99 protein-coding genes and 1 pseudogene (2 of these 100 only partly in view) are annotated in these 115343 nt (G+C 62.1%); 42 read left to right on the top strand and 58 right to left on the bottom strand.

Annotated features, from left to right (window positions below; genetic code table 11):
* Positions 1-991, top strand: the 3' portion of a protein-coding gene (gene fabB / locus E0L37_RS04825; protein ID WP_133490647.1) for a beta-ketoacyl-ACP synthase I. The gene continues 227 nt to the left of window position 1, outside the view; the window shows 991 of its 1218 coding nt (coding positions 228-1218); its start codon lies beyond the left edge, outside the window; it ends in the stop codon at positions 989-991.
* A 131-nt stretch (positions 992-1122) separates the two neighbouring features.
* On the opposite strand, the gene E0L37_RS04820 is transcribed toward fabB, so the two are convergent.
* From E0L37_RS04820 to cysM, 7 genes are all read right to left on the bottom strand, one after another.
* Positions 1123-2205 (bottom strand): porin, encoded by a 1083-nt coding sequence (locus tag E0L37_RS04820; protein WP_133490646.1) that lies wholly within the window; start codon positions 2203-2205, stop codon positions 1123-1125.
* 365 nt (positions 2206-2570) lie between these two features.
* Complete coding sequence (locus E0L37_RS04815) at positions 2571-3575, bottom strand: porin (RefSeq protein WP_133490645.1); 1005 nt, start codon at positions 3573-3575, stop codon at positions 2571-2573.
* 217 nt (positions 3576-3792) lie between these two features.
* The gene (mazG, locus tag E0L37_RS04810) at positions 3793-4608 is read right to left on the bottom strand and encodes a nucleoside triphosphate pyrophosphohydrolase (protein WP_133490644.1); all 816 of its coding nucleotides are present in this window, start codon (positions 4606-4608) and stop codon (positions 3793-3795) included.
* A gap of 54 nt (positions 4609-4662) precedes the next feature.
* Positions 4663-6900, bottom strand: a complete 2238-nt coding sequence (relA, locus tag E0L37_RS04805) for a GTP diphosphokinase (RefSeq protein WP_133490643.1) — start codon at positions 6898-6900, stop codon at positions 4663-4665.
* A gap of 239 nt (positions 6901-7139) precedes the next feature.
* Positions 7140-8486 carry a 23S rRNA (uracil(1939)-C(5))-methyltransferase RlmD gene (rlmD, locus tag E0L37_RS04800; RefSeq protein ID WP_133490642.1) on the bottom strand — a complete coding sequence of 449 codons (1347 nt, stop codon included), beginning with the start codon at positions 8484-8486 and terminating at the stop codon, positions 7140-7142.
* A gap of 203 nt (positions 8487-8689) precedes the next feature.
* Positions 8690-9469, bottom strand: coding sequence for a 3'-5' exonuclease (locus E0L37_RS04795; protein ID WP_133490641.1), 780 nt, complete (start codon positions 9467-9469; stop codon positions 8690-8692).
* Positions 9470-9475: 6 nt separating this feature from the next.
* Positions 9476-10375, bottom strand: coding sequence for a cysteine synthase CysM (cysM, locus tag E0L37_RS04790; RefSeq protein WP_133490640.1), 900 nt, complete (start codon positions 10373-10375; stop codon positions 9476-9478).
* A gap of 281 nt (positions 10376-10656) precedes the next feature.
* On the opposite strand from cysM, the gene E0L37_RS04785 reads away from it, so the two are divergent.
* Both E0L37_RS04785 and pdxJ read left to right on the top strand, forming a co-directional pair.
* Positions 10657-13371 carry a response regulator gene (locus E0L37_RS04785; protein ID WP_133490639.1) on the top strand — a complete coding sequence of 905 codons (2715 nt, stop codon included), beginning with the start codon at positions 10657-10659 and terminating at the stop codon, positions 13369-13371.
* Positions 13372-13618: 247 nt separating this feature from the next.
* Entirely contained in the window at positions 13619-14347 is a 729-nt protein-coding gene (gene pdxJ, locus E0L37_RS04780) for a pyridoxine 5'-phosphate synthase (RefSeq protein ID WP_133490638.1), read from the top strand.
* A gap of 188 nt (positions 14348-14535) precedes the next feature.
* Here pdxJ and recO read toward each other — a convergent pair whose 3' ends face one another.
* The 11 genes from recO to rpoE all read right to left on the bottom strand — a co-directional run bounded on the left by recO (position 14536) and on the right by rpoE (position 24223).
* Positions 14536-15219, bottom strand: a complete 684-nt coding sequence (gene recO / locus E0L37_RS04775; protein ID WP_133490637.1) for a DNA repair protein RecO — start codon at positions 15217-15219, stop codon at positions 14536-14538.
* Positions 15197-16105 (bottom strand): GTPase Era, encoded by a 909-nt coding sequence (gene era, locus E0L37_RS04770; protein ID WP_133490636.1) that lies wholly within the window; start codon positions 16103-16105, stop codon positions 15197-15199. Before era ends, recO begins: the two co-directional genes overlap by 23 nt.
* Positions 16098-16784 (bottom strand): ribonuclease III, encoded by a 687-nt coding sequence (gene rnc / locus E0L37_RS04765; protein WP_133490635.1) that lies wholly within the window; start codon positions 16782-16784, stop codon positions 16098-16100. The genes era and rnc overlap by 8 nt, the downstream gene beginning before the upstream one ends.
* Positions 16781-17158: a DUF4845 domain-containing protein gene (locus E0L37_RS04760; RefSeq protein ID WP_133490634.1), complete on the bottom strand. Its 378-nt coding sequence runs from the start codon at positions 17156-17158 to the stop codon at positions 16781-16783. The genes rnc and E0L37_RS04760 overlap by 4 nt, the downstream gene beginning before the upstream one ends.
* A gap of 4 nt (positions 17159-17162) precedes the next feature.
* Positions 17163-17951, bottom strand: coding sequence for a signal peptidase I (lepB, locus tag E0L37_RS04755; protein ID WP_133490633.1), 789 nt, complete (start codon positions 17949-17951; stop codon positions 17163-17165).
* Positions 17951-19750: a translation elongation factor 4 gene (gene lepA, locus E0L37_RS04750; protein WP_133490632.1), complete on the bottom strand. Its 1800-nt coding sequence runs from the start codon at positions 19748-19750 to the stop codon at positions 17951-17953. The genes lepB and lepA overlap by 1 nt, the downstream gene beginning before the upstream one ends.
* A gap of 297 nt (positions 19751-20047) precedes the next feature.
* The gene (locus tag E0L37_RS04745; protein WP_133490631.1) at positions 20048-21517 is read right to left on the bottom strand and encodes a DegQ family serine endoprotease; all 1470 of its coding nucleotides are present in this window, start codon (positions 21515-21517) and stop codon (positions 20048-20050) included.
* A gap of 96 nt (positions 21518-21613) precedes the next feature.
* Positions 21614-22075: a SoxR reducing system RseC family protein gene (locus E0L37_RS04740; RefSeq protein ID WP_133490630.1), complete on the bottom strand. Its 462-nt coding sequence runs from the start codon at positions 22073-22075 to the stop codon at positions 21614-21616.
* Positions 22072-23049, bottom strand: coding sequence for a MucB/RseB C-terminal domain-containing protein (locus E0L37_RS04735; protein ID WP_133490629.1), 978 nt, complete (start codon positions 23047-23049; stop codon positions 22072-22074). Before E0L37_RS04735 ends, E0L37_RS04740 begins: the two co-directional genes overlap by 4 nt.
* A 3-nt stretch (positions 23050-23052) precedes the next feature.
* The gene (locus E0L37_RS04730) at positions 23053-23634 is read right to left on the bottom strand and encodes a sigma-E factor negative regulatory protein (RefSeq protein ID WP_133490628.1); all 582 of its coding nucleotides are present in this window, start codon (positions 23632-23634) and stop codon (positions 23053-23055) included.
* Positions 23635-23638: 4 nt separating this feature from the next.
* Entirely contained in the window at positions 23639-24223 is a 585-nt protein-coding gene (rpoE, locus tag E0L37_RS04725) for an RNA polymerase sigma factor RpoE (protein ID WP_133490627.1), read from the bottom strand.
* A gap of 369 nt (positions 24224-24592) precedes the next feature.
* Here rpoE and nadB point away from each other — a divergent pair, with 369 nt between their 5' ends.
* Positions 24593-26230, top strand: coding sequence for an L-aspartate oxidase (nadB, locus tag E0L37_RS04720; protein WP_133490626.1), 1638 nt, complete (start codon positions 24593-24595; stop codon positions 26228-26230).
* Here nadB and E0L37_RS04715 read toward each other — a convergent pair.
* Positions 26214-26648, bottom strand: a complete 435-nt coding sequence (locus tag E0L37_RS04715) for a hypothetical protein (protein WP_133490625.1) — start codon at positions 26646-26648, stop codon at positions 26214-26216. The genes nadB and E0L37_RS04715 overlap by 17 nt on opposite strands.
* A complete protein-coding gene (locus tag E0L37_RS04710) occupies positions 26608-26865 on the bottom strand; it encodes a succinate dehydrogenase assembly factor 2 (protein ID WP_133490624.1) in 258 nt (85 codons plus the stop codon). Before E0L37_RS04710 ends, E0L37_RS04715 begins: the two co-directional genes overlap by 41 nt.
* Before the next feature lie 126 nt (positions 26866-26991).
* Between E0L37_RS04710 and E0L37_RS04705 the strand changes: the two genes are divergently transcribed.
* Complete coding sequence (locus E0L37_RS04705) at positions 26992-27939, top strand: folate-binding protein YgfZ (protein ID WP_133490623.1); 948 nt, start codon at positions 26992-26994, stop codon at positions 27937-27939.
* Between the two features lie 237 nt (positions 27940-28176).
* Here the strand turns inward: E0L37_RS04705 and E0L37_RS04700 are convergent, their stop codons facing one another.
* The 8 genes from E0L37_RS04700 to recJ form a co-directional block, all read right to left on the bottom strand.
* Entirely contained in the window at positions 28177-29178 is a 1002-nt protein-coding gene (locus E0L37_RS04700) for a nitronate monooxygenase family protein (RefSeq protein ID WP_133490622.1), read from the bottom strand.
* Between the two features lie 207 nt (positions 29179-29385).
* The gene (locus tag E0L37_RS04695; protein ID WP_133490621.1) at positions 29386-30498 is read right to left on the bottom strand and encodes an enoyl-CoA hydratase/isomerase family protein; all 1113 of its coding nucleotides are present in this window, start codon (positions 30496-30498) and stop codon (positions 29386-29388) included.
* A 116-nt stretch (positions 30499-30614) separates the two neighbouring features.
* Complete coding sequence (gene ung, locus E0L37_RS04690) at positions 30615-31295, bottom strand: uracil-DNA glycosylase (RefSeq protein WP_133490620.1); 681 nt, start codon at positions 31293-31295, stop codon at positions 30615-30617.
* On the bottom strand, positions 31288-31956 hold the full coding sequence (locus E0L37_RS04685) for a TetR/AcrR family transcriptional regulator (RefSeq protein ID WP_133490619.1): 669 nt from the start codon (positions 31954-31956) through the stop codon (positions 31288-31290). Before E0L37_RS04685 ends, ung begins: the two co-directional genes overlap by 8 nt.
* Positions 31957-32070: 114 nt before the next feature.
* Positions 32071-33567, bottom strand: coding sequence for a lysine--tRNA ligase (gene lysS, locus E0L37_RS04680; RefSeq protein ID WP_133490618.1), 1497 nt, complete (start codon positions 33565-33567; stop codon positions 32071-32073).
* Positions 33568-33665: 98 nt separating this feature from the next.
* Positions 33666-34785 (bottom strand): peptide chain release factor 2 gene (gene prfB / locus E0L37_RS04675; RefSeq protein WP_133490617.1). Its coding sequence is split into 2 segments (ribosomal slippage): positions 33666-34712 and positions 34714-34785, totalling 1119 coding nucleotides; the frame shifts between segments, so codons are not numbered across the junction.
* A 279-nt stretch (positions 34786-35064) separates the two neighbouring features.
* Complete coding sequence (locus tag E0L37_RS04670) at positions 35065-35349, bottom strand: hypothetical protein (protein WP_014993874.1); 285 nt, start codon at positions 35347-35349, stop codon at positions 35065-35067.
* A 319-nt stretch (positions 35350-35668) separates the two neighbouring features.
* Positions 35669-37366 carry a single-stranded-DNA-specific exonuclease RecJ gene (recJ, locus tag E0L37_RS04665; protein ID WP_133490679.1) on the bottom strand — a complete coding sequence of 566 codons (1698 nt, stop codon included), beginning with the start codon at positions 37364-37366 and terminating at the stop codon, positions 35669-35671.
* A gap of 546 nt (positions 37367-37912) precedes the next feature.
* Here recJ and fadB point away from each other — a divergent pair.
* From fadB to fadA (E0L37_RS04640), 5 genes and pseudogenes are all read left to right on the top strand, one after another.
* Positions 37913-40060, top strand: a complete 2148-nt coding sequence (gene fadB, locus E0L37_RS04660) for a fatty acid oxidation complex subunit alpha FadB (RefSeq protein WP_133490616.1) — start codon at positions 37913-37915, stop codon at positions 40058-40060.
* A 24-nt stretch (positions 40061-40084) separates the two neighbouring features.
* Positions 40085-41260 (top strand): acetyl-CoA C-acyltransferase FadA, encoded by a 1176-nt coding sequence (gene fadA / locus E0L37_RS04655; protein WP_133490615.1) that lies wholly within the window; start codon positions 40085-40087, stop codon positions 41258-41260.
* Positions 41261-41472: 212 nt separating this feature from the next.
* Positions 41473-41730 (top strand): type II toxin-antitoxin system ParD family antitoxin, encoded by a 258-nt coding sequence (locus E0L37_RS04650; protein ID WP_133490614.1) that lies wholly within the window; start codon positions 41473-41475, stop codon positions 41728-41730.
* On the top strand, positions 41730-42023 hold the full coding sequence (locus E0L37_RS04645) for a type II toxin-antitoxin system RelE/ParE family toxin (protein WP_133490613.1): 294 nt from the start codon (positions 41730-41732) through the stop codon (positions 42021-42023). The genes E0L37_RS04650 and E0L37_RS04645 overlap by 1 nt, the downstream gene beginning before the upstream one ends.
* A 34-nt stretch (positions 42024-42057) precedes the next feature.
* A pseudogene (fadA, locus tag E0L37_RS04640) lies at positions 42058-42268 on the top strand (acetyl-CoA C-acyltransferase); the annotation flags it as partial.
* Positions 42269-42512: 244 nt separating this feature from the next.
* On the opposite strand, the gene E0L37_RS04635 reads toward fadA (E0L37_RS04640), so the two are convergent.
* The 9 genes from E0L37_RS04635 to E0L37_RS04595 all read right to left on the bottom strand — a co-directional run bounded on the left by E0L37_RS04635 (position 42513) and on the right by E0L37_RS04595 (position 51104).
* Positions 42513-43211 carry an ImmA/IrrE family metallo-endopeptidase gene (locus E0L37_RS04635; RefSeq protein WP_133490612.1) on the bottom strand — a complete coding sequence of 233 codons (699 nt, stop codon included), beginning with the start codon at positions 43209-43211 and terminating at the stop codon, positions 42513-42515.
* 653 nt (positions 43212-43864) lie between these two features.
* Positions 43865-44443, bottom strand: coding sequence for a hypothetical protein (locus tag E0L37_RS21660; RefSeq protein ID WP_133490611.1), 579 nt, complete (start codon positions 44441-44443; stop codon positions 43865-43867).
* Positions 44444-44481: 38 nt separating this feature from the next.
* The gene (locus tag E0L37_RS04625; RefSeq protein WP_133490610.1) at positions 44482-46383 is read right to left on the bottom strand and encodes a 3'-5' exonuclease; all 1902 of its coding nucleotides are present in this window, start codon (positions 46381-46383) and stop codon (positions 44482-44484) included.
* 317 nt (positions 46384-46700) lie between these two features.
* The gene (locus tag E0L37_RS04620; RefSeq protein ID WP_133490609.1) at positions 46701-47126 is read right to left on the bottom strand and encodes a hypothetical protein; all 426 of its coding nucleotides are present in this window, start codon (positions 47124-47126) and stop codon (positions 46701-46703) included.
* Complete coding sequence (locus tag E0L37_RS04615; RefSeq protein WP_133490608.1) at positions 47104-47700, bottom strand: nucleotidyltransferase domain-containing protein; 597 nt, start codon at positions 47698-47700, stop codon at positions 47104-47106. The genes E0L37_RS04620 and E0L37_RS04615 overlap by 23 nt, the downstream gene beginning before the upstream one ends.
* Positions 47701-47754: 54 nt before the next feature.
* On the bottom strand, positions 47755-48660 hold the full coding sequence (locus E0L37_RS04610) for a nucleotidyl transferase AbiEii/AbiGii toxin family protein (protein WP_133490607.1): 906 nt from the start codon (positions 48658-48660) through the stop codon (positions 47755-47757).
* Between the two features lie 285 nt (positions 48661-48945).
* A complete protein-coding gene (locus E0L37_RS04605) occupies positions 48946-49719 on the bottom strand; it encodes a type IV toxin-antitoxin system AbiEi family antitoxin (RefSeq protein WP_133490606.1) in 774 nt (257 codons plus the stop codon).
* Positions 49720-49844: 125 nt separating this feature from the next.
* Positions 49845-50282 (bottom strand): hypothetical protein, encoded by a 438-nt coding sequence (locus E0L37_RS04600; protein WP_133490605.1) that lies wholly within the window; start codon positions 50280-50282, stop codon positions 49845-49847.
* A gap of 369 nt (positions 50283-50651) precedes the next feature.
* Complete coding sequence (locus tag E0L37_RS04595; RefSeq protein WP_133490604.1) at positions 50652-51104, bottom strand: SRPBCC family protein; 453 nt, start codon at positions 51102-51104, stop codon at positions 50652-50654.
* A gap of 215 nt (positions 51105-51319) precedes the next feature.
* Here E0L37_RS04595 and E0L37_RS04590 point away from each other — a divergent pair, with 215 nt between their 5' ends.
* Complete coding sequence (locus E0L37_RS04590) at positions 51320-52018, top strand: pirin family protein (RefSeq protein ID WP_133490603.1); 699 nt, start codon at positions 51320-51322, stop codon at positions 52016-52018.
* Positions 52019-52162: 144 nt separating this feature from the next.
* On the opposite strand, the gene E0L37_RS04585 is transcribed toward E0L37_RS04590, so the two are convergent.
* Positions 52163-53752, bottom strand: a complete 1590-nt coding sequence (locus E0L37_RS04585) for an ABC-F family ATPase (protein WP_133490602.1) — start codon at positions 53750-53752, stop codon at positions 52163-52165.
* A 322-nt stretch (positions 53753-54074) separates the two neighbouring features.
* On the opposite strand from E0L37_RS04585, the gene E0L37_RS04580 reads away from it, so the two are divergent.
* Positions 54075-54560, top strand: a complete 486-nt coding sequence (locus E0L37_RS04580; protein ID WP_133490601.1) for a hypothetical protein — start codon at positions 54075-54077, stop codon at positions 54558-54560.
* On the opposite strand, the gene E0L37_RS04575 is transcribed toward E0L37_RS04580, so the two are convergent.
* The 4 genes from E0L37_RS04575 to E0L37_RS04560 all read right to left on the bottom strand — a co-directional run bounded on the left by E0L37_RS04575 (position 54546) and on the right by E0L37_RS04560 (position 59645).
* Complete coding sequence (locus tag E0L37_RS04575; RefSeq protein ID WP_133490600.1) at positions 54546-55937, bottom strand: PepSY domain-containing protein; 1392 nt, start codon at positions 55935-55937, stop codon at positions 54546-54548. The genes E0L37_RS04580 and E0L37_RS04575 overlap by 15 nt on opposite strands.
* Positions 55937-58135, bottom strand: coding sequence for a TonB-dependent siderophore receptor (locus tag E0L37_RS04570; RefSeq protein WP_240687423.1), 2199 nt, complete (start codon positions 58133-58135; stop codon positions 55937-55939). The genes E0L37_RS04575 and E0L37_RS04570 overlap by 1 nt, the downstream gene beginning before the upstream one ends.
* Before the next feature lie 99 nt (positions 58136-58234).
* Positions 58235-58648, bottom strand: coding sequence for a hypothetical protein (locus tag E0L37_RS04565; RefSeq protein ID WP_133490599.1), 414 nt, complete (start codon positions 58646-58648; stop codon positions 58235-58237).
* A gap of 286 nt (positions 58649-58934) precedes the next feature.
* Positions 58935-59645: a phosphoadenylyl-sulfate reductase gene (locus E0L37_RS04560; RefSeq protein WP_133490598.1), complete on the bottom strand. Its 711-nt coding sequence runs from the start codon at positions 59643-59645 to the stop codon at positions 58935-58937.
* Positions 59646-59878: 233 nt separating this feature from the next.
* On the opposite strand from E0L37_RS04560, the gene E0L37_RS04555 reads away from it, so the two are divergent.
* Positions 59879-60301, top strand: coding sequence for a DUF4168 domain-containing protein (locus E0L37_RS04555; protein ID WP_166643000.1), 423 nt, complete (start codon positions 59879-59881; stop codon positions 60299-60301).
* 95 nt (positions 60302-60396) lie between these two features.
* Here E0L37_RS04555 and E0L37_RS04550 read toward each other — a convergent pair whose 3' ends face one another.
* The 3 genes from E0L37_RS04550 to E0L37_RS04540 form a co-directional block, all read right to left on the bottom strand.
* Positions 60397-62349 (bottom strand): ligand-gated channel protein, encoded by a 1953-nt coding sequence (locus E0L37_RS04550; protein WP_133490596.1) that lies wholly within the window; start codon positions 62347-62349, stop codon positions 60397-60399.
* Positions 62350-62459: 110 nt separating this feature from the next.
* Entirely contained in the window at positions 62460-63806 is a 1347-nt protein-coding gene (locus E0L37_RS04545; protein WP_133490595.1) for a sensor histidine kinase, read from the bottom strand.
* Positions 63806-64516: a response regulator transcription factor gene (locus tag E0L37_RS04540; RefSeq protein ID WP_133490594.1), complete on the bottom strand. Its 711-nt coding sequence runs from the start codon at positions 64514-64516 to the stop codon at positions 63806-63808. Before E0L37_RS04540 ends, E0L37_RS04545 begins: the two co-directional genes overlap by 1 nt.
* A gap of 455 nt (positions 64517-64971) precedes the next feature.
* On the opposite strand from E0L37_RS04540, the gene E0L37_RS04535 reads away from it, so the two are divergent.
* From E0L37_RS04535 to E0L37_RS04520, 4 genes are all read left to right on the top strand, one after another.
* Entirely contained in the window at positions 64972-65577 is a 606-nt protein-coding gene (locus E0L37_RS04535) for a PepSY-associated TM helix domain-containing protein (protein ID WP_133490593.1), read from the top strand.
* A gap of 9 nt (positions 65578-65586) precedes the next feature.
* The gene (locus E0L37_RS04530) at positions 65587-66075 is read left to right on the top strand and encodes a DUF2271 domain-containing protein (RefSeq protein ID WP_133490592.1); all 489 of its coding nucleotides are present in this window, start codon (positions 65587-65589) and stop codon (positions 66073-66075) included.
* A 26-nt stretch (positions 66076-66101) separates the two neighbouring features.
* A complete protein-coding gene (locus tag E0L37_RS04525) occupies positions 66102-66911 on the top strand; it encodes a DUF4198 domain-containing protein (RefSeq protein WP_133490591.1) in 810 nt (269 codons plus the stop codon).
* Between the two features lie 201 nt (positions 66912-67112).
* Positions 67113-68783, top strand: coding sequence for a DEAD/DEAH box helicase (locus E0L37_RS04520; protein ID WP_133490590.1), 1671 nt, complete (start codon positions 67113-67115; stop codon positions 68781-68783).
* 50 nt (positions 68784-68833) lie between these two features.
* Here E0L37_RS04520 and E0L37_RS04515 read toward each other — a convergent pair whose 3' ends face one another.
* Positions 68834-69043, bottom strand: a complete 210-nt coding sequence (locus tag E0L37_RS04515) for a dodecin (protein WP_133490589.1) — start codon at positions 69041-69043, stop codon at positions 68834-68836.
* 218 nt (positions 69044-69261) lie between these two features.
* On the opposite strand from E0L37_RS04515, the gene E0L37_RS04510 reads away from it, so the two are divergent.
* From E0L37_RS04510 to E0L37_RS04470, 9 genes are all read left to right on the top strand, one after another.
* Positions 69262-69762: a DUF1643 domain-containing protein gene (locus E0L37_RS04510; protein WP_133490588.1), complete on the top strand. Its 501-nt coding sequence runs from the start codon at positions 69262-69264 to the stop codon at positions 69760-69762.
* Positions 69763-69851: 89 nt separating this feature from the next.
* Positions 69852-72191 carry a fatty acid cis/trans isomerase gene (locus E0L37_RS04505; RefSeq protein ID WP_205655578.1) on the top strand — a complete coding sequence of 780 codons (2340 nt, stop codon included), beginning with the start codon at positions 69852-69854 and terminating at the stop codon, positions 72189-72191.
* A gap of 553 nt (positions 72192-72744) precedes the next feature.
* Positions 72745-73737, top strand: coding sequence for a GlxA family transcriptional regulator (locus tag E0L37_RS04500; protein ID WP_133490587.1), 993 nt, complete (start codon positions 72745-72747; stop codon positions 73735-73737).
* Between the two features lie 102 nt (positions 73738-73839).
* Positions 73840-75222, top strand: coding sequence for a sodium:alanine symporter family protein (locus E0L37_RS04495; RefSeq protein ID WP_133490586.1), 1383 nt, complete (start codon positions 73840-73842; stop codon positions 75220-75222).
* Between the two features lie 348 nt (positions 75223-75570).
* Positions 75571-76446 carry a GAF domain-containing protein gene (locus tag E0L37_RS04490; protein ID WP_159660145.1) on the top strand — a complete coding sequence of 292 codons (876 nt, stop codon included), beginning with the start codon at positions 75571-75573 and terminating at the stop codon, positions 76444-76446.
* A 164-nt stretch (positions 76447-76610) separates the two neighbouring features.
* The gene (locus E0L37_RS04485) at positions 76611-77378 is read left to right on the top strand and encodes a GGDEF domain-containing protein (protein WP_133490584.1); all 768 of its coding nucleotides are present in this window, start codon (positions 76611-76613) and stop codon (positions 77376-77378) included.
* Positions 77379-77565: 187 nt separating this feature from the next.
* Positions 77566-78735 carry an OmpA family protein gene (locus E0L37_RS04480; RefSeq protein ID WP_133490583.1) on the top strand — a complete coding sequence of 390 codons (1170 nt, stop codon included), beginning with the start codon at positions 77566-77568 and terminating at the stop codon, positions 78733-78735.
* A 598-nt stretch (positions 78736-79333) separates the two neighbouring features.
* On the top strand, positions 79334-80641 hold the full coding sequence (locus tag E0L37_RS04475) for an acyl-CoA dehydrogenase family protein (RefSeq protein WP_133490582.1): 1308 nt from the start codon (positions 79334-79336) through the stop codon (positions 80639-80641).
* 14 nt (positions 80642-80655) lie between these two features.
* Positions 80656-81861, top strand: a complete 1206-nt coding sequence (locus E0L37_RS04470) for an acyl-CoA dehydrogenase family protein (RefSeq protein ID WP_133490581.1) — start codon at positions 80656-80658, stop codon at positions 81859-81861.
* A 212-nt stretch (positions 81862-82073) separates the two neighbouring features.
* Here the strand turns inward: E0L37_RS04470 and E0L37_RS04465 are convergent, their stop codons facing one another.
* Positions 82074-84086: an NADPH-dependent 2,4-dienoyl-CoA reductase gene (locus tag E0L37_RS04465; protein ID WP_133490580.1), complete on the bottom strand. Its 2013-nt coding sequence runs from the start codon at positions 84084-84086 to the stop codon at positions 82074-82076.
* A gap of 88 nt (positions 84087-84174) precedes the next feature.
* Between E0L37_RS04465 and E0L37_RS04460 the strand changes: the two genes are divergently transcribed.
* A complete protein-coding gene (locus E0L37_RS04460) occupies positions 84175-84789 on the top strand; it encodes a TetR/AcrR family transcriptional regulator (RefSeq protein WP_133490579.1) in 615 nt (204 codons plus the stop codon).
* On the opposite strand, the gene E0L37_RS04455 is transcribed toward E0L37_RS04460, so the two are convergent.
* From E0L37_RS04455 to E0L37_RS04440, 4 genes are read right to left on the bottom strand one after another with little or no spacing between them, the layout of a single operon-like run.
* Complete coding sequence (locus tag E0L37_RS04455; protein WP_133490578.1) at positions 84782-86098, bottom strand: ATP-binding protein; 1317 nt, start codon at positions 86096-86098, stop codon at positions 84782-84784. The two genes, E0L37_RS04460 and E0L37_RS04455, sit on opposite strands and share 8 nt — an antisense overlap.
* The gene (locus E0L37_RS04450; RefSeq protein ID WP_133490577.1) at positions 86095-86763 is read right to left on the bottom strand and encodes a response regulator transcription factor; all 669 of its coding nucleotides are present in this window, start codon (positions 86761-86763) and stop codon (positions 86095-86097) included. The genes E0L37_RS04455 and E0L37_RS04450 overlap by 4 nt, the downstream gene beginning before the upstream one ends.
* On the bottom strand, positions 86763-87071 hold the full coding sequence (locus E0L37_RS04445; RefSeq protein ID WP_166642999.1) for a PepSY domain-containing protein: 309 nt from the start codon (positions 87069-87071) through the stop codon (positions 86763-86765). The genes E0L37_RS04450 and E0L37_RS04445 overlap by 1 nt, the downstream gene beginning before the upstream one ends.
* On the bottom strand, positions 87071-87385 hold the full coding sequence (locus tag E0L37_RS04440; protein ID WP_133490576.1) for a PepSY domain-containing protein: 315 nt from the start codon (positions 87383-87385) through the stop codon (positions 87071-87073). Before E0L37_RS04440 ends, E0L37_RS04445 begins: the two co-directional genes overlap by 1 nt.
* A gap of 205 nt (positions 87386-87590) precedes the next feature.
* On the opposite strand from E0L37_RS04440, the gene E0L37_RS04435 reads away from it, so the two are divergent.
* On the top strand, positions 87591-88451 hold the full coding sequence (locus tag E0L37_RS04435) for an acyl-CoA thioesterase II (RefSeq protein ID WP_133490575.1): 861 nt from the start codon (positions 87591-87593) through the stop codon (positions 88449-88451).
* 161 nt (positions 88452-88612) lie between these two features.
* Here E0L37_RS04435 and E0L37_RS04430 read toward each other — a convergent pair whose 3' ends face one another.
* Positions 88613-89899: an acetyl-CoA C-acetyltransferase gene (locus E0L37_RS04430; RefSeq protein WP_133490574.1), complete on the bottom strand. Its 1287-nt coding sequence runs from the start codon at positions 89897-89899 to the stop codon at positions 88613-88615.
* A gap of 221 nt (positions 89900-90120) precedes the next feature.
* Between E0L37_RS04430 and E0L37_RS04425 the strand changes: the two genes are divergently transcribed.
* Both E0L37_RS04425 and E0L37_RS04420 read left to right on the top strand, forming a co-directional pair.
* Positions 90121-91539, top strand: a complete 1419-nt coding sequence (locus tag E0L37_RS04425) for a 3-oxoacyl-ACP reductase (RefSeq protein ID WP_133490573.1) — start codon at positions 90121-90123, stop codon at positions 91537-91539.
* Between the two features lie 341 nt (positions 91540-91880).
* Complete coding sequence (locus E0L37_RS04420) at positions 91881-92426, top strand: FxsA family protein (protein ID WP_133490572.1); 546 nt, start codon at positions 91881-91883, stop codon at positions 92424-92426.
* 118 nt (positions 92427-92544) lie between these two features.
* Here E0L37_RS04420 and E0L37_RS04415 read toward each other — a convergent pair whose 3' ends face one another.
* The 4 genes from E0L37_RS04415 to E0L37_RS04400 form a co-directional block, all read right to left on the bottom strand.
* Complete coding sequence (locus E0L37_RS04415) at positions 92545-93477, bottom strand: SdiA-regulated domain-containing protein (protein WP_133490571.1); 933 nt, start codon at positions 93475-93477, stop codon at positions 92545-92547.
* Positions 93478-93592: 115 nt separating this feature from the next.
* Positions 93593-94615: an AraC family transcriptional regulator gene (locus tag E0L37_RS04410; protein WP_022995536.1), complete on the bottom strand. Its 1023-nt coding sequence runs from the start codon at positions 94613-94615 to the stop codon at positions 93593-93595.
* Between the two features lie 74 nt (positions 94616-94689).
* Positions 94690-95811, bottom strand: coding sequence for an acyl-CoA desaturase (locus E0L37_RS04405; RefSeq protein ID WP_133490570.1), 1122 nt, complete (start codon positions 95809-95811; stop codon positions 94690-94692).
* Between the two features lie 328 nt (positions 95812-96139).
* A complete protein-coding gene (locus tag E0L37_RS04400) occupies positions 96140-97219 on the bottom strand; it encodes a ferredoxin reductase (RefSeq protein WP_133490569.1) in 1080 nt (359 codons plus the stop codon).
* 259 nt (positions 97220-97478) lie between these two features.
* Here E0L37_RS04400 and E0L37_RS04395 point away from each other — a divergent pair, with 259 nt between their 5' ends.
* From E0L37_RS04395 to E0L37_RS04345, 11 genes are all read left to right on the top strand, one after another.
* Positions 97479-98132, top strand: a complete 654-nt coding sequence (locus E0L37_RS04395; protein ID WP_026949003.1) for a TetR family transcriptional regulator — start codon at positions 97479-97481, stop codon at positions 98130-98132.
* 91 nt (positions 98133-98223) lie between these two features.
* Entirely contained in the window at positions 98224-99111 is an 888-nt protein-coding gene (locus E0L37_RS04390; RefSeq protein WP_133490568.1) for a MaoC/PaaZ C-terminal domain-containing protein, read from the top strand.
* Between the two features lie 278 nt (positions 99112-99389).
* A complete protein-coding gene (gene mnmH / locus E0L37_RS04385; protein WP_133490567.1) occupies positions 99390-100514 on the top strand; it encodes a tRNA 2-selenouridine(34) synthase MnmH in 1125 nt (374 codons plus the stop codon).
* Positions 100514-102676: a selenide, water dikinase SelD gene (gene selD / locus E0L37_RS04380; protein ID WP_240687422.1), complete on the top strand. Its 2163-nt coding sequence runs from the start codon at positions 100514-100516 to the stop codon at positions 102674-102676. Before mnmH ends, selD begins: the two co-directional genes overlap by 1 nt.
* Before the next feature lie 50 nt (positions 102677-102726).
* Positions 102727-103116, top strand: a complete 390-nt coding sequence (locus E0L37_RS04375; protein WP_133490565.1) for a PA2779 family protein — start codon at positions 102727-102729, stop codon at positions 103114-103116.
* 2 nt (positions 103117-103118) lie between these two features.
* Positions 103119-104018: a PA2778 family cysteine peptidase gene (locus E0L37_RS04370; RefSeq protein WP_133490564.1), complete on the top strand. Its 900-nt coding sequence runs from the start codon at positions 103119-103121 to the stop codon at positions 104016-104018.
* 88 nt (positions 104019-104106) lie between these two features.
* Positions 104107-107442, top strand: coding sequence for a mechanosensitive channel MscK (mscK, locus tag E0L37_RS04365; RefSeq protein WP_133490563.1), 3336 nt, complete (start codon positions 104107-104109; stop codon positions 107440-107442).
* A gap of 213 nt (positions 107443-107655) precedes the next feature.
* Positions 107656-108249 (top strand): AAA family ATPase, encoded by a 594-nt coding sequence (locus E0L37_RS04360; RefSeq protein ID WP_133490562.1) that lies wholly within the window; start codon positions 107656-107658, stop codon positions 108247-108249.
* Positions 108250-108284: 35 nt separating this feature from the next.
* Positions 108285-110177 (top strand): ATP-binding cassette domain-containing protein, encoded by a 1893-nt coding sequence (locus tag E0L37_RS04355; protein WP_133490561.1) that lies wholly within the window; start codon positions 108285-108287, stop codon positions 110175-110177.
* Between the two features lie 9 nt (positions 110178-110186).
* A complete protein-coding gene (locus E0L37_RS04350) occupies positions 110187-111557 on the top strand; it encodes a succinylglutamate desuccinylase/aspartoacylase family protein (RefSeq protein ID WP_133490560.1) in 1371 nt (456 codons plus the stop codon).
* 94 nt (positions 111558-111651) lie between these two features.
* A complete protein-coding gene (locus E0L37_RS04345) occupies positions 111652-113277 on the top strand; it encodes a BCCT family transporter (RefSeq protein ID WP_133490559.1) in 1626 nt (541 codons plus the stop codon).
* Positions 113278-113406: 129 nt separating this feature from the next.
* Here E0L37_RS04345 and E0L37_RS04340 read toward each other — a convergent pair whose 3' ends face one another.
* The gene (locus tag E0L37_RS04340) at positions 113407-114252 is read right to left on the bottom strand and encodes an aminotransferase class IV family protein (protein ID WP_133490558.1); all 846 of its coding nucleotides are present in this window, start codon (positions 114250-114252) and stop codon (positions 113407-113409) included.
* An 81-nt stretch (positions 114253-114333) separates the two neighbouring features.
* Between E0L37_RS04340 and E0L37_RS04335 the strand changes: the two genes are divergently transcribed.
* Complete coding sequence (locus tag E0L37_RS04335; RefSeq protein WP_133490557.1) at positions 114334-114687, top strand: MerR family transcriptional regulator; 354 nt, start codon at positions 114334-114336, stop codon at positions 114685-114687.
* Between the two features lie 36 nt (positions 114688-114723).
* Here E0L37_RS04335 and pbpC read toward each other — a convergent pair whose 3' ends face one another.
* Positions 114724-115343 carry the 3' portion of a penicillin-binding protein 1C gene (pbpC, locus tag E0L37_RS04330; RefSeq protein ID WP_133490556.1) on the bottom strand. The gene runs 1714 nt beyond the window's last position, so only the last 620 of its 2334 coding nucleotides appear in the window; its start codon lies beyond the right edge, outside the window; it ends in the stop codon at positions 114724-114726.

Raw genomic sequence — 115343 nt, 5'->3', positions numbered from 1 at the left:
TGTGGCCATGCAACAGGCCATCGCCGATTCCGGCCTGGAAGACAATCAGGTCAGCAACGAGCGCACCGGTCTGATCGCCGGCTCCGGCGGCCACTCTTCCCAGAATCAGGTGGAAGCGGCGGACATTGCCCGCTCCCGCGGCGTCAAACGCATCGGTCCGTACATGGTGCCACGCGTGATGGCGTCCACGGTCTCCGCCTGTCTGGCCACGCCGTTCAAGATCAAGGGCCTCAACTACTCCATCACGTCCGCCTGCGCCACCAGCGCCCACTGTATCGGCAATGCCGTGGAGCAAATCCAGATGGGCAAGCAGGATGTGGTGTTCGCCGGCGGCGGCGAGGAAGAGCACTGGACCCTGAGCTGCCTGTTCGACGCCATGGGCGCGCTTTCCACCAAGTACAACGACACCCCGGCAACCGCCTCCCGCGCCTACGATGCCAGCCGTGATGGCTTCGTCATCGCCGGCGGCGGCGGCATGGTGGTGTTGGAGGAGCTGGAGCACGCCAAGGCCCGCGGCGCCCGTATCTACGCGGAAGTGGTGGGCTACGGCGCCACCAGTGACGGCTACGACATGGTCGCGCCCAGCGGCGAAGGCGCGGCGCGCTGCATGCGTCAGGCCCTGTCCACGGTGGAAGGCCCGGTGGATTACATCAACGCCCACGGCACCAGCACTCCGGTGGGTGACGTGGCGGAGTTGAAAGCGATTCGCGAGGTATTCGGCGGCGGCACCGTGCCCGGCATCAGCTCCACCAAGAGCCTGACCGGCCACAGCCTGGGCGCCACCGGCGTGCAGGAAGCCATCTACTGTCTGCTGATGATGCGCGACGGCTTCACCGCCGCTTCCGCCAACATCCAGCAGTTGGATGAACAAGCCGATGGCCTGCCGATCCTGACCGAACGGCTGGAGCGCGCCCCGGATCTGGCGATCAGCAACAGCTTCGGTTTCGGTGGCACCAACGCCACCCTGGCGCTGCAACGCTGGCAGGGCTGATCAGAAGCGGTCGCCAAACCCTTGGTGGCCTTGCGGCCATGAAGGCAAACCAATTCGCTGGCAAGCCAGCTTCCCACAGACGGGCCACGAAGTCGCTGTGGGAACTGCCTTGGCAGCGAATACGGTGCGTATCAGAACTTGTGCGCCAACCCTACTGACACCAGCCCGCCTTTACCATCGTCATAACCGGCGGCGCTGTCGTCCACGTCCGCGTCGGACACCGACAGCAGCGTATAGGCCGTGGTCTGGGCACCCAGTTTGTAGTCCGCGCCGACGGTGCCGGTGGTCAGGGTGTACCCCAGATCGTCACTGTCGAAGCGGCCACCCTGCGCCTTGAGGGTCAGACGCGGACTCATGGCCAGACCGGCGCTGAGCAAATAGGAAGTGCCGTCGAGACGGCTGGCACCGGGATAATCCGGATCCAGACGCAGTTCCTCAACGATCGCGCCCAGGGACAGGTTACCTACCCGCATCCCCAAGGCCCCGCGCAGCACATCCCGGTCGGCGGGCACATTCAGGCTCACCGGCGCCGGTAGCGCTCGCTCGGTGTAGCCATGTTCGTAGGCCAGCGCCGCGTACAGAGCATCGCTGTTCCAGATGGCGGATACCGCATGGATGTCGGCCAGCCCGTCCTTGGTCTCATCGTAGGGAGGCGTGCCCAGGTCGTCCTGCTCACCCGGCGCGATCTGCGCTTTCAATACCAGATTGCCCAGCTTCGGGCTGACCCAGTTCAAGGTGTTGTCGTTGCGGTACTGACTGGTGAACACCGTCTGCATGTCGGCACCGGTATTGTTGAATTGGTCCAGCTTGCCTTCCGCCTGCTTCACCAGGCTGTCGTAGCGACCGGCGAAAATCCGGCCCCAGGGTGTGGCCAGACCAATGTAGCTGTTGCGGGTAGTGAAAGTGTCACTGCTGTCGCCGTCGACGTCGTAGCCGGCTTCGAATTGATAGATCAGTGACAGACCGCCCACATCCAGGGGCACCTCATCACGCACGCCCAGATAGGAGTTGTAGGCTTCCACGAACCAGCCATCACGTAGCGGCGAATCGCCGCTGCTCATGTCGTTGAGCGCCGAGGACAAAGAACGGGTCGGATAGTCGTCGGTGCCTTCCAGCGCGATATCGATGCGGCCATAAAACTGCGGCGCGGCCAGCGTCGACGCCGGCAGGAAAACCAGCAATGCCGGAACAAGCTTGCGGTGTACGGTGTTCATGATCCCAGCTCCCTCACATAAAAAATGGGAGCACACTATATGACGATTTAATGACAGGACCAATGAATGGGGTCAACGAACCGTATCGCGGTCCGTGGATCGCTGCTGTCTCACAACTGGCAAGCATACTGATTCGCTGGCAAGCCAGCTTCCCACGGCGGCTCCGGGGCCCCTCCGTGGGAAGCTGGCTTGCCAGCGAATTGGTTTACCTTCATGTCCGCAAGGCTGCGCAAGCGAGCCATGGGTTGGGCGTGTTGCGTGTATGCGTCAAATAAAAAAAGCCCGCCAGGAAGGCGGGCAAGGCTGTCACTTGCTTCGAGGAAACTTCAGGACGCGGGCCCGTTCAGGGCCCCGATCCGTTTTCTTTAGAACTTGTGCTCCATGCCAACACCGAAGGTGGTATCGTCACGGTCATCACCGGCATCCGGTTCGTAGGACACTTGGGAGAAGTAGGCGTAAACCTTGGAGGCCTTGGCCAGTTTGTAGTCGGCACCGAGCGCCATCAGAGTGGCTTCGTCGTCGCTCTTGTCACCCTGGGTCATGCCGTACTGGGCTTTCAGCTTCCAGCGATCGATCTTGTAGGCACCGCTAACCAGGAAGGACTGGTCTTCGCCGTCGGCTTCAGATTCTTCGGCGATCTGGTACAGAGCGCCCAGTTCCACGTTACCCGGTTTCAGCATTACCGCGGCGCGGGTGATGTCCAGGGTGGTGCCACCTGTGCCGTCGACAACCAGTTCGTCTTCGATGTCGGCGTCGTGAGAAAGGGCACCGTAGAAGATGCCTTTTTCCGCGACGATCGCGACGGAGTAGGAATCCGCCAGATCGTTTTCCTCCTGGCCGTCACCGTCCAGATCCTCGCCTTCACCCGGGATGAAAGCACCGTGGATGGTGACCATCTCACCCAGAGTCGGGGTGCTGTACTGGATGATGTTTCCGGCGCGGTTTTCGCCGGCCATGATGTTTTTGATATCGCCCTGCAGATCGTTGAACTGATCCACTTTACCCTGGGCCACTTTGGTCGGGGTGTCGAACTTACCCGCTTTCAGCACACCGAAGTCGCCAGCCAGACCACCGAAGATGTTACGTTGGCTGAACTCGTCATCATCGCCGTCAACGGAGATTTGGTATTCCGCCTGGTAGATCGCCTTCAGACCCGCGAAGTCCAGGTCGAAGTCGCCTTTGATACCAATACGGGAAGCGTTGCTGTTCAAGGACCAGTCGTCGTCCACGCTCCCGGTCTGACCGATTTCATTTTCCTGGTTTTCCAGTGAAATGTTCACTTTACCGTAGACGGTAGGACCGTCCGCCAGGGCCAGGCCAGGCAGAGCGACGGCCGCCCCCACAGCGATCGCGAGCAAATTCTTTTTCATCGCAGCATCTCCTATCAATCAGGCAAGTTAAAAACAGCACGGAAGACGTCGAGCGGAAGCCGCGCGAACATCCTGGTTGCTTGGGGGCGGAGTATGGGGAGAGCGAATGACGGAAAAGTTGCTTTTATGTGAAGTTTTTATTTCACGATCGGGAGGTGGGACGTGACAGACAAATGACGATGTCCCCGGGGCACCGCCATTAGCGGCGCCGAGGGAATTACTCCTGGTCCTTGGCCTGGCGCCAGAGTTGTTCCAACTGGTCAGTACTCAGCCCGTCCAGGGAGGACGGACTGGCGGTTTCCATGTAACGGAAACGACGTTCGAACTTGGCGTTGGCGCGACGGAGCGCCTGTTCCGGATCCAGTTTCAGATGGCGAGCCAGGTTGATCAGGGAAAACAGCACATCGCCGAACTCATCCTCCACGGCGTCGATATGATCGCCGTCCAGGGCCTGATCCAGCTCCGCCCATTCCGCTTCCACCTGGGCCCGCACCGGCGCCGGGCCGGGCCAGTCGAACCCTACCTTAGCCGCTTTCTTTTGCAGTTTGGTGGCACGTTGCAGAGCCGGCAGCCCGGCCGGCACGCCGTCGAGCGCGCTGTCGTGTTCACGCCCTTTCGCCCGCCGCTCCTCCGCTTTGATCGCCTCCCAGTTGACCTTCACCGCCTGCTCATCAGCGGCCGGGTCGGTGCCGAACACATGGGGATGGCGGCGAATCATTTTTTCACTGAGGGTTCGCGCCACCTGCTCGAAGTCGAACAACGCCGCTTCCCTGGCCATCTGTGAATGAAACACCACCTGCAACAACAGATCGCCCAGTTCTTCCTTGAGTTCGCCATAGTCACGCCGGGCGATGGCCTCCGCCACCTCGAACGCTTCCTCGATGGTATAAGGCGCGATGGTGTCGAAGTTCTGTTTCAGATCCCAGGGGCAGCCGCCGTCTGGATCCCGTAAACGGGCCATGATGTCGAGCAGTTGGGCGATGGCGCTGGTCGCGTTATTGTCCGTGCTCAAGAAAACCTCCTGGTGAAACATCGCCGCACTCCAAGCCTGGAGACCGGCCTTATCGTGTTTCGTCGTGCAAGCCGTTCACTTCTTATAGCGCCGCACTTCCAGCACCCCTTTGAGCTGGTCCAGCTTGGCCAGCACCTTGCCCAGGTTGCCCAGCGAGGCAATCTCCAGGGTCAGCAGCATGGTGGCGGTGTTGTCCTCGGTGTGGGACTGGGTATGCACCGCGGTGACATTGACCTTTTCATTGGACAGCACCGCGATCACGTCGCGCAACAGCCCCTGGCGGTCCCAGGCGCGCAGGAACACGTCCACCGGATAGAAGATCCGATCCGCCTCGCCCCAGCTGACTTCGATCACCCGGTTCGGATCCTCCCCCTGCATCGCCAGCAGGTTCGGGCAGTCCGCCCGGTGCACGGTGACACCACGGCCCTGGGTGATGAAGCCCATCACCGGATCACCCGGCACCGGCTGACAGCATTTGGCCATCTGCGTGAGCAGATTGCCGACCCCGTGGATGGTGATATCTCCGGACTCCGAAGCACGCGGACGGGCCGGTACGAACGCCAGTTCCTGCTGCGGATTGTCCGGCGACAACGCCTGGGCCTGGTTGACCACGTGGCCCGGGCGCAGGTCGCCGGCCCCCAGTGACGCCAGCACATCGTCACCGCTTTTCAGATTGAGCTGCGGCGCCAGCAGATCGAGGTCGATGCGATCCAGGGCCAGCCGTGACATCTCCCGTTCCAGCATCGCCTTGCCCTGGGCGATGTGCACATCCCGGTCCTGGCGTTTGAACCACTGCTGGATCCGGGCCCGGGTGGAAGAGGCGGCCACGTAGCCCAGTGACGGCGTCAGCCAGTCACGGCTGGGGCCCCCTTCCTTGGCGGTGAGGATTTCCACCTGCTCGCCGGTGTTCAGGGTGTAGTTGAGCGGCACGATGTGGCCGTTGACCTTGGCGCCCCGGCAACGGTGCCCTACCTCGGTGTGAATATGGTAGGCAAAGTCCACCGGGGTGGCGCCGGCTTCCAGATCCACCACATGGCCATCCGGGGTGAACACATAAACCCGCTCGCTGGTCAGGCCATGTTTGAGCTCGTCGACCACGCTCTTGGCGTTGTCGCCCAGTTCTTCCTGCCATTCCAACACCTGGCGCAACCAGGCGATACGATGCTCGTAGTCGCTCTGCCCACGGCGCGCCTTGGAGCCTTCCTTATAGCGCCAGTGCGCGCACACGCCGAGTTCCGCTTCCTCGTGCATATCGAAGGTACGGATCTGCACTTCCAGCATTTTGCGTTCCGGACCGACCACCGCCGTATGCAGGCTCTGGTAGCCGTTGTCCTTGGGACTGGCGATGTAGTCGTCGAACTCCTTGGGAACGTGCTTCCACAGCGAATGCGCCACCCCCAGGGCGGCGTAACAGTCCCGCACCTCCGGCACCAGCACCCGCACGGCGCGGACGTCATAAACCTCGCCGAACTCCAGGTGCTTCTTCTGCATTTTGCGCCAGATACTGTAGATGTGCTTGGCCCGGCCATACACCTGGGCGCCACGGATGCCGCTGCGTTCCAGATGACCGCGCAAATCCTCGATTACTTTTTCGATGTAGTGCTCGCGATCCAGCCGCTTCTCATCCAGCAGCTTGGCGATCTTCTTGTAGGCCCCCGGTTGCAGGTAGCGGAAGGACAGGTCCTCCAGCTCCCACTTCAGGTGACCGACGCCGAGACGGTGGGCCAGCGGCGCGTAGATGTCGAAGATCTCCTGCGCCACCTTGCGCTGACGCTCCGGCTCCGACTCCTTCACCGCCCGGATGATGACGGTCCGCTCCGCCAGTTTGACCAGCGCCACGCGCACGTCGTCCACCAGCGCCACCAGCATCTTGCGGACATTGTCGAGTTGACCGTCCTGTTGGCCGAGCACCGCCTTGCGGGTGGGGTTGAGCACGGTGCTGATGGCGGCCATGCGCAGCACGCCCTCGATCAGCCGCGCTACCCGCTCACCAAACTCCTTGTCCACTTCCAGCAGGGACATCTGCCCTTCCCGGACCGCCCGGTACAGCACCGCCGCCGGCAGGGTTTCGGTATCGGCACCGAGATCGGCGAGGATGTCCGCCATTTCCAAACCGATGGTCAGACAGCCCTTGCCGTAGGGCCAGTGGGCTCCGGCCGCGTTGCCGGCCAGCTCGCACTGTTCGGCCCGGGCGCAGGCCTGCGCCAGGGTTTCCACATCGCGCACCACGGTGCGCTTCTGTAACTGCTCAAGCCATGCTCGCCAGTCATGGCTCGGGGTTTCCAGGGGCTGCTGCCGCCGTACGGTGACCATGGAATACCTCCGTGATGTCTTGGCGCCGGATCACCGCCGGCCACCGCCCCGATAACACACCTCGGAGGGGCCCGCTCATGACCGCGCATTCTTCCGGACGGACCAGCCCTGGCCGTCCCGCTCTCAATCCGCCGATCCGATCACCCTTATCGGGCCCTCGGATCCTGGTCTTGCAAACCGGAACCATGCGCCGATTTGCATCTAATCGATTTGTCGTCGCCGGCCCGGCCAGCGCGCCCTCAATCGCGGTCGAACACCGCGATCGATTCGACATGGGCGGTGTGGGGGAACATATCCATCACACCCGCCGCGTTAAGACGGTAACCCCGGCCCACCAGTTCCCCGGCATCACGGGCCAGAGTCGCCGGGTTACAAGATACATACACCAAGCGCCGCGCACCGAATTGGGGCATAAGCCGCACCATTTCAAGCGCGCCGCTGCGTGGAGGGTCAAGCAACACACGATCATACCGCTGTTGCGCCCAGGATTGTCCCTCCGGCGCCTGAAACAGATCCCAGGCGTGAAACTCCAGGTTGTCCAGACCGTTGCGGCGCGCGTTCTCGTAACCGCGCCGCACCATCGCCTCGCTGCCCTCCACGCCGACCACGTGGGCGGCACGGCGGGCCGCTGGCACGGTGAAGTTACCCAGGCCGCAAAACAAGTCCAGCACCCGATGGTCCGGGGCGATCTCCAGCAAATCCAATGCCAAGGGCACCATTTGCCGGTTGATATCGCTATTGACCTGGGTGAAATCGGTGGGGTGGAAAGCCAGTTCCACATCCGCCTGTGGGTAACGCGGATCCTCATGACGATAGTAAAGGCGCTCTTCCCCTTGTTCCGGCCATATCCGGTGCACGGTGGATTCGTTGCCCGGCTGCAGGTACAGATGGAAATCGCACTGCTGGCAGAACGTCAGCAACCGCTGCCGGTCGGCCTCGCTGAGCGGGTCCATGTGACGCACGATCAGGGCCACCGGGCCATCGCCCCGGGCCACTTCGATCTGCGGAATACGGCTGCGCCCCTCGAGGCCATCGATCAAGGCGCGAAATTCCATGAAGCGGTGCCCCACCTCCGGGATCAGCACTTCGCACTGGCGCAGATCGGCGATGAAACTGTTGCGCTTCTCGCGGAACCCCACCAGCGTCTCACCACGGCCCTCCACGTACTTCACGCCCATGCGGGCCTTGGCACGATAGCCGGTGACCGGTCCGGTGAGAGGATCAAGCCATCGCTCCGGCGTCAAACCGCCGAAGTGCGCCAGTTGTTCCTCCAGCACCGCCTGTTTGCGCGTGATCTGCCGGGACGGCGCCACATGCTGCAGGCTGCAACCGCCACACAGGCCGGCGTGTTCGCAGGGCGGCGTGACCCGGTCCGGCGAGGGCGACAGGATTTCCACCGCCCGGCCCTCGTCAAACTTGCGCCGCCGGTAGGTGAACTTGAACATCACTTCCTCGCCGGGCAGGGCGTTGTCGATGAACGTGGTTTTGCCGTCCAGACGGGCGATCCCCCGGCCATCGTGGCTGAGGGATTCAATGGTGGCGGCCACCGGCGTTTCCGGCAGCTTTTTCTTGCGACGTGGGGCCATAAATGCAATTGAGTGGGCAGTTGATAGTGGACAGTTAACAGCGAGAAAAAAGTCAAAAAAAAACCAATCTTCAGCCGCTGTGGGAAGCTTGCTTGCAAGCGAATATTGCCAAACGCCCGAGCAAACCCCATTCGCTTGCAAGCAAGCTTCCCACAGCAGCTAATAATCAGGCTGTTTCGTCTTGCGCCGTCAACTGTCCACTATCAACTGTCAACGGATTCCCAGGTCTCCAGGAACGCCTGGAAATGGGGGCGGTTCTGGTCACGCAGATAGTCGCGCAGCAAGGTCAGTTCCTGCTCGTAGCCGGTGGCGTCGATTTCGCCGCGCATCAACTGGAAACGCAGGAACACCAGCCAGGTGTTGAGCACATCGGTCTCGCAGTAATCGCGAATACCCTTGAGGTCGCCTTCCTGGAAAGCATCGAACACTTTGGCGCCGCTCATGCCCATCTTGCCGGGAAAACCGAGCAAGGAAGCGATCTGATCCAGGGGCGCGTTGGCGCGGTTATTGAACATAGCCAATTGTTCCATCAGATCCAGGTGGCGCTGATGGAAGCGGCTGATGTAGTTGTTGAAGCGAAAACTGGTGTCTTCGTTGCCGGTCTCCCAGAAGCGGCGCGCCACCACGCCATGTTTGAGGGCACGATAGTTGAGCACCGGCAGGTCAAAGCCACCGCCGTTCCAGCTCACGATCTGCGGCGTGAACCGTTCGATACCGTCGTAAAAACGTTCGATCAGTTCTTTCTCGCTGCTGTCCTCATCTCCCAGGGACCACACCTTGATGCCCTGGGCGGAGCGCAACACCACCGAGATCGCCACGATCCGATGCAAATGCAGACGCAGGAACTCGGTGCCGTTTTCCTGACGGCGCAGATTGAACAACGCGCTGGCGGTGTCCTTGTCGTTAAGCCCTTCCAGATCGTGGAGACGGCGGCCGCCTTCCAGGTCCGGAATGGTCTCGATATCGAAAACCAGTACGTTCATGTCCGCTTACTCCTGACCGGAGGAAAACACACCGGTGGACAGATAGCGGTCACCCCGGTCACAGATGATCGCCACGATCACGGCGTTTTCCAACTGCTCGGACAGTTGCAGCGCCCCGGCCACCGCGCCGCCGGAGGACACCCCGCAGAAGATACCTTCTTCCCGGGCCAGACGACGCATGATGGCCTCGGCCCGCTCCTGGGTCATATCGATGACCTGATCCACCCGCGCGTCATCGTAGATGCTCGGCAGATATTCCTTGGGCCAGCGGCGAATGCCCGGGATCGAGGCGCCGTCGGTGGGTTGCAGGCCTATGATCTGGATCTCCGGATTCTGTTCCTTGAGATACATGCTGCAGCCCATGATGGTCCCGGTGGTGCCCATGGAACTGACGAAATGGGTGACGCCGCCGCCGGTGTCGCGCCAGATTTCCGGCCCGGTGGATTCATAGTGGGCCAGCGGGTTGTCGGGGTTGGCGAACTGGTCCAGCACCTTGCCTTCACCGCGCGCCTGCATTGCCTGGGCCAGATCCCGGGCGCCTTCCATGCCCTCCTCGGCGCTCACCGAGATCAACTCGGCGCCGTAGGCGGCCATGGCGTCGCGACGCTCCTGACTTTGATTGGCCGGCATGATCAATGTCATCTTGTAGCCGCGCATGGCCGCCGCCATCGCCAGGGCAATGCCGGTGTTACCGCTGGTGGCCTCGATCAGCGTGTCACCGGGTTGAATCTCGCCGCGCGCCTCCGCCTTGCGGATCATGTTGAGCGCCGGGCGATCCTTCACCGAACCGGCGGGATTATTGCCTTCCAGCTTGACCAGAATGGTGTTCGTCGTGTTCCCCGGCAGCCGCCGCAGCCGCACCAGCGGCGTGTTGCCAACCGTGGATTCAATGGTTTTGTAGTTCATGGTCGGCATTGTAGCCCAAGCCCGATGGCGGGCCCATAGCTGGCTGGCACGCTGGCACGCAACACGCTAAACCCGAAAGCCTGATCGTCAGCAAACAATAGCAAGCGTGTTTGCGTACCCACGAGACTGACTTCCCAAGCAATCCGCCCTCCCCGTCTCGCTACAAGGCCAGCAAGCATGGCGTGCAAGCGTGTTGCGTGCAGGCGAACAATCCCTCCCGCCACTGGCAGCCACCGCAAACTCCGGCATAATGACCGCCACCGAATAGTAATAAGGCGAATATGGCCCATTCCAGCCTGCGCACCCGCATCATGGCGATGACCGCACTGCCCGCTCTGTTGGCGGCGCTGGTGGTGGGCGGCTATGCGCTGATCAACCGGATTCTGGAGCTGCGCGTGGACGATGCGCTGCGTCAGCAACTGATCATCGACAGCTACGCCGCCCGACTCGCCGCCCTGGAAGGAATGCCGGACACCTCTCGGGATCAGCTGCTGCGCGAACTGCTGGAGCAGCCGGACGTCCGCGCCGCCAGCCTGGCCGATCACCGTGCCGGTTGGCATTTACACGCCGGTCCCCGGCTGCGACCGGTGGAACGCAGCGAAACCAACGAGGTGGGCGGCGCCCGGCTGGTCACCGACTCCAGTTGGCAGTTGGTCCGCCCCCTGCCCGGTCGGCCCAACCAATTGCTGACGGTGGAGTTTTCCCGCCAGGGTCAGTACGTGGAAATCCTCGAGTCCGTGCTCACCATGTTCGGTGTGGTGATGCTGCTGATGGCGCTGGCGTTGATTCCGGCGTCGCGGCTGGCCGGCCAGGTCACCTTGCCGATCGGCGGTCTGCTGGACACCGTGCGCCGGGTCCGTGACGGCGACCTCAGCCCACCGCCGAAAACCGGCGCGCTGGGTGAGCTGGCCGATCTGGAAGACGGCCTGCGCAATATGGTGGGCGCCCTGGACGATGCCCAGGCGGAGCTGCAAAAGAACGTGGACCAGGCCACCCAGGACCTGCGCGAAACCCTGGAGACCATCGAAATCCAGAACATCGAACTGGATATGGCGCGCAAGGAAGCGCTCAAGGCCAGCCAGATCAAATCCGAGTTCCTGGCCAACATGAGCCATGAGATTCGCACGCCGCTGAACGGCATCATCGGCTTCACCCGCCTGCTGGAACGCTCCGATCTGTCCCCCCGTCAGCAGGATTATCTGAACACCATCCGCAAGAGCGCGGAGGCGTTGCTGTCGATCATCAACGATATCCTCGACTTCTCCAAGATCGAGGCCGGGCGCCTGTCGCTGGAACACATTCCTCTCAATCTGCACGACATCATCGAGGACGTGCAGACCATGCTGGCACCGCTGGCCCAGGAAAAAGGCCTGGAGCAGGCGGCGATCATCTATTCCGATCTGCCCTCCCACCTGCTCGGCGACCCGCTGCGCATCCGTCAGGTGCTCACCAATCTGGTCAGCAACGCGATCAAATTCACCGAGCACGGCTCGGTGGTGGTACGGGCCATGCTCGAGGAGCAGAAAGGCGCCGAGGCGGTGGTCAAGATCACCGTCACCGACACCGGCAACGGGCTCAGCGAAGACGTGCAGCGCAGCCTGTTCAACGCCTTCACCCAGGCCGACCAGAGCGCCAGCCGCCGTGCCGGCGGCACCGGGCTGGGATTGGCCATCTCCAAACGCCTGGTGGAAGGCATGGGCGGTGAGATCGGCATCGACAGCACCCCCAGCCAGGGCTCCACGTTCTGGTTCACGCTGCGCTGTGAGCGCGATGTGGGCACCCGTCCGGAATCACCGCCGGCGGAACTGGCCCGGCTGTCGGTCACCCTGGTGGAAGCCAGCGAATACGCCCGTCTCGGCCTGTACCATATGTTTTCCGGCTGGCGCATGCGGGTCAGCGAGATCCAGGGCCTGGAGGTGCTGGATTCCCAGCTGGCGGCGGAGAACCTGCCGGACACCGATTTCTATGTGGTCGGGGTACCGGCCATGACCCGGGACCCGGTGGGCCTGGCGCCACTGATTCAGCGACTGGCACGGCACAGTCAGGCGCCGGTGCTGGTGCTGGCCAACAACGGCGACTATCTGGCGGACGAACTGGCCGACCAGCCCCGTTGCCGGGTGCTGGGAAAACCCGCCACCCGCCGACGCTTGCGCGACGCCCTGCTGGAGCTGAGCGGCCTGGGCGGCGACCGCGCCCGCCATCAGGAATTGCTGACGCCCCTGGGCTGCCATCCCCGCGTACTGGTGGTGGACGATCATCCCGGCAACCTCAAACTGGCGCGCATTTTTCTCGAGGAACTGGGCGCCCAGGTGGTGCCCTGCGCCGGTGGCCAGGAGGCCCTGGACGCGTTCAGCCAGGGCACCTTCGACCTGATTTTCATGGACGTGCACATGCCCGGCATGGACGGCCTGGAAACCACCCTGGCCCTGCGTGAGCGGGAAGGCGAAAGCCAGCGCACCCCGATCATCGCGCTCACCGCCCACGCCCTGGAAAACGAAAAGCGCGCCCTGCTCGCCGCCGGCATGGACGATTATCTGAGCAAGCCGATTACCGAGGAGCAGCTACGCCATACTCTGGAACGCTGGGTGCTCGGCCAGCATAGCCGTACGCCGGCGCAACCGGAAAACAACATCGCCGACACCGATATCGAACCGGATACCCCGGTGGTGGACCCGGAACTGGGCCGCAAGCGCGCCGGCGGCCGCGACGCCCTGGCCCGCGACATGTTCGACATGCTGCTCAACAATCTGGAACAGGACGGCCCCGGCATCCGTGATCTGGCGCGAAGCGGCGACCAGGAAGAGCTGCTGGAGCGAGTCCACCGCCTCCACGGCGCCACCCGCTACTGCGGCACGCCGCGCCTGGAACAAGCCGCCCGCCGCCTGGAGGAAGGCCTCAAGGGGCACCAGCCGGACGCTCAACTGGATACTCTGGTGGGACAATTGCTGGCGGAGATTGAGCGAGTGCAAGAACATGGAAGAGCAGCTGACAGTTGATAGTGGACCGTTGACAGCGGAAAACGAAAGGACAAAGAAGCTCGATCTTCAACCGCTGTGGGAAGCTTGCTTGCAAGCGAATATTGCCAAACGCCCGAGCGAACCCCCATTCGCTTGCAAGCAAGCTTCCCACAGCGGCTAAAGATTGAGTTTTTTGTTTTTTCCGCTGTCAACGGTCCACTATCAACTGCCCACTGTCTTTTCCGTTATCATATCGGTTCATTTCCAACCCACGGTGCTCATCCCCATGCCTTCTTCCGTTCTTCTCGGCGTCAACATCGACCACATTGCCACTTTGCGGCAGGCCCGCGGCACCCGTTATCCGGAGCCGGTGCAGGCGGCGCTGGTGGCCGAGCAAGCCGGGGCCGATGGGATCACCGTGCACCTGCGCGAGGATCGGCGGCATATCCAGGATCGTGATGTGGAACTGCTGGCGCGGACGCTGCAGACACGCATGAATCTGGAGATGGCGGCCACCGAGGAAATGGTTGGCATCGCCCGCCGCATTGGTCCGGCCCATTGCTGTCTGGTGCCGGAAAAGCGCGAGGAACTGACCACCGAAGGCGGTTTGGATGTGGTCGGCAACGAAGCCTGGATCAAGACGTGCTGTGACCGCCTGGGCGACGCGGGCATCGAAGTGTCACTGTTCATCGACGCCGACCCGGCGCAGATCGAAGCCGCCCGGCGCTGTGGCGCCCCGGCCATCGAGATCCATACCGGGCATTACGCCGACGCTACTGACGAAGCGGCCCGGCGGGCGGAACTGGAACGGGTGCGAGAAGGCGTGGCGCTGGGTCTGAATGCCGGACTGATCGTCAACGCCGGCCACGGCCTGCACTACCACAACACCCGTGACATCGCCGCCATCCCCGGCATCAACGAACTCAACATCGGCCATGCCATTATCGCCCAAGCGGTCATCAGCGGCCTGCACGAGGCGGTGCGGGAGATGCGGGACATCATAAAGAATAGCTGACAGTTGATAGTGGACCGTTGACAGCGAAAAAAACAGGTCTCCTTAGCTACTGTGGGAAGCTTGCTTGCAAGCGAATGGGGGCAACTCAGGCGTTAACAGTATTCGCTTGCAAGCAAGCTTCCCACAGCGGCTAAAGATTGAGTTTTTTGACTTTTGTTTTCCGCTGTCAACTATCCAACTATCAACTATCAGCTGGAGCCGCGAAAAAGTTCGCGGCTCCTGAGCGGCTTTCCGCCCAGGTGCGGGGCCAGGGCTTCGCGCAGCAGTTGTTTGGCCATGCGGCGTACCGCCGGGGCCCAGCGGTCTTCGGCCAGGGCTTGCAGGTCGGCGCCGGAGTGGCCGTTTTTGTTGGGTATCAATCCCAGGTCCGGCACCCAGCCGTAGCGCAGTTCCGGCGAGAGCGGTTGCCCTTCGCCATCGTGCTCGAGCACCAGGCCATAGCCCACTTCTTCCAGCAGCACCATTTCGAAACGGCGCAGGGTCACGTCCAGGGGCGTGTCGCCTTTCAATTCGCTCAGAGTGTATTCATAGGCGGGCCACAGGTCCGGATGGGGATCGTCACGGTGCAGCAGGCGTATCAGCAGCTCGTTGAGATAGAAGCCGCAATACAAGGCGTTGCCGGTCAAGACCACGGCGGCGCCACGTGGTTCGACTTGACGCAGAGTATGGAGATCGCCGCTGCCCCGCTGCAGTTGTACCCACAGAGGCACGAACGGGGCCAGCGCCGGGTTGCGACGGCCGCCACGGGCCACCGCGCCGACCCGGCCGCGGCCGGGCAGGAACAGGTCGAGAATCAGACTGGTGTTGCGGAACGGCCGCCGATGCAGCAACCAGGCCGGTTCGAGACCGTTAGGATTGTCGCGAGTTGTCATAGCCCAGGGAGCGCAGGGCGCGATCATCGTCGGACCAGCCCGCTTTGATCTTTACCCACAAATTGAGCATGACGCGGCGCTCGATCAGGTTTTCGATGTCGCGGCGGGCCTGGGTGCCAATGCTCTTGATGCGCTCGCCTTTGTCGCCGATAAGGATTTTTTTCTGGCCACGCCGTTCCACCAGAATGGTGGCGGCGATGTCGGTGACACGGGGACCGTCCTCCCACAGATCGATTTCCACGGTGACCTGATGCGGAACTTCCTGACCCAGTTGCCGCACCACCTTCTCACGGATGATTTCCGCCGCCATGAATCGCAAGCTGCGATCGGTGAGCTGATCCTCGTCGAACCAGAAGTCGCCTTCCGGCAAACGCGAGGCCAGCGCCTGTTCCAACACGTCCAGGTTGTGCCCGCCCAGCGCCGACACAGGGATCACTTCGGCGAACTCATGGCGTTGGTTGAGTTTGTCCAGCAACGGCAGCATGGCGGCTTTGTCGTCCAGGCGATCCACTTTGTTCACCACCAGGATCACCGGGATGTCGCCGGCCCGGGCCAGCAATGACAGCACGTGCTCGTCACCTTCGTTCCACTTGTCGCTGTCCACCATGAAACAGATCACGTCCACGTCGGACAACGCCGACATGGCCGCCTCGTTCATGGCCCGATTCAGCGCCCGCTGTTGACCGGTATGGATGCCCGGGGTATCGGCAAACACGATCTGATAGTCATCCCGGGAGAGAATGCCGTGGATACGGTGACGGGTGGTCTGCGGCTTGCGCGAGGTAATACTCACTTTCTGGCCGATCAAATGGTTCATCAGCGTGGATTTGCCCACATTGGGGCGGCCGATGATCGCCACCAGGCCGCAGCGGCGGGATTCACTCATGAGTCTGCTCCAGCCAGTCCAGAGCCTGCTCCGCGGCCTGCTGCTCGGCACGCCGGCGGCTCGGGCCACTGGCACGGAAGGTTTTCTTCAAGCCGCTCAGATCGCATTCCACCTCAAAGGATTGTTTGGGCGCCTGGCCGGTCACCGACAGCACGCCGTAGACGGGTAATTCATATTTGCGCGCCTGCAGCCATTCCTGCAAGCGGGTTTTGGCGTCCTTGCGCACGCTCTGCGGGCTGATCGCCGCCAGCCGTGCCTCGAACCAATTCAATACCACCCGGCGGCAGGCCTCTTCACCGCCGTCGATGACCATGGCGCCGATCAGCGCCTCCAGGGTATCGGCCAGGATGGACTCACGCCGGTGGCCGCCGCTCTTCAGCTCGCCGCCACCAAGAATCAGGTATTCCCCCAGGCCCAGTTCACGGGCCACTTCCGCCAGCGTCTGGCCGCGCACCAGCGAGGCGCGCATGCGGGTCAGCTGCCCTTCCGCCGCGTCCGGAAAACGATGAAACAGCTCAGTGGAAATGATCTGGCTGAGCTGGGCGTCACCGAGGAATTCCAGCCGCTCGTTGTTGTGGCGCCGGCTGACGCTGCGATGGGTCAGCGCCAGTTCCAGCCGTTCGCCGTCACTGAAGCGGTAACCCAGGGCTTTTTCCAAACGCTCACGGTGTTCGATCACGGCGCCGCCGATTTGCTGAAGGTATCCTGAAACGTCATCACCACGGACACATTGTAGAACAGCGGCTCACGGACTTCGTAGTCCACCGCCACCGCGACACGGCCACCTTCCTTGCTCACCGCCAGATCGTTGGCGCTGATCGCGTTGACCTGGTTGATGGTGAAACGTTTGCTGAGCGCGTCACGGATTTCCCGCTCCGACATCAGCGCGGTCTTGCTGTCTCCGAGCAGGGAGACGACCGCCGATTTGATGGTGTTGTATTCCATGTACGCCGGCACCATGCGGAACGCGGCGGTGCCAAACACCGCCAGAACGATCAGCACCACGATCCAGCCCAACAGGGACAGCCCCCTCTGACGTGCGCGCCCTTTCATCTTGTTATGTCTCCACTTTGTCGATCGCGCCGTTACGGGAGAAGCTGGGCAGCGAGAAGAGCGGTTCCCAGTGCATCCAGATCAGGAACGCCTTGCCCACCACCAGTTCCTCGGGGACAAAGCCCCAGAAACGGCTGTCGTTGCTGTTATCCCGATTGTCACCCATGACAAAGTACTCCCCCTCGGGTACCTGCCACTTGCCCTGGGTGTTACGGGGAATGACCTTGTCCCCGGTGTACGGATTGACCGGGCCTTCCTGGCGGATCAGATGCGGGTGTTCGCCGAGCATTTCGATGTACTCACGGCGCCAGGCCTGGCTGTTGCTGCCGTTCTTGATCAGGTCGCGCCGCACCGCCTCACCGTTGACGTACACCACATTATCACGCACTTCCACTTCATCACCGGGGAGACCGATCACTCGTTTGATGAAATTCTGGGCGCGGTTTTCCGGAAACTTGAACACCATCACATCGCCGCGTTCCGGTTCACCGGTTTCCAGGATCTTGGTGTTGGTCACCGGCAGGCGCAGTCCATAGGAAAACTTGTTGACCAGAATGAAGTCGTGCACTTCCAGGGTCGGCAGCATGGACCCGGAGGGAATGGTGAACGGTTCCACCACGAAAGAACGGATCACCAGCACCACGAAGAACACCGAAATCAACGAGTTCGAGGTCTCCACCGTGCTGGCCAGGCTTCCGCCTCTCTGACGCAGTTTGAACAGCCGGTCGAGTATCCATACCACCACGGTGACCAGCAGCGCCAGGGTCAACCAGAAGCCAATATCTATATCCATCAGTCATCCACCTTCAGCACGGCAAGGAAGGCCTCCTGGGGAATTTCCACGTTGCCCACCTGCTTCATCCGTTTCTTGCCCTCCTTCTGTTTCTGGAGGAGCTTCTTCTTACGAGACACGTCACCGCCGTAACACTTGGCGGTCACGTTCTTGCGCAATGCCTTGACCGTCTGACGGGCAATGATCTTGCTGCCGATGGCGGCCTGAATCGCCACGTCGAACATCTGTCGAGGCACCAGTTCCTTCATCTTTTCGATCAGCACCCGGCCACGGTGAGCGGACTGATCCAGATGGCAGATCATCGCCAGCGCGTCGACCTTGTCGCCATTGATCAACACGTCCACACGCACCAGTTTGGTGGCCTGGAAGCGCTCGAAGGCATAGTCCAGGGAGGCGAAGCCACGGCTTACCGATTTCAACCGATCGAAGAAATCCAGCACCACTTCGGCCATGGGAATGTCGTACACCAGCGACACTTGCTTGCCCAGGTACTGCATGCCTTTCTGCTCGCCGCGCCGCTCCACGCACAGGGTGATCACGTTGCCCACATACTCCTGGGGTACCAGGATATTGACGCGGGCGATGGGTTCGCGGAATTCCTCGATCTTGTTGCCTTCCGGCAGCTTGGACGGGTTGTCCACGTAAAGCAGGCTGCCATCACTGAGCATCAGTTCGTACACCACGGTGGGCGCCGTGGTGATCAGGTCCATGTCGTATTCCCGTTCCAGCCGCTCATGGATGATTTCCATGTGCAGCATGCCGAGAAAACCGACGCGGAAGCCGAAGCCGAGGGCATCCGAGGTTTCCGGCTCATAGAACAGGGAAGCGTCGTTCAGCGCCAGCTTGGACAGCGCGTCGCGGAAATCCTCGTAGTCGTCCGCGGAGACCGGGAACATGCCGGCGTAAACCTGCGGCTTGACCTTCTGGAAGCCGGGCAACGCCGGTACGTCCAGGGTATTGGCGTGGGTCAGGGTGTCGCCCACCGGCGCCCCGTGAATGTCCTTGATGGTGGCGCTGACCCAGCCCACCTCACCGGCTTCCAGTTGTTTGGTCTCGGTGCGTTTTGGGGTGAAGATACCGAGGCTGTCCACCACATGGGTCTGACCGGTGGATTTGACCACAATCTTGTCGCCTTTCTTGAGGCGACCGTGCTTGACCCGTACCAGGCAGATCACGCCCATGTAGTTGTCGAACCAGGAGTCAATGATCAGCGCCTGAAGGCGGCCGTCGCGCTCGCCCTCCGGCGGCGGAATCCGCTCCACCAATTGCTCCAGCAACTCCTCGATGCCGATACCGGTCTTGGCCGATACCCGGCAGGCGTCCACCGCGTCGAGACCGATGATCTCCTCGATTTCCTCAATGACCCGTTCCGGCTCCACCTGCGGCAGGTCGATCTTGTTCAGCACCGGCAGCACTTCCAGATCCTGCTCGATGGCGGTGTAGCAGTTGGCCACCGACTGCGCTTCCACGCCCTGGGCGGCGTCCACCACCAGCAAGGCCCCCTCGCAGGCCGACAGCGAGCGCGACACCTCGTAGGAGAAGTCCACGTGGCCGGGGGTATCGATAAAATTGAGCTGGTAGGTTTCCCCATTGCGAGCGGTGTAGTGCAGCGTCACGCTTTGCGCCTTGATGGTGATGCCGCGCTCGCGCTCCAGGTCCATGGAATCGAGAACCTGCTCCTTCAGTTCCCGATCACTGAGACCGCCACAGGTCTGGATGAAGCGGTCCGCCAGAGTGGATTTGCCGTGATCGATGTGGGCGATGATGGAGAAGTTGCGAATATGGGTAATGTCGGTCACAGATTGCCGCCAAGGAACGAAACGATGGAGGGCGATTCTAGCGGATTATGCACCCGGCAACCAAAGTTGTTGGTCACCGGGCACGCTAACACGCCAATCGCGGCTCGCGAGCGGAGCACCCGGCCACTCCCGCAGCGACCCTGTAGCCCCCTGTGGGGAGCGGGCTGACACGCGCAGTGCCAACTCATATCGCCAAGGCCGGCTATTCAGCTTTGGCCTTGGCGTGCCGGCGTGTTTGCGTGTAAGCGTGCCAGCGAATGGTGGGACAGCAGTGGTCCCTGCACCGCGATGGTCACATCACTGCCCCAACTTGAGGGCGATGAACCGGGCGTTGCCGCCGCGATTGACCAGAGCCGGCACGGTGCCTTTCTCGGGCAGGTTCTTGACGATCTCCTGCAAGGTGTCGAGGTCCTTGACCGGCTGGTTGTTCAGCGACACCAGGATATCGCCATTACGGACACCGGCGGCGCGAGCCGGGCCCTCTTCCACCTTAGCGACGACGACACCGGATTCGGCCTTGGCGCGGGCCAGCTCGGCGGCACTGGCGTCACGCACCTGCAGGCCGAGCACGCCGCCCTGGGCGCTCTCGCTGCCACCACCAGCGGCGGCTTGGCGCGGATCCTCGGGCAATTGGCCCACGGTCACCGACAGGTCTTTCTCGCCGCCGTCACGCATCACCGTCAGATCCACCTCGCTGTCCGGTTTGATGGTACCGACCACCTTCGGCAGGTCGCCGGAACGCTCGATCTGGTGACCATCGAACTCGATGATCACGTCACCGGGCCGCAGGCCCGCGGCAGCGGCCGGAGAACCGTCCACCACCTGGGCCACCAGCGCGCCCATGGGCCGCTCCAGGCCGAAGGACTCGGCCAGATCCCGGTCCACTTCCTGAACCAGTACGCCGAGCCAGCCCCGGCTCACCTTGCCGGTGTCCTTGAGCTGTTCCACCACGTCCATGGCCATGTCCATGGGGATGGCGAAACTCAGCCCCATGTACCCGCCGGAGCGGCTGATGATCTGGGAATTGATGCCGACCACTTCGCCGTTCAGGTTGAACAACGGCCCGCCGCTGTTGCCCGGGTTGATGGCCACGTCGGTCTGGATGAACGGCACGTAGTTGTCCGACGGCAGGCTGCGCCCCTTGGCGCTGACGATGCCCGCGGTTACCGAGCTGTCGAAGCCGAACGGCGCGCCGATCGCCAGCACCCATTCGCCCACCCTGAGATCCTCGGAGGAACCAATATTGACCACCGGCAGGTCGGAGGCTTCCACCTTGAGCAGGGCCAGGTCGCTCTGCTCGTCGGCGCCCACCAGCTCCGCATCCAGTTCCCGGCGGTCCTGCAGGCGCACCACGATTTCGTCGGCGTCGGCGACCACGTGATTGTTGGTCAGCACATAGCCGTCGCTGGAGATGATGAAGCCGGAGCCCAGGGAGCGAACATCCTCCTGCTCCGGCATGCCGCCGCCGAATTCATCGAAGAAGCGGCGGAAGAATTCCGGCAGCTGCTCCATCTGCTGTTGCTGGTCGCTGGCGTCACGGTGGGTAACGGTACTGATGTTGACCACCGCCGGCCCCTCTTTCTCCACCAGCGCGGTGAAGTCCGGCAAGCCGGTGACCAGCGGCCGGGAAGACGGCTGCGCCTGGGTTGGCGCGGCCGCTTTGGGTTGTTCCGGCGGCGCCTCCTGTTGCTCGGAACCACCGCAGCCAGCGACCACCAGTCCCACCGCCAGCAGCGGCGGCAACAAATAGTGTTGAATCATTCCCATGGAAAGCTCCCTGTGCATCGATGGAGTCTCTTGCCACCCTTGAAGGGCTTCTCTACCCCAAACAAACTCCGGTCAGTGTGTCTTGTACTGACACCGCTATGGAGAAAGCATCCTGACCGCCCCTTCCTCCCGCGCCGGACAGCGGCGCAGGACCGTTGGCTGATACGCCCGGCCGCGATCACCGTGATCGCGCCAGCGATTGATGATGAAACCCAGCAGCAGGCCCAGCACCCCGAACAGCGCGGCGCCGTCGAACGGCAGCGGCAGGGCGCCGCCGAGCAGAGCGCCCGCGAACAGTAGAACCAAGGGTAAAGCGTAAACCCACAAAGCACCGCGCAACAAAGCGCCTTCGGGAATCCCCACCACCACTTCCTCGCCTTCCTGGAACGTATCGGGGGTGAGCACGCGAAGACGGGCCCGCTGCCCGCCGCTTTGATTGATCAGACGATGGCCGCAACCCTTGCGGGCCTGGCAGGCATCACAGACACCGGCCCGCACGGTCTCCACCCAGATCGCGCCGGGCTCCCGTGCCACCACGCGCCCGTGCTCCTCGATCATTGCGCCGTGGAGACCTGTATTGATTGCATGACCCGTTCGGCGGTGGGTTGGGGAATCTCACCGACCAGGGTCATAAGGAAGGTAACCGGGCCGTTCTGGGTGTGGCGGCTGATCGCCACGGTGGGCCCGACCCGGCTGACGCCCTCTTCCGGGCTGGCGCTATCGGTGGCTTCGGCGAACACGGTGAAGGTGGCGAGACCATCGCTGTAACTCTGTGCCGCCACCGGGTCCGCCACCGTGTCGACCCGGCGCCAGTCCTGATCCACGGCCTCGAAACCGCCGGGCAGCCACTGCGCCTCGATGACGAAGTTGCCGGGCCGGGAAGACGCCACGTTTTCCAGGGCCCGTTCGCTGTGGGTCTCGGGCACGTTGAAGTCCTCGGGCCGCAGCCCGGGATTCAGGTCCAGGGTGACGAATTCCACCCGCTCCAGCGCCAGGCCATTGCCGTCCACCATTTCCGACTTGAGCAGCAGCTTGCTTTCGCCATCCAGCCACAGCCGGTAACCGTAACGGTGGTTGTCCAGAGGCGCCACGCGCACGCGCAGGGTCGGGCGGCCGGCGACCCGGCCATCACCGTCGAGGAGAACGTTGTACTGGGAAGGGATCGCGCTGGCCAGCCGGTCCTGGAATTCCAGTGGGGAGCCATTGGCGTCGTCAATTCGGGTAAGGGTGCCGTTGGAATGCAGACAGACCAGTTCCGGTCCGCGCCTCAACACCTCCACCAGACGGCCATCGAGATGGGTCAGACGCTGATACTGGTGGCCATCGAAGATCGCATGGCTCACCTCCATGGTGCTCACTTCGGCCCCGAACTGATAGAGGAAACGGCCTTTATAGTTGAGTTGCCGGGATGCCTCGGACATGGATTGCAGCAGGGTTGCCGCGGGGGCTTCCTGGGCCGAGGCCGGCGGGGCGAGCAACAGCGCCGGCAGCGGCGCCATCAGGGTCAGGCCAAAAGCGAGGGTTCGCAGCATTCGTTAGCGTGCTCCGTTGCGGGCGTCCATGCTCACCAGGCGAGCATAGGGCATCATACCCTGACCGCTGTGGCGGGCGGCGAACTCACTGTGCCGCATTAGCATGGCGTTGACCCGCGGCTGGGCCGCGTTGACCTGCACCGGCACCGCGCCGGCACCGCCACGGGCGCTTTGCGACACCAGAGACAGATCACCGAACGGACGGCTCATACGCTGATCATTGGCGGCCAGGGTGTTTTGCGGCGCGCCGGGAGACATGGAAGAGCCGGAGGGCCCGCTCCAGTACTGCCAGCCCACCACGGTGGCCGCGGCCACGGAGGCGGCCACCGCCACCCGGGCGAAACCGCCCACCAGGCCGGACCGGCGCGCCGGCGCCGACTCCGCCGCCAGCGCCTCGGACAAACGCGCGTTAAAGGACGATGGCACCGGCCGAACCGCCTGACCATGCATCACATCACGGGTGAGTTGCCAACGGGCCAGCGTATCCAGACCCTTATCGTCCAGATCCCGCAGCACCCGCCGCGTCTCGAATTCATTGGTTTCACCGTCCAGCAGGGCGGACAACACTTCAAAGTCCCGTTTCATGACCTCACCCTTTGTCTCCACGTTGCGACCCTAGCAGGGGCCGCACCGCCTCGTCGATGGCTTCCCGAGCCCGGAAGATGCGCGAACGCACCGTTCCCACCGGGCATTCCATGACCGCGGCGATGTCCTCATAGCTGAGGCCCTCGAATTCACGCAGGGTCACGGCGGTCTTGAGTTCCTGGGGCAGTTCCTCGATGGCCCGGTGGATCACTGCCTCCAATTCCTCGGACAACACGTGGGACTCAGGGGTTCCAATCTCGTGCAGGATTTCCGCGCCACTGTACTGCTCCGCCTCGGCGGCATCCAGATCGGTGCCCGGAGGACGGCGCCCCTGGGCCACCAAATGGTTCTTGGCGGTATTGACCGCGATGCGGTAAAGCCAGGTATAGAAGGCACTGTCACCACGGAACCGCGGCAACGCGCGCCAGGCTTTGATGAAGGCTTCCTGGGCCACGTCCTGGACCTCGTCCTGGTCACGAACATAGCGGCTGATGAGAGCGAAAATACGCTGCTGATACTTTAGTACCAACACTTCGAAGGCGCGCTGATCACCATTTTTGGCTTTTTTGACCAACTGTTCGTCGGGCACCTAGCACTCCTTCGGGGTGGTCGTGGCAAGACGAGCGGCGACATCCCGTCGGCACGGCACGCGCGGCGCATACCGACCAGGCGCCGATGGCCCTGTTTTTCCCGTCGTGAGCTGGTGTTGCAGAAGCACTGTGCCCCCCGGAACGTCGCGATCTTCGCCTTGCCCTGGCCGTGCCGGAGCGGATTTGGCCCCCGCCAGCCAGGATTGAAGCGCGGTATTGTAACAGGAGTTGCCTGGACCGCTATACTGGCCTCCCTGAACATGGCCGGTTTTCACAATGGTTCAACAATTCACCTCCATAATGCGCCGCTTTGCGTACCGTCCCCGGTCACGGTGTCAAGCCGGCAGCGCGGATAACCGCGGATAGCTATGGCAACCTTTCATTACGACGTTCTGATCATCGGTTCCGGCGCCGCCGGCCTGACCGTGGCCCTGCGCCTGCCCGACGATGCCCGGGTGGCGCTGCTTTCCAAGGGCGAACTGACCCACGCCAGCACCTATTACGCCCAGGGCGGCGTGGCGGCGGTGCTGGATGAATCCGATTCCATGGACAGCCATGTCCAGGATACCCATGTGGCCGGCGCCGGCCTGTGCCACGACGACGCGGTGCGGTTCACGGTGGAAAACGGCCCGGAAGCGATCCGCTGGCTGATTGAACAGGGGGTGGATTTCACCCGCATGCCCGGCGGCCAGGACGCGCCCCTGCCCTACCATTTGACCCGCGAGGGCGGCCACAGCCACCGGCGCATTATCCACGCCGCCGACGCCACCGGCGTGGCGATTTCCAGCACGCTGATCGACCGCGTCAAGGAAAAGACCAACGTGGAACGGTTCGAACACCGGGTGGCGGTGGATCTGATCACCCAGGTGCACGATGGCGAGCGGCGCTGCTGCGGCGCCTATGTGCATGACATCCGCAGCGGTGAAACCGATGTCATTCTGGCCCGCTCGGTGGTGCTGGCCACCGGCGGCGCGTCCAAGGTGTACCTGTATACCTCCAATCCGGACGTGGCCACCGGCGACGGCATCGCCATGGCCTGGCGCGCCGGCTGCCGGGTGGCGAACATGGAATTCATGCAGTTCCACCCGACCTGCCTGTATCACCCCAAGGCCAAGAGCTTCCTGATCACCGAAGCGATCCGCGGCGAAGGCGGCAAATTGCTGCTGCCCAACGGCGAGCGTTTCATGCCGCGCTTCCACGAACTGGCCGAGCTGGCGCCCCGGGACGTGGTGGCCCGCGCCATCGACCATGAAATGAAACGCCTGGGCGCCGACTGTCTGTATCTGGACATCAGCCACAAGCCGGCGGACTTCATTATCGAGCACTTCCCCACCGTCTACGCCAAGTGCCTGCAACTGGGCCTGGACATCACCCGCGACCCGATCCCGGTGGTGCCGGCGGCCCATTACACCTGCGGCGGGGTGATGATCAACCAGAACGGCGAAACCGACCTGCCCGGCCTCTACGCGCTGGGCGAGACCAGTTTCACCGGTCTGCACGGCGCCAACCGCATGGCCAGCAACTCCCTGCTCGAATGCCTGGTGTACGGCCGCTCCGTGGCCCGCCACATCAGCGAGCACCTGCCCGGTCCGCCGCTGCCACGCGGCGCCGAGGAATGGGACGACAGCCTGGTCACCGACTCCGACGAGGACGTGGTGATCAGCCACAACTGGGACGAGCTGCGGCGCTTCATGTGGGACTACGTGGGCATCGTACGCACGGTGAAACGGCTGGAGCGGGCCCAGCACCGGGTGGACTTGCTGCGGAAGGAAATCAGTGAGTATTACAGCAACTACCACATCAGCAATGACCTGCTGGAGCTGCGCAACCTGGTGGTGATCGCCGACCTTATCATCCGTTCGGCGCTGCAACGCCGGGAAAGCCGGGGACTGCATTTCATGCGCGAGTTTCCCGGCCCCCAGGATCCGCCACGGGACAGCGTACTGGTGCCGGACAACAGCCCCTTGCACGAGGGCGCCCTTTCCCCGGTCAGCGCCGCCGATTGAGCCAGAGCACCTGGCGCAGCGGTGTAAGCGCCGCCTCCCCGGCCTGATCGGCGAAGATCCACACCCAGCCCCGGCCGGGGCAGCGCAACGCCAGCCAGGGCCCGGGCGTCCAGGCACGGAACGGCGCGGTCACGGTGACCCGGCGCTCTTCCAACCCCCGATCCTCCAGGCCCCTATTTCCCAACACCAGCGTCACCTCCGTGGCGGTCACCGCCACCGCCGTCACCACTGGCGGCCGCCATCGCCGCACCCCCCAGACCAACCCGGCCAACAGCAACGGCCACGCCCACACCGGCACCGCGCTGTGCCACAGTGCCAGCACGGCAATCAGAAGAGCAGCAAGACGCAGGCGGCGCGGCCAGCGTGAGGGGCGCAGTTCAAGACGGGGCGGAAACGAGGCCCAGGATGTGGTGGACATAGGCGCGTAACTCCGGGTCTTGCGGTTCCGAACGGGCGGTGAACCACTCCAGCATGTCGACGTCCGCGCATTCCAGCAGTTGCGGGAATAGCGCCCGGTTGGCCTCGCTATCCTGCTCGAAGTGGTGATCCAGATAGCCGTACAGCACCACCTCCACCTCGGAAGCGCCACGACGGCACTGCCAGCGATAACGACGTTTCAGATCGGCCAGCGACATGTCTTTCCCCAACGATTAAGCGAACCGCAATTGTATGTCAGCGGCTCGCCGGAGGGTATGGGCCATGGCTGACAGCACCCGGTGTAATTCCCTATCATGTGTGACCAGCCAATAACCGGGAACACTATGAGCGCTTGGTCCTCTTTGATCGCGGAACTCTCCCCCGCCAACGGCGGCGTGACCACACCGGCCTTCGCAATCTGCGACCATCTGGCGGTGGTGCGGGTGCGCGGCGAGGAAGCGGGAACCTATCTGCAAGGGCAGCTCACCTGCGACCTGAAACGGATCGACCAGGGCGAGCACCATGCCGCCATGCATCTGTCACTGAAAGGCCGCGGCCTGGTGAGCCTGCGCCTGGTCCGCGATGACCCGGGCTATTTGATTCTGTGTCCGGCGACCATGACCGAAGCGGTGATCCGCTGCCTGGAAAAATACCGTCTGCGCGCCAAAGTGACGTTCGAAGTGGCCGGGGACCTGCTGGTGGCCGGTCTGGCCGGAGCGCTGGAGCAAACCGGTCTGGCGTTGCCGGAACCCGGCCATGGCCGCCACGACGATGGCCTGACCCTGCTGCGCTATCCACTCACCGAGCAACTGCTGGCGATTGGCGACGCCGCCACGCTGGCCGGCCTGGACCGCGCCAATCGCACCGTGATCGATAGTGAAGGTTGGCGTTTTCTCGATATCGGCGCCGGCGAGGGACAGATTTATCCCGGCGCCGAGGACCTGTTCCTGCCACAAGTGCTCAATTACGACCTGCTCGGCGGCGTCAGCTTCAACAAGGGCTGCTATACCGGCCAGGAAGTGGTGGCGCGCATGCACTTCAAAGGCAAACTCAAACAACGCATGGCCGCTTTCACCCACCACGGCCCGCGCCTTTCCCCTGGCCAGCCCCTGCGCGACAGCAACGGCCGCGCCGTCGGCGAAGTCGTCGACAGCGCCCGCGGCATCCCCTCCCCGCGCCTGCTCGCGGTGGTGCGCCTGGACCATGAGGGGGAATTGTTCGCTGACGATCAGGCGCTGAACGTAACGCCGCTCGATTTGCCTTATGAGCTACCGAAACAAGCTGACAGTTGATAGTGGACAGTTGACAGCGAAAAGAAAAATGCGGAAGTGCAAACTCCATTTGCGCGCGCCATTCGCCAGCAGGCTGGCTCCCACAGATCATGCTACGAAACCGCTGTGGGAAGCTTGCTTGCAAGCGAATATTGCCAAACGCTGAAGCCCCCCCATTCGCTTGCAAGCAAGCTTCCCACAGCGGCTAAAGATCGGGCTTTTTCTGTTTTTTCGCTGTCAACTGTCCACTATCAACTGTCAACTGCTTCTCCATTCTTCTTCCAGCGTCCGTACCAGCTCCGCCACCGGCATCTCCCGGGAACGGTGCGCGCCGGTGCCGGCCCAGAGGCTTTTCCAGTCGGCGCCAGCGCCTTTGCGCAAGGGCGAGGTCAGGCGGTGCTGTTCCGGGTAGGGAGCGATGTCCCGGGGGGCGCGTTCGTCCATCCAGGCGTTGGCCAGGCCCCGTGCCCAGCGGCCGGAGACCGCGCGGGTGACGCCGGTGGCGTCGGGGCCCGCTTCGGCCAGCCGTTGTTTCCAGACTGACGCGGTGTCCGCTTCCGGGCAGCGCAGAAACGCCGTGCCCAATTGCGCGGCGGCGGCACCGGCGCGCATTACCCGCGCCATGTCGGCGCCGTCCATCAGGCCGCCAGCGGCGATCAACGGCAGCGACACCGCTTGCCGGCAGGCCGCCAGCAGATCATCCAGCGGCATGCCCGGCGCCAGCGGATCGACGCTGCCGCGATGACCACCGGCTTCCTCGCCCTGCAGCACCACCGCGTCAACGCCGTCCTCGGCCAGCGCTTGCGCCTCCGCCACACTGGTGGCGGTACCCACCAGGGCGATACCGCGCGCGCGGCAGGCGTCCATGCGGTCCTTGGGCAGACGGCCGAAGGTGTAGGAGAACACCGCCGGGCGCGTTTCCAGCACCGCTTCGAACTGCTCATCGAAGGACGGCAGCGGCGCGAACTGTTCCGGCATCGGTACATCGGCGGCGGCATAGCAAGCGCGCAGTGCCGCCTTTGCTTGCACCACTTGTTCGGCGTCCGGCGTTTGTGAGGGTGGAATAAACAGATTGATGGCGAACGCATCGCCACCGGCATCACGCACGCCACGCGCCGACTCCAGAATCACGGCGCCGCTCAAATAACCGGCGCCCACCGAACCGAGCGCTCCGGCACGGCTCGCCTCGGCGACGAAACGGGCACCACTGATACCACCGGCCATGGGCGCTTGAATCAAGTTGTAATGCTGGAAAGACATGCCTGGCTCCCTGCTTGGAACGAAGAAGGAACCTAACCCTAACGCCGCGCGGCGCGGGGCACCAGCACAACGCGGGCATACTCATTATCACTGGTATTTATGGGAAAGTGCGGACACGCTTGAACGCCGATTCGCTGGCAAGCCAGCTTCCCACGGACGGGGCTGCGACGCCGCCGCGGGAAGCTGGCTTGCCAGCGATTTTCGCCGCTAGGACCCCAAATCCGCCAGCGGATGCCGCGGCGCCGGGTTTTCGAAGAAGGCATCGATGTACCCCGCCGGCACATCATGAACACCGCGGTGGCGGAAACGGGGCTTGCCGTCCTTGTCGATCAGCAGCGCCCGTACGCCTTCACGGAAATCCGCGTGCAGCGCGCATTGCACCGACAGCGTCCATTCCATGCGGAACACGTCTTCAAGCGACAGATAACGCCCCCGGCGCAGTTGCTCCCACACCAGGAAAGCGGTTTGCGGGCAGCCGTTGGTGAGGTTGGCGCGAGCCTTGTCGAGCCAGCTGTCGCATTCTTTCGCCGCCAGCAGGGTGTCCACCACTTCCGGCAGATCCGCGCCGTCGCACCAGGTGTCGATGAGATTCCGCCGCGCGCTGACCGCGCCGTCCAGATGCAATGGATAATGGGCAGCGTCACGAAAGAAACGAAACAGCAGAGCGTGGTCGGCGGTGCGCTCACCGGTGAAGCTCTGGCCACCGAGATCGTCCAGCAGATGTTCCGCGTCCTGATCCAGGCAGCGGTCCGCCAGCCCCAGATTCAAGGCGTCGCGGGCATCGAAATGCACGCCAGTGAGTCCCAGGAACAAACCGGTACGCCCCGGCAGACGATTGAGGAACCAACTGGCGCCCACGTCCGGGTACAGACCGATGCTGATTTCCGGCATACCGAGCCGGCTGTTTGCCGTCACCAGCCGGAAGGTGCTGCCCTGCATCAGGCCCATGCCGCCACCCAACACCAGGCCATCGGCCCAGCAGATCACCGGCACCGGTGAGCGGTGCAGACGGTGGTCGAGCCGGTATTCGGCGGCGAAGTAAGCCTCCACTTCCGGATTACGGTTCTTGCCCGCGTGGCGCACCATGGCCCGGTGCAGGGCCACCACATCACCACCGGCGCAAAACGCCTTGTCACCGGCACCGTCCAGCCAGACCGCGACCACGTCATCACGGCGCTGCCAGTCGTCCAGCCGCCGGCTCAACGATTCGATCATGTCCAGGCTGAGCGCATTGAGGGCGGCGGGAGCGTTAAGGGTGGCGCGGCCGATCACATGGCCGGAGGCGGTGGGCAATTCCTGAAACAGAACGGTGTCGGTCATGCCGGCACGGGCTCCTTTTTCCGATAGAAATCCCGATCGAAAAAGAATCGATTGGAGAAACAATCGCCATAGCAAGTATCAAACCACGGAAAGCACCCGTGTGTTGCAAAAAGCCGTTAAAGGGCCCAGTCCACCGGCGTCTTGCCCTGTTGAATCAAATACTGGTTGGCGCGGGAAAAATGCCCGCAACCGAGAAAACCGCGGTGCGCCGACAGCGGCGACGGGTGCGGCGCGGTCAGCACACAGTGGCGCTGACGGTCGATCAGGCGTCCTTTCTTTTGCGCGTAACTGCCCCACAGCATGAACACCACGCCCTCACGCTCGCGGTTGATGTGGTCGATGGCCTGATCGGTGAATTCTTCCCAGCCCTGCTTTTGATGGGAGGCGGCCTGGCCGGCGCGCACGGTGAGCACCGCGTTGAGCAATAGCACGCCTTGCCGGGCCCAGGGCTCGAGATTGCCGTGATCCGGGGCGGGAATCCCCAGATCCCGTTCGATTTCCTTGAAAATATTGACCAGCGACGGCGGCACCCGCACGCCCGGCTGCACCGAGAAACACAGGCCGTGGGCCTGGCCCGGCCCGTGGTACGGGTCCTGGCCGAGGATCACCACCTTGACGTCCTCGAAGGGGGTGTCGTTGAAGGCCCGGAAGATGTCCGGGCCCGGCGGAAACACGGTCTCGCCTTTTTGCTTTTCCTCACGCAGGAACGCCTTCAGGCGCGCCATGTAATCCTTGTCGAACTCCGCTCCGAGAACGTTCATCCACCCCGGTTCCAGGGCGGCCTTGGCGTCAGACATGGGGTACCAACCTGTCCAGTAAATGTCGTGTCCGGTTACGCAGGGACGACTCATCCACCCATTCGGGGTGCGCCAGCAGCCGCACCTCGATGACCATGATCTGGCCGTGGATCAGTTCCGCGTCCAATTGCGGCTGGTCCGAGCCAAAGGCCCGGCAAGCCTCCACCAGAATATCGGTTTGCTGCTGCAAATAAAGATCCGCCAGCTTCCGCAGCCGCTGATCGAGGATGGCTTCCTGCAGGAACGCCTGCTCGGCGATCAGGTGCTCGCGCCGGTTCTGCAGCTCATCAAGGATAAAGCGCGTGGTCAGGTCCGCCAATTGGTCAATCAACTGGCTCCTTTGCGCCGCGTTGGTTACCGGCGCCCCGTCGAGCTGACGGATCAGCGCGAACGCCTGGTCCCGGAACGGCCCGATCACGTCGCTGAGGGCCCGTTCCGCGAACAAGGTGAAGGTATCCGCGATCAGGTCACCGATATCCTTGAAATAGTAGGTCGTGGCGGACAGCGGCACATCGGCCTCGCGCGCCACGGCCCGGTGCCTCACGGCGCGGATACCGTCGCGAACGATGATGGTCAGGGCAGCCTCGAGAATGGCGCGCCGGCGTTGCTCACTGCCGGCGCGGCGGGCCTTGCGGCCTTGGTATTGAATGGTCGTGGTCATGGGACGACTCGTTGTTCTGCTAATGATGGCCTCTCCAGCTTACCAGCCGGTGTAAGCTTAGTAAGGCCTCACTTTGCAACGCTTCGTGACCAGACTCGTCCGTCCCGCCAATTGTCAACGCCCCTGGGGCCGCATGTGCGGGAACAGGATCACATCCCGAATCGACGGCGAATCGGTGAACAACATCACCAGCCGGTCGATGCCGATGCCCTCACCGGCGGTGGGCGGCAGGCCGTGTTCCAGGGCGTTGATGTAGTCCTCGTCGAAGAACATGGCCTCGTCGTCGCCGGCTTCCTTTTCCGCCACCTGCTGCTTGAAGCGCTCAGCCTGGTCCTCGGCGTCGTTGAGCTCGGAGAAGCCATTGGCGATCTCGCGGCCGCCGACGAAGAACTCGAAACGCTCGGTGACGAACGGGTTGTCATCCCGGCGCCGGGCCAGCGGCGATACCTCGGTGGGGTAATCGGTGATGAAGGTGGGGTCCTTCAACCGGTGCTCCACGGTTTTCTCGAAGATCTCGATCTGCACCTTGCCCAGGCCCCAGATCGGCTTGAGCGGAATGCCCAACCCTTCGGCGATGCGGCGGGCGCCCTGCTCGTCGGCCAGCTCGGCGGCGTCCATATCCGGATTGAACTGGAGGATCGAGTCGAACACCGACAGCCGCGCGAACGGCTTGCCGAAATCATAGACCTCGCCCTGGTACGGGATCTCGGTGGTACCCAGCACGTCCCGCGCCAGGCTGCGCAGCATGTCCTCGGTGAGGTCCATGAGGTCCTGGTAGCCGGCGTAGGCCTGGTAGAACTCCAGCATGGTGAATTCCGGATTGTGCCGGGTGGAAAGGCCTTCGTTGCGAAAGTTGCGGTTGATCTCGAACACCTTCTCCAAGCCGCCCACCACCAGCCGCTTGAGGTACAGTTCCGGCGCGATGCGCAGGTACATGTCCAGGTCCAGGCTGTTGTGGTGGGTGATGAACGGCCGCGCCGTGGCGCCGCCGGGGATCACCTGCAGCATCGGCGTTTCCGCTTCGATGAAACCGTGCGCCACCAGATAGTTGCGGATACCGGCGACCACTTGCGAGCGGATCTGGAAGGCGCGGCGGCTGTCCTCGTTGACGATCAGGTCCACGTAACGCTGACGGTAACGGGCCTCGGTGTCGGTGAGGCCTTTGTGTTTTTCCGGCAACGGCCGCAGCGCCTTGGTGAGCAGACGGTAGTCGTCCATCATCACGTACAGGTCGCCCTTGCCGGATTTGCACAGCTTGCCGCGCACGCCGACGATGTCGCCCAAGTCCCAGTGCTTGGTGTCCTTCTGCACGTCCTTGCTGGCGTAGATCTGGATCCGCCCGGACATGTCCTGGAGCACCTTGAACGCCTTGCGGTCCAGCATCAGGCGGCCGGCCACCGCCACCTGGATGTCCTGCCCTTCCAGCTCTTCCTTGCTCAGCTCACCGTATTGCGCCTGCAGATCGGCGGCCAGCGCGTCGCGGCGGAAATCATTGGGAAAGGCGGCGCCCTCTTCCCGCCAGGCCGCCAGTTTGGCGCGGCGCTCGGCGATCAGGCGGTTTTCATCGGCCTGGGAGGCCGCGGCATTCTGGGAAATATCGTCATTACTCATAGCATTTCAGTTCCGATAAAGCGCCCGACGCTGGACGTCAGACGCCGGACGCTATTGTGGCTCAGCATCCGGCGTCTGGCGTCCGGCTTCAAGCGTTGTTACAACCCGCTTTTCAGGGACGCTTCGATAAAGCGGTCCAGGTCGCCGTCCAGCACCGCCTGGGTGTTGCGGTTCTCGACCCCGGTGCGCAAATCCTTGATGCGGGCGTCGTCCAGCACATAGGAGCGAATCTGGCTGCCCCAGCCGATATCCGACTTGGCGTTTTCCTGCGCCTGCTTGGCCGAATTGCGTTTCTGCATTTCCAGTTCGTAGAGTTTGGCCATCATCATCTTGGTGGCCTTGTCGCGGTTCTGGTGCTGGCTGCGTTCGGACTGGCACTGGGTCACCACGGTGTGCTCCTCGCCGGTGTCCGGATCGGTGAACACATAGGTCAGACGTACCGCCGAGTCGGTCCGGTTAACGTGCTGACCACCGGCGCCGGAGGCACGGTAGGTGTCGGTGCGCAACTTGCCGGGATCGATTTCGATGTCGATGTTGTCGTCCACTTCCGGCGCCACGAACACCGAGCTGAACGAGGTGTGACGGCGGCCACCGGAATCGAACGGGCTCTTGCGCACCAGCCGGTGCACGCCGGTTTCGGTACGCAGCCAGCCGTAGGCATAGGGCCCCTCGAAACGCACCGTGGCGGATTTGATGCCGGCCACGTCGCCGGCGGAGGCTTCTTCCAGGGAGGTCTTGAAACCGTGGGCCTCGCCCCAGCGCAGGTACATGCGCAGCAGCATTTCCGCCCAGTCCTGGGCCTCGGTGCCGCCGGACCCGGCCTGGATGTCCAGATAGGCGTTGCTGGTGTCCATCTCGCCGGAGAACATACGGCGGAATTCCAGATCGGCCACCTGCCGTTCAAGCCGCTCCAGGTCCGCTTCCACTTCCTGGACGGTGGCCTCGTCACCCTCTTCCACCGCCAGTTCCAGCAGGTCACCGGTGTCGGCGATGCCCTGAGTGGCCTCATCGAGGGTCTTCACCACCAACTCCAGTTGCGCCCGCTCCTTGCCCAGGGCCTGGGCCCGCTCCGGCTCATTCCACACGTCCGGGGTGGCCAGTTCCCTTTCTACTTCGACCAGTCGTTCGCTTTTTACAGCGTAGTCAAAGATACCCCCTAAGCGCTTCCACGCGCTCGGACAGGTCGGAAAGGTGCGTACGCAGCGGATTGACTTCCATAAGGCGTCTACTCGAATCGTCTCAAATGAATGGGGAAAGGCGGGGATTTTAGCGGTTTGTGGGGCGACTGACGAGGGGCACGCTTACACGCAACACGCCGGCACGCCATACTTGCCGGCCCCGGGGCCTGTTGGAAAGGCCGGATTACCCGGGAAAGTGAATCACCATGATGCCTACCATCAGCCGGGCTCCTGTCTTTGCGTGCCAGCGTGCCAGCGTGTTGCGTGTTGCGTGTTGCGTGTTGCGTGTTGCGTGTTGCGTGTTGCGTGTAAGCGTCGTCTAATCCTTCAACTCAAAAACGTGATACGCCTCCGGTTTGAGGGTATCCAGGGTGGTGCCGATGTAGCGGGCGTTGTCGGGAATACCGCTGCCGGTGGCGAACACCTTGAAGCGCCGGGTTTCCTTCGGCGTGTCGATGACGGTGTCGGCGTCCACTTCCACCCACATATAAATCAAGGCTTCCTGGGCCACGTAGTCCACCCGCAGAACGGTGCCGTCCTCGGGCAAACGCAGCTCCTGCACCTGGCTCGAGATGTCCAGGCGATGCTTGTGAATTGTTTTCATGTCTCCCCTCCGTTAAGGGTCGCTGCTCCCCGGGATGGCGATAGCCGCCGGGGGATGGTCAATCCGGCCTTTTGGGCCGGCGTTAGCGCCAAGCCGCGAAGGCGGCGGGGCGCGCAATCGTTAAGGCGCGGTCAGGCGCGAAGAGCAATGCTAGCAAAGTCCCCGGGGGGAGACACCTGAAACGCAACACGCAACACGCAACACGCAGCGAAAAGCGTTGTGGCCTCTTTCTCTCAGTCAACGCCTTGTCCTTCATTGAAGGCGCGGCCAATGGCCGCCTCCTCATTCGCGTGCGAGCGTGCTGCGTGCAAGCGCCTTTTCACACCACCTGCAAATGCTCAAACAGCAACTGCGGATTGCGCTGGCCGCGGAATTCATTCACTTCCAGCCGGTAGATGCCCTCCACCCGCTGAATCCGGGTGGGCAGGTCCGCCACCGGCGCGTTGAAGAAAATACCGTCCACCGCCGCGCCCACGTCCGGCAACCCCAGGGTCAGCTTGAGGTGGCGCTCCCCCACCACCCGGTGGTTAAGCACCTCGAACACCCCGTCGAAACGCGGCGGCGGGAACCCCTGGCCCCAGGGGAAACGGTGGCTGAGCAGTTCAGCGTTGGCCAGAGTGATATCCACCTCGCCCAGCTCGCCATCGGTGTCGATAACGTCCAGAAACACATCCTCGTCGGCCTGGGCCGTCACCGCCGCCTGGAACGCCTCGGTGAACTCGGCCAGATGACGGCGCTCCAGGGTCAGCCCGGCGGCCATGGCGTGGCCGCCGAACTTCTGCAGCAGACCGGGATGGCCGGTGGCCACCGCGTCCAGCACATCGCGCAGATGCAGGCCGGGAATGGAACGGCCAGAGCCCTTCAGCAGGCCCTGTTGCCGGGCCGGGGCGAAGGCGATCACCGGCCGGTTCAGCGCCTCCTTGACCCGCGAGGCGAGAATGCCCACCACCCCTTCGTGCCAGTCGTCACCATGCAGGCACAGCGCCGCCGGCGGCGGTCCGGTGAGCCGCGCCACCTCGGCCATGGCGGCCTCGCGCATGCCCTGCTCGATGCCGCGCCGCTCGCGGTTGATGGTGTCCAATTCCTGGGCGTGGCGCTCGGCTTCGGCATCGCTCTCCGCCAGCAGACACTCGATGCCGTGGCTCATGTCCGACAGGCGCCCGGCGGCATTCAGACGCGGGCCGGCGGCGAAACCCAGATCAGCGGCCACCACACGGGACGAATCACGGCCGGCCACCCGCAGCAGCGCCCGCACGCCCGGTGAACCCTGGCCGGCGCGCAGCCGCCGCAGCCCTTGTTCCACCAGAATGCGGTTGGCGCCGTCCAGCACCACCACGTCCGCCACCGTGCCCAGCGCCACCAGATCGAGCAGGTCCACCACCCGGCCGCGCAGTTCCAGCGCGCTCTGCAACGCCATCAACACATAGAAGGCCACGCCAACGCCGGCCAGGTTGGCGGCGGGAAAGCCCTCCTCGCACAGACGGGGGTTGAGAATGGCGTCGGCCTCGGGGAGCGTGTCGCCGGGCAAATGGTGGTCGGTGATCAGCACCCGCAGGCCGGCGGCCCGGGCCGCCGCCACGCCATCGATACTGGCGATGCCGTTGTCCACGGTGATCAACAAATCCGGCTGGTAACGCTCCCGGGCCAGGTCGACAATGGCCGGCGACAGGCCGTAACCGTATTCGAAGCGGTCCGGCACCAAATAGTCGGGACGGACGAAGCCGAGCTGTTGCAGGCCCTTTACCATCACGGCGGTGGCGGTGGCGCCGTCGGCGTCGTAATCGCCCACCACGCACACCCGCCAATGCTCGCGCCGCGCTTGCAGCAGCAGCGCCACCGCCTGCTCCAGGCCACCGAATTGACGCGGGTGCGGCAGGCGGTTCAGGCTCAGGTCCAGCTCCTCGGCGCCGCTCATGCCCCGCGCCGCCAGGATGCGTGCCAGCAACGGCGGCACCTCGGCCAGACCGGCGGGGATTTCCACATGACGGCGGCGAATGGTAGGGAAAGCACGGACCACGGCGGACACCCTTTCATCAATTTGAAGCGGGGGCTGAGTATACAGGGTCGACGGGTATACTGGGTCAATGCATTTAAAGGGCCAGGGCGCGGGCGGCAACCATGAAAGTCCCTTCTCCGACCATAAAGTCACAAAAGGGGCTAAATAAACCGCGCCCGCTTTCCTATACTTGGCGCCCAATCCGGATACCGCACCAGCACGCGGAATGACGATTTAATCCGGGGGCTTCAGGACATTACGTCGCTGGAGGTGTTAACAAGTGGCACAGAGATGCCCATGCTTGGCACGCATCAGGCGGCCCCAAAGCGCGCCCGACGCCCCCGTGTCGCTGGACCAGGCCCCGGCCTGGCGCGGCGCGGCCCGAGAACATCGGGCGCACTTTGGAACTCGCCTGCCACGCACCATCGGGTACGGCATCCGGATTCATGGTTTCGCCATTCATGTGAGTGTTTACTCACGTGCTGGCACACGGGCCTCCACGGAGGCGGAAGCAGGCTCACCAAATGCGGCGACACGCCGCGGACTTTGGGACTGGAGAGCAATCTTATGATCTATCAAGGCAACGCCGTAAGCGTACAACTGCTTGACGACGGCATCGCCGAGCTGAAGTTCGACCTTCAGGGCGAGTCCGTCAACAAGTTCAACCGGGCTACCCTGGAAGACTTCCAGAAAGCCATCGACGCCATCAAGGGCAGCGACCAGATCAAGGGTCTGATCGTCACCTCCGGCAAGAAAGTGTTCATCGTTGGCGCGGACATCACCGAATTCACCGAAATGTTCGCCCAGGAAGAAGCGGAGATCGCCAAATGGTCCCGTGAAGCCAACAACATCTTCAGCGCCTTCGAGGATCTGGACATTCCCAAGGTGGTCGCGATCAACGGCTTCGCCATGGGCGGCGGCCTGGAAATGTGCCTGGTGTGCGACTTCCGGGTGATGAGCGAGCAGGCGCAGATCGGCCTGCCGGAAGTCAAACTGGGCATCTTCCCGGCCTTCGGCGGCACCGTGCGCATGCCGCGTCTGGTGGGCGTGGACAACGCCGTTGAGTGGATCGCCACCGGCGCCCAGCAAAGACCGGAAAAAGCCCTGAAAGACGGCGTGGTGGACGCGGTGGTCAAGCACGACGACCTGCACAACGCCGCCATCGATCTGGTCAAGCAGTGCCTGGCCGGCAAGATCGACTTCCGCGCCAAGCGCCAGGAAAAGCTGGAGCCGCTGAAGCTGCCGCCGATGGAAAACATGATGGCGTTCCAGACCTGCACCGCCATGGTCATGCAGCAGGCCGGCAAGAACTACCCGGCACCGGTGGAAGCCGTGAAGGTGATGCAGAAAGCCGCCGGTATGAAGCGCGAGGAAGCACTGGACGTGGAAGCCCAGGGCTTCGCCAAAGTGGCCAAGACCCCGCAAGCCACCGCCCTGGTGGGCCTGTTCCTGGCCGACCAGCAAGTGAAGAAGGCCAACGGCAAGGTCGCCAAGACCGCCAAGGAGATCCAGCAGGCCGCGGTACTGGGCGCCGGCATCATGGGCGGCGGCATCGCCTTCCAGTCCGCCCTCAAAGGCACCCCGATCATCATGAAGGACATCGCCGACAAGGCGCTGGACCTGGGCATGAACGAAGCCTCCAAACTGCTCGCCAAGCGCGTCTCCAGAGGCAAGATGGACACCGCCAAGATGGGCAAGGTGCTCTCCTCCATTCGCCCGACCCTCAACTACGGCGACTTTGAAAACGTCAACGTGATCGTCGAAGCCGTGGTGGAAAACACCAAGGTGAAGCAATCCGTGCTGGCGGAAGTGGAAGAGAAAGTGGCGGACGGCACTATTTTGGCCTCCAACACCTCCACCATCTCCATCACCACCCTGGCGGAAGCGCTGAAAAAACCGGAAAACTTCGGCGGCATGCACTTCTTCAACCCGGTGCACATGATGCCCCTGGTGGAAGTGATCCGTGGTGAGAAAACCTCCGACGAAACCATCGCCACCCTGGTCGCCTACGCCCAGAAAATGGGCAAGAACCCGATCGTCGTCAACGACTGCCCCGGGTTCCTGGTGAACCGCGTGCTGTTCCCGTACTTCGCCGGCTTCGGCATGCTGGTACGCGACGGCGCCGACTTCCAGCAAGTGGATAAAGTGATGCAGAAATTCGGCTGGCCCATGGGCCCGGCCTACCTGCTCGACGTGGTCGGCATCGACACCGGCGTGCACGCCGCCAAAGTGATGGCGGAAGGCTTCCCGGATCGCATGCAGCACGACTTCAAGGACCCCACCGAAATCATGTTCGAGAACGAGCGCTACGGCCAGAAGAACGGCATTGGCTTCTATCGTTACGAGCAGGACAAGAAGGGCAAACCGAAGAAAGTGGCCGACGAAGGCAGCTACGAGTTGCTCAAGCCGATCGCCGCCGAGCGCAAGGAATTCGACGCCGAAGAGATCATCGCCCGCATGATGATCCCGATGTGCACCGAAACCGTCCGCTGTCTGCAAGACAACATCGTCGGCTCCGCCGCCGAAGCGGACATGGCGATGATCTACGGCATCGGCTTCCCGCCGTTCCGTGGCGGGCCGCTGCGCTACATCGACAGCATCGGTACCAAGGCATTCGCCGACCTGTGCGACAAGTACGCACACCTGGGCGCCCTTTATGAAGCGCCGCAAATGCTCAAGGACAAGGCCGCCAAGGGCGAGTCCTTCTTCGCGTAAGGCACGGGCAGAGGAGATTTATTTATGAGTTTGAATCCGAAAGACGTAGTCATTGTCGACGCTGTCCGTACCCCCATGGGGAAAAGCAGAAACGGCCAGTACCGCAACGTTCGCGCGGAAAAGCTGTCCGCCCTGCTGGTGGAAGCGCTGCAAGCCCGTAACCCGGGCTGGGACCTGAGCAAAACCGAGGACGTGATCTGGGGCTGTGTGAACCAGACCAAGGAACAGGGCATGAACATCGCCCGCAACATCGCCATGCTGGCCGGCCTGCCCCGCACCACCGCGGCGCAAACCGTGAACCGCCTGTGCGGCTCCTCCATGCAGGCGCTGCACTCCGCGGCCCAGGCGATCCAGACCGGCAACGGCGAGGTGTTCGTGATCGGCGGCGTGGAGCACATGGGCCACGTCGCCATGGACCACGGCATCGATCTGAACCCGGAATTGTCCAAGGTCACCGCCAAGGCCTCCAACATGATGGGCCTGACCGCGGAAATGCTCGGCCGCATGCACGGCATCACCCGTGAACAGCAGGACGAGTTCGGCGTGCGCTCCCACCAGAAAGCCTGGGAAGCCACCGAACAAGGCCGCTGGAAAAACGAAATCGTGCCGATCGAAGGCCACGACGCCGACGGCCACAAAGTGCTGTGCGAAATCGACGAAGTGATCCGCCCCGGCGCCAGCATCGAGGACATGGCCAAACTGCGCCCGGTGTTCGACCCGGTCAGCGGCACCGTCACCGCCGGCACCTCCTCGGCACTGTCCGACGGCGCCTCCGCCATGCTGGTGATGAGCGCCGAACAAGCCCAGGCCATGGGCCTGAAACCGCGCGCCAAAATCCGCAGCATGGCCGTGGCCGGCTGCGACGCCGCCATCATGGGCTACGGCCCGGTACCGGCCACCCAGAAAGCCCTGGCCCGCGCCGGCCTGACCATCGACGACATCGACTACGTCGAACTCAACGAAGCCTTCGCCGCGCAATCCCTGCCAGTGCTGAAGGACCTGAAACTGATCGACAAAGTCGAAGAGAAGGTCAACCTCAACGGCGGCGCCATCGCCCTGGGCCACCCCCTGGGCTGCTCCGGTGCCCGCATCACCGGCACCCTGCTCAACGTCATGGAATGGAAAGACGGCCAGCTTGGCCTGGCGACCATGTGCATTGGCTTGGGTCAGGGGATTGCTACGGTGATTGAGCGGGTTTAATCGCCCTCTCTTACACCGTTGCCAAGAGCCCAAAAGCCCCAGCGGGTTTACCGCTGGGGCTTTTTTCGTCTCAACCTCTATGTAGCATGGGTCAAAGACTTCCAACCGCACGGAGCCCTTCAAATAGATCGCCACATCAGGCAATCCATAGATTGACAATCTATGTAGCAGGACTAGTATCTAACGATACCCTCACCCTCAGGAGAGTGGGCATGCACGTCTCACTAACCCCCGAACTCGAAGCCCGTATCAAAGCCAAAGTGGACAGCGGCCTATACAACAACGCCAGTGAGGTGGTCCGGGAAGCCCTGCGGTTCGTGGAAACCCACGAGGAATGGGTCAACGAACTCAAACTGGCTCGACTACGCGAACAGCTTCAAGAAGGCATCCTGCAATTGAACCAGGGCCAAGGCATCCATGTTGACAGCAAGGCCGGACTCGACCGCCTGTTTGAAGACATCAATACCTGATGACGCTTTCTCTGATCATCTCGCCCGCCGCCCGCGAGGATTTGCGCTCCATCCACCAATACGGATCGCGCCATTGGGGCATGACCAGATCGGACGAGTACATGAACTCGCTCAAAGCCAAACTCTGGCAACTGCTCCGGCAACCGAAGACCGGCAAGGCGCGACCTGAGCTATCCTCCGATGTATACAGCGCTTCCGTTTCCAGTCATATCATTTTCTATCGAATTCACCAGCAAGAATTGCAAGTCATTCGAATTCTTCACGCCAGACAGGACGTTACGCGACATCTTTGAACGATCATTAGTCTGCTTCCTTCGCGGCTAGGCCCGCACCGGCCTGACCATGGACAACATCGACTACGTTGAACTCAACGAAGGCTTTGCCCTCGGCCACCTTCTGGGTTGCTCCGGTGCCCGCTCCGACTACCAACAGAGGCACCCTGCTCAACGTCATGGAATGGAAAGACGGCGAGCTCGGCCTGGCGACTATGTGTATTGGGTTGGGTAAGGGGATCGCTATTGTGATTGAGAGGGTTTGAGTCCTTTATTTCGTGTGGATACGCCTCCCCCAAAAGGGCGTCTAGCGCCTCGATCCGATCTCCAGCTCCACCTCCCAAGGATGGGACTGAAAATCAAAAAAACTCCGGCCATCCGCCGGGGTTTTCTTTGCATCGGAGGCATCAGTTCTTTGCCGCCTAGTCATCAAGGCAAAAGAGTCAAGACCTGTCCCGAATGGGATGAAAGGCAAGGGCTAATTCCTATCCATCGTTCTCAAACGCTCATTCATGGCCAACTGACAAGGCCCAACTCACGAATACGGAGGGCCATTGCTCCAACTGAAACTTTAAATTCATCTGCTAAAGATTGAAATCGTTGACTGGTAAGGCCTGTGCACTGAGCCAAAGCTTTTTCCCTTGCCAAGGAACTCTGAGGAGCAGATATTAATGAATCTGCATCATTAGGGGACAGCCAATAAGCTAGGACATCAGTAAAATGCAATGGCAACTGCACTCTGAACCTATTCTGAAAAGCCTTAATGATAGATTTTTTCGGCATCAAGAAACATGCCGCAAAATAATCTGCCTGCTGTTCAATTTCCGATCGCAGAGAAGGCACATCTGACCCACTAACAGGCATATCCCGATGTAAAATGTGTCCAGGGTGAAGACACCAATGTCCGACTTCATGGGCTGCAGTAAATCTCATAACCGGATCAGGCAGAGCGTCACTAACGACAATTCGCCCTGCCTGGCGATCGATAAGACCAGCAAGCACCTTACCTTCATCAGCTCGTGCGAACCTTGAGTCAATGTAGGGAAGCTCCTCGTAGCTAATATCTAGGACCTCACAAGCAATACGCGGGTCACAAAGCTGAGTTGGCGTCCAGTCGCCATTAGGAAACAACCTCTCCCTCTGTGACCATATTTGCCCATGAAGTTGCCTGGCCTGAAGTCCAATGTACTGTTTAATCGCCGGATCCATAAAGCACCATATTTAGTATTTTTCTACGCCAACACCACTACATATGTACATTCAGATCAAAAGATGGTCAATCCATCAAAGACAATTTCATGCTTTAGTCTTAGAATTTCATGCAATGAAATCACTGCAAGTGAACACAGCTATCGAATCCAAGGAGCCAATAGCCATTATCAGATATCCACTCCGGACCCGAAGGCCGAAAGCTGCTGAACCGTGTGGAAGAAAAACTGAATCTGTAGACGACGGCACCATCGCCTTGGGTACCCTCTGGACTGTTCCGATGCTCGCTCCGTATATCGATGTCCGCTGCTGAGCACCATGCAGTGGAAAGATGTCCAACTCGGCTTGGCGACCACGGGCATTGGCTTGGGTTAGGAGATTGCTACGGTGATTGAGCGGGTTTAAGTCCTTTCAACTTCGTGTGAGATATGCACAAAAAGGGCTCCTAGCGTCCCGATCCGATTTCCAGCCCAGCCTCCCAAGTGCGGGATTGGAAACATACCCTCCCGACCATTCGCTGGGGTTTTCTTTGTGTGAGGAGGGGATCAACTCTTTGTGGTCTAGTTAGCTATCTAGCTGACCTATCCACCAAAGCACAAGAGGCAAGACTTGACCTCGCGGTCCCATTTTTTACACCAAAAAAATAACACGCATTACTTATAACAAATAAAATTAGAAACTTTCAATCGACAGTCCAGCAACGAAACATCAAACCCAGACGAGGCCTTATTTATTCTTAGAAAGGCAACAGACTGATGAATCCTATCGCGAGCATCCTCTAGATCAGTCCAATTCATCAATATATTTTTCTTCTCAACCTTTAAACTTTCTCTTCTTCTGTTCCAATAAAAGCTAACCTCCATCATTTCTGGCAATACAGAATATTCCAAAGATATATCAAAAATTGGCCTCCACCCACCTACCCACCAATTTAAGTTGGTCTTCTTTTTGAAAAGCTCGGTAGACGCTTGGCAATTCAACTGCCTTTCCCTATCCGGCAACGGAATCTCCGATTTACAAACGTGAATAGGCCAGTTCGGCCCCAGCTCATCCAGAATTTTTTTCTCTCCGTGAATTGATATACAGACCCATACGCGATACCCACAGGTTTTACATCTATCGTCTGGCCAAAAAAGCACCTCCCTTAAAAGCCTCCTATGGTCACTCATCGCAAGAGGTGACATCACGTTTTTTTGGTACTCGTATGTACCATTCTCATTTAGGCCGGGCATGGGAATAGTTCGACCTCCTATTGTCCTAAAAATCATGATCACCTACCTACCGACATTTCAAATCGCGACACGGCCCAATTCTCCCCACTCCCCGTCAGCAACAACTGTTGCCGCGCTCGTGTCATCCCCACATACAACAGCCGCACCTCCTTCTCCAAACCGTCTTCGTCATCCTTCAATCCACCCAGGCCCGCCAGTACCACGGTGTCGAATTCCAGTCCCTTGCTGCTTTGCCGGGTTAGCAGCGCCACGCTTTCGGCGTTGGCGTCGTAGGCTTTTTTATCAGTGGCACTTTTCAGCCAGGCGTTGGGGATGTCGACGGCTTTGAGAGCCCGTTGCAGGGTTTCGGCCTGCCAGTGGTGGCCGTAGATCACGGCGATGGTGTTGAGGGGCTGGCCGTTCTGGTGCCATTTGCGGATGCAGCGGGCGATGTAGTGGGCTTCGTCGTTAAAGGTGTCGAACTTGCGGAACTGCGGTTCCGGTCCGCTGGCACCGGCCACTTCCGGGGCGATCAGGGGGATATGGTCGTCGTCGGCGTCCTGGGCTTGCAGGAAGTCCTTGGCGAAGTCGTAGGCGAAGCTGAGGATTTCGCGGGTGTTACGGTAGTTGAGTTTGAGAATGGTGGTGCGGCCGCGGGCCTGGATGCCGGCGCTGGAGAGCGGGAACTTCAGGTTGCGTTTTTTGTAGATGGACTGGGCGTCGTCGTAGAGCAGCAGCAGGGAGTTGGTGTCCGGGTCGATCATCTGGACGATGAGTTTGAGCCAGTCCTGTTCGAAGTCGTGGCCTTCGTCGATCATTACGGCGCTGTATTGGGCCCGGGGGATCTGGTCTTTGTCGACGCCCTGGATAACGGTTTCCACTTCCCGGTCCCAGTAGGGGGCGTCGCCTTCGATAAGGTCCACGTTGTAGGTTTTGCGTTGCCGACCGCACCATTCGTGGAAGTGGTGTACCTGTACTTTCTCTTCGATGCCCTTTTCGGCGATGAAGCTACGCAGCCGGGCGGCCAGGGTGATATTGAAGCACAGCACCAGGATCGGCTTGGTGACGGCCTGGGCCAGATGCAGGCAGCGGTAGCCGAGAATCAGCGTTTTGCCGGACCCGGCGACGCCATGAATAACCCGATGCCCTTCGCCCATGCTGCGGGCCAGTTGTTCCTGTTGCAGGTCCATGACGCGGACGATGTCGGGGATGGCGTTGTATTTGGGTTCGGCGCTGGCGTGCGAGTTTTCGCCCTGCTCTTCCTGGCCACCCTCCTCTCCGTCTTCCCCGTCCTCCTCTCCGTCAAACAGGCTCTGCTGGGGCGCGTTGATGCGGATTTCCGGGAACAGGTTCCAGCGGATGCGATCGATCTGTGGGACGGTGAGCTTCTCGCCAAAGGCGTACTCAAACATGCCCCACAGTTGCTCCTGAAACGCTTCCGGGTCGGTGGTGGCCAGCATTTCGTCCTTGCAGATCAGCCGATGGGCCGGTAGCACCAGTTCCTGATGCTCTTCGCTGATGAGCGCGTTCCACTGTTTGCGAGTGATGTTGGGGAAGACCACGCCATGCCCCCACGGGAAACACAGCTTGCCTTTGAAGTGTTCCGAGGTTTGCTGCAGGTGCTCATCGCGCTGCAGGCGATTGATCGCCACCAGGGCACACTGGCGTGCTTGTAGCAGCGGGTTGCTGACGGTTTTCAGGCCATCGGGAGTATGGATTTCGGCATCGCGTGGGGTGATGCGCTTGAGCGTATCCGGCTTCCAGTCCTTCACCTCCAGAAACAGCAGGCCACGACCGGGGTGGAGAATGATGAAGTCGGGGTAGCGCTGCTGCCGCCCCACGGGGACGTCGTACCAGATGGTGTAGTCATCTTCGAGCAGGCTTTCCAAACGCCGACCGAGCCGCCGCTCACCCTGGGTCATGTTACGGATGGCGCTGAGATTGGGGATTACCGTTGCCATACGGTTCGCTCCCTTATGATCTCAAAAAGAAGGATCTCACAGGGAAGCCAACGGCATGGCAGACGCGTGCCCACCGCACAGTGGTCAGCGCTATGGCAGGTAATACTTCGAAGCCCCCCAAAAGGCCTCTGGGTAAAGCAACAGGAAGACATCCCTTCCCCCACTTTTTGGTTTTACGCCGCCCTATTCAAGACGTCGGTTTCTGGCGGCCGCCTTCCAAGGCGGTCTCCTTCCAGGACGCCGCTGGTGCGACGCCTTTTTTGTGATCCAAGTCCGAATTTACCGGCGGCGAAAATAAATGCAAGCGGCTGTTTGGGTCATTCCTTGATGTCGCCCAACTTCTCGACCCGTTCCAGAACCTCCCGAGTTACCGCCAGCAGGTCGTCGATCAGTTGCGATGAAATATCCAGATGCCCCTCATATTCCGCCTGGTTCCGCCGCTTGTGGCACAGATCGAGCAGTCGCCATTGGCTGCTTTCCAGTCCGAGGGTATGTTCCAGGCATTGAAAGACCAGGTAGCGATTGCCGGAGCGGTAACCGTGCCAGCGCAAAGCGGCCAGCGATAAGGCATGGGCGGCGCCGTAGGCGAGGCTGAACTTGCCCTCCTCCGACAACCCACTAAGATGTGCATCCTGAAGGCGCCGCCGGGCGGCTTGCACCATGCCATCGAATTCTTGTTGGTCGGGCGGTTCCTGTTTAAGGCCGCCGGTTTTCACCAGATTATCCAATGCCGTCCATGTCATCGTCGCTTCCCTTCACCCATAATTTAGGTTGTTCCATAACCCGTTCTATAAAACTGTTCCCCTGCTTCCGCTTCTGATTCAACTCCTCCGGTGTATAGATGGAGGGATTGACCGGGCGCATCAGTTCAGACTCCAGTGGCAACAGACAGTTCATCACCTCGCTATAGGCCAGACCCTGCCCCACCAGCATCAGATCAATATCACTGTTCTTATCTTCCGTCCCTTTGGCCAGCGATCCATATACGAACGCCAGCACCAGCCGATCTTCAATCGGTTGCAAAGCTCCGCGCAATACCTCGGCAACACCGAAGGTTTTACGGACAATCGCCAGCAACTCCGGGTACACCGGGGAGTCCGTGTTGGCCTGATAGTAGTTTTGATTGCCTTCGCGGGTCCGCGACAGGATGCCCGCCTGGGCCAGTTTATCGAGTTCACGCAACACGGTACCCCGCCCCATTTCGAGCCGGCGCAGGATGTCGTTGGTGTAGAAGCGCGTGTCGGGCACGCTGAAGAAAAGGCCCAGCACGCGCTGCTGTGTTTTGGTAAACAGGGCATCGCCCAGTGTCAGAGCCATTGCATGCCTCTTTAAGACCCATTTTGGGTACTATCATCCCCAAAATGGGTATCGTCAAGTCGTATCCTCCCAAGGCTCCCCCATCGAAAGCACACGCCGCAACGCCATCAGCGCGCCGCGCCGCTTCTCTTGCGTCATCTTTTCGATATTGCGCACCTTCCATTGCACCGCCGGCAGCTTCTCGATGCCACTGATGCCCAGCGCAGTCCAATCCGGAGGCCCTTGGTAGAGGCTGCAAAGAAAGCGTTTTTCCGGGTCGGTCAGTTGTGCAAGGAGCTGGTTCAAGGCCTGGGTTCCGGCTTTTCTTAATTCCTCCAGGGTGACCGGGCGCAGTGTCATGCCGCTGAACTCGCCGTCGAAGACATCCTGCATGGGCCGCCAATGCGGTTGCAGCAGTTCTTCCATCGGCCGGGGGTGGCAGATCAGATAGACCAGAAACGCTTTGCGCAGTTGGTCGGCAATGCCCTCGTTCTCAAGCAGCAGCATCACATCGAACAGGTCCCTTGGGTGCTGCCGGTCGAAGGCGGCGCAGAGTTTGCCGGCGTAGAGGTCCGCCAGCGCCAACACCGGGACTTCGGCGAAGCCGAATTCGTCTTCCACGGTCGCCACCACTTCGCGGTTCGCGACGGGGAAAACCGTGCCTCGCATCACCGGGGACAGCTCCACTTTGATGGCGGTGTTGTTCCGTTCCACGGTGAGATGCAGCGAGTCGATTTTGTGCCGGTAGCTGCGTGTCACGGTGGCGGCCAGTCCCTGTTCCAGGTCGTCGGCGATACGGTCCAGGGCCTGGTGAATGGCCGGTAGCGCCTGCTCTCTGTCACCGTCCGGCAGGTAGACCAAGTCGATGTCCACCGACAGGCGTGGCAGGTCGCGCACGAACAGATTGATGGCGGTGCCGCCCTTGAGGGCGAAACAGGATTCCAGGAACACAAAGGGCAGCACTTGCAGCAGCAACGCCACTTGCCGGTAGTAAGAGCCTGTTCACGATCTCTACACCGCCGCGCCGGAGCTCATTTTGTCGCCAGGGCGTGATTCCGATTGTGCAGTGTAGTCATTCTACATAAACAAGCGTAATCGCGGCCTGGCGACAAAAGGGGCCCGGCCCTCCGGGTTGCGCTGGAAAAGCCGCCAGACGACGCCCCGGCCTTTGCCTTTGGCCCACCAAAGCCTGCAGTCCGCGACGCCGCCTGGCGGCTTTTCCAGCAGCAACGCGGCGGCGTAGAGATCGTGAACAGGCTCTAAGGATTATTCCTGTCCATGGAAGGCTTCCGGGATGGTGATCAGATAAGTGCGGTCCAGCCGCCCTCCCCTGACCACACTGCGTTTTCCCGAGCCCAGGTCGTAGTCCGCCGGGTCCAGGCGCTTGCGCCAGGGATAGGGATGGCGATCGGCGAAGAAGAAGAAAAGACGTTTTACCCGCACGTGGCGGCAGGCGTGCAGCAAGGTGTCCAGCCGGCGTGGCGACAAGGCGCTCAGGCCGCGCATCAGATTATCCGCGTGCTCGAAGCTGACGCTCTCGGGGACGTCCGCCAGCACTTCCAGGAACGCCTGTTCCGGGGAGGCCATGGGCCAGCCCTCCAGGGTAGGCGTGCGCTGTTCGCGAACGCTGCCGCTGTCTTGCAGGGCCTGTTGGTCCCACAGCCGCGTGGTGACGTGCCACACCCAGTCCACCCCGACCGGCAGCCGCGTCAGCCAGGCCGGCGCCGGCCCGGGCGAATACAGGTGAACCCGGGAAGCCATGGTCACGTAATGGCCCAGGCCTGACCGTTCCAGCGCGGACAGCCCGCCCACATAGACCGGGTCTGGCATCATGCGGTCCAGTGAGGCGACCACACCTTCCCAGGTCACTGGCAGGCCCGGACGCGCCAGCAGGCCGCGGGCCGGCGCGGTCAGACGTCCGGATTTCAGCGCATTGTCCAGGGCATGGCGGGACGCCCCGCGGGCCTGCAGCCACTGGCGGGTGGCCACCTGGCCCATGGGCAGGCTGGCGGCCCATTCCGAGGGGGAAGACAGACTCATGGTTTACCCTTATTCCTGTTTACGGCGAAAATCGACGCAAATTTGAAGAACACTAAACCATTCTGTCGTTTGAAGTTTGAAAGTCAAATAATTTGCGGCGTTTTTCGCCGCAAAAATCCTCTTTCTCAAACCACCTTTCGAGTGAACACAAGCCGCATCCACACCGCCAGCCCCAATCCCCAGGCGCCGTTGACGATCAGGCCGCCCACCACCTTGTTGGCGCTGACCTCCAGACCTTTCAGGGGAAACACCACCAACATGGCCACCAGGGTCGGACCAATGGCGCCGGCGATCAGGGCGCCAAGCCAATGACGCGGGCCCCGCCAGCGGCGGATCAGCCACCAGATCGGGGGGCCCCAGACGCCACCCCAGAACGCCAGGGACAGGACTTTGGGAATGCCGAACGGCGGCACCGGGCTCATATTCCAGGGCGCCGCCGGGATCAGGCCGGCCAGCCAGAACAGGGCGATGACGCCCTGGTGGAACAACAGGGTGGCGATGAAACCGCCGATGAACGCTTGGAGCCATTCTTTTGCGTTGGGCGGGTGCTGGGCGTTGGACATGGGGCCTCCTGTGAGCGGGCGCTTCACGAACGCTATCACATCCGGTGGGAGGGCAGGCATGGGGAGTTCGGGACGGCATTGAGGCGGGATGCGCTTGGCGTTCGCTGCCGAGGCAGCTTCCCACAGTGATGGAGAGGTTGGTACGAAGCTGCGAGTGTCTTGCTGGCGAATCACAGCTCTCCGGGAAGGAAATTTGCCAGCAGGCTGGTCATCCTGGCCCGGAAGATCGCCCGCACCGCCTTCGCCCTGATGAAGCAGCAACAAGAATATTGCCCCGCAAAGCTCTTTTAAGCATTGCAGGGCACCATAGAATCTCCCACAGCGGCTTCGTAGAGTAATCCGTGGGAGCGAGTGGACGGGTTGCTCAACTCAGCCCTCGTCCGGGATTTCCGGGTCCACCAGTTGCGCCAATTGGATCAGGGATTCTTGCCAGCCCTGGTAGCAGAACTCCAACGGGATGGCGTCGGGGATGCCTTCCTGGGTGATGTGCACTTCGGTGCCGCACAGCACTTGCTTGAGGGTGACGGTGACCTGCATTTCCCCGGGCAAGTTGGGGTCCTCGAACTGGTCGGTGTAGCGGATCAGTTCGTTGGGCTTGAGTTCGACGAAGCGGCCGCCGAAGGCGTGGCTGTTGCCGGTGGTGAAGTTGGTGAAGGTCATGCGGTAGCCGCCGCCTTCGCGGGCGTCCATGTCGTAAACCTTGCCGGTGAAGCCGTGGGGCGGCAGCCATTTGACCATGGCGTCCGGGTCGATGAAGGCGCGGTAGACGCGGTCGGGGGTGCCGCGCAGGACGCGGTGCAGACGAACGGTGTTGCCGGACATGGGTGTTCTCCTTTTTTGATCTCTGAATGCCGGTTAGTCGGCTGCCGGCCGGCCATTTCGACAACGGCAGCGCAGCGAGCCTGTTCATCGAATAATCCGATTCAATGTCACCACTTTTCCCTGTTTTTTATCGGCCGATCCAATCCTAGAGTGACGTCATCGAGTGGCCAGGCACCCACGCCTGTGTCCACTTAGGAGGACATAAGGAGGACATTATGATCAGACTGCGACCCTTCAATGAACTGGGCGGTGCCCGGCACGGCTGGCTGGATACCAAGCATCATTTCTCCTTCGCCAATTACTACGACCCGGAGCATTTGCACTGGGGCGAGTTGCGGGTGTGGAACGACGACACCATCGCCCCGGGGACCGGTTTCCCGCCGCATTCGCACCGGGACATGGAGATCATTACCTACGTCCGCGAAGGCGCGATTACCCACCAGGACAGCCTGGGCAACAAGGGCTGCACCGAGGCCGGGGACGTACAGGTGATGTCCGCGGGCACCGGCATTACCCACAGCGAGTACAACCTGGAGGAGACCGAGACGCGCATCTTCCAGATCTGGATCATCCCGAACGCCACGGGCCTGCCGCCCACCTGGGGCAGTAAGCCGTTTCCCAAGGGTGATCGGGCCGGCGGCTTCGTGACGCTGGCCAGCGGGGAGCCGGCGGAAGACGGCGCGCTGCCGATCCAGGCCGACGCCCGGGTGGTGGCGGCGACCCTGAATCACGGCCAGGAGGCGGTCTACGAGCTGGCGCCGGGGCGCAAGGCCTATCTGGTGCCGGCCAAGGGCCGGGTGCGGGTCAACGGTATGTTGGCGGAAGCTGGGGATGGTCTGGCCATCGAGGACGAAACCCGGCTGACGGTCAGCGCCGAGGCGGACAGCGAGGTGGTGCTGGTGGATGTGGTTTGAGGGTGCGGTCCAGAATCGTCACCAGTCCATTAGTCTTGGAGATACGAAGTAACGCTCTATTCGCTGCCAAGGCAGCTTCCCACAGACCGGACTACGTAGCCGCTGTGGGAAGCTGCTTCAGCAGCGAATGGGGTACCTGCTGGATCAAACCACGCCCTGGCTGCGCAGGTAGTCCTCGTAGTTGCCGTGGAAGTCGACGATGCCGGTGGGCGTCAGTTCGATGATGCGGGTGGCCAGGGAGGACACGAACTCGCGGTCGTGGCTGACGAACAGCAAGGTGCCGGGGTAGTTTTCCAGCGCCAGGTTGAGCGACTCGATGGACTCCATGTCCAGGTGGTTGGTGGGCTCGTCCAGCAGCAGGATGTTGGGCCGCTGCAGCATGATCTTGCCGAACAGCATGCGGCCCTGCTCGCCACCCGAGATCACGTCCACGGTTTTGTTGATCTCGTTGGAGGAAAACAGCAGCCGGCCCAGGGTGCCGCGAATCACTTGTTCGTCGTCGCTGGGTTTGCCCCATTGGGCCATCCAATCGAACAGATTCAGCTTTTCCTCGAAGTCGGCGGCGTGATCCTGGGCGTAATAGCCCAGGGTGGCGTTTTCCGACCATTTCACTTCGCCGGCGCTGGGTTCCAGGTCGCCGACCAGGCAGCGCAGCAAGGTGGATTTACCGACGCCGTTGGGGCCGATGATGGCAATGCGCTCGCCCACTTCCACACGCAGATCCAGTCCGGAGAACAATTCCTCGTCGAAGCTTTTCGCCAGGCTCTTCACTTCCAGCGCGTTGCGGAACAGCTTTTTCTCCTGCTCGAACACGATGTACGGGTTCTGACGGCTGGAGGGTTTGATCTCCTCCAGTTTGATCTTGTCGATCTGTTTGGCCCGCGAGGTCGCCTGCTTGGATTTGGAGGCGTTGGCGGAGAAGCGGCTGACGAACTGCTGCAGGTCGGCGATCTGCGCCTTCTTCTTGGCGTTGTCGGCACGCTTGCGCTCGATCGCCTGGGTGGCGGCGGTCATGTACTCGTCGTAATTGCCCGGGTAAACGCGCAGCTCACCGTAATCCAGGTCCGCCATGTGCGTGCACACGCTGTTGAGGAAGTGGCGGTCGTGGGAAATGATGATCATGGTGCACTGGCGCTGGTTGAGCACGTCTTCGAGCCAGCGGATGGTATTGATGTCCAGGTTGTTGGTGGGCTCGTCCAGCAACATGATGTCCGGATCGGAGAACAGCACCTGAGCCAGCAGCACGCGCAGTTTCCAGCCCGGCGCCACTTCACTCATGGGGCCGACATGCTGCTCCACCGGAATACCGACACCGAGCAACAGGTCGCCGGCGCGGGACTCGGCGGTGTAGCCGTCCAGCTCGGCGAATTCCGCTTCCAGTTCACCGGCACGGATGCCGTCCTCCTCGGTCATCTCGTCTTTCGAGTAGATGGCGTCACGCTCTTCCTTGACCTTCCACAGTTCCTCGTGGCCCATGATCACCGTGTCCACCACCGAATACTGCTCGTAGGCGAACTGGTCCTGGCGCAGCTTGCCGATGCGCTCGTTGGGGTCCTTGGAGACATTGCCGGCGGACGGTTCCAGGTCGCGGCCGAGGATCTTCATGAAGGTGGACTTGCCGGAGCCGTTGGCGCCGATCAGTCCATAGCGGTTGCCGTCACCAAATTTGACGGAGACGTTTTCAAACAGCGGCTTGGCACCAAACTGCATGGTGATATTGGCGGTGGTCAGCAAGGTCGGATTCCGGATCGAAGAGCGAATGGAGAGGAAAGAGTGAAAAGCGGCGTGGATTATGGCACAGAGGCCGGCCCGGGTCACACCGCCAGGGTGTGTATTCGCCGCCAAGGCGGCTTCCCACAGCGGCTCCGTGGCCTCCCTCCGTGGGAAGCTGCCTTGCCGTGGGAAGATGTCCGGGCGGCGCTCCGCTTGGCAACGAATCGCGGCGCGGCAACGATTCACGGACCTCGATGTCCGTGGACAATCTTTCCCGGCCCTTATAAGTTGCCCCGGTGTTTAGACGGAAGCCAGAACACCCGGCCAGGAGAGCATCACCGCGATGAACATCTACTACCGAGAGGAGCGCCTGTGCGGCGGCCTGTCCGGAAACGGGGAGAAGCAGAACTGGATCGACCGGCTGTTCGAGCGGCCGCGCCGGGCCAGGACCAGGGAAGCGTTTCCCCTGGACGACATCAACCGCGTGCTCCACAACCACCACAACTCCTTCGGCTGCTCGGTGAAGGCGCCCATGGGCAACATCATGTGGCGTAGCGAGGCCTTGCATTACACCCTGCCCTGCGATGTGGAGGCTTACATTCCACGGCACATTGCCTTCACCGATGGACAGCGCGATTTCTATCTGGTGGTGATCGGCGACGCCTGTGAACTCCGTATCTGGCCGGACAGCCGCCAGCGGGAGCGGCGGGAGGCCCACTGGTTTTCGCATCAGCCGGTGACGGATTATCGGGACTTCAAGGCGCTCAAGGTCGCTTTCGACGCCCTGCTGGTCCATGTCCGCAAGGAGGATCGGTTAGCCGGCCACTGACCGGCGCCGCGCCAGCGCCCTTCCTTTTTCCAGCGCCAACACCAGCAACAGACTGAGCCCCGCCAGCGGCAACAGCGCCAGCAGCGTCAGCGTGACCACCAGCCAATAGCGTTTGCGGATCGGCGGCGAGTCTGGCGCGCCGAGGCCACTGGCGGGCCGTCGGCGCCACCACATGACAGTGCCGGTGATCACCAACGCGACGATGGCGACGCAGGTGAGCAACATGACGATCTGATTGGCGCGGCCGAAGTAGTTGCCCATGTGCAGCGCCACGCCCAGTTCCACCGCCTTGGCGATGGCGCCGTAATCGTCGAAGCCCACGTTCACCAGCAACCGCTGAGCGCCACTGTCCATGTGCAGGGTGCGCTGGCCCTGGGGGCGGTCCGGGTAGGTGTAGGCGCTGTAGGGATCGCTCGCTTCAGCGGGGATCGACAGCCGGTAACCGTAAGGCAAGCCCTGAGCGGCAAGGAGCGCATGGACGCGGTTGATCGCCGCCGCCGAGGTATCCAATTCACCGTCGTGCTCTTTGTGATGAAGGTGGCCGTGATGATCGCGGCCGTCCGGCAACGGCGCTTGCTGTAAAGCCCAGGGCGCGTCACCGAGAGTCTCCAGCATTGTTTTTGAGGGGTTTGTGTCGGAAAGGGTGGTCTCGGCAGGTACTTCCCCACCACCGTGATGGCGCAGTTGCGGCGGGTAACCCAGCCCCAGGGCGTTGCTTACCGGGCTCAGCACGCGGTCACCCCAGAACGACGCCCAGGGCAGACCGGTGACGATCAGGAACACGATCATCACCGCCGTGTACACGCCCACCAGACGGTGAATTTCCCGCCAGCGCTTGCGGCCCCGGGTGCGCCGGTCAAACGTAAACCCCCTGCCCCGGCGTCCGCGCGGCCACCACAGATACAGCCCGGTGATCACCAGCACCAGCGCCCAACTGGCGGCCAGTTCCACCAGCGCGTCGCCGCCGCGTCCTATCAGCAGCGAGCCGTGCATGACATCGGCGAAACCCACCAGAGTGCGGGCATAAACAAACGCTCCCAGCACCCCCGCGTCCCCCGGGTCGACAAACACGCGCAGCGGTTCGCCCTGCTCCGGCGTCACGAACGCCATGGCGGTGCGGCCGGGACTCACCGGCATGTCGATACGGGTGACGGTACCGCGCGGATAAGCCTCCCGCACCGCCGCCACCAGATCGCCGGCGGGCAGCACGGTGTCGCCGCTGGGGGCGAAGCGCAGTTGCGGATAAATCAGGTCATTGAGTTCGTCGTTGAACAGGTAGATGGCGCCGGTGATCGCCAGGATCAGCAGAAACGGGGCCGTGAACAGCCCCGCGTAGAAGTGCCAGCGCCACACCGTGGCGTACCCGTTGCGCGCCATCAGAAGCGGCCGATCCAGCCCAGTTCCACGGTGCGCGGTTCACCGATGTAGACCTGGGTAGGGCTGTAGCCGGACCACTCGGCGTAGAACTCATCGGTGAGGTTGCGCCCGCGCAGGGTCAGGGTGCCGCCGGCCAGCGGATAGCCCACCCAGGCGTCCAGCAAAGTGCGGCTGGCCACCCGGTATTGGTTGGCGGTACCGGTAAAGAAGTCGCCGGTGTAGCGCACCGCGCCGCCGACGGTGACCGGCAACGACGCCAGGGTATAGGCGCTGCTGAGGTTCCAGGTTTTCTCCGGCACGTTGGTGAGCCGGTTGCCGGACTGGTCGGCGCCGCCGCTGCTGGTCATGCGGGTGTACTCGGCGTCGTTGAAGGCGCCGTTCAGGTTCAACCACCAGCGCGGGTGCGGTCGCAGGGTCAGGTCCACTTCCACGCCCCTGGATTCCAGGCTGCCGCCCTGGATCGAGAGGCCGGGGTTGTTGGGATCGCGGGTGACGATGTCGTCCTGGCGGATGCGGTACACCGAAGTCATCAGCGTCAACCGGTCACCCCACAACCGGCCGCGGATCCCGGCTTCCACGGAACGGCCCGAGGTCAGGTCAAAACGGGCATTGGTGACGTTGCTCAGCAGCAGGCCGCCCACCGGCGCCGAGGCGCGATTGTATTGCAGGAACACCTGGGTGGCGTTGGTGAGGTCATAGACGGTGCCGAATCGCCAGGACAGATCCTCGAAGGTCTGGCCGAAGGTCTCGCGGCTGCCGGCGTCGAGATCGTCGATGCCCCGGTCCAGATCCAGATACTCGTAACGCAGCCCCGCCACCATCAGCCAGCGCGGCGTCAGGTTGAGGGCGTCCTCCATGAACACCGCGCGGCCGGACACGGTGCTGTCGTAGTTGACCCGGGAGGTGTAATCCGCCGGCGAATTGGGTGGCAGATAGCCCCGGTCCGGGTTGAACGGGTCCACCGCCGTGGTGGTGCCGAAGCGGCGGCGGGTGTCGAAGTCGGTGTACTGGTATTCGACGCCGGCGGTGAAGCGATGACGGCGCTCGCCCCAGTACCCGTCATAGGCGGCGTAGGCCCGTTCGGAGGCGAAGCGGTGATGGTGGTTGATGCGGCTGGTGCCACGATCCAGTAATCCGGTGCCATCGTTATAGGTGAAATCCTCGGAGTTGGCCCAGTCGCGGTTGGCGTTGTACAGCCCCAGTTCGTTGATCAGCCGCCAGGTGGAGGTCAGTTGGTAATCCACCTTGGTGCGCAGCCACTGGCTGTCGGCGGTCATGGCGCCGTCACGGACGTTGTAATTGTGGTCGCGGATCGATTCGTCCAGCACCAGATCACCACCGGACACCACGTCACTGGGATCCCGTGCCACCGCGGCCGGCAGCAACGGCGCGCCCTGGTAGGGCGTGGTGTACCGGTCCTGGTAGACATCGAAGGCGGCGCTGAGGGTGAGCCGCTCGGTGGCCTGGAACAACAGGCTGGTGGTCAGGGCGTTGGTGCGGGACGAGGTGTCGTCGATGTAGCCGTTGCTCTCGCCGTGGCTGAGATCGGCGCGCAATGCCAGCCGCTCGCTCACCACTTTGTTGCCACCGACACCCAGGCGCACGGTGTCATTACTGCCGTAGGAGATCATCCCTTCGCGGCTGTCCCCTGCCAGGCTGGCCTTGCGCGGCACCAGATTGATGCTGCCGGCGAGCGCGCCGGTGCCGTGCAACACCGACGCTGGCCCTTTGAGAATTTCCACCCGCTCCAGGTTCCAGGTGTCCAGGTTGCGCGCCACCATGCCCGGATCCGCCACCCGCACGCCATCGAACAGATACCCCACGTCGGTGAGGCCGCGCATCACGGCGGAAGCCGGTGAACCGGGGATGTTGCCGGCGCTGACGCCGGGGGCGCTGCGGTACAGCTCGATCAGGTTGCGCAGGCCCTGTTGTTCGATGTCCTCGCGGTCCACGCGGTTAACGGTGGCCGGCACCTCCCGGGGTTCCAGGCCCAGCCGCCCGGCGGTGGTGGTCGGCCGGGGCTGGGCCTCGATGTCCGCGCCCACTTCCACCGACTCCAATACATGGGGCTCCGGCTGTGACCAGACCGCTCCCGGCCACAGGACCGCGCAGCACAAACAACCGGACAGGGCGTAACGCGGAGAGATATAACGTCGTGGAGAGAGGTAACGTGGAAAAACAGGGAACGGCAGCGACAAGAAAACCTCCAGGCGAACGCGGACACTTTAGCGCGCAAGCCTAGCGGTACGGAGGAAGAAGAAAATGCGGCATATTGTCGCGGCGCCGCGCCACCCGGATCAGCGCAGCTCGACGATGATCCGGCGGCCGCCGCTGATCTGGACCTTGCCATCCTGGCTGACCCGGGTTTCCGGGCCGAAGTTGGCCACCACGGTGTGGCTGCCGGGTTCCAAACGAACGGTGGAGTTGACCCGGTAGCGTTTGCGCTCGTCCACCATCACCACGATCAGATGGTAGACATCGCCACCGTCCCGGCGCGCGTCCACCAGATAGTTATCGCCCTTGCCCTGCCAACGGACCCGCTGATCGGCGTCATGCAGAATCACCCGCATCACCTCGGTGTCGCCGTCCCGATCCAGGGCCACCGCCAGACCGTCCACCGGTTCGGGGGTGCTGGCATTGCGCCACAGAAACACCGCCACCAGCCCCGCCAGCAACAACAACGCCAACAAGGGCTTAATAATGCGTCTCATCGTCATCCTTTTCCGTTCATCCGTGTGCTACTCAGGCATAGACCCACGGGAACAGAACAAGTTGCCTGAAAACGGAAGACAGAACCGTAAAACAGGGTAACCCGGATCGGCTCCGGTCATCGCCCCGTCGATCCTGGCAAGAAAAAACGTTCGGGTGTGAGAGTATGAAGGGTATGAATTCGCGGGCAAGCCCCTTCCCACAGCGGGCTACGAAGCGATCGTGGGAAGCGGGCTTGCCCGCGAACGGAGGGACAGCGGCGGTCGGTACGCGACCACCTCTACGCGGTTACAGGTGGATGCCACACTCGGTTTTGGCCTTGCCCTGCCAACGGCCTTCACGGCCCTCGCCTTTCCAGGTGCAATGGCTGCAACCGATGGAGTGGTAGCCTTCCTGGACCAGCGGGTGGAACGGCAGGTCGTGTTCGGCGATGTAGGCGTCACGTTCTTCCCGGGTCACATCGATCATCGGGTTGAACTTGATCATGCCGCGACGCTCCTCGAAGATCTCCAGGCCGGCGCGATGCTCGGTTTGCCAGGACATCAGGCTGGAAATCCACAGGTCGTAGTTTTCCTTGGCCTCTTCCAGCGGCGTCACCTTGTTCACCTGACAGCACAGATCCGGGTCGGTTTGCCACATGCGTTCCTGCTGGGATACCTCATGGTGCTGTGGATCCGGGGTCACATCGATGACGTCCAGATTGAAACGCTCGACCAGGTAATCCTTGTATTCCAGGGTCTCCTGGAAGTGATACCCGGTATCGATGAAATGGACTTTCTGTTCCGGCCGGATGGTGGAAATGATATGCAAGAAATACGCGGAAGTGGCGGCGAAGGACGACGTCACCATGATCCGGTCCGGGGCGAAATCCTGATACACGCGCTGAATGCGCTCGGCGAAACTCAGCGAACGGTAGACCCGGTTCAGGTCGGCAAGGGTCTCCCGGGACAGACCGGCGCTGTTGTCGCCTACCCGTGTAATCAGTTGTGCATTGCCCATGACGTCGCTGTACCTCGAGTCGCTTCAGGTAACTGGAGAGGCCATGATAAGGACGCTGTAAACATTATAAAGAAATAAATAGTGCTACTTTTATACTCAACTGAAATATAAAAAGATAAACCCATCACATTCCGGAAACCACTCGCGAACCTTCCTCTGGATCGCTGTCGGATTCTTCTGTGGCATGCCTGGAAAGCATGCCGTTGTCACGGAAGCAATCAGGAGGAAACACCATGAAAGCTTCGCTCAAGGGTCCGATGGTCGCAGTGGCCACCTTTGTTCTAGCCACCGGTGCCAGCAGCCTCGCGCTGGCGCAACAGCACACCACCGAAAACCCGTCGGCGCCACCGGCCGGCGCCGCGCAGCAGGCCCCGCAACAGCCAGGCGCCATGCCGCAAAGCACCGATATTTCCGATCAGGACGTGCAGCGCTTCGCCGAAGCCCAGGGCAAGGTGAACGACATCAAACAGGAGTACCAGGGCAAATTGCAGGAGAGTGCCCAGGATCCGCGGAAAGCCATGGAAATACAGCAGGAGGCGCAACAGGAGATGGTGCAGGCGGTGCAGGACAGCGGTATGGATGTTCAGAAGTACAACCAGATCGCTCAACTGGCCCAGTACGACAACGAATTGCGCCAGCGCATCGAGTCCCAGTAACGGCTCTGCCCGGAAAGCAACGTCCATAACCCCAAAGGACCGGCGAATGCCGGTCCTTTTGTTTTTCTTCCGCCTTCAGAGACACGGCTTTTCGATCAGAACGTCACTCTCATGCCCAGCCAGTAACGGCGGCCATCTTCCACATAGCCGTACTCATCATAAAAGATTTCTTTGTCGGTAAGATTGTAGATACCGGCGTTCAGCGTGGTTTGCGGTGACAGACGGAAAGCCACACCAGCGTCCATCAAGGTATTCGACGGCGCGGTCGTGGTGTTGCTGGACGGCCCGGTCACCGGCTGGCTCTCTTTGCCGCGATAGTGCACGGAGGTCCAAGGGGCAATCCGATCAGTGGCGCGCCAGTCCGCCCGCAGGGACGCCAGGTGTTCCGGAATCTGGGTCAGCGGCTGCCCTTTGTACTCACCGGATTTCTGTTCGGAATCGGTGTAGGTGTAGCTGAAGGTCAGATCCAGTTGGCGCCACAGGGTGGTGGCCAGGGTCGCTTCCACCCCTTTGGTCACCGCTTCATCCACATTGATACGGTAGGTCGGGTCGGCACCGAAATCATTGGGACCATCGGTGCAAATGGTGATCGGACAGGCTACCCGGGTGATTTTATCCTCGAAGTCGTTATGGAACACGGTAACGCTGGCGGTGAGTACCCGGCCGGCATTGAAGTACAGGCCAAGTTCTTTGTTCAGTGAGGTTTCCGGTTCCAGATCCGGGTTGCCGTAAATGTTGCCGCCCCGGCTGACCTGCCCCCAGTCCGGGGTGATTTCACGCAGGTTCGGCGAACGGTAGCCGGTGGAAACACCCCCCTTGATGGTCCAGCGCGGCGCGAAGCCCCATACCGCATAGAGACGCGGGCTGACCTGGCTGCCGTAATTTTCGTCATCGTCCAGTCGCACGCCACCGGTGAGGCTCACATTGTGCGGCAGCATCCATTCATCTTCGACGAACATCGCCCATTTGGAACCGTCCACCCGGGTGCGGTCAGAGATGCGATTCGATGTCTTGTCGGACAGTTCTTCCTTTTCGAAATCCGCGCCCACGGTCAGCATATGGTCTCCCAGCGGCACCATCAGGCTGCTCTTGGCGGTGGTATTGGTGATGGTCATCTCGCGGGTTTCGTTTTCGGTCTCTTCCCGCTGCACATAGCTGTCCGAGGTACCGATGGCCCAGCGGCCGGTGTGAGTCAACGCCAGCACTTCGCGGCGAAACTCGTCGTCGCTATCGGTACAACCGCCACGGCAGCCGTCCGGATCCACACTCTCACCCACATGGCCACGACGGCGCTGACGGGTTTCCCCCGCTTCCAGGGTGAAGTCGTGATCGGCGGTGGGCGTGAACGCCAGTTTGGCGGTGAGGCTGCGCAGACTTTTATCTTCGAAGCCGTTGGCAAAGCGATCCTCTTCACGGTTACTGAACTTGCCTGAGAGCTGCAAACCCAACAGGTCTTTTTTCAGCGGACCGTTGAGGAAGAAGTTACCCTGCTGCATGTCCCCGGAGCGGGAGTCGTCCTGAATGATGGTATCCAGCTGCATGCCGCCGCCCCACTCGTCGGCGACCTTGCGGGTGATGATGTTGATCACGCCGCCAATGGCATCGGAACCGTACAGCGTGGACATGGGACCGCGCACGACTTCAATACGCTCGATGGCCTGCAGCGGCGGCAACCAGTCCTGTTCGAAACCGGCGCTGCCGTTGGGGCGGCTTTCCCGGGAAGACACCGGCTTGCCATCCACCAGGATCAGCGTGTATTGCGCCGGCATCCCGCGCATGACGATGTCGTTGCCGTTGTCACCGGCGCCGCCGCCGGTAACGATGACACCGGGGATATCCCGCAGCGCGTCGGTGGCGTCCTTGTAGAAACGCTGTTCCAGTTGTTCGCGATCAATAACGCTGATCGAGGCCGGCGCGTCCTCCAACTGCTGAATGCGTCCCGCGGCGGTCACCGTGACCCGTTCGATCTGGTTGACGGTGTCATCGGCAATCACCGAACCCGCCCCCAAGCCGAGTACCACCCCGGTCAAGGCACAACGTAATTTCATTCCTGAACTCCCGCAGTTTCCCAATGGCGTCCAAAGACCCGATCCCGGACGTAAAATTGCGAACAGGAATGATATAGATTCTTATTTGATGAAAAAGGCAGGATTACACTTTATACATTCTCTGCCGCCGCCAGTCGTACATGCACCCGCAGACCGGGGCGGCCATTCTCCGCCCACAACTCGCCGGCCTGCCGGATCACCGCGCGGCGCGCGATACTGAGCCCCAGTCCAAAGCCGCTGTCGGTGGTGCGGGCCGGATCCAGCCGCACGAACGGCGCGAAAATCGATTCCAGGCGTTCCTCCGGCACTCCCGGCCCCTGGTCCGCCAGCCACAGATGCCAATAACCGCCCTCCCGGTTGCCGTGCAGCACCACTTCGCCGTTCTCCGGGGAGTGACGGATGGCATTGCGCACCAGATTTTCCAGGGTCAATGCGAAGTCGTTGAGATTGCCAAGCACCGTGGCGTGCTCGGGCAACTGGCAACGGAACCGCAATCGGTCCCAGCCGCTTTCAAAAGCGGCGTCGTCCACCACCAGATCCCAGATTTCCCGGACCGACAACGGGCCGATCTCCGAACCGCGCTGCTCGGTGTCGTGCCACACCAGAGCCAGGGTGTCGTCCACCAGAGTGCGCATTTTGTCCACTTCCGTGGCGACCCGCTGGCGCAACGCCGGTTCGTCCAGCGGGCTGTCCAGCGCCACATTCAACCGGCTCAGCGGCGTGCGCAGCTCGTGGGACATGTCGTGCAGGAGTTGCCGCTGGCTGGCCAGCAAACCGGACACCCGCTCCGCCATGCTGTTGAAGCTGCGCCCCAATTCCCCGAATTCATCGCGCCGTTCGGTCAGGGTGGTTTCCACCCGCGACGCGGGCTCGTCGCGGAACCGCTGCACCTGGGCTTCCAGCGCCCGCAACGGCACCATGATGCGCCAGAAGATCAGGATCACCGCCAGCAGCGCCATGATGCCGGGCAGCAAGGTCAGAATCAGGGTGCGTTGCAGCGGCCAGGCGCCGCCTGGCATGTGTTCCGGCGGTAGCTGCATCACCAGGCGCCCCTGGTCTGGCGCGCCGGGAAACGGCATGCCGATGAACGGCATATCGCGGTAGCGGAAACTCATGCGCCAATCCAGTTCGCGCTGAAAGCGAAAGCCGGCGATCTGGCTCTCGGTAAGCGGGGTGCCGCTCAGGGAACGTCCGGCGGTGTCCACCACCATGGCCTCCCCCGGCACCCGCCGGTCGAGCTCCGCCAGCCAGACCGCCACGCCCTGCTCTCCGCCCACCAGCCAGGCCGCTTCCGCCTCATGAGCGTAGCCCAGCATTTCCGCCTTGGCCTGATCACTGAGCAGCACTACCTGGTTGGCCACCCAGATCGTCACCCAGCGGCTGCAGGCCACGATCACCACCGCGCTCAGACACAGCACCAGGGCCAGGCGCCAGAACAGCGAATGACGGCCGGGCATTACAGCGCCTCGGACACCAGGGTGTAGCCCTGGCCCCAGACCGTGCGCAGCGGTTGCTCCGCCATGCCGGCATCACGCAGTTTGCGGCGCAGGTGGCTGACATGCAGATCAAGGCTGCGATCATGACGGCCATAGCCGCGATGCAGCACCGCCTGATACAGGAACGCCTTGCTCAGCACCTGGTCACGATGCTCCAGGAACACCTGCAACAGGCGGAATTCGGTGGTGGTGAGCCCCAGATCGGCGTCCCGATAGCGGGCGCTTTCATCCTCGGTGCGCAGGATCAGTGCACCCATCGGCGCCACGCCCTGGCCCTGACGCCGCTCCAACGTCACCCGCCGCAATACCGCTTCCACCCGCACCGCCAGTTCAGCAGAGCTGAAGGGTTTCGGCAGATAGTCATCGGCGCCTTTCATCAGGCCGCTGATGCGATCCTGCTCGTCGCCCAGGGCGGACAGCACGATCACAGGCACGGCGCTGCGCTGACGCAGTTCCGCCAGCAAATCGAGGCCATTCATGCCGGGTAGCAGAATATCCAGCAACACCAGGTCGAACGGCTGATCCAGCGCCTGTTGCAAGCCGGCCCGGCCATCCCGGCACACCGTCACATGGTGCTGCCGGGAGGCGAGGAAGTCCTGTAAATGGGTGCATAATACGGCGTCGTCCTCGATTACCAGCAGACGGGCCGGACAGGGAGATATCGCGGTCATTCGTAAAGAATAAGAATTATCATTCACAAAGGGAATGGCTGGTTCGTCCCCGATCCGGCCGCCAGGTTCCCTGCTTATAGCCTGTTCACGATCTCTACGCCACCGCGTTGCTGCTTGAAAAGCCGCCAGAGGGCGTTGGGGACTGCAGGCTCTGGTGGTTCCAAAGTCAAAGGCCACAGCGTCCTCTGGCGGCTTTTCCAGCGCAACCCGAAGGGCCGGGCCCCTTTCGCCGTCAGACCGCGATTACGCTTGTTTATGTAGAATGACTACACCGCACAATCGGAATCACGCCCTGACGACACTTTCTACCAGGTGAGAAGGGAGCTCCGGCGCGGCGGCGTAGAGATCGTGAACAGGCTCTTACATTCTTTACCCGTTCCTTTCATTGTTAGTGCGAACCATTCGCAATAACATGCCCACCATCCGTCATCCCAGGGCAGTGGACGATCTCCGGCTTGGACAAGAAAGCAAAAGCGCGCTGGCTCAAGCAGCTTCATCAATGGCATTGGGTCAGTTCGGCCCTGTGCCTGGTGTGCATGGTGCTGTTCAGTGTCACCGGCATCACTCTCAACCATGCCGCCCAGATCGACGGCGAACCGGCGGTGGAAGAAGTCACCGCCACCCTGCCGGAAGCGCTGCTGGCCGAATTGAACGGCCGGGATCAGGGTGCCCTGCCCCGGTCGTTGCGGGATTGGCTCCAGCGGGACCTGGATATCGGGGTGGATGGCCGCGAGGCGGAATGGTCCGGCCAGGAGGTGTATCTGGCCATGCCCCGGGCCGGCGGCGATGCCTGGCTGGCGATTGATCGCGGCAGCGGCGAGGTGCTTTACGAGAACACCGACCGGGGCTGGATCGCCTTTTTCAATGACCTGCACAAGGGCCGTGATACCGGCACCGTATGGCGCTGGTTCATCGATATTTTCGCCATCGCCACGTTGCTGTTCGCCTTCACCGGCCTGGCCCTGATGTTTCTGCACGCCCGTCGGCGCCCCGCCACCTGGCCGGTCACGGCACTGGGGCTGGTGCTGCCGTGGTTGCTGATTGCCTTTTTCATGCATTAGGAGATGGTCATGCGTTTGATCCCGATAGTGATGCTGTCCGCCCTGGCCCTCGCCGCCGAGGCGACCCAATTCCAGGTGGAGGTGGAAGTGCCACGGTTGCGGGTAGCGGAATACCACGCGCCCTATGTGGCGTTCTGGATCGAGACACCGGAGAACACCGTGGCCACCCCGCTGGGACTCTGGTACGACGACCAGGAGAAATGGCTCAAGGACCTGCGCCAGTGGTGGCGCCGCACCGGCCGCTCCCAAAGCGCGCCCTATGACGGCCTCACCGGCGCCACCCGCTCACCGGGCAAGCACAGCGTGGACTTTTCCGAGCTGCCGGCGATGGCCGAACTGCCCGCCGGCGACTACCAGCTGGTGGTGGAGGCCGCCCGCGAGGTGGGTGGCCGCGAAGTGGTGCGGATTCCGTTCCAGTGGCCTCCCGCCAGCGCCCAACAGCTCCGTGCCGAAGGCACGGAAGAATTGCATGACGTCACTCTGACCCTTGCCCCTTGAATGCTGCCAATGACAGGAGCCAAACCATGAAACCCGTTTCCCTGGCCGCCGCCGCGGTCTCCGCACTGCTACTGCTTTCTCCCACTGCCCAGGCCCACAAACGCTGGCTGTTGCCGACCCATAGCGTGGTTTCGGAAGCGCAGTGGATCAGTGTCGATGCCAGTGTTTCCAATGACATCTTCTATCCGGATCGCGCCTACCCGCTGGACAATCTGCAAGTCACCGGCCCGGATGGCAAAGCGGCGGAAACCGACCATCTTCTGGAAATGCACCGGCGCAGTGTCTTCGACGTCAATCTGGCGCAAACCGGCAGTTATCGCATTGCCTTGCCAGGCCATTTCTTCCTCGCCTTCTTTGAGCAGGACGGTGAACGCAAGCGAGTGTTCGGCGAGAACATCAAAGCGCTGCTGAAGAAAGTGCCGAAAGGTGCGGACAAAGTGCGCCTGGTGGAATCGGTGAGCCGCATCGAGACCTTCGCTTCCGTCGGTGCTCCGGATACCGCTGCGTTGGCCGTCACCGGCAAGGGCCTGGAACTGGTGCCGCTGACCCATCCAAATGATCTTTACACCGGTGAGACCGCCCGTTTCCGTTTCGTCATCGATGGCAAGCCCGCCGCCGGCCTGGAGGTGCTCCTGCTACCCGCCGGCACCCGTTATCGCGACGCCCAGCAAGATTGGACCGTCACCAGCGACGACAATGGCGAGGTGGCGATCGACTGGCCCCACGCCGGCCGTTTCTTCATGGAGGCGGAAACCACGGATCAGAACACCAGCGACAAACAGGCCGAGAGCCGGCGCCTGGGGTACCTGGGGACTTTCGAAGTGCTGCCGCTGTAAACCAGCGCTCACGCGCCATTCGCTAGCAAGCTCGCTTTCACAACCATCCGCGGAGCGGCCCTCGAAGCCGCCGTGGGAGCGGGCTTGCTCGCGAAGACAGGCGTGCCGACAAATAAAAAGGTGCATTCTCCCGCCATTTACCGTATAGTCCACGCCCCCCGCCATACTGGCCTGCGTCCTTTTCACTGAAAGGTCCCCTTCATGTTGCATAGCGATTCCGGGTTCGCCGCTTTGGGCTTGCCCGCGCCCCTTCTTGATGCCATCGGCAAACTGGGTTTTGAAACCCCGTCGCCGATCCAGGAGCGTAGCATCCCCGTCCTGCTGGACGGCGATGATCTGCTCGGTCAGGCACAAACCGGTACCGGCAAGACCGCCGCGTTCGGTCTGCCGTTGCTCGCCCGTATCGATCCGGAGCAGCGTTGCCCACAGCTGCTGGTGATCGCTCCCACTCGCGAACTGGCCCTGCAAGTGGCCGACGCCATGGAAACCTTCGCCCGCCAGTTGCGCGGCGTTAAGGTCGTGGCGGTATACGGCGGTAGCGAATACCGCACCCAATTGCGCGCGCTGCGAGACGGCGCCCAGGTGGTGGTGGGCACCCCCGGCCGGATCATGGACCACATGCAGCGCGGCAGCCTGAATCTGGAGCGCCTGCAGGCGCTGGTGCTGGACGAAGCCGACGAAATGCTGCGCATGGGCTTCATCGACGACGTCGAATGGATCCTCGAACACACCCCGGAAGAACGGCAACTTGCGCTGTTTTCCGCCACCATGCCGAATGTGATCCGGCGCGTGGCCGAGCGTCACCTGAAGTCGCCGAAGTGGATTCGCATCGAAAGCGACACCACCACCAACGACGGCATCCGCCAGCGCTTCTGGCCGGTTTCCGGCCTCAACAAGCTGGATGCCATGTGCCGCATTCTGGAAGGCGAGCCCCATGACGGCGTCATCGTTTTCGCCCGCACCAAGCAGTCCACCCTGGAGCTGGCCGAACAGCTGCAACGTCGTGGTCTGCGCGCGGAAGCCTTGAACGGCGACATTCCCCAGGCACAACGGGAAAAAACCGTGGCCCGCCTGCGTGAAGGCCGTTTCGATCTGCTGATCGCCACCGACGTCGTGGCCCGTGGCCTGGACGTGCCGCGCATCAGCCATGTGATCAACTACGACATGCCCGCCGACACCGAAGCCTATGTACACCGTATCGGCCGCACCGGTCGCGCCGGCCGTAACGGCGAGGCGATTCTGTTCGTGTCACACCGCGAGCGGGGCATGCTGCGCGCCATTGAGCGCGCCACTGGTCAGCGCCTGGAAGCCATGGACCTGCCCAGTGTCGAAGCGCTCAACAGCAAGCGTCTGGCCAAGTTGCAGGAACAACTGGTGGCGGGCCTGGAAGGCAAGCACCGCGAAGAAGCGGAGACCGTGCTGAAAGCGCTGCGCGAACAACTGGATCTGGAAGGCGATCAACTGGCTCTGGGCCTGGCCGCGTTGCTGGTGGCCAAGGAACCGGTGATTCTCAAGCCGGCCCCGGTGGGCAAACCGCCGCGCGCCCACAAAGAGGGCCCGCGCAAGGACCATCCGCGCAAGGAAGGCCGTCCGGCCAACAATCGCCGCCGTGCCGCCAGTGGCGATGGCGAGGCCAACGCTGACATGCAGGTTTACCGGGTGGAAGTGGGCCATGCCCACGGTGTGCGGCCAGGCAACCTGGTCGGTGCCATTGCCAACGAAGCGGGCCTGCCAAGCCGCCTGATCGGCGCCATCCGTATTCATCAGGATCACAGCACCGTGGCACTGCCGCAGGATCTCACCGCCAAGCAGTTGAACATTCTCAAACGCACCCGCGTTTGTCAGCGACCGCTGTCGCTGGAAGCCGTCTAATGCCAACACACGCCAACGGACTTTCCCGTTGGCGTGTGCTTCAGGCCGGCTCAGACATCAACTCGAAAGCCGACTTTCACCACCACCTGGAAATGGGCGACTTTGCCGTTTTCCACATGGCCCCGGGTTTCCTGGACTTCGAACCATTCCACGTTCTTGACGCTTTTATCAGCAGCGGCAATGGCGTTGTGAATGGCGCCCTCAATGCTGTCCTTGGATGAGCCGACCAATTCCAGCTTTTTGTAAACATGCTCGCTCATAAGGTCCTCCTTAAACACACCATCTGTTCCGTTTCAGGGTGAACCCCAAAGGCCATCAAGGTCAAAGCACACGGACATGCCGTCAGAGGTCTCTACAGGGCTGTTGTAGTCTGGTCCGGGAAAGCGGCTTTTGGCAACGGATGGCAGACTTGCCAATTCGGCATTGCTCACTCCTGACGCTATAATCGCCGGCCCGGAAATCAGTTCCCCCAACCGCCATGCAACGAAGCGCCCATTTTTCCCGCTGCCGCCAATACCGCTATGCCCTCTGGCGCCGCTGGGCCGAGGGCGATGACTATGTGCTGCTGGTGGCGCTGAACCCGTCCACCGCCGATCATCGCCGCGATGACCCGACCATTCGCCGCTGTATCGGTTTTGCCCGGGACTGGGGCTATTCCGCGCTGTGCGTGGCCAACCTGTTCGCCTACCGGGCCACTTATCCGAGCGATCTGTTCGCCGCCGACGATCCGGTGGGCCCGCGCAACGACCAATGGCTGAGCAAGCTGGCCCGCGACGCCAGCCTGATAGTGGCCGGCTGGGGCAATCATGGCCGTCACCGAAATCGCGCCGCCCAGGTGCGCGACCGCCTCGGCGACACCCTGCACTGTCTGCGCATGAACGGCTCGGGGGAACCGGCTCACCCACTGTACCTGCCGAAAGAGCTCACTCCGGTTCCGATGCCGGCGATCAATCCACCCGATCGGCCGGGCCGCCGCTGATTTACATTTTCGTCACCGTGGTCAGGCAATATTCCGATCCGCTAGACTGGCGATGAGCGACGAACGAATCACGACCGGAGGGAACCCAGGTGGCAAATTTGCAACAGGCTCTGTTGGGAGCCATGGCGTTTTTCGCGCCTCTGATCAGCATTGGCGCCACCACGCCCTCCTCCGGATCGACTCAGCCGGTCTCCTTTCAACAGCAGGTCAGACCGATTCTGGAACAGCGCTGCATCGCCTGCCACGGCTGCTATGACGCCCCCTGCCAATTGAAACTGGAATCGCCGGAAGGGCTGGCCCGGGGCGCCAGCCAGACACTGGTGTATAACGGCCAACGCACCTCGGCGGCGACGCCGTCCCGTCTGTTCATTGACGCGGGCAGCTCCGGTGAATGGCGCAATCGCGGCTTCTTCTCGGTGCTGGAAGGCAGCCAGACCATGGACGAGGGGCTGCTTTATCAGATGCTGGTACTGGGCCAACACCAGCGCTTCGAGCCAAACGGTAAACTGCCCGAGGACATTCAACTGGGATTGGGGCGCACCAACGTTTGTCCGGCACCGGAGGACATGGCGGACTACGCCCGCGAACACCCGTTGGAAGGCATGCCTCTGGGCCTGCCGGCGTTGAGCGACCGGGAATTCGATCTGCTGACACGCTGGCTGGCCCAGGGCGCGCCGCTGCAAGCTACGCCGGTGAAGCTGACACTGGAGGAACAGAACCGGATCCGGGCCTGGGAGGGTTGGCTTAACCGGGACCGTCCGCGCCAACGTCTGGTCGCCCGCTGGGTTTACGAGCACCTGTTCCTGGCCCATCTTTATTTCGATAACCACGGCCCCAACCGCCCGCGACACTTCTTTTCTCTGGTGCGTTCACATACCCCCCCGGGCGAACCGATAGAGCCGGTGGCCACACGCCGACCCAACGGCGATCCCGGCGGTCCGTTCTGGTACCGGTTGCAACCGATCACCGAGACCATCATCCACAAGACCCACATTACCTACGCGCTCAACGACGCCAAACGCGAGCGCATGGAGTCTCTGTTCTTCGATACGCCGTGGGAATTGGAAACGCTGCCCGGCTATGATGCCGATGCCCGCGCCAATCCCTTCGAAACGTTCCAGGCCATTCCCGCCCGTGCCCGTTACCAGATCATGCTGGACGACGCCGAGTACTTCGTGCGTACTTTCATTCGCGGTCCGGTCTGCCGGGGACAAATCGCCACCGATGTGATCCGCGACCAGTTCTGGGCGGTGTTCCAGGATCCGGACCACGACCTTTATGTGGACGACGCCGACTATCAACGTCAGGCCACACCGCTATTGGGCCTGCCCGGCCAGCACGACGATTTGATTTCGCTGGGACCACAGTGGCTCAAGTACAAGCACAAACGCAATCGCTACCTGCGCGAGCGTCAACAGGCCTATGCCCGATACGCCCCCGGCGGCCCTGGCTGGGACACCATTTGGGACGGCGATGGTGACAACAGCAACGCGTTGCTGACCATCTTCCGCCACCATGACAGCGCCTCGGTGCGCCGTGGTTTGATCGGCGACCTGCCGCTGACCACCTGGGTCATGGATTACCCGCTGTTCGAACGCACTTACTATGCACTGGTGGTGAATTTCGACGTGTTCGGTTCGGTTTCCCACCAGGCCCAGACCCGCCTGTACTTCGACCTGATCCGCAATGGCTCCGAGCAGAACATGCTGCGCTACCTGCCGCCGGCGGCGCGCAAACCGGTGCTCGATGACTGGTACCAGAACACTGGCAAACTCAAACTCTTTATCAGTTACGCCAGCGTCGATACCGACACCCCCACCGGCATCGACTATGGCACCAGCACGCCCAAGCAGGAATTCGACGGCGAGCTGCTGACCCGTTTCGCCCATCTCAATGCCCGCCCGGACCCGCTGAACCGCTGCCAGGACGAGCACTGCGCCCTGCCCGGCACCAACGGTCTGGAACAGCGCGTGCAGCAGGCGCTGAGCGTGCTGGCGTCGCGGCGGGCCGACGACCTGCCGGTGATCGATCACCTGCCGGAAGTGTCCCTGCTGCAGGTGCGTGGCGAAAACGGCGACCTGGCGGTGTACACCCTGCTGCGCAACCGTGCCCACAGTAACGTGGCGTTCATGATGGGCGAATCGCTGCGCTATCAGCCCGAATTGGACACCGTGACGATGTACCCCGGCGTTCTCGCCAGCTATCCGAATTTCATGTTCCATCTGCGGGAGGGCGAGTTGGAAGACTTCGTTCAGGCGATGGAACAGGCCGATGGCGAGGACGGCTTCGAGCAATTGGTGCGGCGTTTCGGCGTGCGCCGCACCCATCCTGAATTCTGGCGTTACTTTGACGATCTGGGGGACTACCTGCGGGAGCATGAGCCGATCCAGGCCGGGGTGTTGGACCTGAACCGCTATGAGAATTTGTGAGCTGCCGCGGCCCCGGACCGCTACTATCCGCCAGCCCGTTTACACGCAACACACTGGCTCGCCTTGCCGATTCGCTGCCAAGGCAGCTTCCCACAGCGGCTTCATAGCCCCTCTGTGGGAAGCGAGCTGGCTTGCGAAGACAGCGCGAATTCATGCCCCCTACGCCGACGAACTGGCCACCACCAAGGAATTGGCATTCGGGCGCCAAAGCCTCTTAAATTTATGAGACAGGACATTAGTGGTCCACAAATCACGGTTAGCCTGTTCAGTTCAAAAAAAACCCCGGACCTTGAGGTCCGGGGTTTGAAGTACCGTCATAGCATGCCTGCGAAGCAGGCTCCCGAGCCTGATGACGATATACGACTTGCGCGGGCAAGGCCCGGCTGAATCAGCGCCTGTTGGCAAGGTCACCGCCGGCTTCCAGCAACGTCGCCCGGCCATGACCACAGGATTCAGGAGTAATCGAAGTAATAATGGCACCCTTCCTCCAGGGCTGGTATTGTCGCCTATGACTTATTTATGGTGATTCGCGACAAACCTACCAAGGACAACAATGTATCAAGTCAGCGTCCTGGCCTATGACGGCGTTTTCGCCTCCGCCCTGGCAGGGGTGGTGGATCTGCTCAATCTCACTGGCGTGACCTGGAACCGCATCCATGGTCTGCCTCTGGACCGGCAATTCAAGGTCCAGGTGGTCTCCCGTGGCGGTCAGCCGGTGCGTTGCAACGCCGGGCTGCGGCTGGCGGTGGATAACGCCATCGAGCGGGTGGACAGCAGCGATCTGGTGCTGGTACCGACCATCGGCAACGAGATCACCAGCGTACTCAAAGCGGAACAAGACACCCTGGAATGGCTGCGTTTCCTGCATGCCGGCGGTGCCGACCTGGCCAGTAACTGCACCGGCGCCTTTCTGCTCGCCGAGGCGGGTCTGCTGGACGGCCGCCGCGCCACCACCCACTGGGGCTACAGTCCGCTGTTCCGTCAACGCTACCCGCAAGTGAACCTGAACGAGCGCGAGCTGATCACCCGGGATGGCAATATCTTCTGTGCCGGCGGCGGTACCGCCTGGCGGGATCTGACCATTCTACTGGTGGAACGCTATTGCGGTGCCGATATGGCGCGGGAACTGGCCAAGTCGTTCGTCATCGACGTGCGCAACGACCCGCAAAGCATCTACGCCGGCCTGCCGGCCAAGACCTATCATCGCGACGAGCAGGTGCAACTGGTGCAGTCCTGGCTGCACGAGCACTATGCCGATCCCACCACTCTGGCCGATCTGGCTCAGCGCGTGCATCTGAGCCCCCGGCAGTTGCAGCGGCGCTTTATCGCCGCCCTCGGCGAGCCGCCCCTGCAATATTTGCAGCGGGTACGGATCGAGGCCTCGCGCAAGATGCTGGAACGTGGCGCCACCAACCTGGGTACCCTGGCGGAACAAGTCGGATATCAGGACGTGAGCAGTTTCTCCCGCCTGTTCAAGCGCCACACCGGCCTGTCACCAAGCCATTACCGGCAGCGTTTCGCCCGCGTCGGCGCCCTGCGCGATTGATCCAGACCCGCGATTCCAGGCTTCATTCCAAGGGCCTGTTTGCGATCGGTACGCCAGCACCGCGGTGTACAGATCGCAAACAGGCCCTTAGAGTGAAGCTTCATGGATGAACCACAATCACAACTCGAGCTGGTACTGGGGAAGATCGTCGGCTTTGTCTGGGGCCCGCCACTGGTCACGTTGCTGGTGAGCGGTGGCCTGTTCTTCCTGCTTTATTCCCGCCTGCTACCCTATCGTTACCTCGGCCATGGTCTGCGGCTGCTGTTCAAGCCACCGGACCGTGACGACCAGGGTTCACTATCCCATTTCCAGGCGCTGAGCACGGCGTTGTCCGGTACTCTGGGCATGGGCAATGTGGGTGGGGTGGCGGTCGCCATCGCCACTGGCGGTCCCGGTGCCATTTTCTGGATGTGGATGAGCGCCCTGCTCGGTATCGCCACCAAATTCTATACCTGCACTCTGGCGGTAATGTACCGGGGCAAGGACAGCGAAGGCGCCCTTCAGGGCGGGCCGATGTACATTATCCGCGAAGGCATGGGACGGCGCTGGCGTCCGCTGGCCTACTTCTTCGCCTTCGCCGGCCTGCTCGGCACCATGCCAATCTTCCAAGTCAATCAACTGGCCCAGGTGGTACGGGACGTAATCGCCACTCCCGCCGGCTGGACCACCGATGATAAACACTTTTTATTCGACCTCGGACTCGGGGCGGTGCTGGCGATCCTGGTGCTCGGAGTAGTGGCCGGTAAACTGCCGCGTCTGGCCCGGGTCACCGCCACCCTGGTGCCGGCCATGGTACTCAGCTATCTGAGCCTCACCGGTGTGGTGCTGATCAGCCACAGCGAGCAGATTCTGCCCACTCTGGAACTGATCGTCGTCGACGCCTTCACCGGGCAGGCGGTGGCCGGTGGCGCCATTGGCGCGATGATCATCACCGGCTTCCGGCGCGCCGCGTTCTCCAATGAGGCCGGCATCGGTACCGAAGCCATGGCCCATGGTGCCGCCCGTACCCGCGAGCCGGTCAGCGAGGGCCTGGTGGCCATGCTCGGCCCGGTCATCGACACCCTGGTGGTGTGCACCTGCACCGCCCTGGTGATTCTGATCAGCGGTGTCTGGACCAGCGGCGACAATGACGGCGTCTCGCTGACCGCCGCGGCCTTCGGCAGTCTGTTCGACGAGGCCGGATCGGTGGTCATGGCACTCACCGTGAGTGTATTGGCTTTCAGTACGGTACTGACATTCTGGTACTACGGCAGTAAATGCCTGGGATTCATGATCGGAGCCCGGCATCAGCATCATTACGTATGGTTTTACCTTTTTTTAATAGTACTCGGCGCCATTGCATCGCTGAATACGGTGATCAGTGTGGTGGACACCATGTACGCTCTCATGGCGATTCCCACCATGACCGCTTCTCTCGTGCTGGCCCCCAAGGTGAACCAGGCAGCGCGGCGTTATTTCCGTAAGAACGCCGGGGAAAGCGGCTAACGTCGGTGCGCATCTCCGAATTGGTGGAAGTTGTGATACCGCCCGGCGCAGGAGGCGCTCGTTTTTGCCACTATCCGGTCCGGTTCCAGGAAAATACTCCCGGGAACGGCGATGTTTGCGGCATGAACGATGCCGAATTTAAAACGGGTGTTGTGGGGTAGGCGGATCCTTGGCTTCGAGAATGAACGCGACGCATTTTGGGGGACGCGGCTTCGAGTATCCGGCTGGCGGGGATAATATCGCCGCCACCAGGCCAAGCGTTTCGCGAAGACCAAAGGTGACGGTTGTCAGAAAATGGCTTCCGCCCCACAATATACAAAAAATATCACAAGCAAGCGGTGTTTAAATATGTTGTGGGGGAAAACACACTCATTCCATCGGTTTGTTGACACTCAGCTACGGGATCTGCGCGAACGCTATGGCCTGTCCCTGTGGATGCTGATTCGTAAAACCGGTGACGACTGGCGCCTGCTGCGCAGCAACGGCAGCGGCTATGCCTTGACCATTGGCGAGCACTTCAGATGGCCGGAGGCCCGCGGCCGAACCGGTTCGTCAACCCACGCCGACGCAAGCGTTCTGTTGGACACCCAGGCTCATTCACCTCCTTACCCGTTGAATCGGCCGATGAAAGTGGGCGCCTGTCTGCGGCTACCGCTGTATGGCGACGAGAATCGCCTGCTGGCGGTGCTTTGCGCGTTGGATCCGGAACCGCAGCCCCATCTGACCGATCACATACTGCCCTCCCTGAAACGCCAAGCGTTCCTGCTGGAAACCGCCCTGTCGTGGAATCTTTCGCTGCTCAACCAGCAAAGAGTCAGCGACTTTCTCGACGATGACGGCCGTGATCCGGATACCGGTATTCTTGATGTTACCGGCTGGTCCCGGATGCTCGAGAAAGAACGCCAACGCTGCCGCAATTACGGCCTCGGCGCCACTATTTTGCGTCTGCGTGGCACCGGTCTGGAACGCCGCGACCGCCGCCAGCGACTGGCCGACTCCCTGGCCGCCCTGGTGCGCGAACAGGATATGGTGGCCTACCTCGGCCATGGCCAGTTCGCGGTGCTGCTGGCGGAAACCTCCATAATGCAAAGTCTGCGCATGCGCGCGCGCATTCTCGACGCACTTGCCGCCAAGGATCTATCGGTGGTGTGCGAACCGGAAACCCTGCTTCTCGATTCCGGCGTTCTCCAACCCGAGGTGCTGCTGCACAGCGCGGTCCATTAGGGCGCCTTTGAAAAACCTCATGCCGGAGGTGTCCTGCATCTCCCTCTGCGAAGTAGCGCGCCATCCAGGGGGAGATGCCGGGTCAAGCCCGGGAACTTGCACCCGCCCCCGCCTGCCCGGATACTCTCAGCTTCTAAGAATTAATCTTTTTTCTGGGGGATATCATGGCGTCGGTTCATAGTGATCATTCGGATTCGCCGACACCGATCAGAACCGGAGACCGCTTCTACGCCCTGCGCATGACCGCCCTGATCACTTTTTGCGGTCTGCTGCTATCGTCCCTTATCACCAGTATCGGTGTCTTGCTTACCGGCGAACGGGACTGGCTGTCCGCGATCTGCCTGGCGTTGCTGATTCCCCTGCTGTTGCTGCCGCCGCTCGGCTATCCGTTGTTGTTGCGTGTTTCCTCCCTGCGGCGGGAAAACCGCACCCTGCAGCAACAGGTACGCGAGGATCACCTCACCGGCTTGTTCAATCGCCCGCATTTATTGAGCATGCTGGAGCGGGAACTTTCCTTGAGTCAGCGCCACGATTATGTGGTTTCCGTTTTACTTTTGGATGTGGCCGATTTCACCGATCTGGCTGACCGTTACGGCCGGCGCGCCGCCGACCGGTTGCTGCGGGTGTTCGCTGACCGCATCCGCGACAAGATTCGCGAAAGCGACCTGTTCGGACGCATCGACGGCGCCCAGTTCCTTCTGGTACTGCCTCATACCAGCCAGCACGACGCCCTCCACATGGCGGAAGGCCTGCGTGCGCTGGTCACCAGCATACAGGTGCCGGGGATCGAGGAAGGCCTGCAGTTTGAAGTTCGCCTCGGTGTGGCCAGTACGGAGAACACCGGCCCCAGTCTCAATGCTCTACTGAATGAAGCCGATTACACGCTATATCAAAGCCGGAATGATCTCCGTCAACGCACCAGTCAAAACTAACCCTTATTACCTATACAAAACACAACCATTTAGTACCAATAATTCACAAAGTGACGCCTTTCATGTCGCTGTATGACATGTGTTTGTAAATTTTCTTATTAATAAGCGCCGCCCCATTTACTCCTAAAATATGCATGACAAACTGTTCCCGTGTTTGTTCTGCCTACACGATAAAAAGGAAGGAGTTATGGACGCTAAACGTTTTCTTGCCTCCAGCATTGCACTGGCCTCCGTCTCCGTGGCGAGCGTCGCCACGGCCGCGGATATCCCCGACCGGTATTTCTACCTCGGCGGTCACGTCAGCCAAAGCTGGATGGACATCGGCGATCACTATGAGGGTGACGGGTATATCGACGACAACGTTCCCGGTGTTACCACCGACACCGTGACCCTGCCGGGCGCGCAACTGGGTTACCGCTTCAACCGTGACTGGTCCATCCAGGCATGGTGGGAACGCAACAACTACAACAGCGTGGACCTGCGCAACAACTTCGTAAGCTTGCGTAAGCACTTCCGTGGTGACGCTTCCCCGTTCGAAACCTATGTCGGTTTGAACGCCGGTGAAACCCGTACTGAGTTCAACAGCGAAAGCAGCAACGACTTCAAAGAAGCCGTTGGTGGTGTTGAATTCGGCGTGCAAACCGCGTTGGCTCGCAACTTCCTGTTGGACGTAGGCGCACGCCCGACCTACAGCTTCCGCAGTGAGCGTTGGGACGGCCAGGTTTACGCCGGCCTGAACCTGCTGATCGGCGCTTCCAGCGCTGCCAAGCCGGCTCCGGTAACCGATGTGGCCACCGACAGCGACGGCGACGGTGTTCCGGATGATCGTGATCAATGCCCGAACACTCCGGCCGGCGCGGTAGTTGATGCCCGCGGTTGTGAGCTGGACGACGATGGCGACGGCGTACCGAACAGCGCTGACCAGTGCCCGAACACCCCGGCAGGCGCCAAAGTCGACGAGGTGGGCTGCCAGCTCTACCTGACCGAAGACATTAAAGAAACCCTGTACGTGGAGTTCGAGTTCGACAAGGCGGTTGTTCGTCAAACCTCCTACCCCGAGCTGGAAGATCTGGCTACCCGCATGCGCGAGTACCCGTCCGCGAACCTGGTTCTGGAAGGTCACACCGACAGCACCGGTCCGGAAGGCTACAACCAGAAACTGTCCCAGCAGCGCGCCAATGCTGTGAAAGACGTACTGGTTGATCACTTCAACGTGGACACCAGCCGCATCTCCGTGGAAGGTTACGGCGAAGCCAAGCCGATTGCTGACAACAGCACTCGCGAAGGCCGCGCTCAGAACCGTCGCGTGGAAGCGATCATGAAAGCGACCGTGAAGGAAGCTCAGTTCCAGGACTAATCGGAACCGCTTCAAACAGAGAGTCTCTCGACTCCTGGAAAAGCCCGGCCCTCGCGCCGGGCTTTTTTATGGTTCATCGCGGTATGGAGGGAAATCGTATTGCCTTCCATCAGGGACAGCGGAGCCGTGTTACGCCTTTGCGGGAACGTCGTGAAGCAGGTCCCGCAAAGGCGTAACACGGCTCCGCTTCGAGGTAACCGAAAAGTGCGGATGTCCTTCTGGTCTTGGAGACATAAATTCGAAGGCAGCTACAACACCGCTGTGGGAAGCTTGCTTGCAAGCGAATCTTGAGGGACTGAAGCCCATTCGCTTGCAAGCAAGCTTCCCACAGCCGCTTCGTAGCCCCCTTCTGTGCCAGCGGTCGACGTTATTGGAGTCCAAACTCGGAGCGAAGCGGGTCTGTACGAAGGCCTCCGTACAGACCCGTGCCCCTGATGGAGTCCCCATCCCTCTACCCGGCAACCCCAAATCCATCACCGTCAAGACTGCCCGGTCACGATCATGACTGCGCTGCCGCCGCCTCTGGTCGAGGCAGTCAATTGCTGAAAGGCCGTCTGCCCCATAATCGGATCATTCGATAACGACCACGGGGATTCTCATGGCCAAAGATGCTATTGGCTACGCACTCACCGCCCTTAACCGTCTGGCGTCCTCCGAACTGCTGGACCGGTTGGGCATGCGCCATACCGCCGAGCGGTTGGCCTATCGCCTGACCAAGGGCGGTTTCCAGGTACTCACCACCTCCGCCCGCACCTTCAAGTCCACCCGCAAAGCGGACCGGCCCGAGCGCCTGAACGCGCCGGGCACCACCACCGACCTGTTCGATCTCAATATCACCGAAGAGCAGCAGATGATCCGCGACAGCGTGCGGGCCTTCGCCGGCGAAGTGCTGAGAGAACAGGCGGAGCAGGCCGACCATGACCAGGGCACCGCCGAGGAAGTGCTGAGCCAGGCACGGGAACTGGGACTGAATTTCTTCGCCGTCCCGGAAGCACTCGGCGGCGCCGCCAACGAGAGCACCACCGTCACCAGCATGCTGGTGGCCGAGGATCTGGGCTGGGGAGACATGGGTCAGGCGGTGGCGATTCTGGCGCCCATGGGCGTCGCCAATGCGCTGACCCGCTGGGGCACGGCCTCGCAGCAGGACAAGTACCTGGGCAGCTTCGCCGAGGAACAAGCGCCACTGGCCACCATCGCGGTAACGGAGCCCCGCCCGCTGTTCGATCCCATGCTGCTGAACACCCACGCCACCCGCGATGGCGACGACTGGGTCATCAGCGGGGAGAAATCCCTGGTTCCGCTGGCCGCGGAAGCCGAGCTGTTTCTGGTGGCGGCGGCCACCGATGAAGGACCGGCGGTGTTCATCGTCGAAGGCGGCAGCAAAGGCCTGACCGTGGGAGAGGACCCCGCCATGGGGATTCGCGCCAGCGCCCAGCGTCCTCTGCGCCTCGATGAAGTGAGGGTCCCGGAACAGAACCGTCTGGGCGACGAGGATTTTGACTATCGCGCCTTCGTCGACCTGGGCACTCTGGCCTGGTGCGCTCTGGCGATCGGCACCGCCCAGGCGGTGCTGGATTATGTGATTCCTTACTGTAACGAACGCACCGCTTTCGGTGAACCGATCAGCCACCGCCAGGCGGTGGCTTTCATGATCGCCGACATGGCCATTGAACTGGATGCCATGCGCATGCTCACCTACCGGGCGGCGTGCCGTGCCGAACAGGGCAAACCGTTCCGCCGCGAGGCGCACCTGGCCCGTACTCTGGTCAAGGACAAAGCCATGAAAATCGGCACCGATGGCGTTCAGCTGCTCGGCGGCCACGGCTTTACCAAGGAGTATCCGGTGGAGCGCTGGTACCGTGATTTGCGTGCCGTTGGCGTCGCCTTTGGCGGCTTGCACCTGTAAGGAGGGAAACCCACATGAATATCGAGATTCCGAAGAAGTTCAAACCGCTGATCAATAACGCCTACCAGGTGGCGCGCAGTACCCTCCGCCCGATTTCCCGCAAGTACGACCGCGGCGAACACGAGTACCCCAAGGAGCTGGATATGCTGGCCGCCGTTCTGGACGGCTTCAACGAAGGCGACCCGGCCAATTCCGCTGGTGCCGCCACCACCGGCAGCGGCAAGGTGGAGGACGGCGGCAGTGTGAAAAACGGCGCCAACATGGGTGTTTGCCTGGGCGCCATGGAGATGTGCTATGGCGATACCGGCTTTTTGCTCGCCATGCCCCGCCAGGGGCTCGGCAACGCCGCCATCGCCGCCGTCGCCAATGACGAACAGTTGGAGCGGTTCAAGGGCAAATGGGCCGCCATGGCGATCACCGAGCCGGGCTGCGGTTCCGATTCCGCCGCCATTCGCACCACGGCGAAAAAGGACGGCGATCACTACGTTCTCAACGGCGAGAAAATCTTTGTCACTTCCGGCCAGCGCGCCGACTGCGTGGTGGTTTGGGCGACCCTGGATCCACAGTTGGGCCGCGCCGCCATCAAGTCCTTCGTGGTGGACTGGGGCACACCGGGCATGGAACTGGCCCGCCTGGAGAAAAAGCTGGGCATCCGCGCCTCCGACACTGCCGCCATCAATTTCGTGGATTGCCGGGTGCCGGCGGAAAATCTACTTGGCAGCCCGGAGATCGATACCAAGAAAGGTTTCGCCGGGGTGATGGAGACCTTCGACAACACCCGCCCACTGGTGGCGGCCATGGCCATCGGTTGCGCCAAGGCCTCATTGGAACGTATCAAGGAATTGCTCGAAAAACAGATGAGCTACGATTACGGCAAACCGGTGGACAACTGCTCCGCGGTGGAAGCGGAAATCTACAGAATGGAAGCGGACTGGGAAGCGGCTTATTGGCTGGCGGTGAAGGCGGCCTGGATGGCGGACAACAAGAAAGCCAATACGCTGGAAGCGTCGATTAGCAAAGCCAAGGCCGGCCGGGTCGGAAACTATATCACTCTACGCTGCGTGGAACTGGCGGGCAGCCTCGGCTACACCGAGGACGAACTGCTGGAAAAATGGGCCCGTGATTCAAAGATTCTCGACATCTTCGAGGGCACCCAGCAAATCCAGCAACTGGTGATCGCCCGACGGGTGCTGGGATTGAGTTCGAAAGAGCTGAAGTGACATGTGGCGGTCCGTGGACCACTGTTTCACTGGCACGCTTACACGCAACACGCTCCCCACGGGAGCGCTACAGGCCGCTGTGGGAAGCATCCGGGCGGCGTTCCGCTTTAGCGCTTTAACCGCGAAGGGCGATGTTGGCGTGCCAGCGTGTAAGCGTGTAAGCGTGTAAGCGCATTGCATGGGACAGCCCGGGTCCACGGACCGCGACTTTTTTACAACGAGGCGGCCAGTTCGGCGCCCTGGCGGATGGCTCGCTTGGCATCCAGCTCCGCCGCCAGTTGCGCGCCGCCGATCAAGTGAAGATTCTCTTCACCTTCCCGGTACAGTTCCTTCAGCGGTTCCTGGCCGGCGCACAGCACCACGTGGTCCACATCCAGTATCCGCGCTTCACCCTTCACTGTCAGATGCAGCCCCTGATCGTCCACCTTCTGATAATCACAACCCGGCAGCATTTCCACCTGACGCTGTTTCAGTGTGGCCCGATGCACCCAGCCCGAGGTCTTGTTCAGCCCCTTGCCCACGGTGCTGTCCTTGCGCTGCAACAGGTACAGGCGCCGTTGCGGCTTCGGAGGTTCCGCTTCCACCAGGCCACCGCGCGCGTCGGAGGTGAAATCCACGCCCCACTCTTCCATCCATTCCGGCAACGGCTGATGGCCTTCACGGGGGGCTTCGGCGAGGAATTCCGCCACATCGAAGCCGATACCACCGGCACCGATGATGGCGACTTTCTCTCCCACCTGAACCTTGCCCTGCAGGACGTCCACGTAGGATACCACCTTGGCATGATCGACCCCCGGGATTGACGGCGTACGCGGTACCACGCCCGTGGCCACGACGATTTCATCGAAGCCCTGCTGTTGCAGTTCCTCGGTGGTGACACGCCCGCCCAGACGCAGCTCCACGCCGGTCACCTCCAGACGCCGCTGAAAATAGCGCAGCGTATGGTAGAACTCTTCCTTGCCCGGGATTCGCTTGGCCATATTGAACTGGCCGCCGATGGCATCCGCCTGATCGAACAGCGTGACCCGGTGCCCCCGCTCCGCCGCCACCGTGGCGCAGGACAGCCCGGCGGGCCCGGCCCCCACCACCGCGATGCGCTTCGGGTTGGCGGTCTTCAGGTAGACCAGTTCGGTTTCATGGCAGGCGCGCGGGTTGACCAGACAGGACGCCCGTTTCAATTCGAAGGTGTGATCGAGACAGGCCTGATTACAGGCGATACAGGTGTTGATCTCATCCACCCGCCCCTGCTCGGTTTTGCGCACGAACTCCGGATCCGCCAGCATCGGCCGCGCCATCGAAACCGCATCGGCCCAGCCATTAGCCAGGATATTCTCGGCCACATCCGGGTCGTTGATACGGTTTGAGGCCACCACCGGGATCGACACCTGATCCTTGATCTGCTTGGTCACCTCCGCGAACGCGGCCCGGGGCACCGAGGTCACGATGGTCGGTACCCGCGCTTCATGCCAGCCGATACCGGTATTGATCAACGATGCGCCGGCACCTTCCACTTCCCGCGCCAGTGCCAGCACTTCTTCCCGGGTACAACCGTCCGGCACCAGATCGATGGCGGACAGTCGGTACATGACGATGAAGTCATCACCGCAGCGGCGCCGGGTCTCCGCCACGATTTCCACCGGGAAACGTCGGCGGTTTTCCGCCGAGCCGCCGTACTGGTCGGTGCGCTTGTTGGTGCGCGGCGCGGTGAACTGATTAATCAGATAACCTTCCGACCCCATGATCTCGACACCGTCGTAACCGGCCTGTTTGGCCAGCTCCGCGGTGCGGGCGAAGTCCTGCACGGTGCGGCGGACTTCGCGGGTGGACAGGGCCTTGGGTTTGAAGGGATTGATCGGGCTTTTGATCGCCGACGCGGAACCGGAGAGCGGGTGGTAGCTGTAGCGGCCAGCGTGCAATACCTGCAGCACGATCTTGCCGCCCTCGCGATGCACCGCGTCGGTGACCAGGCGATGATTGCGCACATCCAGACGGCTGTTGAAGGTACCCGCCAGTGGATAGAACCAGCCACGCCGGTTGGGATTGAAACCGCCGGTGACGATCAGACCGACACCGCCGCGGGCGCGTTCGGCGAAATACGCCGCCAGCTTTGGAAACTGCCAGAAACGGTCCTCGAGTCCGGTGTGCATGGACCCCATGATGACCCGGTTTTTCAGTTGTGTGTGCCCCAGGTCCAGGGGCGAAAGCAGTCGCGAGTAATCGCTCATCAGGGCTCTCCAAATTGGCGGCGGCTTGATCTGGACGCCGTCAAGTTAGGATACTGTCTTGACACTGTCAAGATACCCGGGAGTCCCCATGAGCCAAACCGCCCGCTACCACCACGGCGACCTGCATGCCACGCTGCTGCGCGAAGCCGCCGTGCTACTGCGTGAACAGGGCATCGAGGGGCTGTCACTGAGGCGTCTGGCGGAACGGGCCGGGGTCTCGCGCACCGCGCCCTATCATCATTTCGAGGATAAGAACGCGCTGCTGTGCGCGCTGGCGGAACAGGGCTTCCGCAAGCTGGAAACGCTGATGGAGGAAGAGGATCTGGAAACGGAACCGGTAGGCGGCCTGCGCCGCTTCGTGCACGCCTATTTGCGCTTCGCCAGCGAGGACCCGGAGCAATACGAATTAATGTTCGGCCGTACTCTGTGGAAGACCGGACGCCCCACCGAATCGCTGACCCGGGTGGCCCATGGCTGTTTTCGCCGCTATATCGATCTGATGTACCGGCCGCCGCTGGCCACCCGCCTGCCGCCGGGCATGGATCCGCTGCGCCTGGCCCAGGCCAGTTGGGCCACCCTGCACGGTCTGAGCCGGTTGCTGCTGGACGGCATCTATCTGAACCAGGATGACATGGAAGCGGTGAGCGACCAGGCGGTGGATCTGATGATCGCCGGCCTGCGCCTCGGCGAGGACGCTACCTGAGCGGCCAGCACACACGGGCGATCAGACCGCCAAGCGCCGCGCTGTGCCCCAGAGTCAGTTCTCCACCATAGGCCTCGGCGGTGTCGCTGACGATGGCCAGCCCGAGACCGTGACCGGCCACGCGCTGATCGAGACGCTCGCCTCTGCGAATCACCTGATCACGGCGCCCCGGTTCAATGCCGGGGCCGTCGTCCTCGACACTCAGCCACAGTGCGTCCGGCTCCCGCCACAAGCGTACCAACACCCGTCCTCGGGCCCACTTGCAGGCGTTGTCCATCAGGTTGCCCAGCACTTCCAGCATGTCATCCCGCTCCACCGGCTGCGGTGGTAGCTCGGTGCCGATCAGTTCGATGCGGCAACGATCGCCGTAAACCTGGATCATGGTATCCCGCAGCGCCACCAGGTCCTGATCCGGATGAAACAGAGTGCCGGGGGTGGCGCCGGCGGCCACCCTGGCCCGGTTCAGCGCCCGGCGCACGGTGTCCTCCACCTGGGCCAGTTGCTCGTCCAGCAAGCGGTACAGATCCGGATGGTCACGCAGCAGGTTGGCGTCGCAGCGGTTACGCAGCACCGCCAGAGGCGTTTTCAATGCGTGTCCGAGATCACCAATGGCGTGCCGGGAACGGCGCAACTGCTGGTCCGTGTGCCCCAACAGTCGGTTCACCTCCTGCACCAGCGGCCGTAATTCGGTGGGTACGTCGCAATCCAGCTCGGTGCGTTCCCCGTCGCCTAACTGCTCGATCTGGCGGCGGGCCTCATTGAGGGGCCGCAGTCCCCGGCGGATCAACCAAAGCTGCGCCGCCGCCAAGCCGGACAGGATCAATACCCATGCCAGCAGGCTCACCGAGCGGGTATTGCGGAAATTTTCAAGCTGCGGGGTGTAATCCTGGGCCACCACGATGGCCAGTTTGCGGCCATGAATCTCGTAGTCGCCGCGATAGCGCAGCAACTGCTGACCATCCGGACCCGGCACCAGTTCGTTGTCGAGGCCGAGACTTTCAGTGTCCGCCATGCGCTGATCCCACAGCGACCGCGAACGCCAGATGTGGTCATCAAAAGACACGGTGAAATAGCGGCCGGAAAACGGCTGGCGATAGGCCGGGTCCAACATCGGCTGCTCCAACTGCAGCCCGGAAGGCCCTTGGGAAATCGCGGCCAGCACACTGACCGCTTCATCGCGCAAACTGGCGGTCATCACTTGCCGTTGGCGTTGGTCCAGCCACCATAGCGCGCCCTGCCCCACCAGAATGCCGGCCAGCAACAGGCTAACGAACAAACTGACGCCGAGGCGGCCGGCAATGGAGGTCACCGGTGCAATCCCGTGAACACATACCCCTGCCCGCGCCGGGTCTGGATCACCGGAGCTCCCAGCTTGCGCCGGACCCGGTTGATATGAACCTCCAGCACGTTGCTGTCCCGTTCGCTCTCGCCGTCATAGAGATGGTCGGCCAATTGCATCCGCGACAGCAGTTTGCCGGCGTTCAGCATGAAATAACGCAGCAGCCGGAATTCCGCACCGGTCAGTGCTATTTCCCTGCCCTCCAGCACGGCGCTTTGCCGCTCCTCGTCCAGTTCCACGCCACCCACGTTCAGGCAGGTCTGGTTGGCGTTGCCATGACTGCGGCGCAGCACCGCCTGCACTCGCAGCAGCAGCTCCTCGGGATGAAACGGCTTGGTCAGATAATCATCGGCGCCGGCGCGCAGACCGTCCACCCGCTCCGCCCAGCTGTCGCGTGCGGTGAGGATCAGCACCGGCACCGTGACGCCTTCCTGGCGCCATTGTTTCAACACGTCCAGGCCGCCCAGGCCGGGCAGTCCCAGATCCAGAATCACCAGGTCATAAGGGTCATCGTGCACGCGCACCAGCGCATCGCGGCCATCCGCCAGCCAATCCACCGCGTAACCGTGATCACGCAATAACGGGTTGAGCTGGTCGGCCAGGGCCACGTTGTCTTCCACCAAAAGCAGGCGCATCAGTCGTCCACGTCATCCTTGAGAATGTTGCCGGTACGGGCGTCGAGTTCCAGTTCCCGCACCACACCATCCGGGGTCAGCAACTCGATCTCGTAAATCAGGTGGCCATCCTCGCGCTCCAGTTCCGCCTCCAGCAATTGTCCGCCGGGGTACTGGCGCAACGCTTCGGCCAGAATCCGTTCAAACGGCTGGATGCGGCCCTCTTGCCTCAGGCGCAAGGCTTCATCGTGCCCCACATCCAACGCCGGCACCGAACCGCTCAAAACCAGCAGGGCGGCCGTGGCCGCCCCGCGGAGGGGTAAAGACATCAGTCGTCCCGTTCGTTACGAATCACTTCACCGTTGGCGGCATTCAGTTCAACGTCCCACTGTACGTTGTCCTGATCACGCAGCTCCACTTTGTAGACGTAACCGCCGAACTCCTTCTCCAACTCGGTTTCCTCGATCTTGGCGTTGGGATGCTGGGCCTGGGCGGCTTTGTTCAGTTCCTCGAAGGACTTCACTTTGCCTTCCTGAACCAGTTTCATCGCCTGGTCGGGGCCCACGTCGTCGGCATGGGCGCCGGCGGTCAGAGTGGCGGTACCGAGAAACAGGGCGGTCAGAATCGCTTTCTTGGCTTGCATGGGTTATCTCCTTTGAGTCACTTCCGTTGGGGTACGGGAATCACTTTATTCACCACCGCTTAACCTTCCCTGAATGGAATCTTAACCCTTTATTAACACCGTCAACCCCCTTTACCCTCTTGCAATATCCGCCGCATCCGGTCACTTTGAGCCTTTTCCGGCAGCCATGCCGCTGTCCAGACCGTCAAAGAACAAGAGCGATTCCATGCATACCGATCTTTCCGATTTGCTGCAACTGCTTGACCTCACCGAACTGGAACCCGATCTCTATCAAGGCGAAGGCCGCAACATTGTTGGCCCCCGTATCTTCGGCGGCCAGGTGCTCGGTCAGGCATTGCGCGCGGCCTGCCACAGCGTACCCGGCCGCACCGCCCATTCCTTGCAGAGTTATTTTCTACGCCCCGGAGACGCCCGGGAAGCGATTATCTATCGGGTGGAACGGGTGCGCGACGGTCAGACATTTTCCACCCGCCGGGTGATCGCGGAGCAACGCGGCCGCCCGATCTTTGATCTGTCCGCGTCTTTCACCCTGCCGGCGGAAGGCCCCGCGCACCAATGTGATGCCCCGATTCCCGAGGGCCCGGACGGTCTGCTCACCGAGCAGGAACTGAACCGGCAGTATCTGGAGCATGAGGATATCTCGGAGAATTTCCGCAACGCCATGCTGAGAAGAAAGCCGCTGGAGATGCGGCCGGTGGTGAAACGCCACCCTTTGCGCCCGGAGCCGGCACCGCCGTTGCGCCAGGTATGGATGCGCGCGCCGGAAACACTGCCGGAGGACCCGATACTGCACCAGTGCATTCTCGCCTATGTCAGTGATCACAGTTTGATGGGCACGGCGATGCTGCCCCATGGCCTGAGTTTCCTCACCCGCGATCATCAGATGGCGAGCCTGGACCACGCCTTGTGGTTCCACCGTCCGGTCAATATCAATGACTGGCTGTTCTACCAGAGCGACAGTCCCATCGCCACCGATGGCCGCGGCTTCAATCGCGGTCAGATTTTCAATCAGCGGGGGGAGCTGGTGGCCTCGGTGGCCCAGGAAGGGTTGATGCGGAAGATGTGACAAACACGCAACACGCAACACGCAACACGCAACACGCAACATAAGGCGTTACCAAGGCGAGTCAGGTCAAGGCCCAACCCGATAAAAATAGCGCGGTCAACAGACCGCGCCATCCTTCTTCCTAGCGTGCCAGCGTGTTGCGTGCCGACGTGCCCGCATTCTTACTTCTCGACGATCGCCACCACGCCCTGCCCACCGGCGGCGCAAATGGAAATCAGGCAGCGGCCAGAGCCTTTCTGGTTCAACAGCTTGGCGGCATTGGCCAGAATCCGTCCGCCGGTGGCGGCGAACGGGTGGCCGGCGGCCAGTGAAGAGCCTTTCACGTTAAGCTTGTTGCGATCGATGCTGCCCAGCGGCTTGTCCAATCCCAGCCGCTCCTTGCAGAAGGTTTCGTCTTCCCAGGCTTTCAGAGTGCTCAGCACCTGGGAGGCGAACGCCTCGTGGATTTCATAGAAATCGAAATCCTGCAGGGTCAGGCCGGCACGGGCCAGCATGCGCGGTACCGCGTAAGCCGGCGCCAGCAGCAGCCCTTCTTTCTTGCCGACGAAATCCACCGCCGCCACTTCACAGTGGGTGATGTACGCCTGCACCGGCAGACCGCGCTCCTCGGCCCACTGCTCGGAAGCCAGCAGCACCGCGGAAGCACCATCGGTCAAGGGTGTGGAGTTGGCGGCGGTCATGGTGCCTTCCGGCCCGCCGAACACCGGCTTCAAGGTGGCCAGTTTTTCCAGGGTGGAATCGCCACGCATGTTATTGTCGCGCTCCAGGCCCTGGAACGGCGTGATCAGGTCTTCCTGCCAGCCTTCCTCATAGGATTTGGCCAGATTCTGGTGGGAGCGCCAGGCCAGCTCATCCTGATCCTCGCGGCTGATGCCCCATTCGGCGGCGGTGATCGCCTGGTGCTCGCCCATGGACAGGCCGGTGCGCGGCTCGGCGTTACGGGGGATGTCCGGCACGATCATCTTCGGGTTGAGCAGTTTCAGCGCCGCTTTGATTTTCTCGCCGTTGGTCTTCGCCTTGTTGATGTTCATGAACACCTTGCGGGCGTCCTCGTTCACACCCAGCGGTGCGTCGGAGGTGGTGTCCACGCCGCCGGCGATGGCGCTGTCGATTTGCCCCAGCGCGATCTTATTGGCCGCCAGGATGGCCGCTTCCAGACCGGTGCCGCAGGCCTGCTGCAGGTCATAGGCCGGGGTCTCGGGCGCCAGACGGGAGCCCAGCACGGACTCGCGCACCAGATTGAAATCCCGGGAGTGCTTCATCACCGCGCCGGCGGCCACTTCACCGACCCGCTCGCCTTGCAGCTTGAAGCGATCGACCAGGCCGTTGAGGGCGGCGGTGAGCATGTCCTGGTTGCTTGCGCCGAAATACACCGTATTGGAACGGGCAAAGGGAATCCGGTTGCCCCCCACCACGGCTACCTTGCGAACCGCGTCGCCTGCCAGCATAGTCAAATCCTCCACAATGGCGTTTCCGCCAAGATTAACAGATGAGCGCAGTCTATCGTTCCGTTGACGCGCCTCATTGGCTACGGCGCCCCTGGCGCTTCCCAGGCGGGTCAATCCGCGTGTCACGGACGGGTGATTCAATACGCAGCCAACAGTGACCCGCAAGCGTGTTCCGCTCCAAGGGTCGACATTCCGCATATCGCACGGCGAAGGACAGGATCATGAACGATACCTATCAGACGATTGCCAACTCTTCCGTGGGCAAGGCCCTTTTCAACGCCATCAATCTGCCGATCCCGGTGATCCTGGAGCGCTGGCGGCCCGGCCAGGCGTCGTTCATCGATGGCCGCGTGCTGGTGGGTGCCGCCGAGGGCGGCAGCGCCATGGAGACCATTCTGACCACCCTGAAAACCGCTCCCGGCGCGCAACTGGCGGTACTGGCCAATAACGGCAACGCCAGCGAGCTGCAAAAGCAGGCGGCCGCCGCCGGTGTCAACGCCGACAATTACACCGCCACCCGTGAAGACGACGCCCGCTTCAAGGGGCTGGTGTTCGACGCCACCGGTATCGAGAACCCGGATCAACTGAAAGCACTGTGGGCCTTTTTCCACCCGGTGATCAAGAAACTGGATAAATGCGCCCGCGTGCTGGTGATCGGCCGCACCCCGGAAACCCTGAGTGGTGCCGCCCGGGTCGCCCAACGGGGCCTGGAAGGCTTTACCCGTTCGGTCGGCAAGGAAATCAAACGCGGCGCCACCGTTCAGTTGGTCTACGCCGAAGCCGGGGCCGAGAGCCAGCTCGCCGCGCCGCTGCAATTCTTCCTGTCGCCGAAATCCGCCTATGTTTCCGGTCAGGTGGTACGCGCCCGCCAGGCCGGCTTCGATGCCGGGGGTTTTGACTGGCAGCGCCCGCTGGCCGGCAAGAAAGCACTGGTCACCGGCGGCTCCCGTGGCATCGGCGCCGCCATCGCCCGGGTCCTGGCCCGCGACGGCGCCGAGGTGATCGTGCTGGACATTCCGCCGATGGCGGAGGACCTCAACAAAGTGGCCGGCGAAATCGGCGGCCACACCCTGGAACTGGACATCACCAGCGACGAAGCGCCGGGGGTGATAGCCCGGACCGCCAAGGAGCACGGCGGGCTGGATATCCTGGTGCACAATGCCGGGGTCACCCGCGACAAGATGCTCGGCAACATGCAGGAAAACCTCTGGGACATGGTGTTGAACATCAACATCGCCAGCCAGTTGCGCATCAATGAGCAATTACTGGCGGACGGCGCCATGGGCGAAGGCGGCCGCATCGTCTCCATCAGTTCCATCGCCGGTATCGCCGGCAACACCGGCCAGACCAACTATGGCTGCTCCAAAGCAGCGGTGATCGGCATGGTGGACGCCTATCGCGAGGACTACGCGGACCAGGGCATCACCATCAACGCGGTGGCTCCGGGCTTCATCGAAACGCAGATGACCGCGGCGATCCCCTTCACCATCCGCGAGGCCGGACGGCGCATGAACGCCATGAATCAGGGCGGCCAGCCGGTGGACGTGGCGGAAACCATCGCCTTCTTCGCCAGCCCCGCCGCTCAGGGCCTGACGGGCAACGTGGTCCGGGTATGCGGGCAGATGATGCTCGGCGCCTGATCCAATACCGGACCGGGGGGCTTCCCCGGTCCGGTGTCCCCATCGGGGCACGGATCTGTACGGAGGCCTTTCGGAACCCGGTAACCACTGCCGTGCCACCAATTTTGGTGGTATTCGCTGCCAAGGCAGCTTCCCACAGAAAGGACCACGGAGCCGCGGTGGGAAGCTGCCTTGGCAGCGAATCGGCATGTAAGCGTGCCAGCGTGTTGAGTGTTAGCAGCCTGCCCCCAGGGTTGAATTTTCTCCCTTCACCGCCATCTCTTGGGACAGGTCGTCGTCGGCAGGGCCAAGCCATGCCGCGACACGTCTCCCGGCTGCGACGCCGTCACCAAGAGGTCCCCATGACGTTTGGCCGCCTGTTTTTCGTAATTTTCGCCTTCGCCTTGCTGGAGGTACTGGTCCTGGCCGCCGTGGCCGATGTGATCGGCTGGCCGGTCACCATCATCCTGACCCTGGCCACCGCCATCATTGGCTCCTGGTTGTTCCGCGGCCAGGGTCTGAAAACCTGGACGCGCCTGAATCAGCGCATGCAATCCGGCGAGATGCCCGGCCAGGAGCTGGTGGAAGGTCTGCTGCTGTTGATCGGCGGCGCGCTGCTGATCACCCCCGGTTTCGTCAGTGATATTGTCGGTTTTCTCATGTTGGTGCCGCTCAGCCGCCGCCGGCTGGCCGCCATGCTGGTTCGCCGGGGTACCCTGCAAGCCTTCAGCAGCCAGCAGAGCTCCGCGTTCTTCTATCAGAGCGGCTCCTTCAACGGTGGCCCGTTCGGTGGCGGCCGCCATCATCAGGGTAACAGTCAGGGCAACGGCGTAATCATCGATGGCGAGGCCCGGGAAGAAACAGAAAGTCGCGACCCGCTGGGGCATGACCAGAACCGGCGGAGCTAAGAATCTCGGAAAAATACCGCGTCATCCCGGGCTTGACCCGGGATCTCCCCAGGAGGGCGCACTACTTCCAAGCGGGGGATGCCGGATCAAATCCGGCATGACGTTTTACAGAAGAATCCTAGGGGCCGGTCTTGTTTAACCGGTAAAACAGATTGGGTTCGCTGACCAGGTAAAGATCGCCTTGATCGTCCATGGTCACGCCTTCCAATTGCGGCGCGTCCCGTTGCATATCCTCATTCCCGCGCAGAAAGGCCCGGTAGCTGACGTAACGCCCTTCGTGATCCAGCTCCACCAGGGAATGAGAGCGGTCACTCAGTAACAGCAAGTGGCCGGTGGGGCCATGGTAAAACACATCGGACAGGTCCCGGTTGAACACCAGCCCCTCAATCCAGCCGGTCAGATCACGAATGTGCAGGGACAGGCCCTGCTCCAGACTGGCGCCGAATCCCTCAATGGCATAGAGCTTGCGCGGACGACTTTCCTTCACCACGAACAGACGGTCTCCCCTGGCATCGTAGGAAATGCCTTCAAACCCCTTGTTGCCGTCTTCTTCCATGCCCAGGGACAACGACTGGACCCGCTCCTGATCGACCGCCGCACCGGGTTCCGGTATAGCAAACACACTGAAACGCTGACGACGCTCATCCACGACCACCACGCGACCGTTGCCCAGAGCGGCGATGCCCTCGATGTCACCGAACCCTTCCAGCGGATAGCGTCCCAACACTTCGCCCTGACGGTCCAGCTCCAACATCACCGGCGGGTCGTTGGTCACCGCCAGCAGCCGGTCACGCCCACTGTCATAGCTGATCGCGGACAGATTGCGGCTCACACCGGCCACCGCTTTGCCTTCGATAACGACCCGGTACTGTTCCAACCGCACGCCCTGCCGCGGCCCTTCAATCCGTTCCTTCAGATGGAAAAACAGGGGCTCATACCAATGCCGCCAATACGCCACACCGGCCAGCAGCGTCAACACCAGCGCGCCACCGAGCCACCAGCGTGCTTTTATGGCGCGCCGGGAACGACGATTGAAGGAGAGTTTCCCCATAAAGCGCCACCACCCTATTCATGCGAGGTGCAAAACCGCACTCCCGTCAGGACAGGCTTAGAGAGATGTTTCCGGGGATGGTTCCAGAGCGAAGGCACCGTCACCACCGCCCGCGTCAACCGCGAGCGGCGGCGTCCTCCTCGGCTTTCATCTTGCGGTATTCGATGGGCGTCATGCCCACCCAGCGTTTGAAGGCCCGATAGAAGGTGGAAGGCTCCGAGAAACCGGTCAAATAGACGATCTCGTCGATGGACTCGTCGGTACCGGCCAGCAAGCGCTTGGCCAGCTTGCAACGGTAATCCGCCACCAACTGATTGAAGTTGGTGCCGGCATCCGCCAGCCGGGTGCGCAGCTGACGCGCCTTGATGCCAAGACGTTCCGCCACTTCCTCAAGATTGGCGTGCCCGGACTCCAGCAGTTCGGCGATCAGGCGGTTCACCTGAGCCACCAGATCCTGTTTTTCCAGGCGCGCTACCTGTTCACTGGCCAGTTGCTCGTGCAGGCGCAGCAATTCCGGCTCGTGATGGGCCGACGGGAGAGCCATCAAACGGGCATCGAAGTACACCCCCACCGAGTTCATCTCGAACTTCACCGGGCAACCGAAGGCTCGTTCATACTCACTCGGGTCCGCATGACGTTCATGCGCAAAGTGAATCTCCAGTGGCTCAAAGGCGCCATCGGTAACGAAACGAAAGAATTTGATCACCCCCACCATCACGCACTCGTTGAGATGGGCAAGACGACGACCCCAGAACGGTTGGCGCAGGAAGGCACGATCCCCTTCCTCCTCCATCAACTCCGCGCGGGCGGCATCGGACAGCAAGCGCTGATAATTCAGCGCCCGCCTCAAGCCTTCCCCGAATGAGGGGCTGGAGAGAAACAGGTATTCCAGGACCTGACCTTTATAGACCGGCATGTGTTGGCCCAGATGCAGGCCAATGTGCGGGTCCTTGGAGACCTTTTCCGCGGCCTGCCAGAACCATTCCTGGGCATCATGCGGCGTACGCAGGTCAGGTACCTGGAGAATAGCGCGGTCCACGCCCACTTCAGCGAGAACCGCGTCTGCATCAATGCCTGCGTTGACCATGGCCCGGTAGGCCATGCGCAACAGCACGCCGGAGTCGGTAAGCTCTGCCATCCTTTCGCGACTTCCCCGAATTTTTTGGTATCAACGAGCGAGAGTAGCACATGCCTGGGGAGGCCGGAACAGCATCAATTCACCGCCGCTGCTCCACGGCGGGAAGGCAGCGCCAAACGGTGAATACGACGCATGACCGAGCCGAACTGGCGGCGCAAACTGCCGGTGTTGTAGTGCAAGCCGTACCGCTCGGCGATCTCACGCACCTTCGGCGCCACCTGTTGGTATCGGTTGGACGGCATATCCGGGAACAGATGGTGTTCAATCTGATGGCTGAGGTTGCCGCTGAGGATATGAAACAACCGACCGCCCTCCAGATTGGACGAGCCGAGCAGTTGACGCAGATACCATTGCCCACGGCTCTCGCCTTCCACTTCTTCCTCGGTGAACATCTCCGCGCGCTCGGTGAAGTGCCCGCAGAAAATAATCAGGTAGGACCACAGATTGCGCAGGATATTGGCGGTGAAATTACCGGACAGCACGAACAGGAAAAACGGCCCCGCCAGCAAAGGGAACAGTACGTAATCCTTGAGCACCTGACGGCGCACCTTCTTGAGGATCAGGTTCCGTTCCTTGCGGTATTGTTCACGGCTCTTGTCGCCACGGACCACTCGCTCGATTTCCAGATCATGGAACGCCACCCCCCACTCGAACAGCAGCGCCAGCACCCAGTTATAGATCGGCTGGAACAGATAAGCGGGGTTCCAGCTCTGGTGCTCGGACATGCGCATGATGCCATAGCCAACATCACGGTCCTTTCCCACCACATTGGTGTAGGTGTGATGCATATAGTTGTGGGAATGTTTCCATTGCTCGGCCGGGCAGGTGTTATCCCAATCGTAATGAGCGGAGTCCAGATTCGGATCGCCCAGCCAGTCCCACTGACCGTGCATCACGTTATGGCCAATCTCCATGTTCTCCAGAATTTTGGAGAGCGCCAGCAGACCGGTTCCCGCCAGCCATGCCGGCGGCAGGAAGCCAAGGAACAGCAGGCCCCGGCCGGCCACTTCGCAGCCTTTCTGGAAGCGCACCACACGGCGGATATAGCGGGCGTCGGCTTCGCCCCGATCCGCCATCACCTGCTGGCGCAGCGCCTCGATTTCCTCGCCGAAAGCGTCCACCTGGGAACGGGTCAGGCTGACACCGTCGCGCTGAAAGACGATTGGGTCGTGCTCTTGTTGCATTGCGTATCCCATTTGTTCAACTCCTTGTTTTTGCGTCGCTTAGAGCCTGTTCACGATCTTTACGCCGCCGCGCCGGAGTTCCCTTCTCACCTGGTAGAAAGTGTCGTCAGGTTGTGATTCCGATTGTGCCGTGTAGTCAATCTACATAAACAAGCGTAATCGCAGCCTGACGGACTCTCCACCTAAAGAAAGTGGGGCCCGGCCCTCCGGGTTGCGCTGGAAAAGCCGCCAGACGACGCTGTGGCCTTTGACTTTGGAACCACCAGAGCCTGCAGACCCCAACGCCCTCTGGCGGCTTTTCCGGCGGCAACGCGGTGACGTAAAGATCGTGAACAGGCTCTTACAGCGCCACTTCCACGTCGCCTTCGGCGGCATGGACACACAGTCTTACCAGTTGGTTGTCCACTGTCCGGCTCTCCCCGGTCTGCAGGTCGCGGACCGACCCCCGCACCGAACACCGGCAGGTGTGGCAAATGCCCATGCGACAACCATGGGCCGGATTCAGCCCACTGCGCTCGGCGGCATCCAACAGGCTTTCGTCGCCACCGGCCTCGGTGTCCAGGTCACTGCCGGAGAAGCGGATGCGACCACCGTTGCCGGCATTTCTGGTCAGTGGCTGGAACCGCTCATGCAACAACGGCGCCCGGCCTTCGGCGCGGTGCCATTCACTGACCGCGTCGAGGAAGCCGGCCGGCCCGCAGGCGTAAACCTGGCGCTCGGCGGCATCCGGAACCAGAGCCGTCAGCAACGCGGCGTCAAAGCGGCCCTGCTCATCGCCGGGCAACGGCGCCTGATGCCCCAGCACCACACGGGCGTTTAGTTGGGAATGGCGTCCCAGTTCCCGCAAGGATGCCAACAAGATCACATCCTCATAACGGCGATCGAAGTGCAGCCATTCCACCTGACCGGCAAAGGAGGTGTTTTTCAGGTATCTTGCTATACTGTGAACGGGTGTAATGCCGGAGCCGGCGGTCAGGAACAGCAACCGGTCCGGAATTCGGGCCGGCAACAGGAACTCACCGGCGGGCTCGCTGAGCGTCACCACGTCACCAGGGCGGGCACGCTCAAGCAGATGTTCGGTCACACCGCCGGCCCGGTGACACTTGACGGTGATGGTCAGGCTTCCCGATTGCGGGGCACTGGACAGGGAAAAGCAGCGCCATTGCCGCGCACCGTTCACGTCGATGCCGAGCATCACATGCTGGCCGGCCTGAAACCCCGGCCACAGGCGGTTCGGGTGCAACGTCAGGGAAACCGCTTGCCCGGTTTCCCGGTGAACAGCGGTGACGCGGGCGCGGATTTCCCGGGCCGAGGCCACCGGGTTGATCAGCGCCAGGTAGTCTTCCGGCTGAAACGGGCTTGTCAGAGCCTGGCCGAGGCGGCCAAACCAGCCCCGGCGAGGCTCGATGATGGTCTGCATGCGGCACTTCCTATGATTGATGTGAACAGTTGTACACTTTTTACAGGGCGCTGTTTTTATAGTCAACACCTGTTCACAAAAATAATTGTGAACGGAGTTGTCAAGTGGTTTGCTATATCCTGGAGCGGAAATTGAATACCATTGCCGCCGGAGCCGGGGACAAAAAGCGCAACGACAATACCCAGGCCGTATCACTGCTTATTGATTGGTTAGATTTGATTCGTTGGTTAAAACAACAATTCGGGAGACTGTCTGACACATGACCAGAGAAACCGCCCCCCGGGGAAGGAAAGCCAGAAAGGGACGGACTCGCCAGGCGCTGATGGACGCGGCCTTGGATCTGGTGGCGAAAAAGGCCCCCTTTTCTTCCCTCAGCCTCAGGGAAGTGACCAAGAAAGCCGGTGTGGTGCCCACGGCGTTCTATCGTCATTTCACCGACATGAGCGCGCTCGGCCTGACCTTGCTGGATGAGTCATTTCGCACTCTGCGGCAGATGATGCGCGAGGTCCGCCAGCATCAATTGCCCAACGAACAGATGATCCGCGGGTCCATGGAGACCTACTTCAATTATGTGCGCAACAATCGCACTTATTTTCTTTTTGTCTCCAAGGAACTGTACGGCGGCTCCGCCACCATGCGGCAGGCGATCCGCCGGGAAATCCGTCTGTTCGTCAGTGAACTGGCCATGGACATGGCGCGTTTTCCTTTCCTTATCAATGTCAGTTCCCAGGATCTGCAAATGATGGCCACGCTGGTGGTCAACAGCGTGGTGGCACTGACACAGGAAATGTTGGAGCTGAGCGAGGACGACGAAGCCGGCCAGAACGAAATGCTGATCATGGCGGAAAAACAGGTTCGTCTGATTTACTTCGGGGTAGCCCAGTGGCGCTCCGAACCCGACAGGATTGCCTGAGCCCTCGGCGATACGGCCAATCAGCCTCTCCGACGCTCTGCCTATACTGCCACGACATTGCGCTAAATGTTCGTGGGAGAAGGGTGTCCTTATGAGTGAGGTTCGATTCAAGGAGCTGCGTCACGCGCCGCCCATGGCGGTGAATTTCGCCAAAGCAGTGCTGCGCGCACGGGTACGCCCGGGCAGCGCTCCGGTGCTGCCCGCCGAGGGGCTGCGGCTCAACGATGTGGCTCAGAAATCTCGCCATTTGGCGGCCTACCGCCAGGTATGCGGTTTCAGCGCCGACGGTCATCTGCCTATCACCTACCCACACATGCACGCGTTTCCATTGCACATGGCGCTGATCCTGAGCGACGGTTTTCCGTTCCCGGCCATGGGGCTGGTCCATGTGCGCAACCGCATCACTCAATTCCGTCCGATCGGTGAACGCGAGCAGCTCAATATCAAATGCTATACCGGCAATCTGACCCAGGTGGAGAAAGGCTACGAGTTCTCCATCTTCACCGTGGTCAGCACCGCCGGCGAACGGGTCTGGCAGAGTGAATCGGTGAATTTCCATCGCGGCGGCGGCCACGGTGAGAAAAAGGCCCGGGACACGTCTGGAGACGCTCAAACCACTGCCCCTGCTCCCGATCTGATCGAAGAGTGGGACGTTCCCGGCGACACCGGTCGACGCTACGCCAGCGTGTCCGGAGATCGTAACCCGATCCATCTTTACCCGCTGACCGCCAAGGCCTTCGGTTTCAAACGCCAGATCGCCCATGGCATGTGGTCCAAGGCTCGCTGCCTGGCGGCTTTGCAACCGGAACTGCCGGAGCAGGCCTTCACCGTGGATGTGCGCTTCAAGCTGCCCATGTTCATTCCGGCCAAGGTAAAGTTTGTCCGTACTCGTCAGGATGACGGCATCGATTTTCAGTTGCTGGCCGCCGACGGCGTCAAGCCCCACTTGAGCGGAACAGCGCGTCCGGTCAGCGACTAAACCGGCGTCCGGTCTGCTCAATCGCTATCTGCTCAAATAATGGGAAACAGCCTTCCTTACCCTCCATCAGCCGTATTACACCTTTGCTGGAACGTCGTGAAGCAGGTTTCCGCAAAGGCGTAATACGGCTCCGCTTCGAAGTGACCGGCGACCGCGAGCAAACCACCATACCGGGGCGATCCGGGGAGGCCTCCGTGCAGACCCGTGCCCCCGATGGAGAGGCTCATCCCCGTCATTCCGCGATGAACCACAAATAAGGGCGGTGTACACTGCCGCCCATGACCCGTGACGACACCAACGACTACGCAGCGCTGTTCCTGGACGACACGCCGCTCCTGGATGTCCGCGCCCCGGTGGAATTCGCCCGGGGCGCGTTCCCCCATGCCACCAACCTTCCTCTGATCGACGACCAGGAACGCCATCTGATCGGCCTGCGTTATAAGCAGCAAGGGCAACAGGCAGCCATTGATCTCGGCAATGAGCTGGTCCGTGGCGAGGTGAAGGAGCGCCGTCTGCGCGCCTGGCACGATTGGTGGCGAGCGCACCCAAACGGCTATCTCTATTGTTTTCGTGGCGGTCTGCGCAGCCGCACAACCCAGGACTGGCTGCGTCAGGCTGGTATCGACGCGCCCCTGGTCACTGGTGGTTACAAGGTCCTGCGGCGTTTTCTGTTGGAGCACCTGGAGCAGCATGTGCTTCAGGGACCGTTGTGGGTGCTGACCGGGCGCACCGGCTGCGGCAAGACCCGCGTCCTGCATCAACTGTACCGGGCGGTGGATTTGGAAGGGCTCGCCCACCATCGCGGTTCCGCCTTCGGCCACCGGCCCGGCGGACAACCAGCGCAAATCGACTTTGAAAATGCCCTGGCGATCCGCTTGCTGAAGCTCGGGAACCAGACACCGGTTCTGGTCGAGGACGAAGGGCGTCTGATCGGCCGTTGCGCTTTGCCCTTGCCCCTCCACCAGCAACTGAGGAACATGCCGCGCATCGACATTCAGGAACCGCTGGAAAGCCGGGTGGAAGTGATTCTGGAGGACTACGTCCTGACACCGCTGCGGGAATTTCTCGACGGCCATGACGAGCAGCAAGCCCGGAATCTGTTCGCCGAGCATCTGCTCGACGCGCTGGACCGGATCCGCAAGCGCCTCGGAGGCGCCCGGCACCAGACCCTGCGTGAAACCATGACCCGGGCGCTGGAACAGCATCGCCGTGGCGATGGCTGCGGCGAACACCGCCGCTGGATACGCGCCCTGCTAAGCGACTACTACGACCCGATGTACGACTACATGCTGAGCCATCGTCAGGGGCCGGTGTACTTTCGCGGCAGCCGCGACCAGGTCATCGCCACCCTGCAAGAATGGGAACGCCGGGGGCAGGGACGGCCGGAGGGCCGCCCACGGTGATGGCGGCGACCGCGCACCATGATCTGGTGCTGGTGGGAGGCGGACACAGCCACGCGCTGGTACTGCGCCGTCTGAGCATGCGGCCGGTCCCCGGGCTGCGCCTCACGCTGATTTCCCCCGACAGCCTGACCGCCTATTCCGGTATGCTGCCCGGCATGCTGGCCGGCCGTTACCAGCGGCAGGAAACCCACATTGATCTGAGCCGGCTGAGCCGCGCCGCCGGTGCCCGCTGGCTGCCACAACGCGTACTCGATCTGGATCCCACCCAGCGCCGCGTGCAGCTGGATAACGGCGATCAGGTGGAGTACGACACACTCAGCCTGGATGTCGGCGCCACCCCGGACCTGGACAGCGTGCCCGGTGCCCGGGCCCATGCGGTACCGGTAAAACCGGTGGCTACTTTCGAGCAACGCTGGCGCGACCTGCTGGCCGATCCCGCCGCGACGCGCCGGGTGGCGGTGGTGGGAGCCGGCGCCGGCGGTACCGAGTTGGCCGCCGCTCTGGCTCAGCGGCTTGGCGCCACCACCAGGATCGGGTTGATCAGCGCGGGCGAGCTGCTCCCCGGCTATCCGGCGCGGGCACGCTCGCTGATGCGAACACGGCTGCGGGATGCCGGGGTGCACATCGTGGAACACGCCCCGGTGCAACGGGTCAGCGAAGGGCAGCTCCACTACAACGGCCGGTCCCAGGCGGTGGATCTGGTGTTCTGGTGTACCGGCACCCGCGCGCCGGCCTGGCTCGCCGCCAGCGGTCTGCCCTGCGATGAACGCGGTTTCCTGCGCGTGGACACAACCCTGACCAGCCTGGGCAGCCCGCACGTTCACGCCGCTGGAGACTGCGCTTCATTTCCCTCGCCCTTGCCCAAGGCCGGTGTCTACGCGGTGCGTCAGGCGCCGGTGCTGGCCGATAATTTGCTTGCCGCCGCCCGGGGTGGCCGCAAACGCCCCTATCGCCCGCAGCGGCGTTTTCTGTCCCTGCTGTCCGCGGGGGCCGGTGACGCGGTGGCCTCCAGGCCGCCCTGGCCAGCGCTGGCCGGCCCCTGGGTCTGGCGCTGGAAGGACCGCATCGACCGGGCCTTCATGAAGCGCTTTGACAACCTGCCGGCGCCAATGCCAGCCGCGCCCGCCAACGACGACGCCATGCACTGCGCCGGCTGCGGGGCGAAGGTTGGCGCCACGACGCTCAGTCATGCGCTGGATGCGCTTCGGACAGAGGTCCGCGAGGACATCGAAGCCGGCGTGGCCCAGGGCGATGATGCGGCGATCATCCGCTGGTCCGGACAATACCGGCTGGTGCAAAGCGTGGATTATTTTCCCGCCTTCATGGACGAGCCCTATCTGTTTGGCCGGGTGGCGGCATTGCACAGCCTCAGTGACATCTACGCCATGAACGCCGACCCCCATTCGGCGCTGGCCACTCTGTGCATTCCCCGCCATCACCCGCGTCTGCAGGGCCGGGATCTGCGCCGCCTGCTGGCCGGCGCGGTGGACGAGCTGAATCGGGCGCACTGCACACTGGTGGGGGGGCATACCATTGAAGGGCCGGAAATGGCCGCCGGTTTCACCATCAACGGCGCTCTGTCCGGCGCGGCCTGGAGCAAGAACGGCGCCCGGCCCGGGCAGGTTCTGATTATCACCAAACCGTTGGGCGTCGGCATTCAACTGGCGGCCTGGATGCGCAATGTCCATCGAGGTCCCGACCTGGACGCCACCCTGGCAACCATGCTGCAAAGCAACGGCCCTGCCCGCGCCGCGCTATCGTCCCTGCCCCTCCCGGCCTGTACCGACATCACTGGTTTCGGACTGCTCGGGCATCTGCTGGAGCTGTGCCAGGACAGTCAGGTGAGTGCCCGTATTAGTTTGGATACTTTGCCCATACTGCCCGGTACCCTGGAGCACATACGCCAAGGCATTCACAGCACATTGCGGGACAGCAACGATCAGGTACTGGGCTACTGCAATATCGCCCCAGCCCTGCGCGAGCGGCCGGAACTGGTCGCCGCCACCGATCCGCAAACCAGCGGCGGCCTGCTGTTGGCAGTGACCAGGGAATGTCTCGATACGACTCTGGAAGCCCTGCGCGGGGCCGGCGTCGATGCCATCGCGATTGGTGAAACCCTTGTAAAAAATCACAAAGCCTCCTCCACCATCACGCTGCGATGAGGGGCCCCGTGTTAATCTGCCGGCATCACTGAAACAGGGAGCGACAGCCCATGAACAAGCGTCTCACCGGCGTTTTCACCGCCGCCGTTTTGCTCATCACCCAGGCCCTGTTCGTCCCCATGGCCCACGCCGCCATGATTGGCACCGATACCCTGGTAGCCAGCGAACAACGGGCGGCCATGGAGCAAAAGGTCCTTGCGTTACTCGAACACAAAGCCGCCGCCAAGGTGTTGGCGGATAATGGTGTCAGCCCGGAACAAGTGAAGGATCGCCTGGACCGGCTCAGCGACCAGGAACTGACCCAACTGGCCGAACAGGCCGATGAGCTGCCCGCCGGCCAGGGCGTCATCGGCGTGATTCTGGCGATCATTCTGATTCTGGTACTGCTTGATCTGCTGGGCGCCACCAACGTGTTCCCGGCTATCCATCCGATCAACTGATCGTGTGCTTTCGCGCCATCATCGCCGGGCTGGTTCTGCTGTTGGCGGGGTGTCAGACACTGCCCCCGCCACAGTCAGCCCGGCAACCCGCCAGCCAGCAACTGGCCGTTCCCTTCATCGCCCAGGAAAAATATCAGTGCGGCCCCGCCGCTCTGGGCATGATGCTGCAATGGAACAAGCTGCCTGGTAATGCCGAGGCGCTGGTGGACGAAGTCTGGCTGCCGGAGCGTCAAGGCAGTCTGGGCATCGAACTGATGGCGGCCGGCCGCGCCCGTGGTTTGCTGGCGTATCCGGTCAACGGACCGGATGCTTTGTTCAGTGAGCTGCAAGCCGGCCACCCGGTCTTGATTCTGCAAAACCTCGCGTTGAAGCGCTGGCCGCAATGGCACTTCGCCGTGGTCACCGGCTACCGCGATGGCGGCGACCGGCTGATTCTGCACAGCGGCACCCGCGAAGCCACCACCAGCCACTGGAACCGTTTCATTCGCACCTGGGCGCGCGCCGACTATTGGGGCATGGTGTTGCTGCCCGCCGGAGAACTGCCCGCCAGCGCCCGCCCCGGCCCTCTTCTGCACGCACTCGCTCCGCAAAAGAAAGAGGCTCTGCCTCATTGGCAAACCGCGGTGTCCCGGTTCCCCGACGACGGCAAGCTCCATTTCGCCTACGCCAACGCGCTGTGGCAGGCGGAGCGCAAAGCGGACGCCCTCGCGGCCTTCGAAAAAACCGTGACACTCTCCCCTTCCCTCGCTCCAGCCTGGAATAACCTGGCCTACGCCCGTCTCGACCAGGGCAACACCGAGGCCGCCCGGGAAGCGGTGTGCCGGGCCCACATGCTGGCGCCGGATGACACCAACATCGAAGGTAGCGTGGCCGAAATCACCGACGGTGCCGGCTGTCCCTGAACAGTGCGTGGGAAATGGCGTCATTTCCGTTTTATCGCTATTGTCTAAGCTCCCGTTCATTCTCTGACAATGGATTACCCGCTTCCCTATGAGACCCGGTCGATCACGGTTACTGCTTTCCCTGCTGCTCTCGTGGATGCTGTGTGGTGTGGCCGCGGCGCAAAGCAGCGGCTTTTCCCTGCCCGGTATCGGAGATCTGGAGAAACAACTTACCGGCGGTGACGACAGCGCCGATGGCCAGCCCCGGAAGGAGGGCGAAGCAACGCCGGAGCGCGCCCTTCTGGAAGAAACGCTGAAGCTGCGCAAGGAAATCGACGCCAACCACGAGCGGATCAAAAAGCTTGAGCAGCAACAAAGCGCGCTGCCGCGCGAGAGAGCCTCGCTTCAGGGCGAATTGGAAAAAATTCGCCGCGAAAGCACCGTCGACTGGGCCGAGCACTATCAGAGCCTGTCCATTTCCGCCTTGGCGGAGGAATTGGGACAGAAACTGCAGGCACTGGAGCGCAATCAGGAAAAACTGGCGGACGCGGCCAGTGATGTGACCAGTTCCCAGACCCTGCCGGAACGGGCGCAGAATACCATCAGCGACAGTCTGGCGGAGGCCGATGATATTCGCCGACAGCTGAACCGCCCGTCGGTGGCGGAGGCGCTGAGCGAGGAGGAAGTGCAGAATCTGCAGGTAAAACTGGCGGCGCTGGACTCCCGTATTGAACTGCGCAACCAGGAACTGGCCGTGGCCAGCGCCAACGAGCAGCGCTCCCGCCTGCAGCAACGGGTTCTGGAAGCCGACGCGGAGCTGATCCAGCGACAACTGGATGTTCTGCAACCACTGCTCAACCGGCGGCGCCAACAGCAACTGCAGGATGAGTTGCAGGCCGCCTCCGTGGACCTGCCCGCCGAAGTGGCCGATCACCCCGAGTTGGCGGCAGCGGAAGAGCGGAACAAGACGCTGCGCAAACAGTTGATTCAGACCAGTGAAGACGTCAATGATCTGCTGCGTGAAAACGTGGCCACCAAGACCCAGTTGGACCGGGTGCGGGCGTTGTCCGCCACGGTCAACGATCAGATCCGCATGCTTGACGGCAGCCTGCTGTTATCGCGGATTCTCTATGAGCAGCAAAAAAATCTACCGGACTTCAAACCCCGGGAAGGGTTGCCCAAGGCCATCGGTGACACCCGTCTGCGCCAGTTTGAAATCGGCCAGCAGCGCCAGCAAACAGAAGCCGCCACCCTCCGCCTGGAAGACCAGGACATCTCTCCGGAGGATCGGGTCGCGCTGCAGGATGCTCTGGGGAGTCTGCATGACATTCATGTGGAACTGCTCAATCAGCTGGACACCGAACTGGGGCGCAAGCTGAATCTGCTGGTCCGGCTGAATCTGGTGCAGGATCAACTGGTGGACGTCTCCCGCAATCTCCACGACACCATCTCTGAACAGACCTTCTGGATGCCCAGCACCCAGCCGATCAATCTGTCCTGGTTGCGCGAGTTCCCGGCCCAGGTCCGGGATCAGATGACGGACATGCCCTGGATGCAGATGGGCCAGGACGCCTCCGCGCTACTGAAAGACAAGTGGCCCTGGCTACTGCTCCCGGCGATCCTGGCCGTCGCCCTGCTGTTCTGGCGCAAACGCCTGCGTACCCGGATCCGCAAACTCAACAGCGATATTGGTTTCCTGCGCCGGGACAGCCAGTTGCATACCCCTCTGGCGATTCTGCTGACCACGCTGATGTGCCTGCCCGGTCCGTTGGTATTGAGTCTGCTGGCCTGGGGTCTCTGGATTCAGCCCGGCACGCTGTCCACCGTGTTGGGCGCCGCGCTGTCAAAAGTGGCGCTGCTATGGCTGGTGTTCGAGATGTGCTATCGGTTGTTGGCCCGGGACGGTATCGCGCAGCGGCATTTCCGCTGGTCCGCCGACGGCAACACCAAGCTGCGTCGGCGGTTATTGGCGGTCGGCTTGGCGATGGTGCCGATGACGCTGATCATTGCTTTCGGCGAGCAGTGGCCGGCCCAGCTCAACAATGATCGTATCGGCCTGGTCATCATGGTGTTCGGGCTGGCGGTAATGGGGGTCATGCTGACCCGGGTAGCCTTGCACTTCCCCATCACCCGCTTCTCCACCGCTTACAAAGCCATGGCGGCGCTGGTGTGCGGCGGCCTGCCCTTCGCCCTGATCGTGGTGATCGGTCTGGGCTACTACTACACCACGGTGCGTTTGTCCGGTCGCATCATCGACAGCTTCTACCTGCTGCTTCTATGGACCCTGATCGACGCGACCGCGGTACGTGGCCTGGCCGTGGCGGCGCAACGACTGGCCTACAAAAGAGCCTTGGCGCAACGTGACAGCGACGCCAAGGAAACCAGTGTGGAAGGGATCGAGGTGGAAGAACCGCAACTGGATCTGGAGCGGGTCAACCAGCAGTCTCTGCGTCTGATCCGCATGGCCCTGGTGGTGGTATTTGGCCTGCTGTTCTATTGGGTCTGGGCGGACATTCTCAATGCCTTTTCCTATACCGAAAACATTCTGCTGTGGGAAACCACCGAAGGCAGCGGCAACAACGTCACCTCGATCCCGATCAGTCTCGGCGATGTCATGTTCGCTCTGGCCGCCGGCGTGGTCACCATGATGCTCGCCCTCAACCTGCCCGGCCTGTTGGAAGTGCTGCTGCTATCGAGGATGAACCTGAAGCAAGGCAGCAGCTACGCCACCACCACGCTGCTATCCTATGTGATCATCGCCCTGGGCGTCATGGTAGTGCTCGGTTCGCTGGGGCTGACCTGGAACAAACTGCAATGGCTGGTGGCCGCCCTCGGCGTGGGGCTGGGTTTTGGTCTGCAACAGATCTTCGCCAACTTTGTTTCCGGTATCATCATTCTGTTCGAACGGCCGATTCGCATCGGTGACGTGATCACTATCGGTACCTTGTCGGGCACCGTCAGCCGGGTGCGGGTGCGCGCCACCACGGTGATTGATTTCGACCGCAAGGAAATCATCATCCCCAACCAGACCTTCGTTACCGAACAGTTGATTAACTGGTCGTTGAGTGACACGGTAACGCGATTGATCATCACAGTCGGCTTCGCCTACGGTTCGGACCTGAACACCTGTCGTGAGATTCTCCAGACCGTGGCCCGAGACCATCCGAAAGTGATGAAGGACCCGGAGCCGATGATCCTGTTCATGGGCTTCGGCGCCAGCACCCTGGACCATGAGTTGCGGGTTTATGTGAAGGAAATCGGTGACCGCCTGAGCACCACCGACGAACTTAATCGCCGTATCGATCAATTGTGCCGGGAACAGGGCGTGGAAATCGCTTTCAGCCAGATGGACATTCACATTCGCAGTATCAATGGCGGCGAAAACATGACCATCCCCGGCGAGCGCCGCGAATCCGGAAACGGCGACCCGACGACGGACGCCTGAAATCCGGCCTTGGAGACATAAATTCGGCGTCCGCTACGAAGCCGCTGTGGGAAGGCGACCTTTCGCCGGAAGCCCATTCGCTTGCAAGCAAGCTTCCCACGGCGGCTTCGTAGCCCTTTCTGTACCAGCGGTCGACATTGCTGGAGCTCAAAGTGCCGCGGCTCACTCTAAACCACGACTAACCACTCCTCTTCTCTAACAGGAAACCCCATCATGTTTATTCACCGCGGCCTCCATCGCGGGGCTATTGTATTGTCCGGCGGCCCCGGCGCCGGCAAGACCAGTTTGCTCCGGGCCCTGTCCGGGTTCGGATACCATACCGTCGCCGAATCCGGTCGGGCGGTGATTCAACAACAGCAGGCGCGCGGCGGCGAGGCCCTGCCCTGGCGAAACCGACAGGCCTTCGCCGCCGCCATGCTGGACCGGGACCGCCGTCAATACCGGCGTTACGCCAACCGGGACGGGCCGGTGTTTTTCGACCGGGGCGTGGTGGATGTACTCGGTTACGCCCGCCTGGAACGGCTGCGGGAGAGCGCCGCCATGCACTGGGCCGCGCGGCGCCACCGCTATGCCCCTGAGGTGCTGATGCTGCCGCCCTGGCCCGACATCTACCGGAACGACCAGGAGCGCAAGCAGACACTGGCGGAAGCCGAGCGTACGTTCCAGGTGTTATGGAACACCTACCTCGATCAGGGCTACCGCCCTCTCCTGGTACCCCGGGGGACGATAGCAGAACGCCGCGACTGGGTATTGTCCCATCTCGGTCTCGCTTGCGCCCCCATCCATGACACCCCGGGAAAATGCTAGACTCCCGTTCCCCGACACCACGGTACCCGGACACCATGCCATTGCTGACTCTGCGCGACCTGCAGCTTGATTACGGCGACCAGCCGCTACTTGATCACCTGGACCTGACCATCGAGGCCGGCGAACGGCTGTGCCTGGTGGGCCGTAACGGCTCCGGCAAGTCGACCTTGCTGAAAGTGCTGGACGGGCAGGTGCAGGCGGACGACGGCCAGATCGAGCGCGCCCAGGGACTGGTGGTGGCGCGCCTGGAGCAGGAAGTCCCCGAGGACCAGGACCACAGCGTTCAGGAGATGGTGGCCCAGGGCCTCGGTGAGCTTGGCCGGCTGCTGGCCGAACATGACCGCCTCAGCCATCGGCTCAATGACGGAGACGATGCGGTGATGGCCCGTTTCCAGCAGCTCGGCGACCGTATTGAAAGCGCCGGCGCCTGGCAGCTGTTCCAGCGGGTAGAGACCGTGCTCTCCAAACTGCAACTGGATGGCGGGCAGCGTTTCGCCGGCCTTTCCGGCGGCATGAAGCGCCGCGTTCTGCTGGCCCGTGCCCTGGTGCAGGAGCCAGACCTGCTGCTGCTGGACGAACCGACCAACCATCTGGACATCGATTCGATCCGCTGGCTGGAAAGCTTCCTGCGCGACTACCCGGCGACCCTGGTGTTCATTTCCCACGACCGTGCCTTTATCCGCGCCCTGGCCACCCGCATCATTGAGCTGGACCGTGGCCAACTGACCAGTTGGCCTGGGGACTACGATCGTTACCTGGAAGGAAAACAGGCGGCGCTGGAAGTGGAAGAAAGAAACCAGGCCGAGTTCGACAAGAAGCTGTCCCAGGAAGAACGCTGGATTCGTCAGGGCATCAAGGCCCGCCGCACCCGTAACGAAGGCCGGGTGCGAGCCTTGCAGTCGTTACGTAAAGAGGCCGCGCAGCGACGCCAGCGCCAGGGCACGGCGGCCCTTTCCATCCAGCAGGGCGACCGCTCCGGTAAAACCGTGATCGAAGCCGAGCATCTCAGCTATGCGGTGGGCGGGCAGACACTGCTGCGGGACTTCTCGCTGACCCTGCTGCGCGGCGACCGGGTCGGCATTCTCGGCCCCAACGGCTGCGGCAAATCCACCTTGATCCGGATTCTGCTGGGCCGGCTGGTTCCCGACAGCGGCACGGTGAAACAAGGCACGCAATTACAAGTGGCCTATTTCGATCAACTGCGTGACAGCCTGGACAGCGAAAAAAGCGTGATCGACAACCTGGCGGAAGGCTCCGACGTGGTCGAAGTCGATGGTCGCAAAAAACATGTCATGGGCTACCTGCAGGATTTCCTGTTCGAACCGGGCCGTGCCCGCCAGCCGGTCAAATCCCTGTCCGGCGGCGAACGCAATCGCCTGCTACTGGCTAAGTTGTTCACCCGGCCATTCAATCTGCTGGTGCTGGATGAGCCCACCAACGATCTGGACGTGGAAACCTTGGAGTTGCTGGAAGAACAATTGGTGAATTACCAGGGCACCCTGCTTCTGGTCAGCCATGACCGTGCTTTCATCGATAATGTGGTGACCTCCACACTGGTCTTCGAAGGCGGCGATCCACACTGGTATGTGGGCGGTTATGAGGACTGGTTACGGCAACGTCCGGAACCGACCGCTCCGGAAACCGTCAAAGCCGCCAAGCCCGCCCCCCGCTCGGAACGAAGCGAAACGGCGAAACCGGCGCGCAAAAAGCTGAGCTACAAGGAACAGCTTGAGCTGCGCGATTTGCCGGCCCGCATCGAGGAGCTGGAAGCGGCACTGGAGACGTTGCAGGGCACGATGTCGGACCCGGCCTTTTACAAGGAAACCGCGGACACCATCGCCGCCGAACAGAGACGGCTCGCCGAACTGGAACAAACGCTGGCCGAGGCCTACGCCCGTTGGGAGGCGCTCGACCAGCTCAACAGCTGAGACATCACCATGACCGCACGCTGGTCCCTGACCATCGCCCTGTTGGCCGCCCTGACTCCCTGGCCGGCACTGCATGCCGACGAAAGCCCGGTCGACGACACCGAACCGGAGGCGCACGCCGCTCCGGCCAATCCTCCCGCGAAACCGGTTGTCGACGACACTCCGCTGGTGGACACGGCGGACGCCGACGAGGATAACCCACCGGCGCCCGCTTCCACCGCCTCGGATCAACCGCCGACGGTGCCACCGCTCTCCCTGCTGGGCCGAACGGTGGTGCCCGGCAGCTTCGCCACGCTGCACTGGACGCCGGATCAGTCCTTCGCTTCCATCGCCACGCCGGTGCCGGTGCTGGTGGCCCACGGCAAGAAGCCCGGTCCGCGCCTGTGTCTGACCGCCGCCGTCCACGGCGACGAGTTGAACGGCATCGAGATGGTGCGGCGCTTGATGTACGACCTGGAACCGGAAACCCTCTCCGGCACCTTGATCGGTGTGCCCATTGTCAATCTGGAAGGCTTCCGCAACGGTTCCCGCTATCTCTCCGACCGTCGCGATCTCAACCGCCATTTCCCGGGACGCGGCACCGGCAGCGCCGCCGACCGGGTGGCCCATTCCCTCTATGACCAGATCATCCGGCATTGTGAATATCTGGTGGACCTGCACACCGGTTCACTCAAGCGCATCAACCAGCCGCAGTTGCGTGCTGATCTGAAGAATCCGGACGTTCTCGCCTTCGCCAAACACTTCGGTGGCATGACCGTGCTGCACGGCCGTGGCGCCCGCGGCACTCTGCGACGGGCGGCGGTGGACGACGGCATCATGGCGGTGACGATGGAAGCCGGCGGCCCCAATCGTCTGGAGGAAGAGGCGGTCAGCTATGGTGTCCAGGCGCTGGAAACCCTGCTGGAAAATCTGGACATGCGCAAAGCGCGCCGGTTCTGGGGCGCGCCTCAGCCGGTGTTCTATGAATCGCAGTGGATCCGCGCCGGCCAGGGCGGCATCCTGCTGTCCGAGGTCAAACTCAATGACAAGGTGAAGAAAGGACAAATCCTCGGCACCGTGACCGACCCCATCACCAACACCGGCAGCGCCATCATCGCCCCTTACGACGGCCGCATCCTGGGCATGGCCATTAACCAGGTGGTGCACGCCGGCTTCGCCGCTTACCGGCTTGGTGAGGAACAGACCCCGGAGGAGGTGGAAGCCAAGGCGGAACAGGCACAGAGCAAGAAACCCGCGAGCAGTGACTCACCGGCGAAAGCGGAGCATTCAGAAACGCCCGCTTCGACCGCACCGGCGGCGGCGGCGGGAAAACCGACCACCGCCGACACCGGAGTGGAGGACGAAGAGCCGGAAGAGCCGGACGACCGCCAGCGGGATTGACCGGCCCGGAGATCCGGCGGGATGCATTCCCCCGCCGGATCTGCCACCCTAGGGGACTGGTTTTCGTTGTTCGTTCCGCCCCAAGGACGAGGCTATGCTATCGACTCAGCGGGTCTACCTGACCTCCGCCGCCATCATCGTTTCCCTGGTCGCCCTCGGCGCCGCCTTCCCCAAAGCCTTCGCCAGCACCGCCGCCATCTTGTTATCCAGCCTGAGCCGCTACTTCGGCTGGTTCTACCTGCTCAGCGTCTTCGTGTTCGTGGTGTTCCTGCTGGTGCTGGCGTTCAGTAAGTACGGCAAGATCCGCCTCGGCCCCCAGGACAGCACTCCGGACTACAGTCTGTTTTCCTGGCTCAGCATGTTGCTCTCCGCCGGCTTCGGTGTCGGGCTGGTGTTCTACGGCATGGCCGAGCCCATGCTGCATTTACAGGAACCGCCCCACGGTCTCGCCGAGCCTGGCACCCGGCAAGCCGCCGCCCTGGCGATCCAATACAGTTTTTTCCACTGGGGCGTCAATCAGTGGGCCGCTTTCACCCTGGTGGGCCTGATCATCGCGTTTTTCCAGTTCCGCAAGGACCGCCCCGGGCTGGTGTCGACCATGGTGGAGCCGGCTCTGCGCGACCTGCCGCGCCGTCAGGTCGCCTCCGACACCCTCGACGTGATGGCGGTGATCGCCACCGTCACCGGCGTCGCCACCTCTCTCGGGCTCGGTGTGCTGCAAATGAATGGTGGCCTGGAATCGGTGTTCGGCTGGCCCAATGACGTGTGGAGCAAGGCCGGCATCCTCGGCGCCATGTTTCTGTGTTACATGGCCTCTTCCTACACCGGCCTGGACCGCGGTATCCGCATGCTCAGCAATCTGAATATGGTGCTGTGCCTGACGCTGATGGCCTACATGCTGATCACCGGCCCCACCGTGCGGATCTTCGACGTGTTCGTGAACGGCCTGGGCGCGTACTTTGGCAACTTCATCGAAATGGCCCTGACCATTCCGCCGTTCGAGCGCGGCGACTGGATGGACCGCTTCACCGTGTTTTATTGGGCCTGGGTTATCGCCTGGTCGCCGTTCGTCGGCACCTTCGTGGCGCGGGTGTCGCGCGGGCGCACCATCAAGGAATTCGTGTTCGGCGTGCTGCTGATACCACCGCTGCTGGCCTGCGCCTGGATCGCCGTATTCGGCGGCACGGCGCTGGACCTGGACCTGACTCAGAACGCCGGCCTCGCCGCCGTGGTTCACAACGACGTTCCCAGCGGTTTGTTCAAAATGTATGAACTTCTGCCCCATGGCCATTTGCTCAGCGGCCTGACCATGGTGCTGCTGTTCATTTTTCTGGTCACCTCGGCGGACTCGGCCACCTACATCGTGGCGCAGATGACCGATCAGGGCTCTCTCAATCCACCGCTGAAAAAACGCCTGACCTGGGGCGTGTTGATTTCCGCCATCTGCATCACGCTGATATCCGCCGGCGGACTGAAAGGCCTGCAATCGGCGGCGCTTTTGGCCGCCCTGCCGTTCGCCCTGGTGCTGTTCCTGATGGTGATCGTGCTGGTACGGGAACTGCGCGAGGACCGCCGCAACATGCTGCTGGACCTGTATCACCGCAATGAAGGCACGCCGGTGGGCGGCGACCCGTTCGAAGCGGAGGAATTCACCGATCTGGCACCGGAGGAAAAGATTCGCCGGCGCCTGACCACGGTGAACCGTACACCGCCGGGCTGACGGATCACCCCCACGGAGACGACTACGAAGCCGCTGTGGGAGCAGGCTTGCCCGCGAATCAAGCTCCTGTTTCCGAAGAATTCGCTTGCAAGCAAGCTTCCCACAGCGGCCTTGTAGCAACCTCTGCATTCATGTTCCCGAGACCTGTTGATACAGCACTGCCAGGGAAACGGCCGGTTCGGCTTCATAACACCGGTGCAGCAAGCGTATGAAGGACTCCGCCTCCGGAATCGTGTTCCCGCCGATGGCGGTGACCGCGATACCCGGCGTCCATGAGTTCATTACCGCCGCCCCGGCCAGATCGCCGAGACGCTCCAGAGTGATCTCTTCATGGCGCTGGGCAATGCCAAGTCGATCCAGTTGCCGCTGAACCATGCCCATCATGGTGCCGTGCAGGATCGCCGCCCTGGGCCAGACAACCGCGTCGCCATCCCAGAACACCAGATTCCAGATAGTGGCTTCACTCAATCGTCCCTGCCGGTCCACGAAAGCGGCATCATCGAAGCCCTCGCGGATGGCCTGATGCAGATACCAGGTCTTGCCGGCTTCGCCAACATGTTTGATCGCCGCCAGGGGACGCTCATGCTCCACCACGCTTAATCTCAGCGGCCCTCTGGGGCCCTTGGCCGGAGCCCCGGTGCGCACCAGCACCTCCGGCTCGGTATTCATGCCGCGCCCGCTGAATTCACCATCACGAACAAAAACCGTGACCGTCAGTGATTGATCTTCCGGTCCCGCATCGATGGCCGCCTTGATATAGGAACGCATCCGCTGATCGGACACGGCCGCGCCAAAAAACTCGATGGAGGCTTCACGCAGACGGGTCAGATGCAGATCGAGGCCTTTGACTTTTCGGCTTCGCACCTGCATCGCGGTGAAGTGCGCGAACCCCGCGAACGCCAGCGGCGTCACCTCTTCGATGGTGACCGGGTGGCCGTTGATGCTGGCCAGATAGGGACGATTTTCAATGGACATGCCACGCTGCTCCTGAGTGCTTTCACATGAGTGAGCCAGCACCTTAAACTGTGACAACGCTGTCAGAGTCAAGGGCATGGGATGAAAATAGGCGAGCTGTCGAAACGTACTGGCGTGAGCATCCGCATGCTGCGCTACTACGAAGCCGAAGGGCTGCTCAAACCAAGGCGCGCCGCAAGCGGCTACCGTGACTACGATACCGCGGAGGAACGCACCGTCGAACGGATCAAGCTGCTTGGCTCCGGAGGCATGACTCTGGCGACGATTCGCCAGTTCCTGCCGTGCGTGCGCGGCGAAGGCCCGGTTTTCGAGCCCTGCGACGAGCTTCGCACCGTCCTGCATGAGCAGATCCGCCTGGCCGACCAGAAGGCGGAAAAGCTGGCGCAAAGCCGGCGGATTCTGCGTCATTTCCTGCTTGAGATCGAACAGCCCTGAGCCCCGCCCCCGGTTCGCGAACCGGCTTGCGGTTCACTAATGGGACAGCACCTGGAAGCGGCGTCGCAGGCGAAAGCCCTGATCGTCCACCAGGGTGAGAGTGTGCCAGCCTGGCGCCGCCTGGATCGCCCATTCATGGAAGTGGGCGGTGCGCCCCAGATAGCGGTCGTCCAGGTGCCAGAACAGCTCCGTGTCATCGCGTTCATGCACCACCCGGAATACCGCCCCGCCGCGTTGCCCACCCAGTTCCACCGGCAGATAGAGCGCCGAACCCGCATGGGGATAAATCACCGCCATCGGCGCCCGTGAGCTCAGCGCCCGGGCGCCGGCGGCGCAGTCTTCCCGCCAGGCCGGCAGAGGCCGGTATTCCGGGTGCCGGAAGCGGTAGAAATAGGCCTGCGCCGGCGGCAGCACGAACCAGTCACGGGCGCTCATGGCGGCGACATTCTCACAGCCGCTGTGCACCCGCCGTCCCTGATCATCCACATGCACGCGCAGATGATGCGGCGTCACCGTCCGGAAATGACTGTCCAGCGGCGCCAGCACGGTACGCGCCGAGCACTGCCCACCGGCCAGATAACCATCGTCACGGCACACTTGCAGTTCCTTCAGATCGCCCAGCGGCGCCTGAGGCCACTCTGCTGGCCCCAGCAGGC

It is taken from the genome of Alcanivorax sp. 24 (genome assembly GCF_004360225.1).
GTDB lineage: Bacteria > Pseudomonadota > Gammaproteobacteria > Pseudomonadales > Alcanivoracaceae > Alloalcanivorax > Alloalcanivorax xiamenensis.
The sequence above is the reverse complement of the archived record's forward strand: the minus strand, read 5'-3'. Positions and strand labels throughout refer to the sequence as shown.

Excerpts from the sequence above, each read along its gene's own strand:
- E0L37_RS04820 (WP_133490646.1), bottom strand. The coding sequence starts at position 2,205 with ATGAACACCGTACACCGCAAGCTTGTTCCGGCATTGCTGGTTTTCCTG.
- E0L37_RS04815 (WP_133490645.1), bottom strand. The coding sequence starts at position 3,575 with ATGAAAAAGAATTTGCTCGCGATCGCTGTGGGGGCGGCCGTCGCTCTG.
- mazG (WP_133490644.1), bottom strand. The coding sequence starts at position 4,608 with ATGTTTCACCAGGAGGTTTTCTTGAGCACGGACAATAACGCGACCAGC.
- relA (WP_133490643.1), bottom strand. The coding sequence starts at position 6,900 with ATGGTCACCGTACGGCGGCAGCAGCCCCTGGAAACCCCGAGCCATGAC.
- rlmD (WP_133490642.1), bottom strand. The coding sequence starts at position 8,486 with ATGGCCCCACGTCGCAAGAAAAAGCTGCCGGAAACGCCGGTGGCCGCC.
- E0L37_RS04795 (WP_133490641.1), bottom strand. The coding sequence starts at position 9,469 with ATGAACGTACTGGTTTTCGATATCGAGACCATTCCGGACCTGGAAGGC.
- cysM (WP_133490640.1), bottom strand. The coding sequence starts at position 10,375 with ATGAACTACAAAACCATTGAATCCACGGTTGGCAACACGCCGCTGGTG.
- E0L37_RS04785 (WP_133490639.1), top strand. The coding sequence starts at position 10,657 with ATGGCCCATTCCAGCCTGCGCACCCGCATCATGGCGATGACCGCACTG.
- pdxJ (WP_133490638.1), top strand. The coding sequence starts at position 13,619 with ATGCCTTCTTCCGTTCTTCTCGGCGTCAACATCGACCACATTGCCACT.
- recO (WP_133490637.1), bottom strand. The coding sequence starts at position 15,219 with ATGACAACTCGCGACAATCCTAACGGTCTCGAACCGGCCTGGTTGCTG.
- era (WP_133490636.1), bottom strand. The coding sequence starts at position 16,105 with ATGAGTGAATCCCGCCGCTGCGGCCTGGTGGCGATCATCGGCCGCCCC.
- E0L37_RS04760 (WP_133490634.1), bottom strand. The coding sequence starts at position 17,158 with ATGAAAGGGCGCGCACGTCAGAGGGGGCTGTCCCTGTTGGGCTGGATC.
- lepB (WP_133490633.1), bottom strand. The coding sequence starts at position 17,951 with ATGGATATAGATATTGGCTTCTGGTTGACCCTGGCGCTGCTGGTCACC.
- E0L37_RS04745 (WP_133490631.1), bottom strand. The coding sequence starts at position 21,517 with ATGGGAATGATTCAACACTATTTGTTGCCGCCGCTGCTGGCGGTGGGA.
- E0L37_RS04740 (WP_133490630.1), bottom strand. The coding sequence starts at position 22,075 with ATGATCGAGGAGCACGGGCGCGTGGTGGCACGGGAGCCCGGCGCGATC.
- E0L37_RS04735 (WP_133490629.1), bottom strand. The coding sequence starts at position 23,049 with ATGCTGCGAACCCTCGCTTTTGGCCTGACCCTGATGGCGCCGCTGCCG.
- E0L37_RS04730 (WP_133490628.1), bottom strand. The coding sequence starts at position 23,634 with ATGAAACGGGACTTTGAAGTGTTGTCCGCCCTGCTGGACGGTGAAACC.
- nadB (WP_133490626.1), top strand. The coding sequence starts at position 24,593 with ATGGCAACCTTTCATTACGACGTTCTGATCATCGGTTCCGGCGCCGCC.
- E0L37_RS04715 (WP_133490625.1), bottom strand. The coding sequence starts at position 26,648 with ATGTCCACCACATCCTGGGCCTCGTTTCCGCCCCGTCTTGAACTGCGC.
- E0L37_RS04710 (WP_133490624.1), bottom strand. The coding sequence starts at position 26,865 with ATGTCGCTGGCCGATCTGAAACGTCGTTATCGCTGGCAGTGCCGTCGT.
- E0L37_RS04705 (WP_133490623.1), top strand. The coding sequence starts at position 26,992 with ATGAGCGCTTGGTCCTCTTTGATCGCGGAACTCTCCCCCGCCAACGGC.
- E0L37_RS04700 (WP_133490622.1), bottom strand. The coding sequence starts at position 29,178 with ATGTCTTTCCAGCATTACAACTTGATTCAAGCGCCCATGGCCGGTGGT.
- E0L37_RS04695 (WP_133490621.1), bottom strand. The coding sequence starts at position 30,498 with ATGACCGACACCGTTCTGTTTCAGGAATTGCCCACCGCCTCCGGCCAT.
- ung (WP_133490620.1), bottom strand. The coding sequence starts at position 31,295 with ATGTCTGACGCCAAGGCCGCCCTGGAACCGGGGTGGATGAACGTTCTC.
- E0L37_RS04685 (WP_133490619.1), bottom strand. The coding sequence starts at position 31,956 with ATGACCACGACCATTCAATACCAAGGCCGCAAGGCCCGCCGCGCCGGC.
- lysS (WP_133490618.1), bottom strand. The coding sequence starts at position 33,567 with ATGAGTAATGACGATATTTCCCAGAATGCCGCGGCCTCCCAGGCCGAT.
- E0L37_RS04670 (WP_014993874.1), bottom strand. The coding sequence starts at position 35,349 with ATGAAAACAATTCACAAGCATCGCCTGGACATCTCGAGCCAGGTGCAG.
- fadB (WP_133490616.1), top strand. The coding sequence starts at position 37,913 with ATGATCTATCAAGGCAACGCCGTAAGCGTACAACTGCTTGACGACGGC.
- fadA (WP_133490615.1), top strand. The coding sequence starts at position 40,085 with ATGAGTTTGAATCCGAAAGACGTAGTCATTGTCGACGCTGTCCGTACC.
- E0L37_RS04650 (WP_133490614.1), top strand. The coding sequence starts at position 41,473 with ATGCACGTCTCACTAACCCCCGAACTCGAAGCCCGTATCAAAGCCAAA.
- E0L37_RS04645 (WP_133490613.1), top strand. The coding sequence starts at position 41,730 with ATGACGCTTTCTCTGATCATCTCGCCCGCCGCCCGCGAGGATTTGCGC.
- E0L37_RS04635 (WP_133490612.1), bottom strand. The coding sequence starts at position 43,211 with ATGGATCCGGCGATTAAACAGTACATTGGACTTCAGGCCAGGCAACTT.
- E0L37_RS21660 (WP_133490611.1), bottom strand. The coding sequence starts at position 44,443 with ATGCCCGGCCTAAATGAGAATGGTACATACGAGTACCAAAAAAACGTG.
- E0L37_RS04625 (WP_133490610.1), bottom strand. The coding sequence starts at position 46,383 with ATGGCAACGGTAATCCCCAATCTCAGCGCCATCCGTAACATGACCCAG.
- E0L37_RS04620 (WP_133490609.1), bottom strand. The coding sequence starts at position 47,126 with ATGACATGGACGGCATTGGATAATCTGGTGAAAACCGGCGGCCTTAAA.
- E0L37_RS04615 (WP_133490608.1), bottom strand. The coding sequence starts at position 47,700 with ATGGCTCTGACACTGGGCGATGCCCTGTTTACCAAAACACAGCAGCGC.
- E0L37_RS04605 (WP_133490606.1), bottom strand. The coding sequence starts at position 49,719 with ATGAGTCTGTCTTCCCCCTCGGAATGGGCCGCCAGCCTGCCCATGGGC.
- E0L37_RS04600 (WP_133490605.1), bottom strand. The coding sequence starts at position 50,282 with ATGTCCAACGCCCAGCACCCGCCCAACGCAAAAGAATGGCTCCAAGCG.
- E0L37_RS04595 (WP_133490604.1), bottom strand. The coding sequence starts at position 51,104 with ATGTCCGGCAACACCGTTCGTCTGCACCGCGTCCTGCGCGGCACCCCC.
- E0L37_RS04590 (WP_133490603.1), top strand. The coding sequence starts at position 51,320 with ATGATCAGACTGCGACCCTTCAATGAACTGGGCGGTGCCCGGCACGGC.
- E0L37_RS04580 (WP_133490601.1), top strand. The coding sequence starts at position 54,075 with ATGAACATCTACTACCGAGAGGAGCGCCTGTGCGGCGGCCTGTCCGGA.
- E0L37_RS04575 (WP_133490600.1), bottom strand. The coding sequence starts at position 55,937 with ATGGCGCGCAACGGGTACGCCACGGTGTGGCGCTGGCACTTCTACGCG.
- E0L37_RS04565 (WP_133490599.1), bottom strand. The coding sequence starts at position 58,648 with ATGAGACGCATTATTAAGCCCTTGTTGGCGTTGTTGTTGCTGGCGGGG.
- E0L37_RS04560 (WP_133490598.1), bottom strand. The coding sequence starts at position 59,645 with ATGGGCAATGCACAACTGATTACACGGGTAGGCGACAACAGCGCCGGT.
- E0L37_RS04555 (WP_166643000.1), top strand. The coding sequence starts at position 59,879 with ATGAAAGCTTCGCTCAAGGGTCCGATGGTCGCAGTGGCCACCTTTGTT.
- E0L37_RS04550 (WP_133490596.1), bottom strand. The coding sequence starts at position 62,349 with ATGAAATTACGTTGTGCCTTGACCGGGGTGGTACTCGGCTTGGGGGCG.
- E0L37_RS04545 (WP_133490595.1), bottom strand. The coding sequence starts at position 63,806 with ATGCCCGGCCGTCATTCGCTGTTCTGGCGCCTGGCCCTGGTGCTGTGT.
- E0L37_RS04540 (WP_133490594.1), bottom strand. The coding sequence starts at position 64,516 with ATGACCGCGATATCTCCCTGTCCGGCCCGTCTGCTGGTAATCGAGGAC.
- E0L37_RS04530 (WP_133490592.1), top strand. The coding sequence starts at position 65,587 with ATGCGTTTGATCCCGATAGTGATGCTGTCCGCCCTGGCCCTCGCCGCC.
- E0L37_RS04525 (WP_133490591.1), top strand. The coding sequence starts at position 66,102 with ATGAAACCCGTTTCCCTGGCCGCCGCCGCGGTCTCCGCACTGCTACTG.
- E0L37_RS04520 (WP_133490590.1), top strand. The coding sequence starts at position 67,113 with ATGTTGCATAGCGATTCCGGGTTCGCCGCTTTGGGCTTGCCCGCGCCC.
- E0L37_RS04515 (WP_133490589.1), bottom strand. The coding sequence starts at position 69,043 with ATGAGCGAGCATGTTTACAAAAAGCTGGAATTGGTCGGCTCATCCAAG.
- E0L37_RS04510 (WP_133490588.1), top strand. The coding sequence starts at position 69,262 with ATGCAACGAAGCGCCCATTTTTCCCGCTGCCGCCAATACCGCTATGCC.
- E0L37_RS04500 (WP_133490587.1), top strand. The coding sequence starts at position 72,745 with ATGTATCAAGTCAGCGTCCTGGCCTATGACGGCGTTTTCGCCTCCGCC.
- E0L37_RS04495 (WP_133490586.1), top strand. The coding sequence starts at position 73,840 with ATGGATGAACCACAATCACAACTCGAGCTGGTACTGGGGAAGATCGTC.
- E0L37_RS04490 (WP_159660145.1), top strand. The coding sequence starts at position 75,571 with ATGTTGTGGGGGAAAACACACTCATTCCATCGGTTTGTTGACACTCAG.
- E0L37_RS04485 (WP_133490584.1), top strand. The coding sequence starts at position 76,611 with ATGGCGTCGGTTCATAGTGATCATTCGGATTCGCCGACACCGATCAGA.
- E0L37_RS04480 (WP_133490583.1), top strand. The coding sequence starts at position 77,566 with ATGGACGCTAAACGTTTTCTTGCCTCCAGCATTGCACTGGCCTCCGTC.
- E0L37_RS04475 (WP_133490582.1), top strand. The coding sequence starts at position 79,334 with ATGGCCAAAGATGCTATTGGCTACGCACTCACCGCCCTTAACCGTCTG.
- E0L37_RS04470 (WP_133490581.1), top strand. The coding sequence starts at position 80,656 with ATGAATATCGAGATTCCGAAGAAGTTCAAACCGCTGATCAATAACGCC.
- E0L37_RS04465 (WP_133490580.1), bottom strand. The coding sequence starts at position 84,086 with ATGAGCGATTACTCGCGACTGCTTTCGCCCCTGGACCTGGGGCACACA.
- E0L37_RS04460 (WP_133490579.1), top strand. The coding sequence starts at position 84,175 with ATGAGCCAAACCGCCCGCTACCACCACGGCGACCTGCATGCCACGCTG.
- E0L37_RS04450 (WP_133490577.1), bottom strand. The coding sequence starts at position 86,763 with ATGCGCCTGCTTTTGGTGGAAGACAACGTGGCCCTGGCCGACCAGCTC.
- E0L37_RS04445 (WP_166642999.1), bottom strand. The coding sequence starts at position 87,071 with ATGTCTTTACCCCTCCGCGGGGCGGCCACGGCCGCCCTGCTGGTTTTG.
- E0L37_RS04440 (WP_133490576.1), bottom strand. The coding sequence starts at position 87,385 with ATGCAAGCCAAGAAAGCGATTCTGACCGCCCTGTTTCTCGGTACCGCC.
- E0L37_RS04435 (WP_133490575.1), top strand. The coding sequence starts at position 87,591 with ATGCATACCGATCTTTCCGATTTGCTGCAACTGCTTGACCTCACCGAA.
- E0L37_RS04430 (WP_133490574.1), bottom strand. The coding sequence starts at position 89,899 with ATGCTGGCAGGCGACGCGGTTCGCAAGGTAGCCGTGGTGGGGGGCAAC.
- E0L37_RS04425 (WP_133490573.1), top strand. The coding sequence starts at position 90,121 with ATGAACGATACCTATCAGACGATTGCCAACTCTTCCGTGGGCAAGGCC.
- E0L37_RS04420 (WP_133490572.1), top strand. The coding sequence starts at position 91,881 with ATGACGTTTGGCCGCCTGTTTTTCGTAATTTTCGCCTTCGCCTTGCTG.
- E0L37_RS04415 (WP_133490571.1), bottom strand. The coding sequence starts at position 93,477 with ATGGGGAAACTCTCCTTCAATCGTCGTTCCCGGCGCGCCATAAAAGCA.
- E0L37_RS04410 (WP_022995536.1), bottom strand. The coding sequence starts at position 94,615 with ATGGCAGAGCTTACCGACTCCGGCGTGCTGTTGCGCATGGCCTACCGG.
- E0L37_RS04405 (WP_133490570.1), bottom strand. The coding sequence starts at position 95,811 with ATGGGATACGCAATGCAACAAGAGCACGACCCAATCGTCTTTCAGCGC.
- E0L37_RS04400 (WP_133490569.1), bottom strand. The coding sequence starts at position 97,219 with ATGCAGACCATCATCGAGCCTCGCCGGGGCTGGTTTGGCCGCCTCGGC.
- E0L37_RS04395 (WP_026949003.1), top strand. The coding sequence starts at position 97,479 with ATGACCAGAGAAACCGCCCCCCGGGGAAGGAAAGCCAGAAAGGGACGG.
- E0L37_RS04390 (WP_133490568.1), top strand. The coding sequence starts at position 98,224 with ATGAGTGAGGTTCGATTCAAGGAGCTGCGTCACGCGCCGCCCATGGCG.
- mnmH (WP_133490567.1), top strand. The coding sequence starts at position 99,390 with ATGACCCGTGACGACACCAACGACTACGCAGCGCTGTTCCTGGACGAC.
- selD (WP_240687422.1), top strand. The coding sequence starts at position 100,514 with ATGGCGGCGACCGCGCACCATGATCTGGTGCTGGTGGGAGGCGGACAC.
- E0L37_RS04375 (WP_133490565.1), top strand. The coding sequence starts at position 102,727 with ATGAACAAGCGTCTCACCGGCGTTTTCACCGCCGCCGTTTTGCTCATC.
- mscK (WP_133490563.1), top strand. The coding sequence starts at position 104,107 with ATGAGACCCGGTCGATCACGGTTACTGCTTTCCCTGCTGCTCTCGTGG.
- E0L37_RS04360 (WP_133490562.1), top strand. The coding sequence starts at position 107,656 with ATGTTTATTCACCGCGGCCTCCATCGCGGGGCTATTGTATTGTCCGGC.
- E0L37_RS04355 (WP_133490561.1), top strand. The coding sequence starts at position 108,285 with ATGCCATTGCTGACTCTGCGCGACCTGCAGCTTGATTACGGCGACCAG.
- E0L37_RS04350 (WP_133490560.1), top strand. The coding sequence starts at position 110,187 with ATGACCGCACGCTGGTCCCTGACCATCGCCCTGTTGGCCGCCCTGACT.
- E0L37_RS04345 (WP_133490559.1), top strand. The coding sequence starts at position 111,652 with ATGCTATCGACTCAGCGGGTCTACCTGACCTCCGCCGCCATCATCGTT.
- E0L37_RS04340 (WP_133490558.1), bottom strand. The coding sequence starts at position 114,252 with ATGTCCATTGAAAATCGTCCCTATCTGGCCAGCATCAACGGCCACCCG.
- E0L37_RS04335 (WP_133490557.1), top strand. The coding sequence starts at position 114,334 with ATGAAAATAGGCGAGCTGTCGAAACGTACTGGCGTGAGCATCCGCATG.